The 115,343-nt window shown below is 62.0% G+C and carries 83 protein-coding genes and 3 tRNA genes (1 of these 86 running past the window's edge); 46 read left to right on the top strand and 40 right to left on the bottom strand.

Annotated features, from left to right (window positions below; all coding sequences use genetic code 11):
- Positions 1-1,008: the 3' end of a T9SS type A sorting domain-containing protein gene (locus Q4S41_RS24225; RefSeq protein WP_305033703.1), read on the top strand. 1,209 nt of this gene lie to the left of the window's left edge; 1,008 of the gene's 2,217 nt are visible here — the last part of the coding sequence; its start codon lies beyond the left edge, outside the window; it ends in the stop codon at positions 1,006-1,008.
- 128 nt (positions 1,009-1,136) lie between these two features.
- On the top strand, positions 1,137-3,344 hold the full coding sequence (locus tag Q4S41_RS24220; RefSeq protein WP_305033702.1) for a T9SS type A sorting domain-containing protein: 2,208 nt from the start codon (positions 1,137-1,139) through the stop codon (positions 3,342-3,344).
- A gap of 79 nt (positions 3,345-3,423) precedes the next feature.
- On the opposite strand, the gene galB is transcribed toward Q4S41_RS24220, so the two are convergent.
- The 5 genes from galB to mutS form a co-directional block, all read right to left on the bottom strand.
- Positions 3,424-5,898, bottom strand: a complete 2,475-nt coding sequence (gene galB, locus Q4S41_RS24215) for a beta-galactosidase GalB (protein ID WP_305033701.1) — start codon at positions 5,896-5,898, stop codon at positions 3,424-3,426.
- A gap of 184 nt (positions 5,899-6,082) precedes the next feature.
- A tRNA-Leu gene (locus Q4S41_RS24210) sits at positions 6,083-6,165 on the bottom strand.
- Positions 6,166-6,173: 8 nt separating this feature from the next.
- Entirely contained in the window at positions 6,174-6,665 is a 492-nt protein-coding gene (locus Q4S41_RS24205; RefSeq protein ID WP_305033700.1) for a hypothetical protein, read from the bottom strand.
- Between the two features lie 51 nt (positions 6,666-6,716).
- Positions 6,717-6,792: transfer RNA gene (locus tag Q4S41_RS24200), tRNA-Gly, on the bottom strand.
- Positions 6,793-6,923: 131 nt separating this feature from the next.
- The gene (gene mutS, locus Q4S41_RS24195) at positions 6,924-9,611 is read right to left on the bottom strand and encodes a DNA mismatch repair protein MutS (protein ID WP_305033705.1); all 2,688 of its coding nucleotides are present in this window, start codon (positions 9,609-9,611) and stop codon (positions 6,924-6,926) included.
- Between the two features lie 250 nt (positions 9,612-9,861).
- Between mutS and Q4S41_RS24190 the strand changes: the two genes are divergently transcribed.
- Together Q4S41_RS24190 and Q4S41_RS24185 are read left to right on the top strand one after the other, a co-directional pair.
- Complete coding sequence (locus Q4S41_RS24190; RefSeq protein WP_305033699.1) at positions 9,862-10,395, top strand: RNA methyltransferase; 534 nt, start codon at positions 9,862-9,864, stop codon at positions 10,393-10,395.
- 50 nt (positions 10,396-10,445) lie between these two features.
- A complete protein-coding gene (locus Q4S41_RS24185; RefSeq protein ID WP_305033698.1) occupies positions 10,446-10,853 on the top strand; it encodes a hypothetical protein in 408 nt (135 codons plus the stop codon).
- Positions 10,854-10,993: 140 nt separating this feature from the next.
- On the opposite strand, the gene Q4S41_RS24180 is transcribed toward Q4S41_RS24185, so the two are convergent.
- A complete protein-coding gene (locus tag Q4S41_RS24180; protein WP_305033697.1) occupies positions 10,994-11,764 on the bottom strand; it encodes a TerC family protein in 771 nt (256 codons plus the stop codon).
- 167 nt (positions 11,765-11,931) lie between these two features.
- Positions 11,932-12,423: a YajQ family cyclic di-GMP-binding protein gene (locus tag Q4S41_RS24175; protein WP_305033696.1), complete on the bottom strand. Its 492-nt coding sequence runs from the start codon at positions 12,421-12,423 to the stop codon at positions 11,932-11,934.
- A 104-nt stretch (positions 12,424-12,527) separates the two neighbouring features.
- Here Q4S41_RS24175 and Q4S41_RS24170 point away from each other — a divergent pair, with 104 nt between their 5' ends.
- On the top strand, positions 12,528-12,992 hold the full coding sequence (locus Q4S41_RS24170) for a GNAT family N-acetyltransferase (protein WP_305033695.1): 465 nt from the start codon (positions 12,528-12,530) through the stop codon (positions 12,990-12,992).
- A gap of 33 nt (positions 12,993-13,025) precedes the next feature.
- On the top strand, positions 13,026-13,508 hold the full coding sequence (locus Q4S41_RS24165) for a PaaI family thioesterase (protein WP_305033694.1): 483 nt from the start codon (positions 13,026-13,028) through the stop codon (positions 13,506-13,508).
- Positions 13,509-13,715: 207 nt separating this feature from the next.
- Here Q4S41_RS24165 and Q4S41_RS24160 read toward each other — a convergent pair whose 3' ends face one another.
- The 3 genes from Q4S41_RS24160 to Q4S41_RS24150 all read right to left on the bottom strand — a co-directional run bounded on the left by Q4S41_RS24160 (position 13,716) and on the right by Q4S41_RS24150 (position 17,534).
- A complete protein-coding gene (locus tag Q4S41_RS24160) occupies positions 13,716-14,717 on the bottom strand; it encodes an NYN domain-containing protein (protein WP_369811351.1) in 1,002 nt (333 codons plus the stop codon).
- A gap of 397 nt (positions 14,718-15,114) precedes the next feature.
- Complete coding sequence (locus tag Q4S41_RS24155) at positions 15,115-15,855, bottom strand: metal-dependent hydrolase (RefSeq protein ID WP_305033692.1); 741 nt, start codon at positions 15,853-15,855, stop codon at positions 15,115-15,117.
- Between the two features lie 122 nt (positions 15,856-15,977).
- Positions 15,978-17,534, bottom strand: coding sequence for a toxin-antitoxin system YwqK family antitoxin (locus tag Q4S41_RS24150; protein ID WP_305033691.1), 1,557 nt, complete (start codon positions 17,532-17,534; stop codon positions 15,978-15,980).
- A 168-nt stretch (positions 17,535-17,702) separates the two neighbouring features.
- On the opposite strand from Q4S41_RS24150, the gene mfd reads away from it, so the two are divergent.
- On the top strand, positions 17,703-21,122 hold the full coding sequence (gene mfd / locus Q4S41_RS24145) for a transcription-repair coupling factor (RefSeq protein WP_305033690.1): 3,420 nt from the start codon (positions 17,703-17,705) through the stop codon (positions 21,120-21,122).
- A 45-nt stretch (positions 21,123-21,167) separates the two neighbouring features.
- Here mfd and Q4S41_RS24140 read toward each other — a convergent pair whose 3' ends face one another.
- Complete coding sequence (locus Q4S41_RS24140) at positions 21,168-21,533, bottom strand: glyoxalase (protein WP_305033689.1); 366 nt, start codon at positions 21,531-21,533, stop codon at positions 21,168-21,170.
- An 80-nt stretch (positions 21,534-21,613) separates the two neighbouring features.
- Between Q4S41_RS24140 and Q4S41_RS24135 the strand changes: the two genes are divergently transcribed.
- The 3 genes from Q4S41_RS24135 to Q4S41_RS24125 all read left to right on the top strand — a co-directional run bounded on the left by Q4S41_RS24135 (position 21,614) and on the right by Q4S41_RS24125 (position 24,384).
- Complete coding sequence (locus Q4S41_RS24135) at positions 21,614-22,303, top strand: DUF6624 domain-containing protein (RefSeq protein WP_305033688.1); 690 nt, start codon at positions 21,614-21,616, stop codon at positions 22,301-22,303.
- Between the two features lie 87 nt (positions 22,304-22,390).
- Positions 22,391-22,843, top strand: coding sequence for a GNAT family N-acetyltransferase (locus Q4S41_RS24130; RefSeq protein ID WP_305033687.1), 453 nt, complete (start codon positions 22,391-22,393; stop codon positions 22,841-22,843).
- A 59-nt stretch (positions 22,844-22,902) separates the two neighbouring features.
- Positions 22,903-24,384, top strand: coding sequence for a PAS domain-containing protein (locus Q4S41_RS24125; RefSeq protein ID WP_305033686.1), 1,482 nt, complete (start codon positions 22,903-22,905; stop codon positions 24,382-24,384).
- A 132-nt stretch (positions 24,385-24,516) separates the two neighbouring features.
- On the opposite strand, the gene Q4S41_RS24120 is transcribed toward Q4S41_RS24125, so the two are convergent.
- On the bottom strand, positions 24,517-25,221 hold the full coding sequence (locus Q4S41_RS24120) for a DsbA family oxidoreductase (RefSeq protein WP_305033685.1): 705 nt from the start codon (positions 25,219-25,221) through the stop codon (positions 24,517-24,519).
- A gap of 302 nt (positions 25,222-25,523) precedes the next feature.
- Between Q4S41_RS24120 and Q4S41_RS24115 the strand changes: the two genes are divergently transcribed.
- Complete coding sequence (locus Q4S41_RS24115) at positions 25,524-26,522, top strand: aldo/keto reductase (protein WP_305033684.1); 999 nt, start codon at positions 25,524-25,526, stop codon at positions 26,520-26,522.
- Here Q4S41_RS24115 and Q4S41_RS24110 read toward each other — a convergent pair.
- The gene (locus Q4S41_RS24110; protein ID WP_305033683.1) at positions 26,519-27,808 is read right to left on the bottom strand and encodes a hypothetical protein; all 1,290 of its coding nucleotides are present in this window, start codon (positions 27,806-27,808) and stop codon (positions 26,519-26,521) included. The two genes, Q4S41_RS24115 and Q4S41_RS24110, sit on opposite strands and share 4 nt — an antisense overlap.
- Positions 27,809-27,934: 126 nt before the next feature.
- Between Q4S41_RS24110 and proB the strand changes: the two genes are divergently transcribed.
- The 3 genes from proB (at position 27,935) to Q4S41_RS24095 (ending at position 31,022) form a co-directional block, all read left to right on the top strand.
- Positions 27,935-29,023 carry a glutamate 5-kinase gene (gene proB, locus Q4S41_RS24105; RefSeq protein ID WP_305033682.1) on the top strand — a complete coding sequence of 363 codons (1,089 nt, stop codon included), beginning with the start codon at positions 27,935-27,937 and terminating at the stop codon, positions 29,021-29,023.
- A gap of 121 nt (positions 29,024-29,144) precedes the next feature.
- A complete protein-coding gene (locus Q4S41_RS24100; protein WP_305033681.1) occupies positions 29,145-30,395 on the top strand; it encodes a glutamate-5-semialdehyde dehydrogenase in 1,251 nt (416 codons plus the stop codon).
- 141 nt (positions 30,396-30,536) lie between these two features.
- Positions 30,537-31,022: a YdeI/OmpD-associated family protein gene (locus Q4S41_RS24095; RefSeq protein ID WP_305033680.1), complete on the top strand. Its 486-nt coding sequence runs from the start codon at positions 30,537-30,539 to the stop codon at positions 31,020-31,022.
- 12 nt (positions 31,023-31,034) lie between these two features.
- Here the strand turns inward: Q4S41_RS24095 and Q4S41_RS24090 are convergent, their stop codons facing one another.
- On the bottom strand, positions 31,035-32,930 hold the full coding sequence (locus tag Q4S41_RS24090; protein ID WP_305033679.1) for a T9SS type A sorting domain-containing protein: 1,896 nt from the start codon (positions 32,928-32,930) through the stop codon (positions 31,035-31,037).
- Between the two features lie 232 nt (positions 32,931-33,162).
- Positions 33,163-33,597 (bottom strand): DUF2141 domain-containing protein, encoded by a 435-nt coding sequence (locus Q4S41_RS24085; RefSeq protein ID WP_305033678.1) that lies wholly within the window; start codon positions 33,595-33,597, stop codon positions 33,163-33,165.
- 178 nt (positions 33,598-33,775) lie between these two features.
- On the opposite strand from Q4S41_RS24085, the gene Q4S41_RS24080 reads away from it, so the two are divergent.
- Both Q4S41_RS24080 and Q4S41_RS24075 read left to right on the top strand, forming a co-directional pair.
- The gene (locus Q4S41_RS24080) at positions 33,776-34,219 is read left to right on the top strand and encodes an META domain-containing protein (RefSeq protein ID WP_305033677.1); all 444 of its coding nucleotides are present in this window, start codon (positions 33,776-33,778) and stop codon (positions 34,217-34,219) included.
- Positions 34,220-34,440: 221 nt separating this feature from the next.
- Positions 34,441-35,775 (top strand): NAD(P)/FAD-dependent oxidoreductase, encoded by a 1,335-nt coding sequence (locus tag Q4S41_RS24075; protein ID WP_305033676.1) that lies wholly within the window; start codon positions 34,441-34,443, stop codon positions 35,773-35,775.
- Between the two features lie 62 nt (positions 35,776-35,837).
- Here Q4S41_RS24075 and Q4S41_RS24070 read toward each other — a convergent pair whose 3' ends face one another.
- On the bottom strand, positions 35,838-36,434 hold the full coding sequence (locus tag Q4S41_RS24070) for a DUF4136 domain-containing protein (protein WP_305033675.1): 597 nt from the start codon (positions 36,432-36,434) through the stop codon (positions 35,838-35,840).
- A gap of 363 nt (positions 36,435-36,797) precedes the next feature.
- On the opposite strand from Q4S41_RS24070, the gene Q4S41_RS24065 reads away from it, so the two are divergent.
- Positions 36,798-37,631, top strand: a complete 834-nt coding sequence (locus tag Q4S41_RS24065; RefSeq protein ID WP_305033674.1) for an alpha/beta fold hydrolase — start codon at positions 36,798-36,800, stop codon at positions 37,629-37,631.
- Positions 37,632-37,796: 165 nt separating this feature from the next.
- Here the strand turns inward: Q4S41_RS24065 and Q4S41_RS24060 are convergent, their stop codons facing one another.
- Positions 37,797-40,676: a hypothetical protein gene (locus Q4S41_RS24060; RefSeq protein WP_305033673.1), complete on the bottom strand. Its 2,880-nt coding sequence runs from the start codon at positions 40,674-40,676 to the stop codon at positions 37,797-37,799.
- A gap of 267 nt (positions 40,677-40,943) precedes the next feature.
- Here Q4S41_RS24060 and Q4S41_RS24055 point away from each other — a divergent pair, with 267 nt between their 5' ends.
- From Q4S41_RS24055 to Q4S41_RS24040, 4 genes are all read left to right on the top strand, one after another.
- Positions 40,944-42,278: a Gfo/Idh/MocA family protein gene (locus Q4S41_RS24055; protein WP_305033672.1), complete on the top strand. Its 1,335-nt coding sequence runs from the start codon at positions 40,944-40,946 to the stop codon at positions 42,276-42,278.
- Between the two features lie 114 nt (positions 42,279-42,392).
- The gene (locus Q4S41_RS24050; protein ID WP_305033671.1) at positions 42,393-42,953 is read left to right on the top strand and encodes a YceI family protein; all 561 of its coding nucleotides are present in this window, start codon (positions 42,393-42,395) and stop codon (positions 42,951-42,953) included.
- Between the two features lie 294 nt (positions 42,954-43,247).
- Entirely contained in the window at positions 43,248-43,574 is a 327-nt protein-coding gene (locus Q4S41_RS24045; RefSeq protein WP_305033670.1) for a hypothetical protein, read from the top strand.
- Positions 43,575-43,757: 183 nt separating this feature from the next.
- Positions 43,758-44,195 (top strand): hypothetical protein, encoded by a 438-nt coding sequence (locus Q4S41_RS24040; protein ID WP_305033669.1) that lies wholly within the window; start codon positions 43,758-43,760, stop codon positions 44,193-44,195.
- A 14-nt stretch (positions 44,196-44,209) separates the two neighbouring features.
- Here Q4S41_RS24040 and Q4S41_RS24035 read toward each other — a convergent pair whose 3' ends face one another.
- From Q4S41_RS24035 to Q4S41_RS24025, 3 genes are all read right to left on the bottom strand, one after another.
- On the bottom strand, positions 44,210-45,214 hold the full coding sequence (locus Q4S41_RS24035; RefSeq protein ID WP_305033668.1) for a fatty acid desaturase: 1,005 nt from the start codon (positions 45,212-45,214) through the stop codon (positions 44,210-44,212).
- A gap of 105 nt (positions 45,215-45,319) precedes the next feature.
- Positions 45,320-45,739 (bottom strand): hypothetical protein, encoded by a 420-nt coding sequence (locus Q4S41_RS24030; RefSeq protein ID WP_305033667.1) that lies wholly within the window; start codon positions 45,737-45,739, stop codon positions 45,320-45,322.
- 42 nt (positions 45,740-45,781) lie between these two features.
- Positions 45,782-46,180, bottom strand: coding sequence for a hypothetical protein (locus Q4S41_RS24025; protein WP_305033666.1), 399 nt, complete (start codon positions 46,178-46,180; stop codon positions 45,782-45,784).
- Between the two features lie 367 nt (positions 46,181-46,547).
- On the opposite strand from Q4S41_RS24025, the gene msrA reads away from it, so the two are divergent.
- From msrA to Q4S41_RS24005, 4 genes are all read left to right on the top strand, one after another.
- Positions 46,548-47,222, top strand: coding sequence for a peptide-methionine (S)-S-oxide reductase MsrA (gene msrA, locus Q4S41_RS24020; RefSeq protein WP_305033665.1), 675 nt, complete (start codon positions 46,548-46,550; stop codon positions 47,220-47,222).
- A gap of 152 nt (positions 47,223-47,374) precedes the next feature.
- Positions 47,375-51,601 carry a PAS domain-containing sensor histidine kinase gene (locus tag Q4S41_RS24015; protein ID WP_305033664.1) on the top strand — a complete coding sequence of 1,409 codons (4,227 nt, stop codon included), beginning with the start codon at positions 47,375-47,377 and terminating at the stop codon, positions 51,599-51,601.
- Between the two features lie 227 nt (positions 51,602-51,828).
- On the top strand, positions 51,829-53,010 hold the full coding sequence (locus Q4S41_RS24010) for a methionine aminotransferase (protein ID WP_305033663.1): 1,182 nt from the start codon (positions 51,829-51,831) through the stop codon (positions 53,008-53,010).
- A gap of 92 nt (positions 53,011-53,102) precedes the next feature.
- Positions 53,103-53,885, top strand: a complete 783-nt coding sequence (locus Q4S41_RS24005; RefSeq protein WP_305033662.1) for an amidohydrolase — start codon at positions 53,103-53,105, stop codon at positions 53,883-53,885.
- A 194-nt stretch (positions 53,886-54,079) separates the two neighbouring features.
- Here the strand turns inward: Q4S41_RS24005 and Q4S41_RS24000 are convergent, their stop codons facing one another.
- Positions 54,080-56,407 carry a T9SS type A sorting domain-containing protein gene (locus Q4S41_RS24000; RefSeq protein ID WP_305033661.1) on the bottom strand — a complete coding sequence of 776 codons (2,328 nt, stop codon included), beginning with the start codon at positions 56,405-56,407 and terminating at the stop codon, positions 54,080-54,082.
- Positions 56,408-56,509: 102 nt separating this feature from the next.
- Between Q4S41_RS24000 and Q4S41_RS23995 the strand changes: the two genes are divergently transcribed.
- A complete protein-coding gene (locus tag Q4S41_RS23995; RefSeq protein ID WP_305033660.1) occupies positions 56,510-57,817 on the top strand; it encodes a UDP-N-acetylmuramoyl-tripeptide--D-alanyl-D-alanine ligase in 1,308 nt (435 codons plus the stop codon).
- A 75-nt stretch (positions 57,818-57,892) separates the two neighbouring features.
- Here the strand turns inward: Q4S41_RS23995 and rfbC are convergent, their stop codons facing one another.
- Complete coding sequence (gene rfbC / locus Q4S41_RS23990) at positions 57,893-58,441, bottom strand: dTDP-4-dehydrorhamnose 3,5-epimerase (protein ID WP_305033659.1); 549 nt, start codon at positions 58,439-58,441, stop codon at positions 57,893-57,895.
- A gap of 39 nt (positions 58,442-58,480) precedes the next feature.
- Positions 58,481-59,593 (bottom strand): glycosyltransferase family 4 protein, encoded by a 1,113-nt coding sequence (locus Q4S41_RS23985; protein WP_305033658.1) that lies wholly within the window; start codon positions 59,591-59,593, stop codon positions 58,481-58,483.
- A gap of 158 nt (positions 59,594-59,751) precedes the next feature.
- Here Q4S41_RS23985 and Q4S41_RS23980 point away from each other — a divergent pair, with 158 nt between their 5' ends.
- The 4 genes from Q4S41_RS23980 (at position 59,752) to Q4S41_RS23965 (ending at position 66,181) form a co-directional block, all read left to right on the top strand.
- Positions 59,752-60,039, top strand: a complete 288-nt coding sequence (locus tag Q4S41_RS23980) for a c-type cytochrome (RefSeq protein ID WP_305033657.1) — start codon at positions 59,752-59,754, stop codon at positions 60,037-60,039.
- Positions 60,040-60,247: 208 nt separating this feature from the next.
- On the top strand, positions 60,248-61,579 hold the full coding sequence (hflX, locus tag Q4S41_RS23975) for a GTPase HflX (RefSeq protein WP_305033656.1): 1,332 nt from the start codon (positions 60,248-60,250) through the stop codon (positions 61,577-61,579).
- 111 nt (positions 61,580-61,690) lie between these two features.
- Complete coding sequence (locus tag Q4S41_RS23970) at positions 61,691-62,812, top strand: DUF6268 family outer membrane beta-barrel protein (RefSeq protein WP_305033655.1); 1,122 nt, start codon at positions 61,691-61,693, stop codon at positions 62,810-62,812.
- A 327-nt stretch (positions 62,813-63,139) separates the two neighbouring features.
- Positions 63,140-66,181 carry a beta strand repeat-containing protein gene (locus tag Q4S41_RS23965; RefSeq protein WP_305033654.1) on the top strand — a complete coding sequence of 1,014 codons (3,042 nt, stop codon included), beginning with the start codon at positions 63,140-63,142 and terminating at the stop codon, positions 66,179-66,181.
- Positions 66,182-66,303: 122 nt separating this feature from the next.
- Here Q4S41_RS23965 and ppk1 read toward each other — a convergent pair whose 3' ends face one another.
- From ppk1 to Q4S41_RS23950, 3 genes are all read right to left on the bottom strand, one after another.
- Positions 66,304-68,385 carry a polyphosphate kinase 1 gene (gene ppk1 / locus Q4S41_RS23960; RefSeq protein ID WP_305033653.1) on the bottom strand — a complete coding sequence of 694 codons (2,082 nt, stop codon included), beginning with the start codon at positions 68,383-68,385 and terminating at the stop codon, positions 66,304-66,306.
- 164 nt (positions 68,386-68,549) lie between these two features.
- The gene (locus Q4S41_RS23955) at positions 68,550-69,044 is read right to left on the bottom strand and encodes a SixA phosphatase family protein (RefSeq protein WP_305033652.1); all 495 of its coding nucleotides are present in this window, start codon (positions 69,042-69,044) and stop codon (positions 68,550-68,552) included.
- Positions 69,045-69,215: 171 nt separating this feature from the next.
- Positions 69,216-71,477, bottom strand: a complete 2,262-nt coding sequence (locus Q4S41_RS23950; protein ID WP_305033651.1) for a pectate lyase family protein — start codon at positions 71,475-71,477, stop codon at positions 69,216-69,218.
- 544 nt (positions 71,478-72,021) lie between these two features.
- On the opposite strand from Q4S41_RS23950, the gene Q4S41_RS23945 reads away from it, so the two are divergent.
- Positions 72,022-72,564, top strand: a complete 543-nt coding sequence (locus Q4S41_RS23945; RefSeq protein WP_305033650.1) for a hypothetical protein — start codon at positions 72,022-72,024, stop codon at positions 72,562-72,564.
- A complete protein-coding gene (locus Q4S41_RS23940) occupies positions 72,465-72,869 on the top strand; it encodes an HNH endonuclease (protein WP_305033649.1) in 405 nt (134 codons plus the stop codon). Before Q4S41_RS23945 ends, Q4S41_RS23940 begins: the two co-directional genes overlap by 100 nt.
- A 90-nt stretch (positions 72,870-72,959) precedes the next feature.
- Here Q4S41_RS23940 and Q4S41_RS23935 read toward each other — a convergent pair whose 3' ends face one another.
- From Q4S41_RS23935 to Q4S41_RS23910, 6 genes are all read right to left on the bottom strand, one after another.
- Positions 72,960-74,675, bottom strand: coding sequence for a hypothetical protein (locus Q4S41_RS23935; RefSeq protein ID WP_305033648.1), 1,716 nt, complete (start codon positions 74,673-74,675; stop codon positions 72,960-72,962).
- Between the two features lie 9 nt (positions 74,676-74,684).
- Positions 74,685-75,989 (bottom strand): restriction endonuclease subunit S, encoded by a 1,305-nt coding sequence (locus Q4S41_RS23930; protein ID WP_305033647.1) that lies wholly within the window; start codon positions 75,987-75,989, stop codon positions 74,685-74,687.
- Between the two features lie 98 nt (positions 75,990-76,087).
- On the bottom strand, positions 76,088-78,304 hold the full coding sequence (locus tag Q4S41_RS23925; protein ID WP_305033645.1) for a restriction endonuclease subunit M: 2,217 nt from the start codon (positions 78,302-78,304) through the stop codon (positions 76,088-76,090).
- 285 nt (positions 78,305-78,589) lie between these two features.
- Positions 78,590-80,356 (bottom strand): GEVED domain-containing protein, encoded by a 1,767-nt coding sequence (locus Q4S41_RS23920; RefSeq protein ID WP_305033644.1) that lies wholly within the window; start codon positions 80,354-80,356, stop codon positions 78,590-78,592.
- Between the two features lie 283 nt (positions 80,357-80,639).
- On the bottom strand, positions 80,640-81,959 hold the full coding sequence (locus tag Q4S41_RS23915) for a M43 family zinc metalloprotease (protein ID WP_305033643.1): 1,320 nt from the start codon (positions 81,957-81,959) through the stop codon (positions 80,640-80,642).
- Positions 81,960-82,289: 330 nt separating this feature from the next.
- Positions 82,290-86,399 (bottom strand): metallophosphoesterase, encoded by a 4,110-nt coding sequence (locus tag Q4S41_RS23910; RefSeq protein ID WP_305033642.1) that lies wholly within the window; start codon positions 86,397-86,399, stop codon positions 82,290-82,292.
- 196 nt (positions 86,400-86,595) lie between these two features.
- On the opposite strand from Q4S41_RS23910, the gene Q4S41_RS23905 reads away from it, so the two are divergent.
- Both Q4S41_RS23905 and Q4S41_RS23900 read left to right on the top strand, forming a co-directional pair.
- Complete coding sequence (locus Q4S41_RS23905) at positions 86,596-87,942, top strand: Pycsar system effector family protein (protein ID WP_305033641.1); 1,347 nt, start codon at positions 86,596-86,598, stop codon at positions 87,940-87,942.
- Positions 87,943-87,998: 56 nt separating this feature from the next.
- Positions 87,999-88,072 (top strand) — tRNA-Arg (locus Q4S41_RS23900).
- A gap of 30 nt (positions 88,073-88,102) precedes the next feature.
- Here the strand turns inward: Q4S41_RS23900 and Q4S41_RS23895 are convergent.
- Positions 88,103-88,588 (bottom strand): HNH endonuclease, encoded by a 486-nt coding sequence (locus Q4S41_RS23895; protein WP_305033640.1) that lies wholly within the window; start codon positions 88,586-88,588, stop codon positions 88,103-88,105.
- 42 nt (positions 88,589-88,630) lie between these two features.
- On the opposite strand from Q4S41_RS23895, the gene Q4S41_RS23890 reads away from it, so the two are divergent.
- From Q4S41_RS23890 to Q4S41_RS23880, 3 genes are all read left to right on the top strand, one after another.
- Entirely contained in the window at positions 88,631-90,946 is a 2,316-nt protein-coding gene (locus Q4S41_RS23890; protein WP_305033639.1) for a GH92 family glycosyl hydrolase, read from the top strand.
- A 354-nt stretch (positions 90,947-91,300) separates the two neighbouring features.
- A complete protein-coding gene (locus Q4S41_RS23885) occupies positions 91,301-91,456 on the top strand; it encodes a hypothetical protein (RefSeq protein ID WP_305033638.1) in 156 nt (51 codons plus the stop codon).
- A gap of 38 nt (positions 91,457-91,494) precedes the next feature.
- Entirely contained in the window at positions 91,495-92,031 is a 537-nt protein-coding gene (locus tag Q4S41_RS23880) for a hypothetical protein (protein ID WP_305033637.1), read from the top strand.
- Between the two features lie 184 nt (positions 92,032-92,215).
- Here Q4S41_RS23880 and Q4S41_RS23875 read toward each other — a convergent pair whose 3' ends face one another.
- Positions 92,216-92,641 (bottom strand): SRPBCC family protein, encoded by a 426-nt coding sequence (locus Q4S41_RS23875; protein WP_305033636.1) that lies wholly within the window; start codon positions 92,639-92,641, stop codon positions 92,216-92,218.
- A gap of 220 nt (positions 92,642-92,861) precedes the next feature.
- On the opposite strand from Q4S41_RS23875, the gene Q4S41_RS23870 reads away from it, so the two are divergent.
- Both Q4S41_RS23870 and Q4S41_RS23865 read left to right on the top strand, forming a co-directional pair.
- Entirely contained in the window at positions 92,862-93,737 is an 876-nt protein-coding gene (locus Q4S41_RS23870) for an aldo/keto reductase (RefSeq protein WP_305033635.1), read from the top strand.
- 155 nt (positions 93,738-93,892) lie between these two features.
- The gene (locus Q4S41_RS23865; RefSeq protein WP_305033634.1) at positions 93,893-94,813 is read left to right on the top strand and encodes a helix-turn-helix transcriptional regulator; all 921 of its coding nucleotides are present in this window, start codon (positions 93,893-93,895) and stop codon (positions 94,811-94,813) included.
- A gap of 62 nt (positions 94,814-94,875) precedes the next feature.
- Here Q4S41_RS23865 and Q4S41_RS23860 read toward each other — a convergent pair whose 3' ends face one another.
- Entirely contained in the window at positions 94,876-95,688 is an 813-nt protein-coding gene (locus Q4S41_RS23860; protein ID WP_305033633.1) for a DUF6794 domain-containing protein, read from the bottom strand.
- Between the two features lie 553 nt (positions 95,689-96,241).
- Between Q4S41_RS23860 and Q4S41_RS23855 the strand changes: the two genes are divergently transcribed.
- From Q4S41_RS23855 to Q4S41_RS23845, 3 genes are all read left to right on the top strand, one after another.
- Positions 96,242-97,291: a hypothetical protein gene (locus Q4S41_RS23855; RefSeq protein ID WP_305033632.1), complete on the top strand. Its 1,050-nt coding sequence runs from the start codon at positions 96,242-96,244 to the stop codon at positions 97,289-97,291.
- 12 nt (positions 97,292-97,303) lie between these two features.
- Complete coding sequence (locus Q4S41_RS23850) at positions 97,304-97,750, top strand: hypothetical protein (protein ID WP_305033631.1); 447 nt, start codon at positions 97,304-97,306, stop codon at positions 97,748-97,750.
- A 1,012-nt stretch (positions 97,751-98,762) separates the two neighbouring features.
- On the top strand, positions 98,763-100,313 hold the full coding sequence (locus Q4S41_RS23845; protein WP_305033630.1) for a family 43 glycosylhydrolase: 1,551 nt from the start codon (positions 98,763-98,765) through the stop codon (positions 100,311-100,313).
- A 249-nt stretch (positions 100,314-100,562) separates the two neighbouring features.
- Here Q4S41_RS23845 and Q4S41_RS23840 read toward each other — a convergent pair whose 3' ends face one another.
- A complete protein-coding gene (locus Q4S41_RS23840) occupies positions 100,563-101,219 on the bottom strand; it encodes a hypothetical protein (RefSeq protein ID WP_305033629.1) in 657 nt (218 codons plus the stop codon).
- Between the two features lie 130 nt (positions 101,220-101,349).
- A complete protein-coding gene (locus tag Q4S41_RS23835) occupies positions 101,350-107,583 on the bottom strand; it encodes an alpha-2-macroglobulin family protein (protein ID WP_305033628.1) in 6,234 nt (2,077 codons plus the stop codon).
- 197 nt (positions 107,584-107,780) lie between these two features.
- On the opposite strand from Q4S41_RS23835, the gene Q4S41_RS23830 reads away from it, so the two are divergent.
- On the top strand, positions 107,781-108,584 hold the full coding sequence (locus tag Q4S41_RS23830; protein WP_305033627.1) for a porin family protein: 804 nt from the start codon (positions 107,781-107,783) through the stop codon (positions 108,582-108,584).
- 146 nt (positions 108,585-108,730) lie between these two features.
- Here Q4S41_RS23830 and Q4S41_RS23825 read toward each other — a convergent pair whose 3' ends face one another.
- The gene (locus Q4S41_RS23825; protein ID WP_305033626.1) at positions 108,731-109,327 is read right to left on the bottom strand and encodes a DinB family protein; all 597 of its coding nucleotides are present in this window, start codon (positions 109,325-109,327) and stop codon (positions 108,731-108,733) included.
- 149 nt (positions 109,328-109,476) lie between these two features.
- On the opposite strand from Q4S41_RS23825, the gene Q4S41_RS23820 reads away from it, so the two are divergent.
- Positions 109,477-110,421: a hypothetical protein gene (locus Q4S41_RS23820; RefSeq protein ID WP_305033625.1), complete on the top strand. Its 945-nt coding sequence runs from the start codon at positions 109,477-109,479 to the stop codon at positions 110,419-110,421.
- A 149-nt stretch (positions 110,422-110,570) separates the two neighbouring features.
- Positions 110,571-112,934 carry a M1 family metallopeptidase gene (locus Q4S41_RS23815; RefSeq protein WP_305033624.1) on the top strand — a complete coding sequence of 788 codons (2,364 nt, stop codon included), beginning with the start codon at positions 110,571-110,573 and terminating at the stop codon, positions 112,932-112,934.
- Between the two features lie 75 nt (positions 112,935-113,009).
- On the opposite strand, the gene Q4S41_RS23810 is transcribed toward Q4S41_RS23815, so the two are convergent.
- Complete coding sequence (locus Q4S41_RS23810; protein WP_305033623.1) at positions 113,010-114,206, bottom strand: hypothetical protein; 1,197 nt, start codon at positions 114,204-114,206, stop codon at positions 113,010-113,012.
- Positions 114,207-114,361: 155 nt separating this feature from the next.
- Between Q4S41_RS23810 and Q4S41_RS23805 the strand changes: the two genes are divergently transcribed.
- Positions 114,362-114,556 carry a cold-shock protein gene (locus Q4S41_RS23805; protein WP_305033622.1) on the top strand — a complete coding sequence of 65 codons (195 nt, stop codon included), beginning with the start codon at positions 114,362-114,364 and terminating at the stop codon, positions 114,554-114,556.
- 162 nt (positions 114,557-114,718) lie between these two features.
- On the opposite strand, the gene Q4S41_RS23800 is transcribed toward Q4S41_RS23805, so the two are convergent.
- The gene (locus Q4S41_RS23800) at positions 114,719-115,210 is read right to left on the bottom strand and encodes a gliding motility lipoprotein GldH (protein WP_305033621.1); all 492 of its coding nucleotides are present in this window, start codon (positions 115,208-115,210) and stop codon (positions 114,719-114,721) included.
- Positions 115,211-115,343 lie beyond the last annotated feature (133 nt).

The following is a 115,343-nucleotide window of genomic DNA, read 5'->3' as shown; positions in this document are numbered from 1 at the left end:
AACACGGACCCCAGTATGCTCGATTCCGGCGACGTGGGCACGTTCAGCCTGACGGGCAACGGCACCACCAACCCCCGGGGCGTATTCTTCTTCCAGCCCTCGCCCACCACGGTGGGCCGCATCATCCGGCTGAATATCAAGATTGAGGACAATGCCTGCCCCATCAAAGGCGTGCAGAACCGCGTGGTGGTTATTCGCATTCTGCGCGGCAATTTCGCGGCGGTGGTGCTGAACACGCCGCCCACCCTGTGCCTGGGCGCGGCCACCGTGCTGCAAGGCCGGGCGCTGCGGCCGGACTCCATCCGCCGCATTGCCACCAACACCACGCAGCCGCAGGTGTATTCCTACCAGTGGTCGGCGAGCGTGGGCGGCAACGGCCTGCCTACTGCAACCAACACGCAGGATATCACGGTGAACCCCACCATCACCACGCGTTACTTCCTGCGCGTGGCCCCCACCCTCGGCTACGCCCAGGGCCTGTGCGGCGACACTACTTCCATCCTGGTGCGCGTACTGCCTGCGATGCCGGCCCCCACCGTCACGCGCAACGGCCTGACGCTGACGAGTAGCTACGCCACCGGCAACCAGTGGTTCCGCAACGGGCAGGTGGTGCCCAGCGGCACCGGCCAGAGCCTCACCGTGACCACCAGCGGCACCTACACCGTGCAGGCCTACGTGGCCAGCTCGCAGGGCAACTGCGTGTCGCCGGCCTCGACGGCGCTCACGGTGCTCTCGGCCCTGCACGCCGCGCCCGGCACCAGCCTGAGCGTGGTGCCCAACCCCACGCCCGACGGCCGCCTGCGCGTCACCCTCACCGGCTACGCCCAGCCCGTTACGCTCAGCGTATTCGACGCCCTGGGCCGCCGCCTGACCGAAGCCCGCGTGGCCGCCCCCAGCCTGCAGGGCACCACCCAGGAACTGGACCTGGGCGGCTGCGAAGCCGGCCTTTACCTGCTGCAGGTGCGCACGGCCAGCAGCCTGGAAGTGCGCCGCATCGTGCGGCAATAAGGTTTTTAGTTGAGCGATGGTCGTGAGGCCGCCACCAAATTGGTAGCGGCTTCACGGCCATCCTTGCTTAGCCAGCACCGCACCAACCAGCAGCATACCTGCAGCTATTTCCACCCTTCTTTCTGAGCATGAAAAAGCACTTACCGTTTTTCTTGTTTTTGCTGATGCTGAGCGGCTTGCTGCCGGGCGGTGTCCGGCAGGCTTGGGCTACGCAGTTTGTGGGCGGTGATTTGACCTATGCCTCGCTGGGCAGCAATCAGTACCGTGTCACGCTGCATTACTACCAGGACTGCTCGGGTGTCCTGCCCAATCCTTTCACGCTGGCTTGCCGCAATGGTGCATGTGGCTCTACAGCTACGCTCACGGCGCCGCTTGTGCAACAGGGGCCTATCGAAACCGGCAACCCTTTTTGTGCGGCGCTTTCGGTCACGCCCTGCCAGGGTCCGGCGGGGTTGCCCAACTATCAGGTATTCACCTACGCGGCCACTGTGACGCTGCCCCCGGGCCAGTGGACGCTAAGCACGCTGTCTGCCGCGCGCCCGGCGATGACCAGCACGGCGGCCGGCGACCTGTACGTGGAAGCCACGCTCGACAACCGCAACACCGGCGCGGGCGCGGCCGTGGCCAATAATTCGCCGCAGTTTGCGGCGCCGGATGGGCCGGTACAGTACGTGTGCTGGCAGCAGCCTACCACCCTCACGCTGCCAGCCACCGAAGCCGATGGCGACTCGCTGGTGTACTCGCTGGCCGCGCCGCTGCAGGCTTGCAACACGCCCGTGACGTACCTGACCCCCAGCAATGGCTCGGTACTCGCGCCCATTGCGGGCGGTAGCGCGCCGTGTTTCTTCGCCTTTTCGGGGGTGCCCAGTGGTGGCATTGGCAGCGTATATAGCTCGGCCTACCCCATTCAGCTTGGCCTGGACACGCTGGGTTCCTGCCCGATGCGGACGGGCCTTCTTCGCCAACTGCGCTTCAATGCCCAGGCTCGTACCATCAGCTTTACACCCGGCATCTACAACGCGCCCAACGGCAGCATCAGCGCCAACCGGTACCAGCTGGCCATGCTGGTTACCGAATACCGGCGCATCAACGGTGTGCGCCGCGTCATTGGCACGGTGCGCCGCGAAATCACCCTGGTAGTGGCCAACTGCAACGGCAACCGCCCACCCAATCCGGTAGCAGTAGGCGGCAGCATTAATCTGATAGACACAACGCGAATTGTTGTGCGCACCTGTAGCTACACGCGCGTAGAGCTCAACTTTACCGACCCCGACAACCTACTGATGCCCAGCGCCAACCAACACCTGACCGTGACGATGCCACCCAACATCAACACCGACGCTACCTTGTTCGGCACGGGTGATGTGGGCACGTTTACCCTCACGGGAAACGGCAGCACCAATCCCCGGGGGGTGTTTCTTTTTCAGCCCTCGCCTACTGCCGAAGGCCGCATTATCCGCTTCAACATGAAGATTGAAGACGACGCCTGCCCCATCAAGGGCGTGCAAAACCGCGTGGTCGACATCCGGATATTTCGCGGCAATTACGCCGTCATAATGCCATTTGTGCCCCCACCGCTTTGTCAGGGCGCCAGCATGGTGTTGCAAGGCCAGATATTGCGGTCCGACTCGGTTCGGAATTTCACCACAAACACCTCGCAACTGCAGCCATACGCCTACCAGTGGACGGCCACTGCCGGCGGCAATGGCCTGCCGGCCGCAACCAACACGCGGAACATTGCGGTGAACCCCACCGTGACGACGCGCTACTATCTCCGCGTCACGCCTACGCAGGGCTACACCACGGGGTGCGGCGATACCACGTCGGTACTGGTGCGCGTGCGGCCAGGGGTGGCCACACCCGTTATCACCCGCAACGGCCAGACCCTGACCAGCAGCTACGCCACCGGCAACCAGTGGTACCTCAACGGGCAGCCCATTCCTGGTGCTACCGGCCAGAGCATTGCCGCGACTGCCAGCGGTATCTACACCGTGCAGACCGTGGTAGCCGGGCCATCGGGCAGCTGCACCTCGCCCGTGTCAGCACCGCTCACGGTGCTGTCGGCTCTTCGGCCCTTGCCCGGCAGCAGCCTGAGCGTAGCGCCCAACCCCACGCCCGACGGCCGCCTGCGGGTGACGCTCAACGGCTACAACCAGCCCGTCACCCTGACGGTACTTGATGCCTTGGGCCGACGGGTCATCGAAGCCCAATTGGCCGCGCCCAACCCGCAAGGCACCACGCAGGAGCTGAACCTGAGCAACGGCAGCCCCGGCCTGTATCTGCTGCAGGTACGCACGGCCACCAGCCTAGAAATCCGCCGCATCGTGCGGGAATAAGTCATTATGAACATTCCGCCCATAAAAAAGGCCGGCCGCTTCTCGAAGCGGCCGGCCTTTTTTCATAGGTCGAGCTACCCTATTTAGCGCCCGTCTTCAGTTGCAGCGTGCCGGCTTGCAGGCCCGCGCCGCTCACCTTTAGCTGCACATCGCCGGCTTTGTCGGCGGCCTGCACAATAGCCACCAGCTGGCCGTGGAAGGCGTGCATGCGCGGCTCGTGGAACAGCTCCAGGCTGGTGGGGTCGCCGTTGCCCATGGCGCGGAAGCGGCCGGCCCCGCTCACGGCCACCTGTAGCTGGTCGGCAGCGTCGGGGCAGAGGTTGCCGTCGGCGTCTTCCACGCGGGCCGTCACATAGGCCTGGTCCAGGCCGTCGGCGGCCAGCTTGGTGCGGTCGGCCACCAGCTTGATGTGGTGGGGCTTGCCGGCGGTGCGCACGGTTTCCTCCCCCACGGCTTTGCCCTGGGCGTCGTAGGCCACTACTTTGATGGCGCCGGGCGCGTATTTCACGTCGTTCCACATCAGGCGGTAGCGGGTCTGGGGCTGGTCGGACTTGGCCTTGGTCTGGCGGCCCTGGCTCACGCCGTTCACAAACAGCTCGGCCGAGGGGGCGTTGGTGTAGCAGAACACGGGCGTGGTCTGGCCTTCGCGGCCGGGCCAGGTCCAGTGCGGCAGCAGGTGCAGGGTGGGCGCGGTGGGGTTCCAGCGGGCGCGGTAGAGGTAGAACCGGTCCTTGGGCATGCCCGCCAAATCCAGAATGCCGAACATGGAGCTGTGCGAGGGCCATTTCTCGTCGTAAGGCGTGGGCTCGCCGAGGTAGTCGAAGCCCGTCCACACGAATTCACCCAGCACGTTGGGAATGTCGTCCTGCTTCACAAACTCCTCGTCCGGCGTCTGCGACCACACGCAGGCTTCCAGGTCGTAGGAGGAGCACTGATTATCGTCGTATTGCTTCTGCTTGGCCCGCACCACCGGAAACTTGTACACGCCGCGCGAGCTGATGGTGGAAGCCGTTTCCGAACCCAGCAGGAAGCCCTGGGGCAGCTTGCTCAGCGCGTCGGGGTATTGGTAGGGCTTGTAGTTGAAGCCCGGAATGTCGAGCACGTTCGCCATGCCGTACTTAAAGTCGTCGCCGTAGCGGTCCATGCCCGCGGCCACGGGGCGCGTAGGGTCTTCGCGGTGCACAATGTCCTGCAGGCGCTTGGCAATGAGGGGGCCGTTGGCGTTGCTCTGGTCGGGCACCTCGTTGCCGATGCTCCACATGATGACCGACGGGTGGTTGCGGTCGCGGTGCACCATATTCACCAAATCGCGCTCCGACCATTCATCGAAATACTGGCTGTAGCCGTTCTTCACCTTCGGCGCTTTCCACTCATCGAAGGCCTCCACCATCATCATGAAGCCCATTTCGTCGCACAGCTGCACCAGCTCCGGGGCCGGCATGTTGTGCGAAGTCCGGATGGCGTCGCAGCCCATGTCTTTCAGCAAAGCCAGCTGCCGACGCAAAGCCGCTGTGTTTACGGCCGCGCCCAGCGGGCCCAAATCGTGGTGGTTGCACACGCCCTTGAACTTGCGCGGCTGCCCGTTGAGCGAAAATCCCTTGCCCGGCTCAAACTTGAACGAGCGAATGCCGAAGCGCGTGGTGTAAGTGTCTTTCAACGCCTGCCCGGCATAGAGTTTTGAAGAAGCCGTATACAGCACCGGCGCTTCCGGCGACCACAGCTTCGGCTGCGGCACCTGCAAAGTTTGGTCGAACTCCGGCGTGCCCGCAGCCGCCAGGTTGCCGGTGCTAATGGCCACTACTTTTCCATTCGCATCCTTAATTTCTGTCACGAGGCGCAAGGCCGGGCGCGCGCCACCAGACGCTACCTGGGTGCGTAGCTTCACGGTGGCGGCTTGGGCCGTAATGGCGGGCGTGGTCAGGTAAGTGCCCCATACCGGGATGTGCACATCGTCGGTTACGATGAGGTGCACGTTGCGGTAGAGGCCCGCGCCGGGGTACCAGCGCGAGGCTTCCGACTGGTTTTTCAGGCGCACGGCCAACGTGTTGTCGCCGCTGGCTTTCAGATACGAGGTGATGTCGAAGGAAAACGAGTTGTAGCCGTAGGGCCAGCTGCCCACCTCTTTGCCGTTCACAAAAACGTGCGCGTCGCTCATAGCGCCGTCAAACAGCAGCACTGCCCGCTGTCCGGCCTTGAAGCCCGGCACCGCCAGCTTCCGCCGGTACCAGCCCGTGCCGATGAACGGCAGCCCGCCCGTGCGCCCGGCCTTTTGCGTCGCCTTCTGCTCCTGGTTTTGCTCAATCTTGACCGTTTGCAGGTCGTTGTTGCCATCGAACGGGCCGTAGATGGCCCAGTCGTGGGGCACGCGCACGGTTTGCCAGCCGGCGTCTTTGAAATCCGGCTTGGCCGCGTCGGGCTGCTCGCCCTTGGCGAATTTCCAGTCCGTGGTCAGCAAGTATTCCTGCCGCGCCTGGCCTGACGCCACTAGCACCGTGGAAGATAAAGCGAAAGTGGCCAGTCCTGCCAAAGCCCGGCGGCCGAATGATGCACTCATACGAATTCCAATTGATGAAACCGGGCACAACGTTCGCTCGCCCAGGCCGGCAAAGGTCCGTTTTCTTCACGGAAGACACAAGACAATCGTTTGTGTAGACCGTAATAGGGTCGGGCTTTTGCCCCCGGCTACTTGCTGAAAGCAATAAAAAAGCCTTTCATCAGGTGATGAAAGGCTTTTTTAGTACCAGAGACGGGACTCGAACCCGTACTCCCTTACGGAAACGACAGTTTAAGTGTCGCGTGGCTACCATTACACCACTCTGGCAGAGAATTTTATCTATCGATACGGTTCTGATTTTTACCACGATAATTCTCAGTCAGCGCGTGGCAATTCGGACAAAGCAATTGCAAGTTAGCAAGTCGATGGTCATTGTTAATGCCATTGGCGTGGAGGAGTTCCAGTGGAATGGGCTGCGCCAGCCACTCAGATAAGCCGCATCTCTCACACTTAGATAATTTTAGCCCATGCGCAATCAGCCGGTTACGCAGCCGCGCGGTAGATGTATAGGGTGAGTTCTCGACCAGAATATTATCCCAGGAAAAAGGCTTGCCCAACATTCGGTACCTTTCCCCCTGGTTCCAGGCCGCGCCCGTAAAATGACTCGTATCCAGCCCCAGCTTGGCAATGCGTGCGTGCACCGTTTTGTAGTTGCCGCCGGCCGGCACCAGTCCGATACGGCCCAGCACCTGCGCTACCGATGGGCTTTCGGCCACGGCCTGCCGGAACTCGTCGTCGGTGCTCAGGCATTTGCGGGTGGCGGCCATCGGATGGGGTTAAACAAAAAACGCTGCCCGAAGACAGCGTTTTTTACTTTTTGGAGCGGGAGACGAGGTTCGAACTCGCGACCTCGACCTTGGCAAGGTCGCGCTCTACCAACTGAGCTACTCTCGCAGGAGGTTCAGAACAAATTTCGTTGTGCTGAATGGTGCGACAAAGGTAGGGCGATTTTTTGAGGATGCAAGTAGTAGGTGTGGAAATTTCCATCCCTAGGGCCTTTCTGCTTCATTTTCAGTCTGAAAAATTTAACCTTTCCCTAATGTCAGCTTCAACTCGTTCAGCTTCATCAGCGCTTCGATGGGCGTGAGCGTGTTCACATCGAGGTGCTGCAGCAGCTCCCGGATGCGCTCCAGCGCCGGGTCGGAGGGCTCGAAGATGCTGAGTTGAGCGCGCGGCGCGGTGGCCACGGCCGTGGTGGCGCGAGGTTTGGGCTGAGCAGGCTCGCGGGGCGGCGGCACGGCAATGCTTGCTCGTCCGTTGCCGGACTCGATACCAGCCAGCACATCGTCAAATTCAGTCGCTACGCCGTCCTCGGCGCCGGCGCTGGTGCGCTCCACTTCGAGGTGGTGCATGATTTCGTTGGCCCGCAGCACCACGCTGGTGGGCATGCCGGCCAGCCGCGCCACGTGGATGCCGAAGCTGTGCTCGGAGCCGCCGGGCTGCAGCTTGCGCAGGAACAGGATGCGGCCGTCGGCCTCCTTCACGGCCACGTTGTAGTTGCGGACGCGGGAGCAGTCGTCGGCCAACTGGTTGAGCTCGTGGTAGTGGGTGGCGAAGAGGGTCTTGGCCTTGGCTTTGGGGTTGTTATGCAGGTGCTCCACAATGGCCCAGGCGATGCTGATGCCGTCGTAGGTACTGGTGCCGCGCCCAATTTCGTCCATCAGCACGAGGCTGCGGTCCGAGAGGTTGTTGAGGATGGAAGCCGTTTCCGTCATTTCCACCATGAAAGTGCTTTCGCCCTTGCTCAGGTTATCGGAAGCGCCGACGCGGGTAAAAATCTTGTCGATGATGCCCACCGTGGCCGCATCGGCGGGTACGAAGGAGCCAATCTGGGCCAGCAGCACGATGAGAGCCGTCTGGCGCAGCAAAGCTGATTTGCCGGCCATGTTAGGGCCGGTGATTACCACAATCTGCTGCTCGTCCTGGTCGAGGCAGATGTCGTTGGGGATGTAGCTTTCGCCGGGAGGCAACTGACGTTCGATAACCGGGTGGCGGCCGGCTTTGATGTCGAGCACGGTGCCGTCGTTCACCACGGGTTGCACGTAGCGCTGCTGCCGCGCCGTGAGAGCGAAGCTGGCCAGGCAGTCCATCACGCCAATGGCGCGGGCGTTCTGCTGAATCTGGGGCACGAAATCGAGCGCGGCCAGCACCAGGTCGTTGTAGATGCGCTGCTCAATGACGAACAGCTTTTCCTCGGCGTTGAGGATTTTCTCCTCGTAGGTTTTCAACTCCTCGGTCACGTAGCGCTCGGCGTTCACCAGCGTCTGCTTGCGAATCCACTCGGCCGGCACCTTGTCTTTGTGGGCATTGGTGACTTCGAGGTAGTAGCCAAACACCTTGTTGTAAGCCACTTTCAGCGACGAGATACCGGTGTTGCGCTGCTCGCGCTGCTGCAGCTGCAACAGGAAATCCTTGCCCGAGAAGGCCAGCGCCCGCAACTCGTCCAGCTCGGCATCAACGCCGGAGTTCAACACCCCGCCCTGGTTGGTAAGGATGGGCGCGTCGGGCTTGATTTTGGCAAATATTTCCTGGCGCAGGTTGGCGCAGGGGTTGAGTTGCTCGGCCAGTTTCACCAGCGCCCGCACGCCGGAGGCGGCCAGCCGCTCGCGCATAGGGGCCACGGCTTCGAGGGCGCGGGCCAGCTGTAGCAGCTCGCGCGGGTTTACGCGGCGCACGGCTACCTTAGAAATCAGGCGCTCCAGGTCGTTTATCTGGCGCAGGTGCTGGGTGAGGTCGCCGAGTAGCTCCTCATCGGCCACCAGCGCGGCCACGGTGTCGAGGCGACGCTGAATCTGGCTTACTTCTTTGAGCGGCAACACTATCCACTTGCGCAGCAGGCGGGCGCCCATGGGCGTCAGCGTCTGGTCGAGCACGTCGATGAGGGGCACGCCGCCGGGATGCTGGGCCTGCACCAGCTCCAGGTTGCGCACCGTGAAACGGTCGAGCCACACGTACTTGTCCTCTTCCAGGCGGCCGAGACTGGCGATGTGCTGGATGTCGGTGTGCTTGGTCTCGGCGAGGTAGTGCAGGATGCAGCCGGCCGCAATGACTCCTTCCTTCAGGTTATCGACGCCGAAGCCTTTGAGCGAGGTGGTGCGGAAGTGGCGCGTGAGGGTATCGTGGGCATAGTCGGCCCCGAAAACCCAGTCGTCCAGCGCATAGGTGCAGTAGTCGGGACCGAAGTTCTGCTCAAACTCACCCCGGCTTTTCTTGCAGAACAGCACCTCGGCGGGGCTGAAATTCTGCATCAGTTTGCCCAGATAATCGAGCGTGCCCTGCGCGGCCAGAAATTCGCCAGTGCTGATATCGAGAAAGGAAATGCCGGCTTCACTCTTACCGAAATGAATGGCGGCCAGGTAGTTGTTGGAACGGCGTTCGAGCACGTTGTCGTGCATGCTCACGCCGGGCGTCACCAGCTCGGTGATGCCGCGCTTGACGAGGCCCTTGGCTTCCTTGGGGTTTTCGAGCTGGTCGCAGATGGCCACGCGCTGACCGGCACGCACCAGCTTGGGCAGGTAGTTGTCGAGCGAATGGTGCGGGAAACCCGCCAGGGCCACTTCACTGCTGCTACCGGCCCCGCGTTTGGTGAGCGTGATGTCGAGAATGCGGCTGGCCGTGACGGCATCCTCACCGAAAGTCTCGTAAAAATCGCCCACCCGGAACAGCAGCACCGCGCCCGGATGCTGCTGCTTGAGCTGGTAGTACTGCTTCATCAGCGGCGTTTCGGTCACGGCCGGGATGGGCACGGTGAAGTGGTCGGGGCCGACGGATTTGATGACGAATTCTTTTTTGGGTGCAGGCAAGGCAACGGCGCGCGACCTTTGCAGGACGCAGCTTTTTGATGTGAACGAGAAAGGAGCGGCAGTTTCCGAAGTTGCGGACGTAGCTTGACGAAACCCATCAAACCCGCCGGCCACCCTATTTTAAACCGACAAAGCGAACCGCAAAGTTCGCGCTATTTCCATGCGAAAACTCACAATGGCCGAGCTGAACCGGGCCTCGGTGGATGATTTCAAAAGTACGCCCAAAAGCCCCGTGGTTTTGGTGCTCGACAACGTGCGCAGCATGCACAACGTGGGCGCCATCTTCCGTACGGCCGACGCGTTTGCGCTGGAAAAAATCTACCTCTGCGGCTACACCCCGCGCCCGCCGCACCGCGAAATCACCAAAACGGCGCTGGGCAGCGAGGAATCCATGGTCTGGGAATACGCGGCCGAAACCGTGACCGCCGTGGCCGCCCTCAAAGCCGCCGGCTACCAGGTGGCGGCCGTGGAGCAAACTACCGGCAGCGTGTCGCTGCCGCAGTTTCGACCCGAAGTTGACCAGCCGCTGGCGCTGGTGCTGGGCAATGAAGTATTTGGAGTAGAAGATGCCGTACTGGCCCTTTGCGATGTGGCCGTGGAAATCCCCCAGTTCGGCACCAAGCACTCGCTCAACGTGGGGGTGGCGGCCGGTGTGGTGCTCTGGGACGCGCTGGTGAAGCTGGGCGTGGTATAAGCGGCGCGCAACCATTGGGGCCCCGACCGGTTCCCCTCCTTTCGCTTGCCATGTCCGCTTCTGAATTCTCCCGGCCCGATGGGGCACTACTAGCCTTACGTCCGGCGGTGCCCACTGAAACAACCGACGCGGCCGGCTCTGTCGGAGCCTTTCTGCACGCTACGTTGCGTCCGGTCCTCAAATTGCAAAACGATTTGCTACTGGCCGTGGTGGCCGATTTCGTGCGCGACCACCACATCGCCCTGCGCCCTACCGACCAGCACCAGCAGCTCACCGAGCTGCTCAGCCGCAACACCAAATTGCGCTACACCGTGGTGGGCCTCATCACCGGCGCTTTTACGGCTGAAGAATACGCCTTCTACCGCCCACACCGCTCCGAGTTGAACCGCCGCCTGCTGGAAATGGCCCTGCGCCGCGTATTGAACCAAGCGGACGCGGTAGTGGCGTTGGTGGCTTAAGCAGCCTATAAGCAGCTTATAATATAGAACGTCATGCTGAGCTTGCCGAAGCATCTCTACCGCATCAGTAAATCAAATTACTTGCGCGGCAGAGATGCTTCGGCAAGCTCAGCATGACGTTCTTTTAATTACTGGCAGCCTTAGTCGTACTGCGAGTCGCGCAGCTGCACGGGCTTGGTTTTCTTGCGCAGGCGCAGGTTCAGCAACTCCACCGTGAGCGAGAAGGCCATGGCGAAGTAGAGGTAGCCTTTTTCCACTTCCTTGTGAGCGGCCTCCATCACCAGCATGAAGCCAATCATGATGAGGAACGACAGCGCCAGCATCTTGATGGTGGGGTTGTTGTTCACAAAATTGGCCACGTTGCCGCTGAAAGCCAGCATGATGCCCATGGCGCAAATCACGGCGGCAATCATCACCAGCACGTTATCCACGAGGCCCACGGCCGTGAGAATGGAATCGAAGCTGAACACGATGTCAATCACTACAATCTGGGCAATAATGGCCATCATCGAGGCCGACTTGCCGCCCATGCCCTCCTCTTCTTCCTCGCCCTGGAGCTTGGTGTGGATTTCGGTAGTGCTCTTGTACATCAGAAACAGGCCGCCGGCCAGCAGAATCAGGTCGCGGCCGGTCACGCCAAAGGGCTGGTCAAGCCACGGGAAATCGGGCAGGTTGAACAGCGGGTTGCGCAGGCTCACAATCCAGGAAATGCTCAGTAGTAGGCCAATGCGGAACACCAGCGCCAGCAGCAGCCCGATGGTGCGCCCGCGGGCCTGCGATTCTTTCGCCAGCCGATTGACGATGATGGAGATGAAAATGATGTTGTCGATGCCCAACACGATTTCCATGAACGTAAGGGTCAGCAAGCTAACCCAGGTAGCCGGGTGGGTAAAGGCCGAAAAATCGTACAAAGCGGGTGATTTGAATGGGTGGACTGGTGAATTGTTGAACTGCTGAACAGGCAAATCAGGGGCTGATGAATCGGAAAATGGCTTAGCGCATTACCAGTGTGGGCGGTTTTTTTAGCAAGCGCCCGTCTGCAGCAATTCAACCATTCCGCACCTCAACCATCCGGCAATTAGCTTTTCATATTTACGAACTGCAGCGGCAGGCCAATGTCGGCCTTGCGCAGCACCACAATGGCGGCCTGCAAATCGTCGATTTTTTTGGCCGACACGCGCACCTGGTCGTCCTGCATCTGGGCTTCCACCTTCACCTTGGCGTCCTTGATGGCCTTGATGATTTTGCGGCCGAATTCCTTGTCCACGCCGGCGCGCACCTTGATGGTTTTCTTGATGAGCTGGCCGCTGGGCTGCTCATCGGCCGTGAAATCGAGGCTGGTGCCGTCGATGCCCTGCTTCACCACGCGGCCCAGCAGAATGTCTTCCAGTGCCTTGATACGCATGGAGTTTTCGGACGACAGCAGGATGGTGTTTTCCTTTTTATTGAGCTCGATGCCGCCCTTGGTATCGCGCAGGTCGTAGCGGGTCTGGAGTTCTTTTTGGGCCGTGTTCACCGCATTTTCCAGGGTTTGCGGGTCCACTTTGCTCACGATGTCGAAGGAGGCCATAGCGGGAAGAGAAGTAGTTTTGGAAAGAGAAACCGGCCGCAGCCGGGGCGTAAAGGTAACGCCCGGCTGCGGCCGGGGTTGCGCCCGGTCTTCATTCTTTCCTCATGAATTCAGTTCCCCCCGTTCGTCCGCCGCGCACGCCCGCCGAGTGGGCCGCCTACTACCACCTGCGCTACGCCGTGCTGCGCCGGCCCTGGCAGCAGCCCCCCGGCTCCGAGCGCGTGCCCGCCGACGACGAACCCGGAACCATTCATGCGCTGCTTTTGGCCGATGAAACTGCCGAAACGCCCGTAGCCCTGGCCGTGGGCATGCTCCAGCCCACCTCGGCGCAGCAAGGCCAAATCCGCTTCATGGCCGTGGCGCCCGAAGCGGCCGGCACCGGCCTGGGCCAGCGGATAATGGCCTATTTGGAAGCGCAGGCACGAGCGGCGGGGCTCACCGAAATTGTGCTGCACTCGCGCGAGGCAGCCGTGGGATTTTATGAGCGGCTGGGCTATACGGTAGTTGAGCCGTCGCACCTGCTGTTTGGTGAAATCCAACACTTTTTGATGCAAAAGCAATTGTCATAGCGTCTCCCCCCTTCCCTACTTATTCACAACCCCGTGCCCGAATCCTACCTGCCCCGCCCCGTGCCCGAACTAGCCGCCATGGTGGCCGCCTACAACCAGATGAACCACTACGGCCGCGCCAACGGCATGGCCCTCACCGTGCCCGAGCCCGGCCGCGCCGAATACTGCATGACTGTGCGCGAGGAACACCTCTCCTCCCCCAACACCTGCCACGGGGGCGTGCTGGCCGGCCTGATGGACGCGGCCCTGGGCGCTGCCGCCCTCACCCTGGCCTTCACCAAGCTCGAATTCGTGTCCACCGTCGAGTTCAAGATGAACTACCTGCACGCCGTGCAGCTGCACGATGTGCTGGTGGCCCGCGGCGTAGTTGACCATGCTGGTAACTCGCTGGTGGTGAGCAGCTGCATCATCTACCGCGTGCAGGAGGGCCAGGAAGATGTGGCCGTCGCCCGCGGCCTGGGCACTTTCAACCGCTACCCGGCCAATAAGCGCGACTTCGCCAAACTGGTGATGTAGCTGGAGTCGCCTGTCATTGCGAGCGTAGCGTGGCAATCCGTCCTCTCAATGTGCTTAGCCTCGAGTTTTGATAAAGCCGTTTGTGAACGCAAAAGCCCCGGTACCATCGCGGTACCGGGGCTTTCTGGTAAAAGGTCGTATCTGGGTTTGACAGGACGGATTGCTTCGCTGCGCTCGCAATGACAGTTCCGTCTCGCGCTTACCTCCTTACAATTCCGCCGAGGCGTGCATGCTGCTGACGGGCTCGTACTCGTCGTCGCCATCGGCCATTTGCGGGGCGGGCACTTTGCGCACGTTGCGGGCGCAGTCCTCGTCGCGGTGGTTGCGGCCTACCGTGAACTCCACCCAGTCGCCTTCGCGCAGGTCGTTGAAGTCGCCCTCGGTCAGGTCAGCGTAGCTGAAGAACAGGTTGTTCGGGGGCATTACCACGAAGCCGAAGCCGTTTTTCAGGTTTTTGATGGTGCTCATGCCGAGCGTGCCCACGGGGCCGGCGGCAGTGGGGCCGGTGGGGCGGGCCAGCTTGGGCGCGGCAGCCGTGCTGGGTGCGAAGGCGGCGGGCTCGGTCTGGTTCACAAACAGGGCTTCCACCACTTCGTCCTGCTGCTGCAGGCCGCGGTCGATGACGTCGTGCATAGCTACCGGGTAGGTCACCTGCTCCAGCAACTGCTGCGAGGCGCGCGTCACGCGGGTTTCGCCCTTGAAGTCTTCGTATTTGAAGTCCCAGTTCAACAACATCACGCGGGTGCCCACGGTGTTGAGCTTGCGGATGAGGGGCACGTAGTCGGAGTCGCCGGCGATGAGCACCACCACGTCGAGGGTTTTGTGCAGGGCCAGTTCAAGGGCTTCGAGGCTGAGCCACACGTCGATGCCTTTTTCCTGCAGGCGGCCGTCGCGGGTTTTGAGGGCCATGTAGTGCGTTTGCACGCCCAGGTTCATCAGAATATCGTCGAGCAGGCGGTCGTGGAACAGGCGGTCCTTGTCGCGGGCTTCGGTGGCGGAGAGACGGCCGCGGAAGAAGTGGGCATCGGTGATTTGCGCCAGGCGCACGTCCACATCTTCTTCTTCGGCTACCTGGTGGCGGATGTATTCGTGCAGTCCTTCGAGGCTAATACGGGCCTTGCGTTCGTGCTGGAAATAATAATAGTCACTGATTTTTAGAAAATAGTTGCCGTCATAGAAGACACCAACCCGAATCAAAGGGCTGTTCATCTGGTTCATGATTATGGAATGGGGTAAAGTTAGAAAAAGTGTTTCGAGTGGGACAAGGTGTTAGGAATGAGCTAAAAACGCTACCAAGACCACAGCGCCGAAGCATTGTCGTAGGTGGTGCCAGCCAAGATAGCATTACTGGTAGAGCGGGGCTCGGCCTCTTATAGCGGCGGGCTGCTCAGGCGGTCTAAATTAATGGGTAGCGTAAAGGAATGACAAGTGGACGTATGGCCTGAAAACGCTGGATAGTAGCACGTCGCAGGGTGAATACGGCCGTAATTTGTCGGCATATCTGCTGCGAAGCTAATGGTCTTGGCTGACTTATGCAACAGTACGCCAATTAGGACGAAACCGCGGCGCAGGCCTAGGTTGGGACCGTCCACCGTTTTGGCCATACTTAAAACCCCATATGCCCCACCACCAGGCCCAGCACCAGCAGCCCGTACCCGGTGCAAATGGCCACCTCCAGCAGGTTGCCCGAGGCCGAGCCGGTGCTGATAAGCGGCAGCTTGAAGGAGTAGTCCCACAGGGGTAAAAACCACCGTACGCCCGCTTTGGTGAGGGAATCGGCCACGAGATGGGAGGCGTAGCCGGTGCCGGCAAACAGTGCCACACCGCGCCAGCCGAGGTGCTGGTCGGCCAGGTGGCCGATGTAGGTCCAGAGGGCGGTGGCCCAGATGGTGTGCGTCCAGGAACGGTGCGAAGTGAAGGGCGCCAGCGCCACAAACGTTCCCAGCAAACTCAGCCACAATTGTTCGGTGTAGAGCCCCGCCACCACCGTGCCCAGCCCCGTGAAGAGCAGCGCCAGCCGCCGGGCCGAACCGCCCTGCATGCCCACCCCAATGAGCCCAAATGCCAGCGCCACCGTGTAATAGAGGCGCTGCTCGGAGCCGGCGCCTAATTGGAAATACGCATACGCCGCAATGGCCAGCGCGCCGGCAGCGAAGGCCCAGCGCACGTAGTTCTGGGTGAAGCCGAGGCGCTTGCTAAGGCGGCTTTCGGGGTGGTCGAGGTCGGGGGCGAGGCTGGAGAAGCCGGCTAAGGCAATGCCGGCCAGCGAAAACGGCAGGCCCGGCACCAGCCCGGCCACGGCCACGCCGGTGATGAGGCCAATGGCCAGGTGGGAAGAACCGCGCATGCAGGATGGTTTCTGGTTTCTCGTTGCTGGTTTCTGATTTTTAGGCCTGCATCTCACAAGGCCGGTTTCAGAAACCCAAAAACTACAGCCACGAAGCTACAAGGAGGCGCAGCTTCCGGGCCTCAGCGGAAGTGAATATTGCCGCGGGACTTCCGAAAACGCAGCTGAATTCGGTTTCTCATCTCCTTTTTGCCGTGCCGAGTGACTTGTTTGCGCACTTCAACCACCCTTATCCCGACCAATCGGTTCAGGTCGTTGCTGATGCGCTTGTCGGCTTCGTTCCAACCGCGGCTGTACGACGCCAGCCAGCCTTTCCGGGTCACGGATTCGCGGTGGCCGTTGGCGTAGTAGCTGCGCTCCAGCTGGCGGCCCCCAAACCGCCAATGGGTCACTTCGACCAGTTGACCTTTCGGCGAATAGGTCCGGCTCACGAAGGGCGTTTCCACCACCCGGCGCCCGTTCGGCAAGACGGTTTCGCGGTGCCGGGCGGGCCGGCGGGCTGTGCCGGTGGTGTCGGCACCGAGGCGCCAGCGGCCCGGGCTACCTTGTTTCTGCAGGCTCACGGGCAGCCGGTAGTGGCTCGGTGGCGGGTAAGCATCCTGCCCGTTGGCCGACGCGCTGCCCGCACGCCGGACGCGGCATTCGGCCGGCCGCGGGGCCGGCACTGGCGCCGGAACCGGAAAGGCCGACTGCGCCGGGCGGCTGGCTACGCCCACCACGTCACCATTAATGAGCGGATGTCTTGGCAAGAAAGTAACGGTCTTAAACAGCTCGACATGAGCGACGTCGGCCGTTGCGCCGTAGCTGAAGTCCCAATACCGCTGCAACAGGTGCGGCCGCCGCCCCACGGGCTCCCACTCGTACCGCGGCCGGCTGTGCACCACGCTGTCGGCGGGCAGAAGCGTATCCTGGCTTTGCTCGTGGCGGAGCCAGGCGGCCGGATAGTACAAGGTGCTGAGGCGCCACTGGCCCCGGGCTGTGTACACCAGCCGGGCGCGCGGCTCGCCGTCGGCATCGCGCTCCGTGAAAGCGCCCACCAGCCGGCCCGCGGCTAGTTGGCCGGTCCAGTAGCGCGCTGAGTCGCGGCGAGGGTATGGGTTGTCATCAGATAGCCCTTGGCCCTGGTTGATGAACCAGTCGATAGCGAGGCTGTGGGCGGTGTAGCTGCCGCCCCAGTGACGAAAACTACCCCGCAGTCCGGGCGCCCGGCTGCTGTCGAAGCGGGCCAGCAGGCGCGGGCTGCCGGTTTGGGTGGTCGTCACCAGCGAATCGACCAGTTGGCCGCGCCGGAAAGTGCCGCGCTGGGCCACCCGGCCATCGGCGTGGAAGACGACGAAGAGGCCGTCGGGCTGGCCGGCGCGCATGGGCAGACGGCGCGCCACGGCGGGCGGCTGGCCGGCCCGGGCGGGGTAGTAGCGTGTCCAGATGCTGTCGGCTAGGCCGTTGGTGAAATGGCCCAGCTCTTCCAAGCTGCCAGTGCGCCGGAAGCGGCGAAAGGGGCCATGCGCCAGGGTGTCGGGGTGCGCGCCGGTTAGCTGGGCGCCGTACACGGCCCGGCGCTGAGTGCGCGCCGAGTCGTAGTAAGTGACGATGCGCAGCGGGCGGCCGGATTGGGCATGGGCCGCGGTGGCGGTAAGGAAAAGCGTCAGCACCGCCGCGCAGGTGTAAAATCGGGGCATGTACTTTGCGCGGCAGTCGAGGTGGCAGCTTGGGGTGCGAAGCTGCTAAGCTACTGCCCGGCCGGCAGCCCGGAAACCTTCGCCGCCGCAACCGTGTATTTACCCCGCTGCCCGACCGGAAAATCTTCCGGCCGGGCTAGTTCATTTGCCCCTCTAGCCTGATTATTCGTGCAAGTAGCTGACTTTCTTCGCCTCTATCGCCTTTCGCCCGAGCTGCAAGTGCTGGCCGCCCGCCTGCGCGGCGCCGCCAAGCCTGACCCCAGCAGCGTGCGCCTGCACTTGCGCGGCCTCGTGGGCAGCCAGGATGCCGTGGTGGCCGCCGCCGTGGCCCACGCCCAGCACCCGCACGTATTCATTATGCACGACAAGGACGAGGCGGCGTATTTCCTGGCCGACTTGCAGCACCTGCTGCCCGAGGGGCCGGAAGTGCTGCTGTTCCCCAGCTCGTACAAGCGGCCCTACCAGTTTGATGAGACGGAAAATGCCAACGTGCTGATGCGCGCCGAAGCCCTGAACCGCATCAATACCACGCGGGCCGCCAGCACAACCAATAGCGTGTTCATTGTGACCTACCCGGAGGCGCTGACTGAGAAAGTAATCAACCGGCAAAGTCTGGTGAAGAACACCTTCAACGCTAAAGTAGGCGACAAGCTGGACGTGAATTTCCTAGGTGAATTGCTGGGCGAGTACGACTTCGAGAAAACGGATTTCGTGTACGAGGCGGGGCAGTACGCGGTGCGCGGTGGTATTGTGGACGTGTTCAGCTACGCGAATGAGTTGCCGTTCCGCCTCGAATTATTTGGCGATGAAATTGAGAGCATTCGGACGTTTAACCCCGAGACCCAACTGTCGGTAGACCCGCGGCCGAGCATCAGCATCATTCCGAACGTGCAGACCAAGATGCTGACCGAAACCCGGGAAGCTTTCTTCGAATTTTTGCCCCGCACGGCCTGCATCTGGGTGAAGGACGTGCGCCAGACGCTGGACGTGGTGACGGAATTATTCGAGAAAGCGGAGGCCAATTTTCAGCAGATGCTGAGCGAGGCCGGCGGCATGCAAATCGTGAGCAAGCCGGGCGACTTGTTTGAGTCGGGCAAGAATTTCAAGAAGCTGCTCGATGAGTTCGCGGTGGTGGAATTCGGCAAGCGCTTCCATTTCAAGAATGCCGACACGTTCCAGTTCGGCGCCAAGCCGCAGCCGAGTTTCAACAAGGAATTCGAGCGGATGGTGAAGAATATCAAGGAAAACCAGCAGCGCAACTTCACCACCATCATTACCTCTGATACCGTGCGCCAGGCCGACCGCCTGCGCACGATTTTTGACGAGCTGGACAACAACGTGCAGTTTCAGCACTTGCTGATGGCCCTGCGCGAAGGCTACGTGGATGAGCAGCTGGAGCTGGCTGTGTACACTGACCACCAGCTATTCGAGCGCTACTACCGCGCCCAGGAAGCGCGGAAGTTTTCAAAGAAGAAGGCCCTTACGCTGCGCGAGTTGAAGACGCTGCAGCCCGGCGACTACGTGACGCACCAGGATTACGGCATCGCGCGGTTTGCGGGGCTGACGCAGGTGGAAATCAACGGGCAGATTCAGGAGGCTATTCGGCTGGTGTACCGCGATGATGACTTGCTGACGGTGAGCATCCACTCGCTGCACAAGATTGCCAAATACAGTGGCGCGGAGGGCTCGCCGCCCACGATGAGCAAGCTGGGCTCGCCGGAGTGGGAGAACAAGAAGAAGTCCGTCAAGAAGAAGGTAAAGGACATCGCGGCCGACCTTATTCGCCTGTACGCCAAGCGTAAAACGGCGCCCGGCTTCGCCTTTTCGGTGGATGGTTTTTTGCAGGCGGAACTGGAATCGAGCTTCATCTACGAGGATACGCCCGACCAGGCCAAGGCCACCGAAGACGTGAAAAACGACATGCAACAGCCCCACCCCATGGACCGGCTTGTCTGCGGCGACGTGGGCTTCGGCAAGACCGAGGTGGCCATTCGGGCGGCCTTCAAGGCCGTGGCCGATGGGAAGCAGGCGGCCGTGCTGGTGCCCACCACCATCTTGGCCATGCAGCACTACAAGACCTTCCGCGACCGGTTGGCCACGCTGCCGGTGACGGTGGAATATATCAACCGCTTCAAATCGACCAAGCAGATTAAGGAGACGCTACAGCGCGTGGCCGAGGGCAAAACTGATATTCTCATTGGCACGCACCGGCTGACCAATAAGGACATTAAGTTTAAGGACTTGGGCATTTTGATTATTGACGAAGAGCAGAAATTCGGCGTCAAAACCAAGGACAAGCTGAAGGAACTGAAGGTGAACGTGGACACGCTCACTCTTTCGGCCACGCCGATTCCGCGCACGCTGCACTTCTCGCTGATGGGAGCGCGCGACCTGAGCGTGATTGCCACGCCGCCGCCCAACCGCCAGCCCGTGACCACGGAGCTGCACGTGTATGATGAGATTCTGATTCGCGACGCGGTGTCAAGGGAGCTGAAGCGCGGCGGGCAGGTGTTTTTCGTGCACAACCGCGTGAAGGACATTGAGGAAATGGCCAGCACGATTCTGCGGCTGGTGCCGGATGCCAAAATCACTTTCGCCCACGGACAGATGGACGGCGAGATGCTGGAAAAGCGCATGATGAAGTTCGTGGAGGGCGAATATGACGTGCTGGTTTCGACCAACATCATCGAATCGGGCCTCGACATTCCCAACGCCAACACCATCATCATCAACCGCGCCCACCTGGCCGGCCTGAGCGACTTGCACCAGATGCGCGGCCGCGTGGGCCGCTCCAACCGCAAGGCCTACTGCTACTTGCTGACGCCGCCGGTAGCCCAGCTGCCGGCCGATGCGCGCAAGCGTCTGAGCACGCTGGAGGAGTTTTCGGACCTCGGCGCGGGCTTCAACGTGGCCATGCGCGACCTGGATATTCGCGGCGCGGGCAATTTGCTGGGCGGCGAGCAGTCGGGCTTTATCAACGACCTGGGCTACGAAACCTACCACCAGATTCTGGACGAGGCGGTGACGGAGCTCAAGGAAACCGAATTCCGCGACCTGTTTCTGGGCGACGCAAACTCGCAGCAGCGCCTGCAACTGGCGGCCGGCGCGGGCCGCGTGCAGGAGTGCAACGTGGAGACGGACCAGCAGGTGCTCATTCCCGAAAAGTACGTGAGCAACGTGTCGGAGCGCCTGCAGCTCTACGCCAAGCTCGACCGCGCCCAGAAGCCGGAGGAATTGCGCAAGCTGCTGGCCAGCATGGTCGACCGCTTCGGGCCGATGCCGCCCGAGGTGGAGCAGCTGGCCGACATCGTGCGGCTGCGCTGGCAGGCCTGCAAGGTGGGCTTCCACAAAATCACGCTCAAGCGCGACACGCTGAAAGGCTACCTGCCCGCCGACGACGACCACAAAGCCTACTTCCAGGGCGAGCAGTTCGGCACTATTCTGAACTACGTGCAGACGCACCCGCGCACCGCCAAGCTGAAGGAGCACAAGGCGCAGCTCATCGTGACGTTTGAGGAAGTGCGGTCCATTCAGCAGGCTAAGCGCGTGCTGAGCGAGCTGGGCAGCGAGGAGGCCGTAACGGCGTAGGGAAGAGAACGATATAGGGGCAGGGCAAGCCCCTACATCGTTCTTTTACCTGGCAAACTCCCCCACGTGCCACAGCACCCCGGATGGGTCGTGCACGAAGCACTCCTTGCCCCAGTCGAATTTTTTGACCGGCACGAGCTTCACGGCGGGGTAGGCGGCGGGCAGGTTGAGGGCCACCAGCTGCGTCCAGTACTCGTCCACATCCTCTACTTCCAGAAACACCATGGTGTTATCGACCCATTCGGCCAGGTAGTAATCCTGCAGGTAGAAGGCGAAATTGCCGGCCGTGAACACGGAAAGCGTGGGCGACAGCACTCCCTCCCGAAACCCCAGGTCGGCGTAGAATCGCCGCGAAACGTCGAAATTACGGGCCCCGATGAAGGGCCGGATGGACTTGATGGCAGATTTCATGCCTTGAGCGCAAGAGGTTGAGCGCGCAAGTTACCAGATACAATGAGTTACCAAAGGAAGCATTTGACCCCGCTCAACCCATGATGAAATCCCTGCTTCTGCTGCTGCTCGGGCTGCCGCAACTTGCCGCCGCCCAGGGCCCGCCCCAAAACCCGCGCCTCAAGCACGAGCTCGACAGCATCTACGCCGTGGACCAGAAGTGGCGCAGCCTGCTCTTCGACCCGCGCCAGCGCTTCCGGCCCGACTCGGTGGCGCGGGCGCTGGGCGTGACGCGCGAGAGCCTACCCACCTACATTCCGCGCCAGATGATGCGGACGGATTCGGCCAACCAGGTGCGGGTGGGGCAGATTCTGAAGCAGTACGGCTACCCCGGCAAGTCGCTGGTGGGCGAGCCGACCAGCGAGGCCGCGTGGTACGTCATCCAGCATTCCGATGACATTGCCCGCTACCTGCCGCTCATCAAAAAAGCCGCCAACAAAGGCGAATTGCCCTTTTACCTTTACGCCCAGATGCTGGACCGCCAGCTCATGCGCCAGGGCAAAGCCCAGCTTTACGGCACCCAGGCCATGGGCTACAACGTGACGAACCCCGCCACCGGCCGCCGCGAAGGGCAGCGGCCGTTTGTGTGGCCCATCCGCGACGCGGCCGGGGTGAATGCGCGCCGCCAAAAGGCCGGCTTTAAGAATACGGTGGAGCAGAATGCCGCCCTGATGGGCATTCCGTACCGGGTGGTAACTCTGGAAGAAGTTGCCAAAATGCCTAAAAACTAAATCAGACATTAGATTTGAGTAGTGAGTAGCAAGACTTTTTTGTTTTAATAATCTTGCTACTCACTACTCAAATCCAACGACTACCTCATGACCATCCGCTGGCACTGCATCGCCTTTGAATCGTTTCCGCCCCTCATTCTCTACGATGTGCTACGCCTCCGCTCCGAGGTATTTGTGGTGGAACAAAACTGCGCCTTTCAGGACATTGACCGCCAGGACCTGGACGCCTACCACCTGCTGGGCTACAACGAAGCCGGCGAACTGGCCGCCTACGCCCGGCTGTTCGACGCGGGCAAGAGCTACGAGCAGGCCAGCATTGGCCGTGTAATTGTGGCCCAGCCCTACCGCAGCTTCGGTCTGGGCCGCGAGCTGATGCGCCAGGCCCTGCTGCATTCCGATGCCTTATTTGGCCCGCAGCCGAATAAAATCGGCGCCCAGCAGCATTTGGAGGCGTTTTACAACGGCTTCGGCTACGAGCAATGCGGACCGATGTACGTGGAGGACGGCATTCCGCACATCCCGATGTTGCGGCCGGCCTAGACCATTGGCCGAAATCTGCGTATTTCGCACTCCGTTGCCGTTGTTCCGAAACCTGCGCCATGCCTGCCCTCTCTTCTGACCTATTATCCGTTTTCAGTGCGCTGCCCAGCGCCAGCCTGCTGCTTTCGCCCGAATTTGTGATTGAAGCGGCCAGCGACGCCTACCTGGCCGCCACCGGCACTCAGCGGGCCGAGGTGCTGGAGAAGTACGTATTCGACGTATTCCCCGATAACCCCGACGCCCCGGACGCCCATAGCGTACACGACGTGCGCGCTTCGATGGAACAGGTCTTGGCCACGGGCCAGCCGCACGAACTGCCCGTGCAGCCCTACGACACGCCCGACCCCGAGCATCCCGGCCGGTTCATCGAGCGCTACTGGCAGTCCCGCAACGTGCCGGTGCTCGACGAGCAGGGCCGCGTGACGCACCTCATCCACACCGTGGTCGACATCACGAGTCAGACCCGCGATGCCGAGCAGCGGCACGACGCCCAGGTGCGCGAGAAAGCCGCCCGCGAAGCCGCCGAGTGGCAGCGGGGCGAGCTGGCCCGCATTTTTGAGCAGGCCCCGGTGGCCATTGCCACCTACCGCGGCCCCCGGTTCGTGATTGAGCTGGCCAACCCGAAGGTGCTGGAGCTGTGGGACCGCACGCCGGCGCAGGCCATCGGCACGCCGCTGTTTGAACTGCTGCCCGAGATTACCGGCCAGGGCTTCGATGATTTGCTGAACGAGGTGATGGCCACCGGCACGCCCCACGTGGCCAAGGAGATGCACTCCACCATCGTGCGCAACGGCCACCCCGAATCCGTGTACTGGAACTTCGTGTACCTGCCGCTGCGCGAAGACGACGGCACCATTACGGGCGCCATGGTGGTGGCCACCGAAGTGAGCGAGCAGGTGCAGGCCCGCCAGCAAATCCAGCAGCTCAACGACCAGCTCGCGGCCGTGAACCAGGCCCTGCAGGAAAGCAACGCCGAGCTGCTCACCAACCAGGAAGAAGTGCTGAAGGTGCAGCAGCTCCTCGAAGGCAACGTGGCCGAGCGCACCAAACAGCTCGCCACCGCCCTTTCCGATGCCGAGCAGCACCGCACCGCCGTGGCCCAGCAGCAGCGCCTGCTGAGCCAGATTCTGGGGCAGGTGCCGGCCAGCATCGCCACGCTCACCGGGCCGGAGCACCGCTATTCGTTCTTCAACGAGCACTACCAGGAACTGTCCGGCGGGCGCACCCAGTTGGGCCTCAAAGTAGCCGAGGTGTTCCCCGAAGTAGTGGAGCAGGGCTTTATCGACCTGCTCGACCGGGTGTATGCCACGGGTGTGCCCTTCGTGGGCCGCGACACGCCCGCCCAGCTTTACGACCCCACCACGGGCCGCCCCGAAACCCGCTACGTCGACTTCACCTACCAGCCCCTGCTCAGCGACCAGAACCAGACCCTGGGCGTGCTGGCCTTCATTGTGGACGTGACTGACAAGGTGCTGGCGCGGCAGCAGGCCGAGGCCCTGCAGGCGCAGCTACGAGGCGGCGCGCCGGGTGCGACGGCGTAGTTTTCTAGTGGATTATTTGTCATCCTGAGCGCAGCGAAGGACCTTCTCACGCCTGTTTCGACCTAATGGGTACAGGCGTGACAAGGTCCTTCGCTACGCTCAGGATGACAGATATTTAAACTACTTCACCTGTTACACCGCGCAGCCTTCCGGCCCGCAGGCGTCGCCGTCGCCCAGCGAAACCAGGGCCGGCTTGGCGGGCTTGAACTCCTCGTACACCTTCTCCAGCACTTCGGCAAACAGCTCGCTGGGCTGGGCGCCCGACACCGCGTACTTGTCTTCGAACACGAAGAAAGGCACCCCGCGCACGTTGATTTGCTGGGCGTGGTACTCGTCGAGGCGCACGGCTTCGGCGTAGGTACCGGCGGTGAGGGCTTCGCGGCTTTCGGTGGCATCGAGGCCGACTCCCGTGCCGAGTTTCACGAGCGTATCAATGTCGCCGATGTTCTGGCCTTCGAGGTAGTAGGCGGCCATGAGGCGCTCCTTGGTGGCATCCTGCCGGCCGTGGTGCGCGCCGAGGTGGATGAGCTGATGCGCCAGAAAGGTGTTGGCCGGAATGACGTTGTCGAAGTCGTAATTCAGGCCTACTTCCTTGGCCACGCCGGTCATGTAATCGTTCATTTTCTTGCCCTCGGCGGCCGAAACGCCCTTTTTCTTGGCCAGCGACTCGTGGATGCTTTCGCCGGGAATGGGCTGGAAGTCGGGCGTCAGCTCGAAGCTGTGCCACACCACTTCCACCTCGTCGCGGTGCGGGAAGGCCTTGAGGGCATTCTCGAACTTGCGCTTGCCGACGTAGCAGAAGGGGCAAACGACATCGGACCAAATTTCAACTTTCATATTATTGGGAGTTTGGGGGAGCAATGGAAGGAGCTAGAAGAAACTGACAGTGTGAAAAGTTTCGGGAATGGGAATGTAGCCAATAACAGAACGTCATGCTGAGCGCAGCCGAAGCATCTCTACCACGCAATGCAATCCAATCGGCAGTGCTACTAAAGCGGTAGAGATGCTTCGGCTGCGCTCAGCATGACGTTCAACATTTTCCTCAACCACTCGCGTCCCCACAACCTTCGCCCCCAAAGCCCGGTTAAGAACCCCGGCCCCAACGCGGCCACTTCCCCTTCACCAGACCATCACTCCTCATGGAATTTCAAGAACTAGGCAACTCCGGCGTCAGTGTTTCGCGCATCACTTTTGGCAGTTGGGCAGCCGGCGGCTGGATGTGGGGCGGCACCGAGCAGAACGATGCCGTGGGCGCCATCCGGGCCAGCTACGACCTGGGCGTGACCAGCATCGACACGGCGCCGGTGTACGGCATGGGCTTCAGCGAGGAAATTGTGGGCGAGGCCATCAAGGGCCTACCGCGCGACAAGGTTCAGATTTTAACCAAGTTCGGCATGCGCTGGGATTTGGCCAAGGGCGACTTCGCCATGAAAACCAAGGACAACGACGGCCACGACCTCGACGTGTACAAATACGCCGGCCGCGACAGCATCATCAAAGAGTGCGAACTCAGCCTGCGCCGCCTCGGCACCGACTACATCGACCTCTATCAGCAGCACTGGCCCGACGTGACCACCCCGATTGACGAAACCATGGAGGCCCTGAGCCGCCTCATCGAGCAGGGCAAGGTGCGCGCCGGCGGCGTGAGCAACTACTCGGTGGCCCAGATGCAGGAAGCCGAAAAAACCATCAACCTCGCCTCCAACCAGGTACCCTACAGCATGGTGCGGCGCGATATTGAGGCCGATGTGGTACCGTATTGCATCGAAAACAACAAGGCCATTCTGGTGTATAGCCCGTTGCAGCTGGGCCTGCTGACCGGCAAAGTGAAGCCCGGCCAGGAGTTTGCCGAAGGCGACCTGCGCCGGGGCCACCGCCTCTTCACGCCCGAAAACGTGAAGCGCGTGAACGCCGTGCTCAACAAAATCCGCCCGCTGGCCGAAACCAAAAATGCCACCCTCGGCCAGCTCGTGCTGCGCTGGACGCTGGCCCAGCCCGGCATCTCGGTGGCGCTGGTGGGGGCCCGTAACCCCGAGCAGGCCGTGCAAAACGCCCGCGCCATGGATTTCAAGCTCACGTTCGAGGAAGTGGATTTCATCAACAAGCAGTTGCGCGACTTAGCTCCGGCTACCGCCTAGCTGAAGGGCCCGTAGCTCAGCAGCACGTAGAGATGCCAGCCGGCGGCCACGGCCAATGCCGCCGGCCCGGCGTAGCGCCGGGGCCAGCGCGGCGACAGGGCGGCCAGCAAACACAGCACCAGCGGCAGCAACGTGAAGGCGAGTCGCTCGGGGTAGTAGCCCAGCAACGCGAAGAAAAGCACGAAGCTGGCTGCCACCCAGGCCAGGGCGGGCCCGGCAATAGGAGGCAGCAGCGCGGCGGCTGGCTGAGCCCGGATGCGCCAGCGGGTGGCGGCGTACAGTCCGGCCCCGGCCAGCAGCCACAGGCCCATGAGCTGGATGCTAGCGAGGTACTCCAGCAGCTTGCCGCCGACCAGGCCAAGCGCCTCAGAAAGCGGCAGGTGGCGGGCTTCCAGCAGCCACACCAGTTGATGAAACCGCTCGGCTTCGTGATTGTAGTAAGTGGTGCCGACGAGCTCCAGCAGGATAATCCAGGCCAGCGTGGGCAGCCCAAAAAGCGCCGCGCTGAAGGCCGTTTTGCCCAGTTTGGCCGGCCAACCCGCAGTAATACCCGGCTCCTGGTCACTTCCGATTCTTAATATGCCAAATGCCAGCGCCGGCCACGCCAGCACGAAGCTGCCGTACACCAACGGCAGCACACCCAGCCCCAGCGCCAGCCCGCCCAGCCCTACCCACGACAAAGTTGGCCGCAGCCGCAGCCGGATAGCCAGCGTCAGGCAAAACAACGGCACCAGAAACGCAAACATCTGCTGGTGCGCCGTCCAGAAAAAAGCCTTCGTGATAGGGTTGGCCACCAGTACCCAAGTCAGGGCGTACAACTCGCTCCGGCTTCCCTGCCCCGCCGTGAAAACATCGAATAACTGCCGCAACAGCCACAGCGCCAGCAGCAGCACGAGGCCATTGAGCAACACAAAGCCGCTGTAGAAGCCATAGAAAGCCACCTCCTCGGCCGGCCACGGCGGCGTGAGCCCGGCCCGGCCGGCCAGGCCCAGCAGGGCAGTGAGCGGGTAGCCCACGGCCGTGCCTAGCAGCGCATACAGCGGGCGCGACTGCCGCACTTCCTGCGGTAGCAGCAGCTTGCCGGGTGCTTGCGCCACGGCCAGGTAGCCATAGCTGTCGTGGTTCACCACGAAGCCCAGGCCCGGCCCCACGCGGGCATAATGGCCCCAGTATTCGACCTCGGGCGCGCCCTGCGGTGCCGGCGCCAGCCAGAACGACAGGCACGCCGCCAGCATCAGAGCGGCCAGAGCCGCTAGCGGTATTTTCTTGCTGAATGCAGGGGCCATAAGTGGGGCCAAATGTAGGGGCCCAAAGGCCGCAACCACCCGTCGCGGCCCGGAAGTTGCCCGTCGTATTTCGCCCGTATGGCCCGGCGCTGGTAGCTTTGGCCGCGCTTTACGCTTCCCTCCTTCATGGCTCTTGACTATCGCCGGCTGGTTGTCAAAATCGGCTCCAACGTACTTACCCAGGACAACGGACTGCCCGATTTGGCCCGCATCGAACACCTCGTGGGCCAGATTGTGGCGCTCAAAACCCAGGGCCTGGAAGTCATCGTCGTGTCGTCGGGCGCGGTGGCGGCGGGGCGCAGCCTTATCACCGTGCCGGCCCAGGCCGATGCCGTGCGCAGCCGCCAGCTACTGGCCGCTGTGGGCCAGGTGAAGCTCCTGAGCACCTACGCTGAGCTGCTGGGCCGCCGCGGCCTGCTCTGCGCTCAGGTGCTGGTGACGAAGGAAGACTTCCGCGACCGCCAGCACTACCTGAACATGAAAAACTGCTTCCAGGAATTATTGCAGCAGCAGGTCATTCCCATTGTGAATGAGAATGATGTGATATCCGTCACGGAACTCATGTTCACCGACAACGACGAACTGGCCAGCCTCATTGCCGCGCAGCTCGACGCCGACGCGCTGATAATTCTGACCAATGTCGACGGCATTTTCACCGGCGACCCGCGCCTGCCGGAGTCGGAGCTGATTCAGGAAATTGCCCCAACTGATACCGGGTTCGATAATTTCATCACCGCGCAGCGCTCGCAGTTTGGGCGCGGCGGCATGCTCACTAAGTGCCACATGGCGCACAAAGTGGCCAAGCTGGGCATCAGTGTGCACATTGCCAACGGTAAAACCACCGACATCCTGCCCCGGGTGCTGGCCAAAACGGCCGTGAATACCTGGTTCCGGCCCAGCAAAACCGCCTCCAGCAAGAAAAAGTGGCTGGCCCACGCCCAAAGCGCCATTAAAGCCACCGTGCGGGTGAATGCGGGCGTCCGCGCCGCCCTCAGCGCGCCGGGCCGGGCCGTAAGCCTGCTGCCCGTAGGCGTGCTGGCCATCGAAGGCACCTTTCAGAAAGGCGACATTGTGCAGCTTACCGACGAAGCCGGCCAGCCCCTCGGCCTCGGCATCGCCGAATACGGCGCCGACAAAGCCCTCGAACGGCTGGGCCAGCAGCACCAGCGCCCGCTGGTGCATTACGACTATTTGTTTCTTAATCCGGACCTTTAGCAGGTATTTGAACGATGTAGAGACGCGACACTTCGCGTCTCGACGGCCGCGCCGTTCGGGCCAATTATTGTGCAACGCCGAGACGCGAAGTGTCGCGTCTCTACACCTTCAAAATCTCCCCGTGGACCTTACGCCGCTCTTCGAAGCCGCCCGGCAGGCCAGCCGCGAGTTGGCCGCCTTTTCGCCGGCGACCACCGACGCCTTGCTGCGCGACCTGGCCGATGCCACCGTGGCCGAAACGCCGTTTCTGCTGGCTGAAAATGCCCGCGACCTGGCCCGCATGCCCGCCACCGACCCGCGCCACGACCGCCTGCGCCTCACTCCCGAGCGCCTGGCCGGCATGGCCGCCGACCTGCGCACCGTGGCCGGCTTGCCCTCGCCGGTGGGCGAAATCCTGACCCAGAAAACTCTGCCAAACGGCCTGCACCTGAGCAAGGTGCGGGTGCCGCTGGGCGTCATCGGCATCATCTACGAAGCGCGGCCCAATGTCACCTTCGACAGCCTTGCGCTGTGCCTGAAAACCGGCAACGCCTGCCTACTGAAAGGCGGCTCCGATGCTGCTTTTTCCAACGCCGCGCTGCTGGCGGTGGCCGCGCCGGTGCTGGCCCGCCACGGCCTCAGCCCCGCCGTGGCCACGCTGCTGCCGCCCGAGCGCGCCGCCACCGAGGCCCTGCTCACGGCCGTGGGCTACGTCGACGTGGTGATTCCGCGCGGCAGCCAGTCGCTCATCAACTACGTGCGGGAAAATGCCCGCGTGCCCGTCATCGAAACCGGGGCAGGCGTAGTGCATATTTTTTTCGATGAAACCGGCGACCAGTCCACCGGCGCGGCCATCATCGCCAACGCCAAAACCCGCCGCGTGAGCGTGTGCAACGCTCTCGACTGCCTGCTTATTCACCAAAGCCGGCTGGCCGATTTGCCCGACCTGCTGGCCCCGCTGGCCACAGCCGGCGTGCAGCTTTTTGCCGATGCGCCCGCGCTAATGGTCCTGACCGGCCATTACCCGGCGGCCCTGCTGGCTCCCGCCACCGAAGCGCATTTCGGCACTGAGTTTCTGGCCCTGACCATGGCCGTGAAAACCGTGGCCTCTTTGCCCGAAGCCCTGGACCACATCGCGCGCTACGGCTCCAAGCATAGCGAAGCCATCATTTCGGCCGATGCAGCAAACCTCGAAACCTTCCTCAATGCCGTGGACGCCGCCGCCGTGTACGCCAATGCCTCCACCGCTTTCACCGATGGCGGACAGTTTGGGCTGGGCGCCGAAATCGGCATTAGCACCCAAAAGCTGCACGCCCGCGGCCCCATGGGCCTGGAGGAGCTAACGAGCTACAAGTGGCTGGTGCGCGGCACGGGGCAGGTGCGCAATTCGTAACACAGCTTCATAAAAAACGTCATGCCGAGCGCAGCCGAAGCATCTCTGCTGCAATACTATTCCTCTCCTCGCGGCTAGATTACTCTTCGCGGTAGAGATACTTCGGCTAAGCTCAGCATGACGGCCAATTAATTATAAGTTATGCTCACTCCCATCCTTTTCCGCGCCCAGCTGGAGCCGGGCGGCCCTAGCTTTATGCCCACCCAAACCATTGTGGTGCCGGCCGAGGTGCTGGCGGCGCTGGGCGGCAAAAGTGCCAAACGGGTCATCGTCAGCATTCACGGCCAGGAGTTGCGGCTGGGGCTGTTGCTGCTGGAGGGCGGGGGGCGCTACCTCATGCTGAACAAGGACGTGTGCCGCGCCGTGGGCATCGAACTGGGCCAGTGGCTGGACGTAGCCATCGCCCCCGACTCCAACCCCGACCACGTGGACCTGCCCGACGAGCTGGCCGAAGCCCTCGCCGCCTGGCCCGAGGCCGAAGCCGCCTTTCACCGCTACAGCGGCGCCCACCGCCGCGCCATGGCCCGGCTGGTGGACGAGGCCAAACAAGCAGAAACCCGCGCCCGCCGCGCCGTGACACTCACGGAACGACTGGCGCGGGGCCTGCACCCGTTTCGGGGCGACTGATTCAGGGTCAGCCTATTGCTTCTCGATGCGCTGCACCGTGCTGCCCTGCGCCGTGCGCACTTGCAGCAGGCAGAGGCCCGCGGGCACGCCGGCCAGCGGCAGCTCCTGCAGCTGGCCGCCGGCCAGGGTAGCTTTCAGCAGCACCTGGCCGGTGAGGCTCAGCAGGCGGACTTCGCAGGGCGTGGCCGAGGCGGTGCGCAGGTCCAGCGTGAGACGGTCGGTGGCGGGGTTGGGGTAGAAATCGAGGGGCTGATTGGTGGCTTCCACGCCCACCTTCTGCACTTGCGAGTAGGCCGTGGTGCCGTTGAGGTCCACCATCCGCAGGCGGTAGTAGCTTGTGCCGGCCAGCGGCTTGGCGTCGAGGGCGGCGTACACGGTGGCCTGGGTCGAATTGCCCTGTGCGGCCGCTTCGGCCACGGCCGAGAAGGCCTCGCCCGCAGCACTGCGCTCAACCACAAACTTGGCGCTATTGAGTTCCATGGCCGTGGCCCAGCGCAGTTGCACTTTGCCCTTCGCAGCCTGCGCCGTGAACACGGTTAGCTCGACCGGGAGCGGCGTGGTGAGGCAGTAGGTAGTGGCGGCGCCAATGGTGCCGCCCGCCGTATCGAAGCCGTTGGCCGGATGCCCGGCGTCGCAGAACTCCAGTTGGCCCGTGGTGCCAAAAATGCCCGAATTCACCGAGATGCCCGTGGCCGTGATGCTGCCCCGGAGCGGCGCGGCCGGCCCGGTGATGGTCCCGGTATTGGTGAAGTCGCCGGTGACGTCAAAGTTGGCCCGGCCACTGTTGATGGTGCCGGTGTTGGTGAAGGCGCCGCTGGTAGCGCGAATGCGCCCGTAATTGATGATGGTGCCGTTGTTGGTGAACGTGGAAGGCGAGCCGCTGCCCAGCGGCAAATTCAGCACCGCGCCTGCGTTGTTGGTGATGCTGCCCCCGCCGGGCAGCAGCGACGACTGGTTCAGCGACAGCGTGCCGCTGTTGACAAACGCCGTCACCCCGTTCAACCCCAGAAAGGCGTTGAAGCTGGCGGTGGCCCCGGCTTGGTTCGTGAACACGTTAGGGCCGTTGCTGGGGAAGTTGAAGCCGCCCTTTGTCCAGGTGCCGGCGTTGGTGACGGACAGGCGGCCGGAATTGCCGTTGGGCAGGCCGGTCCAGGTAGCGCCCGCGTTGTTGACAATGCTGAGCGTGCCGCTGTAGTCGATTTGCCCGCTCCAGGTGCCGCTGTTGGCAATGGCCGTGGTATAGCCGAGGGCCGACACCACCCCGGTCCAGGTGCCGGAGTTCGAGAACATGAAGGTGGGGTTGCCGGCGGGCATTATCTGGGTGCTCCAGGCGCCCTCGTTGTTCACGGTCAGCGGGCCGCTCACGGTGATGTAAGCGTTCCAGATTCCGCCGCTCTTGTTGTTGATGGTGCCGCCCGGCAAGGGCTGAATTTGCGCCGTCCAGTTGCTGTAGTTGTTGATGACGGGTGCGGCCGTGAAGTTGCTGCCCACATAGCCCGTCCAGGTAACGCCGGTCGTGCCGGCCGCGCTGCCATTGTTGATGGTGGTGACGGCGTTAAGGTAAATCTTCTGGCTCGGGACCGCGCCCAGGTTGTTGAGTACCGTGCCCGACGTGCCACTGTTCACTGTGATGGAGGCATCGGCGCCAATATTGCCGTTATTGGTGATAATCACATTGTTGCCCTGCACGGTAATGCTACCGGCAAAAGTGACGTTGGAATCAATGCTGAGGACATCGCCCGTGTTCAAAACAAAATTGTCGCGCTTCGCGGGGTTGTCCACCGTGAAAACGGTGGCCCAGGCATGGCCTGTCGGAGCAGCCAGGGCCAGCAGCAATGTCGATGCCTTCAGAAGCCGTAATACGGAAGAAACGGAAGCCCGCTGAAAAGAAGTAATGGTTTGCATCATAATAAGAGAAAGCTGAACGCAGCAATGATTTTACAAAGCTAGAGCCTCTTCTGACTGCAATACAATGGCAAAACTTTCTTAAAAGCCTGACTGTCCATTAAATACAAATTACCCTATTTAATGACAGACCAAAGAATTAGTATTTATTGAAAAAATATGAATACCCAAAAGCCCCCGAACGCCGGAGCATTCGGGGGCTTATCAAGGATGATTAGACCTGAGCTAAAGCTGGTTAGTCCTTCAGCACAATGTTGACCACCTTGCCGGGACCATCGACCGTAAATTTGCATTCATCGAAACCGGGCGCGGCCACAGTGGGCCGGATATTATTCGAAAAAGCATAGGGCTCGGTTGGAATTCCAAGGAAATTTTTATCAATTTTATCGTTATTGTTCAAATCCTGGGTAATGGCTACCGCCCATTCGCCGCGGGGAAGCTCTACGGGCAGCGTGAATTCGTTCTTGCCGCCCGGCTTCACCGACTTGGAAAACGCCCACTTGCCGCTTTTCAAAAAGCCCTCGCGGGTGTTGTAGAAATAAAGCCGGACGGCAGCCGTGGTCGATACCAGCGAAGTCACTGTCACCGTCACGGACTGGGGTTCGCTGGGTGCAGCGGCGCTCAGCAGCAGACCACTGATGAACAAGGAGGTGAAGGGCAGCAGGGTCATAAGCAAAGGGGCGTGGCGGTGGAAGTAGGCCGGCAACATGGCTCCTTACGGAAAGAGTTCGATAACAACTGGTTTTGACCGGCAGACCCGGTCAAAACTTTGCAATTTTTACGCGCATTGCGCTACTATTTTGCTAGTATTGCGTATCCGCTCTGCGCTTCCTCCCCTCCCTGCTTTTATGACGTTCCGCCGCCTCCTGCCCCTGGCTTTGCTTACTGCTTTTGCCCTTGGCAGCTGCGAGAAAAACGAGGAGGCCGAGCCCGCCGCCGCCCTGCTCGAAGCCCGCTGGCTGCTGACCAACATTGATGAGTTTCCGGTGGGGGCATCGAGCTATTCGGGCACGGCCCGGTCCTACATCGAGTTTTCATCGCTGGGCAAAAGCACCGTGGGCCTGGGACCGTGCAACAATTTCAGCGGCCGCTTCAGCCTCGGCAGCGGCCAGCAGCTACAGCTTTCGATGCCGATTCCGACCCAGATGCCCTGCCCGGTGCAATCCCTCGAAACCCAATACCTCGAAAACCTGGCCCTGACGGCGCGCTACGAAATCAGCGGCGATGACCTGCGGCTGTACGATGCCGCAAAGGCGGCGCCACGACTGGTGTTCCGGCGGGCAGCGCGGTAGCGGGCACTGCTTGACTAAAAAACAGACACAGAACGTCATGCTGAGCGGAGTCGAAGCATCTCTACTGTGGCAGTAATTATTTACTCTTCGCAGTAGAGATGCTTCGACTCCGCTCAACATGACCGTTGCGACGACTGCCGGCTGCCCCCAACACAACCCCGCCCGCCCAAACCGGGTAAAGGCCCACAGCAAGGCCGCCATCCGGCCCGTATGTTTAGCACATGGAAGGGTTAACGAAGATTGACGACCTCGGCAAGCCGCGCGTGGTGATTGTGGGCGGCGGCTTTGGCGGGCTGGAGCTGGCCAAGGCGCTGGCCCACGCGCCGGTGCAGGTGGTGCTGATTGACAAGCAGAACTACCACACGTTTCAGCCGCTGCTGTATCAGGTAGCATCGGCGGGGCTCGACGAGGGCGACATCGTGTCGCCGTTTCGCAAGATTCTCAACCAGCAGGACAACTTCTACTTCCGGCTGGCCGAGGTGCTGGCCGTGGACCCCACGGCCCAGATTGTGGAAACCAGCATCGGCTGCGTGCGCTACGACTATTTGGTGCTGGCCACCGGCGCCACCACCAACTACTTCGGCGATGAGGTGATGGCCAAAAACGCCATCGCCATCAAGAGCGTGGAAGATGCGCTGGAGCTGCGCAACACCGTGCTTTCCAACTTCGAGCAGGCCTTGCAGCTCGGCGACATGGAGCAGCTCAACAGCCTGTTGGATTTCGTGATTGTGGGCGGCGGCCCCACCGGCGTCGAGATTGCCGGGGCCCTGAGCGAGTTGCGCACCCACGTGTTCCCGAAGGACTACCGCGAAATCGACTTCAAGGAGATGGACATTCACCTGGTGCAGAGCGGGCCGGTACTGCTCAAGGGCATGTCGGCCAACGCCTCGAAGCGGGCGCTGGAGTCGCTGGAGCAGTTTGGGGTGCAGGTGTGGCTCGACGCGCGGGTGAAGTCGTACGACGGCTACACCGTGACGCTGAATACCGGCCAGAAGCTCATTGCGCGCACGCTCATTTGGGCGGCCGGCGTCACGGGCGCGCCCATTCAGGGCCTCGATGCCACCTGCCTGCTGCCCGGCAACCGCTACGCCGTGGACCACTACAACCGCGTGCGGGGCTACGAAAACGTGTTTGCCATCGGCGACATCGCCCTGATGAAAACCGAGCTGTACCCCGACGGCCACCCCATGGTGGCCCAGCCCGCCCTGCAGCAGGGCCGCCGACTGGGCGAAAACCTGCGCCGCGTGCTCACCCACCAACTCATGGAGCCCTTTGAGTACCACGACAAGGGCGCCATGGCCACTATCGGCCGCAACCACGCCGTGGCCGATGTGAAGCTTTTCGGCAAGGAATTTCACCTGCAGGGCCGTTTGGCTTGGCTGGCCTGGAGCGTGGTGCACGTGGTGTCGCTCATCGGCTTCCGCAACCGCCTGATGGTGCTGCTGCAATGGACCTGGAGCTACCTCAGCTACGACAAGGGCCTGCGCTACATCATCGGCAAAACCAAGGCCCCGCTGGTAGAAGCGGACATGGACGAGGGCAAGGCGATAGTGTGAGCAACAACAACGCCCGGCCGAGGGGGCCGGGCGTGGTGCGTTTCAATAGGGCGGCGGGTAGCTCAGGAGCCGGTTTTGTCTTTCGGGAACTTGTCCAGAATGTCCTTGGCGGTTTCCGAAAACTGTTTGCCCAGGCGGGCGGGGTCGTCGACGGGGTCGGCCATGGAGCCGCGCCACACTAGGTTGTTGGTTTTGGCGTCGATGAAGTCGAGCACCAGCGTGCCTTCGCGATACTGCTCGGTGTGGGTGGTTTGGTAGTAGGCCGGCGAGTACCAGTAGCCATAGTTCACGGGCAGCAGGGCGCCGCGGTAGCGCACGGCGTAGGGGTAGGCAAAGCCGGCGGGCGGCGGGTTGGTCACGGTGCGCTCGGCCTGCTCCACGTAGAGGTGGGTGGTGAGGTAAAAATCGGGGTTGCGCTCCACGCGGCGCAGGCCGCGCTGGCTCAACTCGCCCTCAATGGCCTGCTGGATGCGCTCCTGCGCGATGGGGCTGCGCAACAGCGGGTTCTGGTCGCCCTGGGTTTGCACCTCGGTGTCGGCCCAGGCGTAAGTGTGGTAGTTGGCGAAATTGACGCCGGGCTGCTGCTCTACATTCACAGCCGACGAGCAGGCGCTGAGCCACAGCAGCAGCACCGCCCACGCAAACGAATATTTCATCATAAAGAATGAGGGGGAAAGAGAAGGAGATGTTCCAATTTACCGCCGCCATTTGGCAAAGGTTATGGTTGAGCTTTTCGGCGGCCAACGAGCAGCGCACCGGCCACTGAACAACCAGCGGCCGATAAGCCTTCCGGCGCACAGGCCTATTGCATCATCAAATAATTACAAATAATAGATGCCCGAGAACCAGCCATAGCCCAGCGATAAAAATTTTTATCGCCTGATTATCCGGTATAACAATATCGTATTCAACTATTTTTTTAACCACCGGCAAGTACATCCTTCATTCAATCAATCCAGTTTTTGACCTTTGCCGTAGATTTTGCTTTACAATAAGTTTCCTTTAACCAAGAACCGCTATTTATGCATTCTTCCACTACTTCTATTCTGGAGCGCAGTCACGTCACCATTTCCGGTGTTAGCGGCCCCAATAAGCCCACCATCGTTTTCCTGCACGGCCTCGGCGGCGACCAGAGCGATTGGCGCCTCGTGGCCCCGCACTTCGAAGACCAGTACCAGGTCGTGCTCATGGACCTCATCGGGGCCGGCAAATCGGACCAAACCGCCTACCAGCCCACTGCCAAGCACGGCACCCTGGCCGGCCACGCCGATGATTTGCTGGAGGTGCTCAGCGCCCTGGCCCTGCACGACGTGGTGTTCGTGGGCCATTCGGTGGCTTCCATGATTGGGGTGATTGCGGCCGTGCGCGAGCCCGAGCGGTTCTCGAAAATGGTGCTGGTGTCGCCCTCGCCGCGCTTTATCAACGAGCAAGGCTATTCCGGCGGCTTCGAGCAGAAGGACATCAACGAGCTGCTGGCCGCCATGGAAGGCGACTACAACGGCTGGGCCAACGGCTTCGCGCCCGTGATGATGGGCCAGCAGGAAAGCCCCGAACTGGTGATGGGCCTCACCAACAGCTTCGTGCGCACCAACCCCGAAATCGCCAAGCACTTCGCCCGCGTCACGTTCTTCTCCGACACCCGCGCCGAATTGGGTTTTCTCACCATCCCCACGCTCATCGTGCAGTCGGCCCACGACATCATCGCGCCGCTGGCCGTGGGCCACTACATCAACGAGCAGCTGGCCGACAGCCGCATGAAGGTCATCGAAACCGGCGGTCACTGCCCCCACCTCAGTGCCCCCCAGCAAACGCTTTCGGCGATGGACCACTTTCTGCACCACGAAACGGTGCTGTAAAGGGTTAAGAGATAAAAAGGCCGTCATGCTGAGCGCAGCCGAAGCATCTCTACCGCAGCAGTAAATCCCTTTAATTGGATTGCGTTGTGCGGTAGAGATGCTTCGGCTGCGCTCAGCATGACGGCCTTTTTATTTTCTCTCTCCCCACCTACCCTCTCTCCTCCCTCACAGCCGCAGGCTGAACGCCAGCGGCTCAATCAGCCACTGCCCGGTATTGCTCCGATACGTAGCCCGCACGCCCGCCTCTACCGGCGTGCGCAGCCGCAGCACGTTGAACAGCACCAGCGCATCGACGCCCATGTTGCGGTAGTTGAGCTGGGCCGCGAAGCCGCGTGCGTCGTTGCCCTGGGCGATGTCGCCGAAAAAAGCCGCCCGCAGGCGCTGGATGTAGAGCCAGCGCCCCAATTCCCAGTGCGTGAATGCCAGCGGCAGGTTGTAATCGAGGCTGCCCACGGCCAGCCGGTCGAAGCTCACGTAGCCCTCGCCGCGCGGAAACGACACGGCCGGGGCGAAGCGGTACTCCAGCTGGTCCTGCCACTGGTAGCCGCCCCGCAGCCGGATGGCGTGGTTGCGGGCCAGGCCGGGCAGATACAACACCACCTGGGTGCCCCACTGCCGCGCCTGCAGTCCGGTGCCGAAGGGCGTGGTGCGCCAGGTGCCCAGAAAAGTACCGCCCCACTTCGGGGCCACGCTGCGCAGGCTGCGCTTGAGCTGGGTAGCGTAGGCCAAGGTGGTTTGGAGGGCGTTGAGCGGCGCGTTGGGCCCCACTTCGGCGTAGCTGAGCCGGCCCGGCAGGTCGTAGTTGTACACCTGCTCGTGCAGGAAATAAGTACCCAGCGTGAGCGCCTGCAGGTATTTGGAATGGGTGAGGGTGAGCGGCAGGCGCACCCCGGCCGTGAGACGGGCGTACTGCCACTGGTCGCGCAGCACCGCGCCGCGGTACAGCACCGACACATCGCGCCCGCCGTAGGTCACGTCGGCATCCAGCACCGGGTAGCGGCCCTGGTAGCTCACGGCCCCGGTTACGTTGAAGGTGCGCTCCACCTGGTCGTAGCCCAGGCCGGCAAATACCTGCGTGGTATTCAGCAAATCCTGCGAGCGCAGGCCCACGGCCACCGTGTTGCCGCTCGGGCTCTGCACCACGCCGTAGCTGAACAGGTTGAAGGCGTGCGTCAGCGGCGAGTACCGCCGCAGCCCGTAGCGCGGCCCGGCCGAATCGGGCCGGGCCAGCAGTTCCGCCACCCGGGCGCCGGCCGGCTCCTGGGCCGTGAGGGTTTCGGCGTAAGGGCCGGCGGTGTCCTGCGTGGCCACGGGCACGGGCGTCCAGGCAGCGGAATCAAGCGGTATTTCGACCACCCGCGCGCCGGGGGCCCGGTAGTCGTGGAAAGCCAGTGTGCGGCCATCGGGCGCCACGGCCGCGTGGTAAGCTCCAAACGGCCGCGACGTGACGCGGAACGTGCGCCCGGTGCGGGCATTTACAGCATACAGGTTGTCGATGCCGGATTGCGACGAGTTATAAAGCACGAAGTCGCGCCAGGGTTGCGGGTTAGCCAGGTTCAGATTGGCTACGGGCAGAAGGTTGCGGGCCGCGCCAGTAGCGGGGTCGAGGATGGTGATGGTTTTGCCAGCAGCGCTGAGCGTCACGGCCACGAGGCGGCGGCCGTCGGGGTGCCAGCGGGGCTGCTGGTAGAAGTCGTTGCGCGGGTTGGACAGGGTCTGGATTTCGGTCCCGGTCTGGGCATCCAGAATGACGAGGGCGTGGTGGTAAGCCGCGTCGGTACGGGCCGCCACCAGGCGGCGGCCGTCGGGCGAGAGGGCGGCGGCGGTGTAGCGTCGGCCCCGTCCAAGGCGCGTGAGCCGGCCGGTTTGCAAATCCAGCACCTTCAGCTCGGAGGCAATGCGCTGGCCCCACCGAACGTCTTGCTGGTACTCCGGCCACACGGCCTTGCCCCCGTTCACCGACAGCATTTCGGGGATATTCAGCTGGCCAGGCGTGAACACCTTTTGCTCCACGCCGCGTCGGCTCAGGCGCACGAAACGTGGAATGTCGTCGAGACCGGTTTTCAGGGCCAAAACCGTGCTGTCGGTCAGGTATTGCGGGTATTGGTATTGGGTGAAAACAGGGCTTTTCGCTTCCTGCCGCAGCAGTTTTACTTCTGTAAAAGCCGGCTCAGTGGGGCTGGCCGCCGCCCCGTGCTGCCGCATCCACAGCGAATCGACTTCGCTCATGCTGCGCTCGTAGAGCTGCTCCACGCGCAGGCCGGTGGTGCGCTTGATGGCGTTGGAAAACGAAAACGGATAGAACGGAAACCGGTAGTACTGGTCGAACACCCGCGACCAGACGTCGGCGCCGTAGTGCGCTTTCAAATACGACGTCATGAAATAGCCCAGCACGTACCAGTCGGGCACGTTGTCGCGCAGGGAGCCATTCACCGCTTTTTGGTAAGAATAGCGGCGGCCCGACAGCAGATTGGCCCGCAAGCCCACGTTGAAATTGGGAATGCGCCCGCGCCCGCTGCGCGTGAGGGCCGTTTCGGTGCCCACCGCGTCGCCCTCGAAAAACCACTGCGGCACGCCCACGGCGGCCACGCCCAGCGCGCCGTCGCCCAGCAGCGGGCCCAGCACTCGGCCCACGCCCTGCCGCGCTTTCTCAAACTGCCCCACGTGCCGGAACTCGTGTACCACCAGCCCATCGAGCCAATCGACGGTGCCCAGCCCGAAACCCTGCTGCGGCGTGGTGAAGAACTCGGCGTGGCGCGGCAGAAACGTCACGAAGCCGTTGGGCACGGTGGTTTGGTTCTGCAGCACCACCGAAATGGGCCGCGGGCTCACGCCCAGCGTGGCCACATCGGGCCCGTGCAACTGCTCCAAGCGCCCGGCCGTGCGCTGCGCCGCCGTGTCGATGCCCCCCGCATACAGCACCCAGAAGTGCGGCGTGCGCACCTCGCGCCAGCGCAGTTCCGGCGGGTTTTGGGGCAATACGGGCAGGCTTTGGGAGTACGCGGGGCCGGCCGCCAACAGGCCCAGCAGCAGCAATAGACGCATGAGAAGCGGAAACGTGGGGTTGAAATTGGTTGCGAAAGAACGTCATGCCGAGCGTAGCCGAGGCATCTCGCTTGCAATAGCAATTCCAGTCGATTGGTTTACTACTGCACGCGAGATGCCTCGGCTGCGCTCGGCATGACGTTCTTTTCCGTTTCTACGGCCTGACCCGTCGGGAACGATTGCGCAACTATTCCCGCCCCAACCCAACCGCAATACACTCCAAACCACCCAACTTACGCCTCTCAAACTCCTTCATTCCCACCCCTTATGGAACGACGTCAATTTACCCAGCTCACCGGCGCGGCCCTAGCCGGCTCGCTGCTCACCCACAATGCCCTGGCCGAAACCCTGGCCCCCAAGAAGAAGCGCGTGGCCATGGTGGGCACCGGCCACCGCGGCCTGGGCATGTGGGGCACGCCCGTGCTGGCCGAGCACGGCGGCAGCATGGAATTCGTGGGCCTCTGCGACATCAACCCCGGCCGCGTGGCCACCGGCAAGAAGATGCTGGGCGTGAGCTGCCCCACCTACACCGATTTTGACAAGATGATGCGGGAAACCAAACCCGACGTCCTCATCGTGACCACCGTGGATGCCACGCACAACGAATTCATCGTGAAGGGCATGGAATACGGCGCTGACATCGTGACCGAGAAGCCCATGACCACCGACGAGAAGAAGTGCCAGCAGATTCTCGACGCCGAAAAGCGCACCGGCAAGAATGTGAAAGTGACCTTCAACTACCGCTACTCGCCGCACCGCCAGAAGCTGTACGAGCTGCTGCGCTCGGGCGTGATTGGCCGGATTGAAGCCGCCGATTTCCACTGGTACCTCGACGTGTACCACGGCGCCGACTACTTCCGCCGCTGGCACCGCCTGCGCCAGAACAGCGGCTCGCTGCTGGTGCACAAGGCCACCCACCACTTCGACCTGATGAACTGGTGGCTCGAATCGGACCCCGAAGAGGTGTTTGCCTACGGCCGGCTCGATTTCTATGGCAAGAACAACGATTTCCGCTCCACCAACTGCCGGCCCTGCCCGCACAAAGACAAGTGCAAGTTCTACTTCGACATGACCAAGGACAAGCGCCTGATGGCCATTTACGCCGACAACGAAAAGTACGACGGCTATCTGCGCGACGGCTGCGTGTGGAAAGAGGACATCGACATTTTCGACAAAATGGCCGTGCAGATTAAGTACGCCAACAACGTGCAGGTCAGCTACTCGCTCACCACGCACTCGCCCTACGAGGGCTACCGCATTGCCTTCAACGGCACGCTGGGCCGGCTCGAAGCTTGGATTAAGGAGCGCCAGCCCTGGGAGGAAGAGGCGTTTGACGAAATCCAGCTCACCACCAATTTCGGCAAGCGCGAAATCATCCGCATCCCGAACAACGAGGAAGGCCACGGCGGCGGCGACGTGCGCCTGCGCAAGCAAATCTTCGCCAGCGACGGCAAAGACCCCTACCGCCAGGCCGCCGGCACCCGCGACGGGGCCATGGCCTGCCTCGTGGGCATTGCCGCGCGCCACAGCATCGACAGCGGCAAACCAATCAAAATCGGCGACTTAACGTCCATTAAGCCATCAGGTACGCGGGGCGTGTGAACCAATTACTGAAAGAGTTGTTGAGGCTGAAAAATAAATTGATGTATCAACATTAAATGTCGATACATCTGTTAGCTTTGCACTCTCAATTCACCTTTTCAATCCCCAACCGCCATGTCTGAAACCACCGCTTCCGCCGCCACCACCGCCACCAAATGGACGCTGGACCCCACGCACTCCGAAGTGCAGTTCAAAATCAAGCACCTCGTTATTTCCACCGTCACGGGCTCGTTTAAGTCCTTCCAGGGCTCGATGCAGAGCGAGAGTGACGACAACTTTGCCAATGCCCAGGTAGAGTTTTCGCTCGACGTAGACAGCATCGACACCAACCAGGAAATGCGCGACGGCCACCTGAAAGGCGAAGAATTCTTCGACGCGGCCAAATTCCCGACCATCAAGTTCGAGTCGACTTCCTTCGTGAAAGACGGCGACGGCTACAAAATCACCGGCAACCTCACGATGAAAGACGTGACCAAGCCCGTGACCCTGGAGGCCGAATACGGCGGCTCGGCCGTCGATTTCTACGGCAACCATAAGGCCGGCTTCGAGGTAACCGGCAAAATCAACCGCAAGGAATTCGGCCTCACCTGGGGCGGCATCACCGAAGCCGGCGCCATCGTGCTGGGCGACGACGTGAAGCTGATTGCCAACGTGCAGTTTGCCAAGCAAGCGTAATTACCGTAGCGTGGACGCTGCGAGTCCGCGCCTTGCCCGAACGATGCGCGGACTCACAGCGTCCACGCTACAAAAAAGCGGCGGCTTCTTCGGAGGCTGCCGCTTTTTTTGTGCGCGGTGCAACGCGGCGCGGCGGCGGCCGGTCAGGGCTATAATTCCGAAAACCGCCCTTTTCCAGTTCCGCTCATGCTGCGTACTTCTTCCGCTCTTGGCCTGGCCGCACTGCTGGCTGGCTCCCTCCTTGGCTGCAAAAAAGCCAGCCCTACACCTACACCGGACTGTTACCTCCCCGAAATGCCCAGATGCTACAGCGGCACGGTGGTAGCCACCACCTGCAGGCTGGGCGTGTTGGTTAATGTAGACCCGGCTTATCCCATTGGCGCGCGGGCGGTTTCGGTGTACGGCAACCAATTTTTAGGCAGCAACGTGGTATCGGTGGCCAATTCGGGCAGCCTGCGCAACCTGGGTCGCGTGGGCAAGCGCCTCCACTTCACCTACACCAGCACGCAGACCAATCCCGGGATGGCCTGCCTGGCCGCCGACGGCACCACCACGCCCGTGCCCATCGTGACACTCAGCAACGTCTCGACACTGTCCTGCGATTCGGTGCAGGCCAACTAAGTTTTGTTTTCAGCTTTGGTTGTTGCCTGTATACAGTTTGCCAAGCAGGCATGTATTTACCCCTCAGCACTGGCTGGCACTAAAAAAATTGGCGACCCAGACCGGGCCGCCGATTCTTTTAGTGACTGGTGCAACGCAGCTAGCCTAACGGCGGTCAGCGCATTGAAAACCAATCCACTTGCCATGTTGTACAGATTTCTCTTTATGAGCTTGGCTGGGCTGGCGCTGAGCACCTCCCTGAGCTGCCAAAAGCAGAAAAATCCGCCCTGCCTGTCTGGCACCGTCCTACGCGGCAGCTGCGTTGATGGTATGCTGATAGAAGTCGACCCGGCCTTTCCGATTGGCGCGCCTGCGCTGCGGGCGAAAGTGAATTTGGGAAGGAATGTGCCGGGCGATTCCCTCATCGGCAACAACGTTATTGCAATCGTCAATTCCAGCGAATTCAGCCAGATTCTGAATAAGTCATTCGATGGTCAGCGCCTGTATTTCATTTACGAAGACGACCCCAACCGACGGTGGAACGGACTGATGTGCAACAACTTCGACGGCGTGAAAAGCCCGATTCCGCACCTGCTCCTGCGCAACGTGTCGACCACCAGCTGCGAAGAATTGCCTAATTAAAAACCAGCCCGCTACTACGCCGACAGCAGCTCCTTATCGGGCACGCTCTGGTCTTTCAGCGTGGCGTTGCCGCGCTCCTTGCGCATGATGCGCGAGTAGAGGCTGATTTCCTGGTCGAAGATGAAGCGAAAGAACAGTTTGGTGTAGCTGGTGTGGGCCAGCAGCGGCTCGTAGAACTCGGGGGCTAAAGCCTTGATTTTGGGCAGGTTGTTCCACGGAATGCTGGGCATGTCGTGGTGCTCGTTGTGGAAGCCCACGTTGAGGTTGATGCCGTTGAGGCGCCCGTAGTAGGAATAGGTTTCCTGCTCGGGGCTGAGGGTGAGGTAGTGCTCCTGAATCCAACGGGCGCCCAGCGGGTGCAGGCCCACCGAGAACCAGAAGCTCAGGAAGAGGTAGAGCAGCGCCGTCCAGCCGAAGAAGTAAACAATGGCCACGTTGAAGGCCAGCTGGGCCACGATGTTGGCCGCCACATACTTATCGATGGTGGCTACCTCGCGGCAGCGCGCCGTGCGAATGACCTGAAACAGCGGGAAGAAAAACAGCCAGATGGCCTTCCCGATGCTGTAATTGTGAATCAGTTTGGCCTCGTACCAGTCGGGCAGGTCGGCGTCGAGCTCGTGCACGCCCTGGAAAACGTGGTGCTTGATGTGAAAATTCTTGAAGCTGATGGCCGTGGGAAATACCGACGGAAAATTGGCCAGAATGCCGGTGGCTACGTTCTGCCACAACTTCTTGAAAACCAGGTTGTGCGCCGCTTCGTGAATAACCACAAACAGCGTGTGCGAGAAAAACGCCCCCACCAGATACGCCACCGGAATGGTCCAGTACCAGGCCTGATTGCGCAGCAGGTATGCCAGCGCCACCTGAGCCACCACGCAGCCCGCGCCGATGAGGAAGGTGGTGGGGTTGCGCGTCATCAGCTGCTTCACCTCGGGGTGGGCTTTGATGATTTGGCGGGTGCGCACGCGGTGCGGCTCGGTGGCCGTGGCCACGGTGAAAGCGGTAGGAGCTGATGCCATAAAGAACTGGAAGCGGGCGCGGCGTTAAGAAGCAGCGCCTAGGCTTTCAGACAAAAATACAGCAAATTGGTTCAGCTTGGCCGCCGGGCCGCCGGGCCGCCGGGCTTAGGGCAGGCTGCGCAGCCATGCCTCGGCGTCTTCGAGCTGGCCGAATAGTTTGATTTCGAACTGGTCGCTGATGCGCTGGTGCAGGTCCTGCATCGAAAGCTGGCCGAAGATGCCTGGCGAAAGCACCTGGGCAAAGTAGCGCAGGCCGGCCTGCATGATGCGCGGCGTCCAGACCTGGGCAATCCACTCATTGGCCCCGGTGAAGCGGCCCACCAGCTCGCGGTGGTCGTTCAGAAGCTTGGGGCAGGGCTCGGCGCGCAGCATGTCGACGTAGGCCAGGCCGCCGGTCTGGATGGTTTCCAGCGTTTGCACGCCCGACCACTGGGCGTGAATCCAGCCGTTGGCGCGGTCGCGGGTGGCGGTGAGAAACACGTGGCCATCGGGCCGGCGGAAAGTCAGCGTATCAGCAGAAGTCACAGGGGGAGCAAAAGCGCTTTTTCGAAAAAAACGCCCGTGGGGTTACATCTGCCGCAGCCAGGCTTTGGCGGTGTCGATGTCGTCGAAGGTCGCAACCACCGGGCTGCTGCCCGTGAATTGCAAGGTGAGGTCGGTGGAGAGGCGGCTGTAGACGTTGGGCGAATACACCCAGGCAAAATGCCGCAGCCCGGCCTCGGCCATGGAAGGAAACCAGACTTTGCCGGCCCATTCGGCGGCTTCGCTCCACATGCTGGTCACGCCGGTATTGTCGTTCAGCACTTTGTGGCAGCGCTGCAGCTGCATCAGGCGGTGCATTTCGTACCCGCCCTGCTGCACGGAGGCCAGGTCCTGGTCGCCGTGCCAGTCGGCGAGCAGCCATTCCTCCAGATGGTCGTAGCTAATGGTGATATGAGAGGTGTCGAGTAAGGTTTGTAAGGACATAGCGGCAATAGGAGGACAGTGCGGCGTACTACGGTAAATACGTAGCGAAGGATATCACAAGGGCCCAAATTTATAAGCCGAACCCCTTCAACAACTCTTTTCTAACCAATTTAAGCCTCTTTAACCCCGCCCGAATAAATACGTAGGCTGTTAGGCAGCACCCCGTAATACCGGCCGAAATCCGCTGTTTTTCAACCGTTGGCTCCGGTTTCTGGTTTAGCTTATGCCGCTGGTGCTCGCAAGCCGGATGCCGCCCAATTTCGTATAGCCTTGCGCAGGGCTGCGGCCGAGGTGTAAGGCTGCAGGGGCTCACGCGTCTACCTCTCCGAAACCCGCCGTTACGGCCTTTCCGACTTCAACATTTCCCATGAAAAACCGACTGAAATCTTTTGCCAGTGTGAGTTTGCTGGCCTTTGTGTTTGCCTGTGGCTCGCAGCCCGCGGCCGAGGCCCAGAACCCGCCGCGCTCCACGGCCGGCTTTGCCCCCGCCAACCTCACGGGGCTGGCCATGGCCACGTTTGCCGGCGGCTGCTTTTGGGCGCAGGAAGAGGCTTTTGAGCAAATCAAGGGCGTGAAGCAGGTGGTGAGCGGCTACGCCGGCGGCACCAAGGCCAACCCCACCTACGAGGAAGTGGCCGACAAAACCACCGGCCACACCGAAACGGTGCAGATTTATTACGACCCCAAAGTCATCAGCTACCAGAAGCTGGCCGACATCTTCTTCACCGCCTCGCACGACCCCACCCAGCTCAACCGCCAGGGCAACGACGTGGGGCCGGAGTACCGCTCGGCCGCTTTCTACCGCACGCCCGAGGAGAAGAAAATTCTGGAAGCCACCATTGCCCGCGTGAACGCCTCGAAGCAGTACGATGGCAAGATTGTGACCGAAGTAGTGCCGTTCCAGAAGTTCTGGCCGGCCGAGGATTACCACCAGGGCTACTACCGCCTGCACCCCGAAAACCCCTACATCACCCACGTATCGGCCGCCAAGGTGGAGCACGTGCAGAAAGCGTTTCGGAAGGATTTGAAAAACCCGCTGTAGCGGCCGAAAACACCTGTTTTGCTACTTCATTGAAAAGCCCTGACCAAATCGGTCGGGGCTTTTTGATAGGGGCTGTTTTAGCACGGTCAGGGCCTTATCTTTGATGATGGAAGCGGCATAAACCGGCTTCGTGTTGCCGAGTTTTGCCCACTATGCCCCCTCCCGCCGTTCTGCCCGCCCTGGATTTTGAGCTGCTGTTTGCCCTGCTGCCGGCCCCGCACGCGGTGCTGGCCCCCGATGCCACCGTGCTGGGCCTGAACGCGGCCCTAGCCACGCTGGTGTCGGCCGAAGCAGCTGCCGCCCTGCCCGGCCAGCCCCTGACCGCGCTGCACGCGGCCGCCGAGGTCACCGGCGCGGTGTTGGCGCCCGCTTCGGCTTGGGCAACGGCTTGCGCCGCCGCCCTGGCCGGCACGCCCCAAACCCTGGCGCCTGCGCAGCCTCTTGCCGCGCCAAACGGCTACTGGCAGACCTCGCTACTGGCCGTACCGGCCACCGGCACGGTGCGCTATCTGCTGGTGCAGCTGCTGGATGTGACGGCCCAGGTGCAGAGCCAGCAGGCCGCCGCGCAGGAACACGAGCAATTCCGGTTTCTGGCCGAGAACATGCCTCAGTTGGTGTGGGCCACCTCGGCCACGGGCGAGGTGGAGTACACCAACCAGCACTTTATCGACTACACCGGCCACGACGTGCTGCAGCTCGACGACGACGCGCGCGGGGCCTTGTGGCAGCGCCTCATTCACCCCGACGACCTGCCGGGCATGTACGCCCGCTGGGGGGAGGCCCTAGGCTCGGGGAAGGCGTTTGATTTAGAATTCCGGATGCGCGGCACCGACGGCGAGTTCCGCTGGTTTGACTCGCATGTGATGGTGCAGCGCGACGAAGCCGGGCAGGTGCGGCGCTGGTTCGGGGCCTGCACCGACGTGGACGCCCGGCACCGGGTCCAGCTGCAGTTGCAGCGGCAACAGGACCACATGCAGCTCATCCTCGACCAGTTGCCGCTCACCATCAGCACGATGTCGGGGCCGGAGCTGACGTTCAGCTTTCTGTCGGCGAATGCCAAAACAGCTATGGGTGAGCGCGCCGTGGTGGGCCGCACCGTGGCCGATAGCCTGCCCGAAGTGGCCGCGCAAGGCTACGTGCAACTGCTGAACCAGGTGCGCGAAAGCGGTCAGCCACACTTCGGCTTCGAGGAGCCCTCCCAACTGGTTGACGCCGCCACCGGTGAGCCCCAGACGCGCTATCACGACTACGGCTACGTGCCCCTGCGCGACGAGGACGGCACCAGCGTGCTGGCCTATGGCATTGACGTGACCGAGCAAGTGCTAGCCCGCCAGCGCAGCCAGGCCCTGCAGGCCGACGCCCAGGCCGCCGACCAGCGCCTACGCCGCGTCACCGAAAGCCTGCCCTCTATCACCTTCATCAGCGACCAGGAAGGGCAGGTGCTCTACCTCAGCCCGCAGTGGTATGCCTACACCGGCACCACCGACGACGACGACCTCGACCGCGCTTGGAAAGTCTGCCTGCACCCCGACGACCAGGCCCGCGTGGCCGCCGCCTACGCCGCCGCGCTGGCCGCCGGCACGCCCTGGCGCTACGAGCTGCGCCTGCGTCGGCACGACGGCCAATTCCGCTGGTTTGTGAGCCAAGGCGTGCCTGAGCCGCTGAAAGATGCCCAGGCGGCCGGCCGCCTGCGGCAATGGTTCGGCTCCGACCTGGATATTCATGAGCTGCACGAGACGCAGGAGCGCCTGGAAGCCAAGGACCAGCAGCTCAGCCAGATTCTGGAGCAGCTGCCGGCTTTTGTGGCCACGCTGGCCGGGCCCGAGCATCGTTACTCGTTTTTCAACCCAGCCTACGCCCAGCTGGTGGGCCACCGCGCCCGCCTGGGCCAGCCCGTGGCCGAGTTGCTGCCCGACCTGGCGGAGCAAGGCCTGGCCAAGCTGCTGGACCACGTGTACCGTACCGGCGAAACGCAGGTGCGCCAGGAGCTGCCCTTGCGCTTGCGCAACCCCGACCGGCCCGAAACCATTACCTATGTCGACCTGACCTACCTGGCCCTGCGCAACGAGCGCGGCGAGGTGGACAGCGTGCTGAGCTTTTCGAAGGACGTGACGGTGCGCGTGCAGGCCCGCCAGCAGGCCGAGCTGCTGACCACCGAAATGCGCCGCCGCGACGAGCAGCTGCGCGCCCTCACGGCAGCGGTGCCGGTGTTCATCTTCAACTTCGACCCGCAGGGCACCATCACCTACACCAACCCGTACTTCTACGAGTACACCGGCCTGGACCCCGCCGGCCCGCTCGACGATGCCTGGCAGGTGCTGTACGAGGACGACCGCGCCGCTTTGGGCGCAGTGGCCCAGGCCGCTATGGCCCAGGGCGAACCCTGGCAGGGCACTTTCCGGGTGCGGCGGCGCGACGGCGCGCTGCGCTGGTTCCAGACCAAAGCCCAGCCCTACACCGACGCGGCCGGGCAGCTGGCCGGCTTCAGCGCGGCCACGGTGGAGGTGCACGAGCTGCAAACGCGCACCGAGGAGTTGGAGCGCACCCGCACCGATTTCACGGCCCTGGCTAACAACATGGCCCAGCTGGCCTGGATGGCCGACCCTGCCGGCCTCATTTTTTGGTATAACCAGCAGTGGTATGACTACACCGGCGCCACGCTGGAAGAGGCCCTGTCCCAGGAGTGGTTCCGGATGTATCACCCCGACCACATGGCGGCTGTGAACGCGCGCTACCTGGCCGCCATAGCGGGCGGCGAAGCCTACGAAGACACCTTCCCGCTGCGGCGGCACGACGGCGAATACCGCTGGTTTCTGAGCCGGGCGCGGCCCATTCGGGACGCGGCTACCGGCGAAGTGCTGCGCTGGTTTGGTACCAACACCGACGTGACCGAGCTGCGCCGGCTGCAGGAGCGCCTCAGCGAGAGCGAGGAGGAGCTGCGCATTCAGGCCGAAAGTATTCCGCAGCAGGTGTGGACGGCCCGGCCCGACGGCACGGTGGACTTTTATAACCACCGCACGGCGGCCTACGTGGGCCAGTCGATGGAGAAAGATGGCGCCGCCCACTGGCTCGAATTTGTGCATCCCGACGACCGGGACCTGATGCAGGCCCGCTGGCAACAGGCCATTGCGTCGCAGCGCTACTACGAGGCCGAGTTCCGCCTGCGCCGCTACGACGGTGAGTACCGCTGGTTTCTGGGCCAGGCCCAGGCCCGGCGCGCGCCCGGCGGCCAGGTGGCGAAGTGGTACGGCACCAACACCGACGTGCACCAGCAGCGCCTGCTGCAGGAGCAGGTGCTGGCCGGCCAGACGCGCTTCCAGCAGCTGCTCGAAACCCTGCCCCAGATGGCCTGGACCTCGCGCCCCGACGGCCGCATCAGCTACTACAACCAGCGCTGGTACGATTTCACGGGCGCTACCTTCGAGGAGCTGCGCGACTGGGGCTGGGAGCAGTTTATGCATCCCGACGACCAGCCCGCCTCCCTGCGCCGCTGGCTGCACAGCCTGCATACCGGCGAGCCGTTCGAAACCGAGAACCGCTGGCGCAACCAGCAGGGCGAGTACCGCTGGTTTTTGGTGCGGGCCGAAGCCATCCGCGACTCGTCGGGGGCCGTGGTGCTGTGGGTGGGCGCCAACACCGACGTGCAGGATTTCAAGCAGGCGCAGCTCCAGCTGCAGGAGCAGAACGCCCGCCTGCTGCGCACCAACGAGGACCTCGACAACTTCGTGTACACGGCCTCGCACGACCTCAAGCAGCCCATCAACAACATGGCCGGCATCTTTGAGGAGCTGACGCGCACCGCCTACTTCCGCGACCCCGAAGCCATCAAGCTCATCAGCTACTTTGAACGGGCGCTGGGCCAGATTTTTGGCACCATCGACGACCTGAGCGCCATTGTGCGCGGACAGCGCCAGCAGCAGGAAGTGCCCCCGGAAGCCGTGGCCCTGGCCCCGCTGGCCACCGAAATCATCAACAGCCTGCAGGACCAGGTGACCCAGCTCGGGGCCACTTTCGAGCTGGACTTCGACACCTGCCCCACCATCACCTTTGTGCGGCCCAACCTGCAAAGCATGCTCTACAACCTCATCAGCAACTCGCTGAAGTACGCCGACCCCAACCGGGCGCCCGTCGTCCGCCTCAGCAGCACCCCCGATGCCGTGAGCGGCCGCCCCATCCTCACCGTGGCCGACAACGGCCTCGGCATCGACATGGAGCGCTACGGCGACCAGCTGTTTCAGCTCTTCCGCCGCTTCCACACCCACACGGAGGGCACGGGCATGGGCCTCTACCTGGTCAATCGCATTGTGCAAATCCACGGCGGCCGGCTGGAGGTGAGTAGCGCCGTGGGCGAGGGCACCACGTTCCGCATCCATTTGTAACGAAGCGAGCCGCTGGGGCCAGCGGGCACGGACTTCAGAGCAGTGAGGGCCCCGTTGGATGTGGGGGCAGAGTGCCTCTCATTCAATGGAACGCGCATTCCAAACCAGTTGCGAGCCGGACCCAGGGCTGGCTAGAGGGAAGTTCTGGGGATGACGCGGCGACTGCGGACCAACAGTTGGGCAGTTAAATGCTTTATTTGCCAACCACCGCCTTCGCCCCCGTCCCCATGAATCTTACCCCGCCGGATTCGGCCGTATCGCTGCAATCCAAGCTGCCCGATGTCGGCGTCAGCATTTTTTCTCAAATGACCGCGCTGGCCCAGGAAACCGGCGCCATCAACCTGGCCCAGGGCTTCCCCGACTACGACCCGCCGCAGGAACTACTGGAGGCGCTGGCTCGCCACGCCCGCACGCCCGGCCACCACCAGTACGCGCCCATGCCCGGCCTGCCGCGGCTGCGCGAAGCCATTGCCGCCCAGGTGGCCCGCCTCCAGCCCGATGCCCCCGCACCCGACGCGGCCACCGAAATCACCATCACGGCCGGCGCCACCGAGGCCCTGTATGCCGTGCTGGCGGCCGTGGTGCGCCCCGGCGACGAGGTGGTGGTGTTCGAGCCAGCCTATGATTTGTATGGCCCGGCCATTCGGCTGCAGGGCGGGGTGCCGCGCTACGTGCGCCTGCCCGCGCCCCACTTCCGGCCCGACTGGGACGCCGTGCGCCGCGTGGTATCGGCCCGCACCCGCCTGGTGATGGTGAACACGCCCCACAACCCCAGCGGCGCCGTATTTGGGGCCGAGGATTGGGACGCCCTGGCCAAGCTACTGGCCGGCACCAACGCCCTGGTGCTGAGCGACGAAGTGTACGAGCACCTGGTCTTCGACGGTGCCCCGCGCCTGAGCGCCCGCCAGCACCCGGAGTTGCGCGAGCGGAGCTTCGTGCTGTCGTCTTTTGGCAAAACCTACCACGCCACCGGCTGGAAAGTGGGCTACTGCATCGCCCCGCCGGCCCTCAGCACCGAGGTGCGGCGGGTGCACCAGTTCCTGACCTTCGCCGTGAGCACGCCCACCCAACACGCCCTAGCCGACGCCTTGGAAGCCGACCCCACCGACGCCCACGCCCGAGGCCTGGCCGCGTTCTATCAGGAAAAGCGCGACCTGTTCCGCGCGCTGCTGCTGGAAGGCGGCTGGGACCTGCTGCCTGTGCCCGGCGGCTATTTCCAGCTGGCCCGCTACGACGCCTTCTCGCCAGCCTCCGACCTGGCCTTTGCCCAGTACCTGGCCCGCGAGAAGGGGGTGGCCGTGGTGCCGGTATCGGCCTTTTACCACGATGGATTCGACGAAGGGCTGATTCGGTTTTGCTTCGCCAAGGAGGCCGCCACGCTGGAAGCGGCGGCGGCTAGATTGCGGTAACAGTAGCGTGGACTCTGCGAGTCCGCGTCGGAACCGCGCCAGTTCAACCCGTCCTGCGCGGACTCGCAGAGTCCACGCTACATCTCTTTCCCATGTCCGACCTCACCGTTTCCTTCCTCCAAACCGAGCTGCACTGGCACGATGCCGCGGCCAACCGCGCGGCCATCGACCAGCACCTGACCGGCCTCGACCGGCCTACCGACCTGATTGTGCTGCCCGAGATGTTCACCACCGGCTTCAGCATGGAAGCGCGAACGCAGGCCGAAACCATGGCCGGCCCCACCGTGGCCTGGCTGCGCGAGCGCGCCGCCGCCCACGAGGCCGTGGTCACGGGCAGCGTCATCATCGAGGAAGACGGCGCCTACTACAACCGCCTGCTCTGGGTGCGGCCCGATGGCAGCCTGAGCTACTATAACAAGCGCCACCTCTTCACGCTGGCCGGCGAGCAGCGCACCTACACCCCCGGCCAGACGCGGCTGGTGGAAGAGTGGCGCGGCTGGCGCATCTGCCCGCTGGTGTGCTACGACCTGCGCTTCCCCGTGTGGAGCCGCAACCAACCCGCTGAGCCCTACGACCTGCTCCTGTACGTGGCCAACTGGCCCGCTGTGCGCCGCACCGCCTGGCGCACCCTGCTCCGCGCCCGCGCCATCGAGAACGTGGCCTGCGCCCTGGGCGTGAACCGCACCGGCCACGACGGCCCCGGCCACGAATACAGCGGCGACTCGGCCCTCATCGATGCCAAAGGCACCTACCTCGTGGAAGCCCATAGCCAAAACGGCCTCTTCACCCACACCCTTAGCCGCGCTGAGATGGAGGATTTCCGCACCAAGTTCACCGCCCTGCAGGATGGGGACGCGTTCGAGCTGCTTAGTTAAAACCTGTCATTGCGAGGCCGCAGGCCGTGGCAATCCGTCTTGTCAAAACCAGACACGCCCTTTTACCAGAAAGGCCCGGCACTGCGCAGTGCCGGGCCTTTTCACGTTTTGAAACCTTTTCACATTAGAAGGCTGGTCGCTGAGAACAGGACGGATTGCTACGGGCTGCGCCCTCGCAATGACAGAACCGCTCCTTACTGCACTGCCAGGCGGCGCACGGCGGCGGTGCCATCGGCGGCGGTGGCGCGCACTAGGTACACGCCGGGCGCCAGGCCGGTCAGGCTCAGGGCGTGGCGGCGCTGGGCGGTGCCAAGCGTGAGCACCACGCGGCCGGTGAGGTCGAGCACGGCGAGGCGGGTGGGCTGGGCCGTTTCGACGGTGGCCGTGGCGGTGGCGGGGTTGGGGTACACGCTCAGGGCCAGGGCTGTGGCAGCTTCGGTGCGGGTGGCGGTAAGGGTGCGGTTGCGGGTGCCAAAGCTGAGAATGCCGCCGGCCTGCGTGCCCACCAGCAGCTCCGGCGCGCCGTCGCCGTTGAGGTCGGCCGCGGCCAGGCCAAAGTGCACGTACTCGTCAAGGCCCAGGCGGGTAGGCTCGTAGGCACCGGTAAGGGGGTTGTAGAGCAGGTCGGTGCGCTCGAGGAAGAGGCTGGGATTCTGGGCGCGGTAGTTCGAGAACAGGCGCAGGTAGCCCGTCACGTCGGCCGTGAGCAGGTCGGGCAGGCCATCACCGTCGAAGTCGGCCACGGCGGGCGCCAGGTTGAAGGGGCGGGCGCCGCTGGCTTCGCGAATGCGACCGAAGTCGTTGTTCACCAGCACAAAGGCGCTGTCCAGGGGCCCGCGGCCCCGGTTGCGGAAGTAGCGCAGGGCCATGCCGGGTTCCCGAATTTCGTTGGTGCCGATGAGCAGGTCGACGTAACCGTCGTTGTCCACATCGGTGAAGCAGGGCATGTCGCCCTGGCGATAAGGCAGCATCCCGTCCGTCAGCGTGGGGGTGGTGGTCGAATTGGCAGCGGAAGGGGTCGTGGCCTTGAGGTACTGGACCGTCGTCGGGTCGAACACGGCGGGCTGCCCGGCCCGGGCCGTGTTCAGAATGTAGTATACTTTGTTGGTGGCGAGGCCCCAGGCGGCGTAGGCGAGGTCGATGGCCCCGTCGCGGTTCAGGTCCACTAGGGTAGGTTTAAGGCCCGTCAGGTTTTGGGCCGAAAGGCCCAGGTAGTCGCTGTTCACGAGCTGAAACACGGGCCGGGTGCGGGTGCCCACGTTGCGGTAATACGTGAGGCTGGCGCGGTACACGTTGTTCACGCGGTCGGCGTGGTTGGCCACCAGCAGGTCGACCAGGCCGTCGCCGTCGATGTCGCCCAGGGTGGGCGCGGCGCCTTCGCTCACGTCAATCATCGTGTTTTGCAGAAAGCCGGTGGCCTGGTTGGTGTACACCGGTGCGCCAGTGGTGGCCGCGTTGGTGAAGAGCTGCACGCTGTTGCGCAGGCTCACCTGGTCGCCCTGGTTGTTGAGCATGTTGGGGGCCACCACCAGGTCGGCGGTGCCGTCGAAGTTGGCATCGAACGAGTAGCCGGCCGGGAACACCGGCACCCGCGCCGGCGTGGCCGCCGAAGGGAAGCTGGCCGAGATGCCGGCCTGCGTGAGCACCGGCGCCGCATCAGTGCCCTGGTTGAGCAGGCGGGCCAGCTCGGGGCAGTTGTCGCGGCCGTCGAGCACGTCCTGGTCGCCGTCGCCGTCCAGGTCCAGCAGCAGCAGGCTGTGGCCGCCGGTGTGGGTGGTTTTGGGCGCCGTGAAGCACGGGGCTGTCCCGATGCCGAACTCGGCGCAGGCGCCGCAGGCCCGCAGGTTGGCCCATTGGGTGGAAGTGCGGTTGAAGGTGAGGGCGCTGCCGCAGGTGCCGGGGCTGGTGTTGATGTATTGCTCGATGACCAAGGAGGCAATGAAGTCATAGCTCATGATGTCGAGCTTGCCGTCGCCGTTCACGTCCTGAATGGCCGGCAGGTTGTAGCCGCCAATGGTGAGGTTGGCCGTGCCCGCGAAGCCGCCCGAAAAGCGAATCTGGTTGGTGACGAGCTGGAAGCTGGGCCGGCCGTTGGCCAGCACGTTGCGCAGCACGGCAATGTTGCCGCCGGGGGCGTAGGTGAAGATGTCGGGGCGGCCGTCGCAGTCGTAGTCGCGCAGCAGCACCCAGCTGTTGAGGCTGTCGGGGAAAATGGATTCGTACTGCGGGGCGTACTGCCAGCGGCGCCCGGCGGCGGTGCCCGGCGCGGCCACATTCAGAAAGGTGTAGACGCGGCTGCTTTCGTGGTCGAAGGCAAACAGGTCGGGGCGCCCGTCGTTGTCCAGGTCGATGCTGCTGAACTGGGGCGTGTTGAGGCCGCCGGCCCAGGCATTGGTCAGGGTATCGGTGCCGTGCACCACCTTGGCCGCCGCCCGGTATTCAAACCCAAACCGCGAAGCCTGGGCACGGGCCGCGAAAGAAAAAGCCAGCAGCGCCAGCAAAAAAGCGTAAAAACGAAGCATAAGCAGCAGGGGGAAACCGATGATAGAAAAGGACCGCACCGCGCGGTACAAAAATCACGCCCACCTTTGCAGCAAGTTACACCCGGCCACTCGTTTCAGTTCATGCCTACGCCGCTTTACTCCCACTACCTGGCCGCCCAGGGCCTTGTCAGCACCGACTCGCGCCAGCCCCAGCCCGGCACGCTCTTTTTCGCCCTCAACGGCCCCAGTTTCCGGGGCGCGGCCTTTGCCCCGCAGGCACTGGCCGCCGGTGCGAGCCACGCCGTGGTCGACGACGAAGCCCTGGCCGCCACCGACCCCGCCCGCTACACCTTCGCCCCCGACCCACTCCTGGCCCTGCAGGAGCTGGCCCGCGAGCACCGCGAGCAGTTCCAGATTCCGGTTCTGGCCATCACGGGCTCCAATGGCAAAACCACCACCAAGGAGCTGCTCACGGCCGTGCTGGCCCAGCAATTCCACGTGCTGGCCACGATTGGAAACCTCAACAACCACATCGGCGTGCCGCTCACGCTGCTGCGCCTGCGGGCGGGCGAGCACAACTTTGCCGTGATTGAGATGGGGGCCAACCACCGGGGCGAAATCGCGGCTTATTGCGAGTGGGCCCAGCCCACCCACGGCCTCATCACCAACATCGGCCTGGCCCACCTCGAAGGTTTCGGGGGCCCCGAGGGCGTGGCCCTGGGCAAGGGCGAGCTGTTCGACTATCTGGCGCGCACCGGCGGCACGGCTTTCGTGAATACGCTGGATGCGCGCCTGCCTGGCCTGGCCGCGCCCGTGCCCACGCGCCTCACCTACCCCAGCCCGGCCGATAATTTCCCCGCCACGCTGCTCGCCGCCGACCCCGCCGTGGCCTTACGCTTGGCCGACGGCACCGACGTGGCCGCCCAGCTCACCGGCGATTACAATTTCCCCAACCTGGCCGCTGCCGCCGCCGTGGGCCTGCATTTCGGCATTGCGCCAGCCAAAGTGGCCACCGCCCTGGCCCAGTACAACCCGCAGAACAACCGCTCGCAACTGGTGCGCACCGCGCGCGGCAACGACCTCATTCTCGACGCCTACAACGCCAACCCCAGCAGCATGACGGCGGCCCTGCGCAGCTTCGCCGGCCGCCCCGGCGCGCTGGCCGATAAGGTGGTGATTCTGGGCGATATGTTTGAGTTGGGCGAAGCCAGCGGGCACGAGCACCGCGCGCTGGGCAAGCTCCTCACCGAGCTGGCGTTCGGCACGGCCATCCTCATCGGTCCCGAAATGGCGCAGGCCTGGAACAAAAGCACCCCCGCCACCACGCTGCACTTCAAAACCAAAGAAGCTGCCACCGACTGGCTCCAATGCCAGCCGCTAACCGGCCGGCACATCCTGCTCAAAGGCAGCCGCGGCATGGGCCTGGAAACGCTGGTGCCGCTGCTGTAGGGGGTGAATAAAAATTAAGCCCGTCATGCTTCGGCTGCGCTCAGCATGACGGGCTTTTTATCCCTTGTCTACCCGTTAAAATGGGCTATCCAGCTCCGCCAGCGTAGGCAGCACGGCGTCTTTAGGCGAGATGATGGCTTCGGCCACCCCCCAGTTGATGTTCAGAGCCGGGTCGTTCCAGAGCAAGCCGCCTTCAGCGGCGGGGGCGTAATAATCGGAGCATTTGTAGAGAAAGAGCGTGTCTTCTTCCAGCGCCACGAAGCCGTGGGCGAAGCCGATGGGCACAAACAGGATGTTGCCGAGGGCGGCGCTCAGCTCCACGGTGGCGTGCTGGCCGAAGGTGGGCGAGTCGCGGCGGATGTCCACCACCACGTCGAGGGCGCTGCCGTGGGCCACGCGTACCAGCTTGGCCTGGGCGTGGGGCGGGCGCTGGAAATGCAGGCCACGCACCACGCCCGGCTGCGACTTGGATTGGTTGTCCTGCACCCACTCCAGGTGGGCGGGCAGGCCCAGTTCCTGCATCAGGCGGGCGCTATAGGTTTCGTAAAACACCCCGCGCGGGTCGCCAAACAGGCGGGGAATAAATTCGATGAGGCCCGGCAGGGCGTGGGATTTTGCTTGCATCGGTGCAAAGTTAGGCGGGTGAGGCGGGCAACACCGGCGTTATTTTTTCACCTCGGCCACGGCCGCGAGGTACTTGTTGAGCACCAGCTTTTCGTCGAATTTGGTTTCGGCGAGGTAGCGGCTGTTCTGGCCCATGCCCTGCAGGTCGGCGTCGCTCAGGCGCAGCACCTGCAGCATTTTGGCGGCCAGGTCTTCGCCGCTGCGCACCTGGCAGAGGTAGCCGTTGCGGCCGTCCACCACGGTTTCGCGGCAGCCGGGCACGTCGGTGGTCACCAGGGGCTTGCCGCAGGCAGCGGCTTCGAGCAGGGTTTTGGGCGTGCCTTCGCGGTAGCTGGGCAGCACCACGCAATCGGCCTGGTGGATGTGGGCGGCCACATCGTCGGAGCGGCCCAGGTACTCAATGTCGCCACTTTTCAGCCACTCTTCAAACGTGGCGCGGGGCACGCCCACGCCGCCGGCCTCATCAAGCCCGCCCAAGAGCTGAACGCGGGTACCCGGCACGGCCTCACGAATGGCTTTGGCCGCTTCGAAGTATTCCACCACGCCCTTTTCATAGAGCACCCGCGCCACCATCAGAAACACGAAGGGCTGGTTGCGGGTGAACTGCGCGGCGGGCCGAAACCGGTCGGTGGCCACGCCGGAGCCGGGCAGCAGGTCGGTTATTTCCTTGCGCACGAGGCCGTTGTCGAGAAAGAGCTGGCGGTCGTCGCCGTTCTGGAAAAATATTTTGGCCGGAAAGCGGAAAGCGAAGCGGTAGAGGCCCAGCGCCACCTTGCTCACGAAGTTTTTGATGATGAATACCGTGCCCAGCCCGCTCACGTTGTTGATGCTAGGAATGCCGGCCAGCTTGGCCGCGATGCTGCCGTAGATGTTGGGCTTGATGGTGTAGTGCAGCACCACGTCGGGCTTTTCGCGCTTGTAAATCTGGTAGAAGCGGCGCGTGAGGGCGGCGTCTTTCACCGGGTTGGTGCCCTTGTTTTCCATCAGGATGGGCACGAAGCGGCAGCCCAGCTCGGTTTCGAGGCGCGCCGAATAGTCATCGGGGGGCGCAATGGCCAGCACCTCGTGGCCGGCGGCCTGCAGGGCCCGCACGAGGCTGGCCCGAAAATTCCAAATATTCCAGCTGGTATTGATGACGAGGGCGACGCGCAAAACGGGGAGCAGTGAGGGGTGAAATGGTGAGTTCGGGGGCAAAGGTCGGCCTTACGGATTTTACCCGCGCCCGTTCATTCCAACACCCGGCATTGCACCGCCGCCCCATTTCACCTTTAAGCCGGTACTTTGTGGCTCGATTTTGTGTTAGCCCCGTTATGCTGTTTCGTTTCACGCTACTTCTTTTGGCGCTGCCCCTGCTGGCCCAGGCGGGCCCGCCGCTGCTGCCCGGCCAGGCCCTGTTCCAGAAAAACTGTGCGCGCTGCCACGGTGCCAACGGCAAGAAAGGCGCCAACGGCGCCCACGACCTCACCAAAAGCAACCTCAACGCTTTCGGCCGCACTTACATGGTAACGAAAGGCATGGGCAAGATGCCGGCCTTTGAAAAGGTGCTCACGCCGGCCGAGGTGCAGCAGGTAGTGGCCTACTCGCTGACGCTGAAGTAGCCGGGACGCTTAAACCCGCATTCGTCATGCTGAGCGCAGTCGAAGCATCTCTACCGCAATATTATTCCTGACGATTGGGATTAGTTGCACAGTAGGGATGCTTCGACTTCGCGGACGCCAGATGAAGCATGACGTTCTTTTAGTCAAATTGGTCGGATTTGCGTTTAGCTTCTTCTGACCCATCCAATACCGATTACAAACCATTCCTATGGCAACTTCCCAATCCGGCGGCCGCAAGCCCGGCAACAGCACCCGCCACGTCGGGGCCACCGACAACGTGAAGGGCCGGGCCGGCCGCATTCTGCTGAAAGCCGCCGCCAACGGCACCTACGAAACCGCCAAAGAGCAGGAAACCGCCGTGCTGGTTTCGGTGCCTCCGCGCCGGCAGTCCGAAGCCCAAACCACTGAATACCTCAACGAGCTGGCGTTTCTGATTGAAACCGCCGGCGCCACCGCCACCAAGCGCTTCGTGCAGCGCCTCGAAAAACCCGACATTCGCACCTATGTGGGCGAGGGCAAGCTGGCCGAAATCAAGGCCTACGTGCAGCACGAGGGCAGCAGCATGGTGGTATTCGATGATGACCTCTCCCCTTCCCAGCTCCGCAACTTGGAGGCCGAACTGCTGGTGAAAATTGTGGACCGCTCGCTACTCATCCTCGATATTTTCGCGTTGCGGGCCAAGTCGGCCACCTCGCGCACGCAGGTGGAGCTGGCCCAGTACCAGTACCTGCTGCCCCGCCTCACCGGCCTCTGGACTCACTTGGACAAGCAGCGCGGCGGCGTGGGCATGAAGGGCCCCGGCGAAACGGAAATTGAAACCGACCGCCGCATTGTGCGCGACCGGATTGCCTTCCTCAAAGAGAAGCTCGAAGACCTCGACAAGCAGGCCCATACCCAGCGCAAAACCCGTGGCGGCAGCATTCGGGTGGCGCTGGTGGGCTACACCAACGTGGGCAAAAGCACGCTGATGAATGTGCTGGGCAAGGCCGAAGTCTTCGCCGAAAACAAGCTTTTCGCCACCGTGGATGCCACCACGCGTAAGGTGGTGCTCGACGGCCACCCCTTCCTGTTGTCTGATACGGTCGGGTTCATTCGCAAGCTGCCCACCAAGCTCATTGAGAGCTTCAAGAGCACGCTCGATGAGATTCGCGAAGCCGATTTACTGCTGCACGTGGTGGATATTTCGCACCCCGGTTTCGAGGAGCAGATTCAGGTGGTGAACGACACGCTGGCCGACATTGGCGCGGCCGATAAGCCGATGCTGCTGGTGTTCAACAAAATAGACCAGTACAAACCCGACGATGCCCAGCACGACCCCTTCGGCGAAGTGCTCGATGCCGAGGACGACGGCACCACGCCGCGCCCGCCGCTGGCCCAGCTGCAGGCCACCTACATGGCCAAGCTGCACGACCCGGTGGTCTTCATCTCGGCCCAGGAGCGCACCAACCTGGAAGAGCTGCGCGAGCTGATTTCCAAGCGCGTGGCCGCTCTGCACCAGCAGCGCTACCCTTATCAGAGCGCGGGCTACGGGCAGGAATAAGACCATCAGCCAACATCATCAAATTGTTGCCCACAGGCCGTTTTGATGACTGTTTGATGAAGTTTTTCGTAAGGGCAAGGGCTATGCTTATCAGGTATAGCCCTTTGCTTTATGCGCCCACCTTTTCCGCTTCGCTTTTTGCTATTCGGGCTGTTCGGCCTGGCCCGTACCGCCGCCGCCCAGGACATACCGGTTTACCCGCCGCCGGCCCCCTACGACAGCACCGGCCTGGGCCGCACCGACGCCCAGACCTTTGCCAACTCCCAGGTAGTGGGCATGGGTCCCAGCAAGGGCCTGATTGTGAAATACGAGCGGATTCCGGGCAATTTCAGCCTAAAAAGCACCCTTGTGGGCGATTTGACTTCGGTCACGCCCAGGATACCGGACTATAATACCACGGTTAGCAAAAACGCAAACCTCGTCATCAAGGCCTATGCGCCGTTGCTCAATCATCCGCATCTAAAGCTGGTGCTGGGCCTGAACTATGACCGTCAGGAGTTTCAATTCCAGGAACCGGCTGCTAGCGCACCCTACAGCCTTTATGGCAATATCGAAAATAAGGCGCTCACCATCATCGGGACGCAGCTGGCCGTTATCCGTCCTGTCGATGCCGTGCACTGGTACATTTTCCGCACCAAAGGCGAGCTTAACGGCGACTACGCCTCGAACGAGTTGAATGTTACAGACTACCTCAAGGTCACCTCCGAGTTTATCTACGGCTGGAAGCGGAGCCCCACGTTTGCCTGGGGCATAGGGGTGCAGCTGGGCTACAACCTGGGCCGGCAGAGCATCTACCCCGTCATTGTCTACAACCGCACGTTCAACCCGCGCTGGGGCGTGGAGGCGCTGTTTCCGGCCCGGGTGCTGCTGCGGCGCAACCTCTCGCCCACCTCCTTGCTGTTTGCCGGCTACGAGGTGGCCAGCAACAACTACAACATCAAGCTGCGCAACACCTTTGCCACACCCAACAACCCCACCGTCCGCTCGCTGGAGCTGCGCCAGATTGACCTGAAATTCCGCCTCCGCTACGAGCACGAACTGCTGTCCTTCCTCTGGACCGGCATCGAGGCCGGCTACCGCTACAACTACCAGTTCAACGCCTTCGACCGCACCAACAGCACCCGCGACCGCATCATCAACAGCCAGTTCGGCAGCACGCCCTACGCCAGCCTGGACTTGTTCATCGTGCCGCCCAAGAAGCTGCTGCAAAAGGCCGAGCGCAACCGGAAGTAAACGGCCACCGACGGCCGGCACCGGCACGACTTGCCCGTTGCTTTTCAGCTATGTATTTTGCAAAGCCCGCCCTCAAAAGGCGGGCTTTTTTGCTGGCGCTCATGTGGATTTCATGCAAGAGAATTTGCTTTGCATTGGTGATGTTGCGCACCTATGCAATGGCATGATTAGCAAATAGTTCAGCTTAAAAATGCTGAGCTTTTATTTTGAGGGTCGGGTTAAACTTTCCATAGCAACCCCCATCTAGACAGCCAGAGCAGGGTTTGCTCTGGCGGTTTTTTTTATCACCTCAGAATGCCACACAAGTACATGAAGCCATTTCTCGCTTTGCGGCCTGCCACCGGGGTGGTGGCGCTGCTTTTGTTGCTGCTGGCCGGGCCGCGCGCGGCCCGGGCCTACGTCATCACCACGCAGGCCGTGCAGGGCGGCACCAGTTTTTGCGCCGGGGCCACGGTGCGGGTGCCGTATGCCGTCGACCAGCCGTTTAACAGCGGCAACGTGTTCACGGCCGAGCTGTCGGACGCCAGCGGCTCGTTTGCTACGCCGGTGACCCTCGGCAGCCTCACGGGCGCCTCCAACGGCATTGTGCAGGGCGTGATTCCGGCCGGTACGGTGGCGGGCTCGGGCTACCGCATTCGGGTGACGGGCTCGGCCCCGGCCACCGTGGGCACCGACAACGGTACCGACCTGACCGTGAACAACCTGGGCACGCTCACGGCCAGCGCCAACACCCCGCTGTGCGTGGGCGACAACCTGCTGCTCACGGCCAGCCTGGTGCCCGGCGCCAGCTACTCCTGGACCGGCCCGGCGGGCTTCACCTCGCTGCTGCGCAACCCCAGCATTGCCAACGTGGGCACCAACCGCTCGGGCACCTACACGGTGACGGCGGCGGCCAACGGCTGCTCCGTATCGGCCCAAGTGGTGGTGGCGGTGAGCCCGCTGCCAGTGGTCAACATCGCGCCCAACAACGCGGCCATCTGCTCGGGCTCATCGGTGCAGCTCACGGCCTCGGGCGGCGCCACGTATTCGTGGAGCCCCAGCACGGGCCTGAGTAGCAGCACCATTGCCAATCCAGTGGCCTCGCCTACTACTTCTACCATCTACACCGTGACGGCCACCTCGGCGGCGGGCTGCACCAACACGGCACAGGTGACAGTGACCGTGCGCGCCACACCGGCGGTAAGCGTGAGCCCGACCGCGCCGTCCATTTGCGCGGGCACGTCGGTGACGCTGGCGGCCACCGGCGCGCAGAGCTACCAATGGTCGCCCACCACGGGGCTGAACAACCCGTTTGCGGCCAACCCCATTGCCTCGCCCACTCAAACCACCACTTATACCGTGACTGGCACCAGCAACGGCTGCACCAGCACCAGCCAGGTGACGGTGACCGTAGAAAACCCACCCACGGCTAACGCCGGCCCGGCTCAGGTGCTGTGCTCCGGGCAGGCCACCACGCTGGGCACGGCCGCCGTGGCCGGCCTCACCTACTCCTGGAGCCCCAGCACGGGGCTGAGCAGCACCAGCGCGGCCCAGCCCACCCTCACCCCCACCAACACCACCAACGCGGCGCGTACTACCACTTACACGCTCACGGTGGTGTCGGCCTCGGGCTGCGTGAGCACCAGCTCGACGCAAGTCACGGTGAACCCGGCCGTGACGGCCACGCCCGGCCCGGCCATCAGCGTGTGCCCTAACCAAGCGGGTCAGCTGGGCACCGCGGCGGTAAATGGCGTAACGTACTCGTGGAGCCCCACCACCGGCCTGAGTAGCGCTACCATCGCCAACCCCACCGTGACGCTGCCCAATGCCACCAACGCGCCCATCACCCAGACCTACACCCTCACGGCCAGCCGCAACGGCTGCCAGAGCACGGCTACCGTCGTGGTCACGGTGAACCCGACGCAGAACGCCGGCTTCAGCTACGGGGCCGCCGTGCTGTGCACGGCCGCCGGCAACCCCACGCCCACGCTCAGCAGCACGGCCACGGGCACCTTCACGGCCGCGCCGGCGGGATTGGTTTTCGTGAGCGCCACCACCGGGCAGATTAACGCCTCTGCCTCCACGCCAGGAACTTACACCGTGACGTACACCACCAGCGGGCCCTGCGCCAGCACCACTACCAATAACATCACGCTGACGACCACGCCCAGCGCCGCGTTCCAGTATCCGAACACCACCTACTGCCTCGGGGGCGGCACGGCCGTGCCCACGCTGGCTAGCGGGGCCATTAGTGGCACGTTCACTTCTACTACCGGGCTGAGTTTGAACGCCTCCACCGGCGCCATCGACCTGACGGCCAGCACGGCCGGCACCTACACCATCACCAACACGGTGGGCAGCGGCGGCACCTGCTCGGCGGTGGCCACTACCACCGTCACGCTTACGGCCGGCGCCAACGTGGCCGTGACGGCCAGCCAGCCCACGCTCTGCGCCGGGCAAAGCACCACCCTCACCGCCACCGGCGGCCTCACTTACACCTACAGCGGCGGAGGCCAGACGCTGACCGGCGCCACGGTCACGGTTTCGCCCACCCAAACCACGACTTACACCGTGACGGGCACCACATCCGGCGGCTGCACCAGCACGGCTACCGTGACGGTGACGGTGAATCCCGTGCCGGTCATCACGGCGGGGGCCAGCGTGGCGGCGGTGTGCGCCGGGCAGTCGGCCACGCTCTCGGCCAGCGGGGCCGGCACCTTCACCTGGACGGGCGGCGGCCAAACGCTCACCGGCCCGCTCGTGACCGTGACGCCCACCCAAACCACCACCTACACCGTGACCGGGGCCAACGCCAGCGGCTGCACCGCCACGGCCACCGTGACGGTGACCGTGAACGCCCTGCCCGCCACCACGCTCACGCTGCCCGCTACCACCCTATGCGCCACGGCCAGCCCGCTCACGCTGAGTGGGGGCAGCCCGGCCGGCGGCACCTACAGCGGCCCCGGCGTGTCCAATGGCGTGTTTAGCGCCACTACCACCGGGCCCGGCACCTACACCATCACCTACACCGCCACCAACGCCCAGGGCTGCACGGCCACGGCCACCCAGCAGCTCACCGTGACGAGCACCGCGTGCCCGGTTTCGGCCACGCTGGGCGCGGCCCCGGCCGCCGAGCTTTCGCTTTATCCCAACCCCAGCACGGGCGTGATTACGCTCACGCTGACCGGTGCTGGCCGCCCCGCCGCCACCACGGGCACGGTGCTGAACGTGCTGGGCCAGCAGGTGGGCCGCGTGCTGCTGCCGGCCTCGGGCGCCGGCCCGCTCACCCAGACCGTGGACCTGCACGAGCTGCCCAGCGGCGTGTACCTGCTGCGCCTCGACCTGGGCCAGGGCCAGTGGCTGACGCGCCGCCTGGTGCTGCGGCACTAGGCGCGTGTAGGGAAAGTCTCTGAAACGTCATGCAGAGCGCAGCGAAGCATCTTTACCGCAGCAGTAATCAAATTTACTACTGCGGTAAAGATGCTTCGCTGCGCTCTGCATGACGTTCTTTTTTATTCGGCTTTAGCACTGCCCTTTTTCTGCTGCCGCCGCTTCAGGCCTTTCAGCCAGGCGTAGGTGGCTTCCTGCGCCCGCAGGGGCTTTTCGCCTTCGGCGGCGGCAATGAAGTTGTTGTCGAAATCGCGGGCTTTCACGTTGTCGTGGCGCTGGAAATCGAGCAGGTGGCGCACCTCGGCGCGCAGGCTTTCGTCGAGGATGGGAAAGGCCACTTCCACGCGGCGGTCGAGGTTGCGGGTCATCCAGTCGGCCGACGAGACGTATAGTTTTTCCTCGCCGCCGTGGCCGAACACGTACACGCGGCTGTGCTCCAGGTAGCGGTCCACGAGGCCGCGCTGGCTGATGTTGGCGCTGCATTCGGGCAGGCCGGGCACGAGGCGGCCAATGCCGCGCACGATGAGTTCGATGCGGACGCCGGCTTTGCTGGCCTCGTAGAGCTTGGCAATCATGGCCGCATCCTCCACGGCGTTCACCTTGAGAATGACGTAAGCCTCCTTGCCTTTTTTGGCCTGCTTGATTTCGTAGTCAATCAGCGCGTTCAGCCCGGTGCGCAGGCCGAAGGGCGCCACCAGCAGGTATTCGAGCTGCGGCACCACGCTCTGGTCGACCAAGTACTGAAACACCTCAGCCGACTCGCGGGTAAGGCGTTCATCGGCCGTGAACAGGCCGTGGTCGGTGTAGAGGTCGGCGGTGCTTTCGTTGAAGTTGCCGGTGCTGAAGTAGCCATAGCGGCGCACGGTGTCGTCGGCCTCGCGGCGGGCAATGAGCAGCAGCTTGCTGTGGCATTTGAGCTCAGGCGGCGTGAAGATGACGTTGGCGCCGGCCCGCTTCAGCTTATCGGCCCAGAAAAGGTTCGATTCTTCGTCGAAGCGCGCCTTGAGCTCCACTACCGCCGTCACCTGCTTGCCGCGCTTGGCGGCTTTGAGCAGGGCCTTCACCACGGCGCTTTTGCTGGCCACGCGGTAGAGCGTGATGCTGATGCTGGACACGCCGGGGTCGTCGGCGGCTTCGCGCAGCAGGCGCGTCACGTAGTCGAAGCTTTGGTAGGGCGGGTGCAGCAGGTGGTCGCGCTGGGCAATGGCGGCCAGCAGGCTGCCCGTGCGCGGCAGCGTAGGGTGCGGCAGGGCCGGCCGCGGCGGGTAATGAAAATCGGGCTCGTCGAAGCTAGGGAAGCCGAAGAAGTCGCGGAAGTTGTGGTAGCGGCTGCCGGCCACCAGCTCTTCGTCGGTGATGCCGGTTTTCTGCTTGATGGCGCGCAGGGCGTCGGCCGGCATTTCGGGGTCGTAGAGCAGGCGGGCCGGGAAGCCGGTGGCGCGCTTGCTCAGGCTGCTGCGGATTTTCTCCATTAGGTCGCCCGACACTTCCTCCTCAATGTCCAGCTCGGCATCGCGCGAGAGCTTGATGGCATTCACCGTCACCTCCTTATAAGCAGGGAACAGCTCGGCCGCGCCCACCCGAATAACATCGTCCAGAAACAGCACATACCGCTCCTCGCCCTCGTCGGGCAGGCGCACGAAACGGCCGCCGTGGCGCTTGGTGGGCAGTTCCATGGTCAGCACCCGCTCGGCTTCGAGCTTGGATTTGCGCTCGTGCGGCTGGCGCAGGAAGAACGTGAGGTACACGGCCTGGTCCTTCAGAAACAGGTGGTGCAGGGTGCCATCCAGCACCACGGGCGAGAGCAAATCGCGCACCTTGTCGCGGAAGTAGCGCAGCGTCCACTCGCGCTGCTTGTCCGTCAGCTCAGCCTCGCTCAGCAGGTGGATGTGCTGCTCGTTGAGGGCCGGCAGCAGCTGCTCTCGAAAGGTGGCCCCGAAGGCTTCCTGCTGCCGGCCTACTTCGGCCAGCACCTCCTTCAGCACGCGCTTGGGGCTTTCGCCCAGCTTGGCGCGGGTTTTCTTTTTTAGCTTGGCCAGGCGGCGCAGCGTGGCCACCCGCACCTTAAAAAATTCATCAAGGTTGCTGCTGAAAATGGCCAGGAACTTGAGACGCTCCAGTAGCGGCACGTTGTCGCTCTGGGCCTCCTGCAGCACGCGGGCGTTGAAACGCAGCCAGCTCAGGTCGCGGGATAGGGCTTTCAATAGACGGGGATGGTTGGGTGAATTAGTCAAAAAAGAACGTCATGCTGAGCTTGTCGAAGCATCTCTATCGCTTCGTTGCAAACCGATTGATTGCTTCTACGGTAGAGATGCTTCGACAAGCTCAGCATGACGTTCTTTTTTCGTTAAATCCGACTACTTCGCCTCTACTCCCCGTTCTTGGGGTAGTCGTAGAAGTAAAACTCGGCGTTCTGCTTGCTCACTTCCTCCCACTTGTCGGTGTCGAAGTGCAGGCAGACCACGGCGGCCGTGGGCATCTCGTTGAACGAGGTGGGCGACAGCTCATTGGCTGTTTCGGTGATGGTGGGGTTGTGGCCCACCAGCAGCACCGAGGCCGCCGCGTCGGGCAGTTCGCGGATGACGGCCAGCAGCCCGTCCACATCGGCGCCGTAGATGCCGGGCTCCACCGTGATTTTATCGTGCGGGTACTGCATTTCGCGGGCCACCAGCACGGCCGTGCTCATGGCGCGCACGGCCGGTGAGCTCACCACCAAATCGGGGCAGATGCGGCGCTTGGCCAGGGCCTTGCCCATAGCGGGCGCGTCGTCGCGGCCGCGGTCGTTGAGGGGACGTTCCTGGTCGCTGAGCTCGTCGAAGCTCCAACTGGATTTGGCGTGGCGGAGGAGATAGAGGGTTTTCATGGGGGCGAAGCTAGGGGCGTTTGGCTTACCGCAGGCATTAGGAAAAGGTTATGCGCCGGCCGGGGCGCGCGGCAAACAAGCACGGCAAAGCCCCGGCGGGGCAACATTTGGGGGCCGAATATTGCCCCGCCGGGGCTTGTCGCGTTGCCTGCGCATGCAGGCCAGCCAGGCTTATTGCTTGAGCAGGCGGCCCGTGCGCAGGTAGCCGTCTTCGTCGCGAATCTGAATCAGGTATAGGCCGGGCTTCACATCTTTCAAGTTGAAAGGCTGGTTGGTGACGCCGGTTTTCAGCAGGGCGCCCGTAATGGAGTACAGCGTGAACGTCCGGTTGCTCTTCCAGGCCACGGTCACTTCATCGGCTGCCGGGTTGGGGAATACCTTCACGGCCAGCTCCTCCTGCTGGGCGCGGGTGCCCAGGGCGCCCGCGTAGGCGGTGCTCATGTAGTAGAGGTTGGCGGTGGTGCCTTTGGCAATCTGGTGCACGCCGGCCGGCAGCGTCATGGTATACAGGCCGTTGGTTACCGTCTGGTTGGTGCCGTCGATGCGAACCGTGCCGCTGAAGCCCGTATTGAATACCAGCGTGAGCGTGGCGCTGGCGGTGGTGGTGAAGGCAATGTTGGTAGTCGACTCCAGTTTCAGGCACTGCGTCAGGTTCAGGCCGTTGTAGGTCACGCTGCCTTGCGAAGTCGACAGGTTACCGGTGATGATATAGAAGGTGCTGGTGGTGCCGGCCAGGGTGAAGTTGTGCACCATGCCCGACGTGCTGCCGCCGCCGCCGCCGGGATTGGGCGGAGTTACGGGCGCTGCGGCATCGCCCTGCACCGACACCAGGCCGGTGTGGTAGTTCACCAGCGCCGTTTGCAGCGGGGTGTTCACCGCCGAAGAGGCGTCATCAACGGCGTTGTTGAAGGTCCATTGGAAGTCGCCGCCTTTCACGCGGCCCGCGTATAGCACCGCATTGTCGCGGCCCGCCGTGGGGCTGTCGGGCGTGTAAGTGTACATCACGGCCGGGTTCGTGTCGAAATTGTTGTAGGTGTTGGTGCCGTAGGCCGACGTCACGGTGCTCGGAATCGTCTGGCTGCGGGTGGTTACCACGTAGGCATCGAAATCGACCGTGGAGCGGGGGAAGCCGGCGGCGCCGTAGGGCACGAAGCGCGTCTGCCCGGTCATGACGTTATCGAAGGCTTTGATGGTGCCGCCGTCCTCGTTCGAGAAAATGGGCTGCGTGGTGTAGTTGTTGGTCTGCGTGGTGGGGCTGAATACGTCGGTGCCCTGCATGGAGGTCAGCATCGGGTACTTGCAGTTGCGGAAGTAGTTGCTTTCCATGAACACCGAGGAGCCTTCCGTCGAGCCGGCGCCGTACTTGGCGTTGCCGTCGTAGTAGTTGTTGTACACGTGGGCCGAGTAGAAGCGCACGCGCGGATGGCGGGAGTCCGAGTGGTCGTACCAGTTGTGGTGGTAGGTGATGTAGAGGCCCTGGGTGGTGTTTTCGCTCAGGCCGAGCAGGTTGCACTTGCCCGAATCCCAGAAGTGATTGTAGGCGAATGTCACGTAGGTCGACTTTTTGCAGTCCAGCGCGCCGTCGCCCTTCACCTGGTCGGGGTCGGAGCCGGCGTGGCCGTAGAAGTAGTCGCAGTTATGCACCCAGATGTAGTCGTTGTCCTGCTGCAGGCCGATGTTGTCGCCCTCGTCGGAGTCGCAGTTCATCGTGCCGATGTTGCGAATTTCAATGTTGGAAGCCCCTTTGATGCGGATGCCCCAGCCATCGGCCACGGCGTCGTTGCCCACGCCTTCCAGGGTGATGTAGCTGGACGCGAAATTGTTGTTCTCAATCACGATGTCGCCGGCCAGCATGTAGCTCAGGTCGGTAATCTGGCCCACCATCCGCACGATGAGCGGGCGGGCGTCGCGGCCCTTCTTGAAGCCGTCGAGAATGGTTTGCAGGCCCACGCAGGGGTTGGTGGTGGCCCCGGTCACGTTGAGCGAAACGGTATTCTTGGAGTTTTGGGTGATGTAGAGGATGACGGCGTTGGCCTTCACGGTGCCGTTGGCGTTGTAGGCGCCGGGCACGCGGCCGTTGCTGAAGGCAAAGCCGGTCCGGTCCTGGGCCCGCACCGTGAGGGAAGTCGTCACGGTGGCCGTGCCCTCCACGCCCCCCACCACGGGCGCTATTTTGAGGGTGTAGGCGCCCGGCGCCAGGCCCATAGCATCGGCCCGGTAGAAGGTGCCGTAGTTGCGCACCAGCTGGTCGTCGAGCTTCTGGTCGACGAGGCCGCCGCCGGTGTAGTACACATTGTAGCTCTGCGCCGCGGCAATGGGCTGCCAGCGCACGTAAGCCGTTTCGAGCCAGCCGGCCGATTCGAGGATGGTCAGCGTCTGGGCGCGCATGGCCAGCGGCAACAGTAGCAAGAGTAAAAAAAGCAGTTGCTTCATAGGATGGGGGAATTTTGGGTGGTGGTGGCATACGCCACCGGGAGAGAGGGTTCGTACAAACGTACCCGGTAAGTTTCAGCAAATGAGTATATAGTGAGGCAACAGCCCCACTATAGTTGCGCAAACGATGCCGGCATCGTTTGCGCAACTAAATACTTTCCAGAGCGGCGGCTACTTCCCACGTAAACAGGCCGCTTGGCGCAAAAGGAATGCGAGACCTGGGGCAGGACCGCCGACGCACGGCCCTGCCCGGTCCCGGAAGGCGTGCAGGGCAAGCAATCAATAGCTCAAAAGGCCGTCGTCATGCAGAGCGCAGCGAAGCATCTCGCGTGTGGTAGTAAATCAATCGAAAGAAAAGGATTAGTGGTGGCACGCGAGATGCTTCGCTACGCTCTGCATGACCGTTCTTGCACCCTGACTCTGCACCCATGTTCCCCGCCTACCTCCGCCGTTTCCAGCACCTGCGCGTGGCCCGCAGCCGCCAGCACGGCGAAGCGCCCTACAACCGAAGGTCAGCGTAGCTAAGCCCGCCCTGCTGCTGGCCGTGCTCGAAGGCATCGCCGACGGCACCATCCAGGGCAACCGCATCGAAATTACGCCCGAGCTCATCGCGGCCTTCAAAGCCATCTGCACCGATTTGGGCACCTCGGCCCTGTTCACGGCCGCTAACTTCGCCCTGCCCTTCTACCACCTGCGCTCCGACGGCTTCTGGCACCTGCACACCTGGCCCGGCCTCGAAATTCTGCTCACCCGCTCGGGCTCCATCCGCAGCTTCCGCCACCTGCGCGACGTGGTGGCCTACGCCGCCCTCGATGCCGACCTCTGGCTGCTGCTGCAAGCGCCCACCGGGCCGCCCTCACGCAGGCCCTGCTGGCGCGCTACTTCCCCCAAACGCAGGGCCGCTACCGCGCCCGCGCCGGCCAAGAGGCCCTCAACGGCATCCGCCGCCAGATGCTGGAAGAGCCCGCCGCCCACTACCGCACCCTCGTGGCCGCCGCCGATGAGCTCGACCTCACCGTGCGCAGCGGCGTGTTTAAGCGCGTGGTGCTCGAAACCTACGACTACACCTGCGCCGTGTCGGGCCTGAAGCTGCTCAGCACCCGCAGCAGCCCCGTGCCGCTGCTCGATGCCTGCCACATCGTGCCCTGGGCCGTGAGCCACGACGACACCCTGCCCAACGGCCTCGCCCTCTGCCCCAACCTACACCGCGCCTTCGACCGCCACCTGTTCTGGATTGACGCCGACTACCGCGTGCGCCTGGCCGACGACTTCGTCGAACTCAGCGGCGGCGACTACGGCGTGCGCCGCTTCGACGGCCAGGCGCTGCGGCTACCCCAGCGGCCGGAGTGGTGGCCGGGGCGGGAGAATCTGGCGGCGCAGGCGGGTACATAATATTTCGTGTTGCTCGGTTAAAGGAAAAGCGTTTTCACACGTACCAAGCTTTTCTTTCTATGAGCAATGCTCTTGCAGCTTGAGTGAGCATTATAATTCTTGTTCTCCGCTTTCTGTATAAGTTAAGAGAGAGTCCGGTCGCCGGGCATCGCCAGTAGCATAGCAAGCGCGGATGTGCCGCCCTAATTCCGGTGCTAAATCAATTGTGTCGCGAAAAGTAATAACGGAGAAATCACGAAGGTTAAAACCGATGTCTTGCGGTCCTTTAGTACCGTATGTATTACAGATGAAAAGCAGGTTGGGTGTAGGTTGCGTGTTTTGTTGGGCCAAACCCATTAAATAGCCTACTTCATGGTATACGTTGGCATTCTTATAGGTGAGGTCGGCAATCAACATTCCGGCCTGTTGAATCTCGCGAAAAATAACATCCGATATTTTCTGCGTTTTGCCATGTGTTAATTGGTCTACTCGCACAGGCTTAATTAGCAGGTCACGATGCTGAATTCCATGCTCCGCATTGATTTCCGCTACTACTTGCTGAATCATTTTAAAATGTGCATCGCAACTGCCGTCAAAAGGCATCGAAACGAATATGGTACGGCTGCGGGCGTGGCGAATACGCTCGAATATAGCCACTGCATCACTAGCCTTAATCGAAGGCAACTCATCTAAATGGTTATTAAGCGCCCATTCGCGGAAGCGGTTTAGAAGAAAATCATTCTGCTCGAATGCGTAGCGGACGAATGCAGCAATCAACTCAACTGACCTGCTATTTCGCAATTGCGGCGTCTCATCGTACAATCTTTTGGTTCGCAGTAAAGCCCGCACCATACGGCTGAAATCAGCGGATTCTGCGGGCATTCGAATTCCTTCTAGTTCACCCGTGGGAGTGCGCCTAGCAGTTTTACCTGCTTCAAGTAGCAACTCATACGCTTCTTTTAAAACTGTTCGTAAATGCCCAAGCTTGGGCGCAGGCTGGCCAGATGTCGGTTCATCATCGAGTAACTCAATTGTCCGATTCCACTTTCTCAACTCTTCCTTATATCTCAGGCACAGGTCAAAGGTGTGCCGCACTAATAAGTAGGCAGGGCCATACGGAGAATAAGTAAGTCGCTCATCGTTGATAATTGAGGAATTACCTATGCCCGCTTTAATCAATTGTTCCTGCGTTAGGGGTAAACTCTTTGAGTTAATATTGCTAAATATCAGACGCTCAATAGTAAGAAAATCATCGCCGTTAGGCAGCAATAGCAAGCAGAATGGGACGGTGAACTCCTTTTCACCAAGGGCGGGGAATCGACTGCCAGCAACCAAGCGGTGGTTGCCATCTACCCGAAAGAAAGGACGACCGGGGTTATCCCGGTCTTTCGGCACGTCTTCGGCTACTAGCTTGCTCTCGTCTAGCTGAATTGTGACCAGCAACACGCTATTTCCTTCCTCCGCTCTAGCATCTGGACGCAGGGCTTTGGGTTGCGGCTTACGACTAACCGAGAACCCGGGGCCATCCTCTTCGCTTACCTTCCATTGGGGCGCCGTCGGCGACTGCAGGTCGCCCCGAACCTGAGAAACAATACTAACGCCATCAAGCCGTGCTTTTGCCGGAGGCTCTTTGTACGATAAAATAACCTCGGGGAAAAATGCCTCGCCACTTTGCAGATAGTCGAGCATATCAGCTATTTGGGTGTCGTCAAAATTGCGCTGATAGTCGTAGTCCGCCCACGACGCTTTAGCTAAATCCGAAAGTCGGGCAAAACCGCGAATACAATCACGCTCGAATGCTTTGCCAAGAATACCGTGTAAAATCATATCTAATGTCTAGGCTAAAATCAATTGTTGAATTTCTGCTTTCGCAGCAGCAAAATCGGTGTGAGCCTTATGAAGTATAGATGATGCTTCCCGCCGCCGGGTGTCTAAGATGGCTGCAATCTCAATTTGACGGTTTAATGGTGGAAGTGGAATAGGTATTTTACGTAGCGCGTCTACATTGATGCCGGACTGGTTATTCCAATTAACACAAAGCCGGAAGAAAATACCGGCCCGCTGATAGGCGTTGAAAACGTAGGTCAGAAAGCTAGGGTGTAATTTTTCTGCTGTGCGGATTCGTGTAAGATGGTTGGAGCAGAAGTAAGCCCCCTCTAAGTCGAATAGCACTGTTTTTCCTACTAGCTCTTGGGAATTGGTGTTATTGAACAATACTTCGCCCCGTTGTAGTAAATCGTAAGGCTGCAACTTAATTAAGTCGGTGCTCACATATACATTGCGCGAAAAGTCCAGTTCCCGACTGGCGGTCATGTTAGTAGGTCGAATTTGAACAACCCCTTGATTGAGTAAATCCTGGTCAGCACGCCCGGCGGCAAAACCATTCTGGCAGTGAACCATGAGTGCGTTGAGGCGAGCCATCGGGTATTTGCCTTGCGCAACGTGCCGGTAGACGTCGCCTTCGTTATAAAGTGCGTCCCAACGTTGGCCTAAACGAATAATGCTGTAATCACGAAAGAAGAGAGTACTACCCGGGTTTGGGGGAACTAGCGTTATTCCCAGTTCCCCTAGCAAGTAGCCATCCATTCCTTCCAGCAGTGCACGTCCCGCTTGTTCTTGCTGCTGCTTATGAGCTAATGCTTGAGCAAATAAATCACTTATTTTTTGTTGCTGACCTAACTCTAGAATGGGAATTTTCAATGCGTGCAATTCTTCTGTTTCGACGCTCTGCACGGTGCTGCCGTGCTTAGTGATAAGCGGTAAAATTCGCTCACCCATAACCGACAAATAACAACCTAGGTACTCCGGCAGTATGTTCGGGTCTCGGACGACAATAGCCTTTAAATCTTGATTGATTGCTAAGGGCGCTTGCAGCAAAGCTACAGGCAACGTGTGCGCTAAAATGCCGCTACGCACCACAAGTACAATTGCCCCGGCGGGAGCAATTTGGGTGGCCGACTGCATTACTGCTGCTGGCGTCACTTTGTCGGACGCATCCGAAATGAAGTACTGTTTAATGTCTTTAGGGGAAAGCCAGCCAATAGTGCCTTCCCATAGCGTGGCGTCATTTTTTGAGGGTGTTCCCCCATTAAACATTCGGGTTAAACTGCCTAAGCGCCGCACGGGCTGCTTTGGCTGCATCCCAATGTCTTGCAGGGCGCGATAATAAGGTGGGTCTAACCGACCCGTCAGTTCGCCCCGACCGAACAAGAACAGTGTGTTCTTATTTTGGCCGGGGCTTAGCGAAAAAAACCGTCTTTCCCGTCCGCAATAGCTTGTAAAAACTTTTTTAGCTCCGGCCCGACTGCCGTTTTTAAGTCGTTCTGTGGAGTTTTATGACCAGTGCCATCAAAGCCAATATGCTCAGGCAAGGCCATCAGAACTGGATAGTTGTAGGCTTCCAGCTTGGCTGCTACTTCGTCGCGCACCTCCTCGCGCAGTTCCTCCTTTACTTCCTTGATTTGCTCATTGTAATCGGCGCTCACGGCCACCTTCCAAGCTCGGAATTCGGTAGTTTTCTCTACGATTTTCCAAGCAGCCACCGAATAGGGCAACTCCGGCGTACCGCCTTCTGCCAGCGGCGCGTTGGCCTCGCTTTCCCAATCCACGGCGGTCGGCTCGAATCCTTGGCGCCGGCGCAACGCCTCTTTCTTAGCTGCTTCCAGCGCCTTGATTTTCTGGTCGTACTTGCCCTTCTTGAACAGGTACGTGCGTGCATCCTGCTTCACGGTTTGCCGTTGCGCTGTTTCCGACGCGCTCAGCTTTCGCAACACTAGCACTGAACTCTTCACGCCCGCGTTAGTAGCCCGGAAAGCATCCTGCGGTAAGGACACCACCGCCGCCAGCCGGTAGTGCTCTTCTAGCCAATCGCGCACTGCTTGGCTACTATTGCTGGTTAGTAGTCCGTCCGGCACCACCACAGCTAGCCAGCCACCAGGCCGCAAAAAGCGCCAGCACTGTTCGAGAAATAGCACTTCGGTACTTTGACTATCGCGGGGGCCGGTCTCAAATTTGCCGGTCAGGTGCTGCGTAATCCAGTCGGTTTCCTTGCCGCCCAGCTTGTAGTTGGCTAAATAGGCACGTTCCGTCTGTTTCACTACCGAACCAAAGGGTGGGTTAGTCAGAATTACGTCGAACGAATCGCGCTGAAAACCGGCGTTGCCAGTATCAGTTGCTATTTTTTCCGGTTCTTCCAGTCCGTCAGCAGTCACCACATTGGTGTGCCCGTCGTCGTGGATAATCATATTCATTTTGGCCGTGCGGGCAATGCCCTCCGAAATCTCTATTCCATATAGGTTTTTCGAGGCAAAGTCGTGCCAGTGGGCGTAATGCTTGGCGCTGCCTAACTTAAATGCTCCAGCATCGGCTAAATTCTTGGCTTGGTGACGCACCTTGTCCAGCGCATATAGCAAAAAGCCTCCGCTACCGCAGCTCGTGTCCAACACCCGCGACCGGTGGTCAAAGGGCACCGCATCCACGATGAACTCAACCACCTCGCGAGGCGTGAAATACTGGCCAAAGTCGCCCCGAAAAAATGTTCCTAAAAACGTCTCAAATGCCCTTCCTTTGCTGTCTAGGTCGCTGTCACCGATATTAAGCGGCGTGAGGTAGCCCAATACTGTTTTTAACTCCGATGCCGTCAGCCGCAACGGGTCGCGGAACACCTCCGGGTCTTTGGCCTGTCCTTCTTTATAGATGTTGTCGAGCCTCGTTTTTAACTCCTGTGGCGTCTCGCCTGAAAACTCCTGAAACGCATAAGGCTGGCCTAGCGTGTATGGCCGTTTCTCATCCCAGAGCTTGCAGAAAATCAGTTTGTCTAATTCGTCGAAGGCCTCCGAAGGGTTGCGCTTGCCACCACCCCACAAAGCTTGGTGTGCTTTTTTGAAAATGCTAGTCAACTTATCTTGCGCGACTTCTTCTATGTCAAAAGCCTTGTTGCCGCTCTCGTCCTGCCCGCCCTTGTAGTATTTTGCCCGGCTGAACTTGGTTTGCCCGTAGCGAGGCAGTGCCGCGATGCTGTTGGTGTCGCGCTCCTGACTTCCAAACCCGCGCACGATAAACGTCTTCTGCTTAACGTCTGAAGTAATCCAGGTGTAAGCACAGCCCAATGAGACAGCATAGCTAAACCCTTGGCTGATGGCCATGACGAATTCAGCTTCCGTGATGGATGCTGCTTTGCACTCCACCACAATGTATGGCCGCTTGCGGTCGTCATCCTCAAATACTACAATATCAGCGCGGGTTTCCTTTGCGCCAATCTGGACTGGAAATTCAACGTCAAGTCGCTTCGTAGGGTAGCCGTAGCTAATGATAAGCTCTAGGTATGCCTCAGCCCTGACTCGCTCTTCGGGGTTAACATATGGGTAGCTTTTCTCGCAGTGAGGGTATCGAATTTTCTTTTTATCGTCAGTCAAGACGATAAGTTTACGGGCAATGCCCTCTTCTAGCAGATTCATACGGAGCAGTTCATTTACTCAAAGGAACGCCGGGACTGTCCGTAAAACAACAAGAAGCCCCGGCCGCACACGCAGCCGGGGCTTCTTTTGCTTCCGTCCAACGGCGCTAGGCGGCTGGTTTCTGGCCGCTGGCTTTGCCGCCCTTGTTCGTGTCTACGGTGGTGCGGGCTTTCTCGTACGCGGCCACCAACTGGCATGCCTCGCGCATCCCCCTGCTGCTGGGCAAAAAAAGACCCCAACCAACGGGCTGGGGTCTTTCATTAGGTCGGGAAAATTCCTGCCCGGCTATTGCTTCACGAAGCGCTGGTGCGTGGTGCGGCTGCCGTCGCTCACGCTCAGCAGGTAGATGCCGGTGCGCAGCTCGGCCACGTTCAGCTGGCCATCTTCCAGGCGCAGGCCTTTGATTTCGGCACCGCGCAGGTCGAACACGCGCACGGTGAAGGGCTGCTCGGGGTCGGCGTTCAGCGGGCGGGCAATGCGCAGCACGTCGGTGGCCGGGTTCGGGAAGAGGGTGTACTGGTCGGGCAGGGCGTTGGGGTTGCCGTTGCGGGCCACCACGGCCGAGCCTTCGGTGCGGGCCGTGCCGCCGGTGATGTTCACGGTGTAGTCCTCGGTTTCGCCGTAGCTGTAGCTGCCGCAGCTGGTGGTGGCGCTGTTGTCGCTCAGCACCACGCGCAGGCGGGTGGCGCCGGTTTTGGCCGTGGTGGGCACCGTGAAGGAGCCCTGCCGGGTGGCGGCGCTGCTGCTGGCGGCGGCGTTCACCACCAGCTCGCCGGCATCGGTAAACACGCCGTTCTGGTTGTAGTCGATGTACACTTTCACGTACTCGGTGTAGGCCGAGCCCGTGAAGCCCGCCGAGAAGTAGAGTGTCTGGGCCGAGCCAGCGGCCAGGCTGGTGCTCAGGGCCGTGCCGTCGTAGTAGCCGCCATCGGCCCCCGAGCTGCGGTTGATGCTGCCGAGCTGCACCAGGTCCACGTACTCATAGGCCACGCTGCTGCCCTTGCTGGCGCAATACGTGACGGTGGGCGGCGGCGTAGTGCCGCCGGGCGCCACGCCGCCCTGCGACGTGAGCAGGCTGGCGCGGGCGCCGCCGCTGGCAAACAACGCATTCATGCGCTGGCTCTGGCCGGTCGAGAACATGAACATGGCGTTGTCGTCCACGTAGTCCATGTAGTTCATGAACATGTCGCCGTTCGGCCCGTTCGAGCAGCTCACGTGCGGAAACACGGGCTTGCCGTAGTTCTCGGCGCCCTGGTTGGGGGTGTCGCTCACGTTGTCGGTGCCGGTGCAGGCGCCGTTGTCGTCGCCCCAAATGTGGTTCAGGTTCAGCCAGTGGCCCACTTCGTGGCTGGCGGTGCGGCCCAGGTTGTAGGGCGAAGTCACGGTGCCGGTGCGGCCGAAGTACACGGGCGAAATCACCACGCCGTCGGTGCTGGCCGCGCCGCCGGGGAACTGCGCGTAGCCCAGAATGCCGCCCCCGATGGTGCCCACCCACAGGTTGAGGTACTGCCCGGCCGGCCAGGCGTTCAGGCCGCCCGTGCTGGTGCTCTTAATCTTATCGGCCGTGCCCCAGCTCGTTACGGTGCTGCTTTTGCGCTCAATGCCGGTGGTGGCCACGCCGCTCGGGTTGCGCTTGGCCAGCGTGAACTGAATGCCCACGTCGGCCACCAGCCCGGCGAAGGCGCTGGGGGTTTTGGAGTAGTCGGCGTTCAGCTTGTGGTAGTCCTCGTTCAGCACGTCAATCTGCGACTGAATCTGGGCATCGGAAATATTCTCCGAGGCCGTGCTGTACAGCACGTGCACCACCACCGGAATGGTGAGCGTGATGGCCGAGGTGCGCTGCGCCGTGCCCACGTGCGAGGCCGCGTATTGCAGCGCCTGCTGGTTGATGGCCTGCATCCGCTGGGCCAGGGCGGGGTCGGCGGCCAGCTGGGCTTTCAGCACGTCGTCGCTGGCGCAGGTGCGCGGCACCGATTTTTGGGCGCTGGCCGGGGTAGCGGCCAACGACAGTCCCAGTAGGCCAAGGGCTACTGCGTAAACGTTTCTTTTCATATGAAAAAGGTTGGGTTGTGGAAAAAATTACGCCGGCAAGCTATCAAAAAAATTTTACAATTATGGCAATAAAATTAAGGCGTAATCGTTCCATTTTACAACAATTTCCACTTTATCATTAAAAATTATTACGATTATCAATAAATTCACCAGATATTCATTTTGCAATCGATTGTTCTCGCTGGTTGGCCCAAAACTTTCTTTTGCAAACTCCCCGAAAACAACAACGCCCTGCCGGTAGGGCAGGGCGTTGCATTAATTAAACCGTTAAAAATCCGGCGCTTTACTCCTTCTCGAAGCGCTGGCGCGAGGTATTCACCCCGTCGTTGATGCTGATGTAGTACAGGCCTTTGGGCAGGGCTTCGGTTTGCAGCTTGCCCTGGCCGTCGTAGCGGGCCTGGCGCATTTCGTGGCCGCTCAGGTCGTACACGCGCACCGAGTAGCGGGCGGCATCGGTGCCGGCGGGCACCGTCAGGCTCACGGCTTCGCGGCCGGGGTTCGGGAAGATGGTCACGGCCGTAGTGCCGGCCGACTGGCGCAGCACGCCGCTGGCGGTGGCAAAGCTGGAGCGGGCCCCGCCGGCATCGAACACGGCCGTCATGCGCGTGGCTTGGCCCTGCGAGAACATGAACATGCACCGGTCGTCGGTGTAGTCCATGTAGTTCATGAACATGTCGCCGCCGTTGCTGCACGAGGCTTTGGTAGCAGCCGGGCAACCGTAGTTTTCGGCGCCCTGGTTGGGGGTATCCGCCACCAGGTCCGAGCCGGTGCAGGCGCCGGAGTCATCGCCCCAGATGTGGCGCAGGTTCATCCAGTGGCCCACTTCGTGGGTGGCGGTGCGGCCCAGGTCGTAGGTGCTGGTGTAGGTGCCGGCCGGGTATTTGGCGCGGCTGCCGAAGGCCGAGTACAGAATCACCACGCCGTCGGTGGCGGGGGCGCCGCCGGGGAACTGCGCGTAGCCGAGCAGGCCATTGCCGAGGTTGCACGACCACAGGTTGAGGTATTTGGTGGCATCCCAGGCGTCGTCGCCGCCGCGCTTGGAGCTTTTCACCGCATCGTTGGTGCTCCACGAGCGGGTTTTGGTTGATTTGTGAATGATGCCATTCGGAGCCAGCACAAAGCGCACCGGCGCAGCCGCCGCCAGGCCGGAGTATTGGTAGGTGTTGGTGCGGTCGGCGTTAAGCTTTTGGAAGTCCTCGTTCAGCACGGCAATCTGGGACTGCACCTGCGCGTCGGAGATGTTTTCGGCAGCCGTGTTATACAGCACGTGCACCACCACCGGAATGGTAACCGTGCCGCTGAGCAGCGCCGCGGTGCCCCCCGTGGAGCCGCCGGTGGTGTTGCCGCCGGCGCGCTGCAGGGCCGCAGTGCGCGCAGCTACAAAACGTTGCGTCTGGGCTTCGATGGCCTGCATGCGCTGGGCCAGGGCCGGGTCGGCGGCCATTTGGGCCTGGAGCACGTCGTTGGCCGCGCAGGAGCGGTGCAGGATGACGGGCGAAATGTCTTCGATGGTGGGTTGCGCGGCGCGGTTGGCCACGTTCTGGGCCAGCATTGGGCTGGCGCTGCCCAGCAGGGCCAGCGCGGAGAGGTAAGTTTTTTTCATGTAGCTGTGGGAAATAGGTTGTGGGAAAGGAGTGAGAATGAGAGATTACGAACTGCCAAGCTAACAAAATATTCTCGCTAACCAAATTCATGTTGCTTACAATTCTTTGTGTTTTGAGAAAGAATCAAGCGCATTTATTGTAATAATTTCAACCAAATATTGAACATATCAGAATATCATATGGCCTCAGATGGTGTGACGCGGCTTTTTACAATGCGCTAAGCTCAAGCCATAATTTCATACAATCGTCATCAAAAAAAGCGCCCACCACCCGGCTTATGCATGCAGCATAAGCCGGGTGGTGGGCGCTTTTTTTATGGCCTTTCCCGGTTAAAACAGGAAGTCGAACCCCACAAACACCAACTTCTCCTCCCCCACCGAGTAGGTGGCGTTGATGACAGCCGCCTTGAGAATGTCGACGTAGATGCCGCCGCCGAAGCCGCTGTGGAAAGCGTTGAGGCCCTTGTACTCGCCGGTGTCGTTGTCGGAGTACACCCGGCCCACATCGGCCAGGCCCATGATGCCGAACTTGCCGGGGAAGAGGTAGGCGTTGAAGGAAAACAGCTCCAGGCGCGGCTCAAAGTTGGCGTACACCGCCGTGCGGCCGGCAAAGCGGGTGCGGCGGTAGCCGCGCAGGTTGGTGGTGCCGCCCAGGGTGTTGGCCTGGTAGAAGCGGTAGTCGCCGTAGTTGTGCTGGTAGCCGATGCGGCCGGCGTAGGTGAGGTGGAAGGGGAAATTGGGCGTGAGGTAGGCCCGGAACTCGGTGCTGAAGCGCCCGAAGCTCAGGCTCTCGCTGTTGAGCTGCCAGTTGTACTGGAACTCGTTGTACCAGCGCAGGCCGATGCGGGGGTTTTTGGCCGAGGAGCTGGCGTCGAGGTTGAGGTACATCAACCCGCCGAGGTACTGGTTGGTCTGGAAATCGGAGGCGCGGACGCCAAAGCGGCGGTTTTCATAGGTCACCACGCCGCCTTTGGTGAGGCTGTCCTTGATGGCCGTGCCGATGGGATTCTGCTCGACGCGGAACTGGTCGTACTGCGGCCCGATGCCGAACTTGAGGAAGGTGAACAGCTTGCGCTCGAAGGTGGGCGCGATGGTGAAACGCTGGAAGCGCACGCGGTAGGCGCTGTTCACGGTACGGTTCGTGACCACGCCGCGGTTGGCGTCTTCCGTGGCCAGATTAGCCGTGTTGTTGCCGATGCCGAAGAAGTTGTAGAGCAGCTGCGGGCCGTAGTACTGGGCCGCAATGTGCAGGTCGGTCTTCTTGAAAATGCGGGTGAACTGGCCCGTGTAGCGGATGTTGTAGGCATCGCGGGCCGGCGCGAAGTTGGCCGCGATGGTCTGCTCCCAGGAGTAGGGCTCGCGGCGGAAGCCGTAGTGCCGGTACGTAACGCCGCCGCCCAGCAGCACGCCGTCGTCGATGTTGTAGCCGAAGTACAAGGCCGGGCCCACGTAGTCGAGGCGGTAGTCCTTCAGGTCGAAGCGGTGCGGGTAGTCGTAGCGACTCACCTCGTAGCCGGGCTCCAGGCGCAGGCGGGCTTCGGAGCTGGCGTTCACCACGTTGCCGGTGTCGGCATCGTAAATCTGGGTTTTGTGGAGCAGGCCGCCCACGTGGTCGGCGGTGCGGATGGTGTCGCGGCCCTTGCCGGCAATGATGCGCAGCTTCACGCCCTTTTTCACGTCGCCGCGCACGTCGTACACGTCCTTGCCGTCGATGCCGTAGAGGCGCACCTCGTCGGTCACCTTGTCGTCGAAGGTGCGGTCGTAGAGCACTTTGGTGAGCTTGCCCTCTTTGTTGATTTTGCGCATCACCACGTGGGTTTTGTTGCCAGGCAGGCGCTCCACGGTGAATTTCTCGCGCTTTTTCGAGCCGCGCACTTCCACGATTTCGGCCAGCACGTCGGCGTACTTGCCGGCCAGGTCGGGCAGCAGGTCGCGGCGGCTTTTCAACTTGGCCACGATTTCCTTGCCGTGCAGGTCATAGATTTCCTTGGGCCACTTCTCGCGGAAAGCCTTTTCAATCACCTCGTCGGTGAGGTGGCTTTTCATGTATTCGGCCTGGGCAATCCACTGTTCGCGCGTCACGGCGCTCATAAATACCCGGTCGTTGCTCATGCCCGTCTGGTTCAGGCCCTTGTAGTCGGCGTAGTCGTAGCCGAAGTTCTGAAAGTTGCGCACCGCGAATTTGCGCGAAATCAAATAGGGCAGCACCCCGTCGCCTTTGAAGAAGGCAATATCCCGGTCTTCGGGCACGGCCACGAAGCGGCGGTCGCCGTCCTTGTCCTTGGTTTCGCTCCAGCGCCATTGGTCCTCGTGCCGGTCCCAGTCGCCAATCCACATATCAAAGAGGCGCGAGCGGGCAAAAGCCACCTGGTCCACCTGGTTGTCGTTGTCGTCGATGAGGCGGGTCAGCATCTTGTCGGTGCTCACCAGGTTTTTGGCGAAGCCCAGGCTGGCCACGTTGTCCTGGCTGTCCTTGGCATCTTCTTCCAGGGCGGCGGGCAGGTTGGCAAACTGCGCGTAGTACTGCCCCAGCAAGGGGTCCTGTGGAATGTAAACCGGCGTGGGATTGGTGTGCAAAATGCCGGCCGCGGTGCCCAGCGGCGGCAGCACAAACGACGCGTAGGGATGCTGGGCCGAAATCTGGTCCTGCAGCACGGCCTTGGCCAGGCCGGTGCGTAGCTGCTCGGGCAGCACAGCGGCGGGGTCTTTGTCGATGCCGCGCAGGGTGAAGTTGTAGCCGGCATCGTTGCGTACTTTCAGCGAAGCGGTTTGCTTGCCGCCGCCGGTTTTGTAGGGCATCAGGCCGCCCTTGTCGTTGGCTAGGTCAAGCACGCGGAACTTCACGGGCGTGGCCCACTCCTTGCGGTAGTGCTCGCCCAGCAGCCAGTTGTGGAAGCCGCCGTGCTTGTCGTACTCGGGCTTGATGGCCACCGTCACGGTGCTGTCGCGGAAGTCGGGGCGCTTGGTGGGAATGGGCGCTTTGGCAATGGCTTCGGCTTCTTTTTCCTTCTTTTTCTCCTTGTCCTTCTTCTTGTCCTTAATGGCGTCCTCCGTCTCGGGCAGCTTCTTGCCGTCGGGCTGGCCGTTGGTGGTGGTCAGGGCCGTTTCCGGAACGGGCTGGGCCGGGTTGGTGGCAATGGCGCCCGTGGTTTTGGCGTAGAGCGGCGTGCGGAACACCCGGCGTGCCGTGGTGCCGTTGCCCTGCGGAATGAAGTATTCGGTCCACACCTGGCCGTCGTCGTAGTAGTTCACCTGCGCCCAGCCCTTCTCCTTGTCCGAGAAAATGGCCCCGCCGCCATCGCCGGGCTTCACGTGCTGGGTTTTGCAGCCCGAGCCGCTCACGATGAAGTGCGTGCTGCCTTCCTTGTAGTACTGCAGGTTATGCTCGTGGCCGGCGGCATAAATCACGTTTGGGTGGCGGCCGAAAATATCGAGCAGGTTTTTGCGGTAAGCCTGGTAAGCCGGGTGCGGAATGTCCTGGTTAATGCCGCCGTACTTGCGCGCAAACGGGTAAATCGACCCAATAATGGGCAGCGGAATAAAGGCGTACTTGGCAACAATGCTGAGCGGAAAAATGTGGTCGGCCAGCGTGAAGTAGCCGCCGTGAATGCCGTCGGAGAACAGCGGGTGGTGGGCAAACACCATGATGTGCTTGTCCTTGTTGCGGGTGATGACTTCTTCCAGGGCGGCGTACACGTCTTCTTCGTTTTCGGCGCCGCAGTTGCCGTCGCGGCCCGAGGGGCGGTTGGCGGCCGGAGTCACAAACCACTGCGAATTCAGGGCAATGAGCACAAGGTCGTCCTGCACGCGCACCTCAAAAGGGCCGGGGCAGCCGTCGCGCGGCACAAAAAAGTCGCCGGTGTAGCTGAAGGCCGTCGAATCCTTCATCATGTAGTTTTCCACGAAGGCCTGCTCGCGGTTCACCTGCTCCAGGCCGCCGGGGTTGCCCTGAATCCAGTCGTGGTTGCCGGGCGTCATGTACTTCTCGCCGGGGTAGCCCCGAAAAATATCGAGCTGCGTGGTGAGACGCTTCTCAGCAATTTTCCGGTCGTAGGCGCCCTCCTCGGGCATGCCGTAGTTGTACACGTTGTCGCCCAGGAAAACGGTCGTGCTGTTTTTGCCGGCCTTCATAATCTGCTGCCGCAGGTAGTTGAGGCTGGGCTCGCCGCCTTTCTCGGTCGGAATGGGGTTGCCCACGTCGCCGATGAGGAACACGCGGTAGCGGATGCGGCTCGAATCGGGCGGGGTGTTGCGCTCCCAGTTCACGCCGGTTTTGCGGTAGTTGGGGCGGCTTCGGTGCGGGTTCTGGTCCGATTCGCCGGGCGAGGGGATTTCCTTTTGGGTTTCTTTGGGCGGTTTGGGCGGCTTGGGGGCCTGCGCCATGGCCCCGACGGGCACGCAGCAGGCCAGCAGAAAAGTGAGGCGGCGAAGTAAGGTCATGGAACGAAGTACGAGCCTGGCCCCGTTGGAAACCACGGGGCCCGACGATAAAGAAATGGCCGGCTCCAACGGGCCGGTAGCGCCCGTTACGCAAAGCACAGCCGTGCGGTTAAGGCCGGGTTTTTAACTTAGGCCCGGCGCTTCGCGTTGAAAGCCGGCGAGCCAGCCGGATGAACCGGCCCGCGCTCCGCTTGTTATGAAAGATAGTACCCCCGAAACCCTCGCCCCGGCCCCGCCCGAACCGACGGAAACCGCGCTGCCCACCGCTGCCGCCGGCACGGCCAGCGCCCCGGCTCCGGCCGCGCCCGAGCCCGACGGCAAAGCCCCTAAAGCCAAGGCCTCGCCGCTGGTGAAGGAAGCCGAAACCTACCTCACTGAGTTGTTTAAGAAGGAGCTGCCGGCCCAGCTCACCTATCATTCCATTGCCCACACCGAGGCCGTGGTGAAGGAAGCCCGCGCCCTGGCCCCCGCCGCCAACCTCAGCCCCGACGACACCGAGCTGCTGCTGCTGGCCGCCTGGTTTCACGACGCCGGCTACCTCGACGTGTACGACGGCCACGAGTTCCGCAGCATGGAGCGCGCCGGCGCCTGGCTGGCCGAGCACGGCGTGGCCCCCGCCCGCATCAAGCAGGTGCAGGACATGATAAAAGCCACGCACCGCGACTCAACCCCCGAAACCGAGCTGCAAAAGCTGCTCGTCGATGCCGACATGAGCAACCTGGCCCGCGACGACTTCCGCTCCCGCGCCGAGCTGCTGCGCACCGAATGGGAGCTGGTGCTGGGCAAATCGTACTCCAACCCCGAGTGGGCCGAGCTGCAGCTCAACTTCATGCTGGCCCACAAGTACCACTCCGACGCCGGCAAGGAGCGCTACAAAAAGGATTTCAAAAGCAACATCGAAGAGCAGCGCGACGAGCTAAAAAAGCGCGAGAAGAAGGACAAGAAAAAAAGCAAGGAGAAGACCGACACCTTCGCCGAGCCTAAGCGGGGCATCGAAACGATGTTTCGCACCATGTATTCCAACCACATGAAGCTGAGCGACATGGCCGACAAAAAGGCCAGCATGATGATTCAGCTCAACGCCGTGCTCATGTCGGTCATCATCACCTACCTGGGCGCCAAAATGGGCAAGGCCGGCGCCCTGGGCCCCATGATGAGCGGCAACCCCGTGCTGGGCATTCCCATCAGCATTCTGCTGGTGACGGCGCTGGGCTCGGTCATCACGGCCATTCTCTCGGCCCAGCCCGACGTGACCAGCTTCGCCTGGCTGAAGAAAAGCCCCGAAATCGCCACCAACCGCCGCGTCAACCTACTGTTCTTCGGGCAGTTCACCAAGCTCAGCCTCGACAACTTCCAGGGCGGCATGCGCGAGTTGATGCGCACGAAGGACATGCTCTACAACAACATGGTGACGGACATCTACTACCTCGGCGAGGTGCTCACCCGCAAGTACCGCCTGCTGCGCACCAGCTACACCATCTTCATGGTGGGCCTGATTCTGACGGCGCTCTCGTTCGGCATCGCGCTGCTGTATAAGATGTAGGGCTCAGCCTGCGATTCACCGGCTTGCGTTATCTTTGCAGCAGAAGTTTAGTACCTGGGCCTGTAGCTTAACTGCATAAAGCAAGCCTCTCCTAAGGGCTAGAGTACAGGTTGGATTCCTGTCAGGCTCACACAGTTACACCCCGCGTCGCTTGCTTTAATTAGCTAAGTAGCGCGGGGTGTTCCGTTAGCAAGCCGTGGTCGTATTCCCAGTGGCAGTTAGGACACAATACCAGAATATTGGCCGGGCCGGATACTTCCTGCACCGTGACGGAATCGGGAAAAGCGCTGATGGACTGAATGTGGCAGTATTCCACATGCTTAGCGTAGCCGCACGCCTGGCAAATGCGGGGTCGATGTGCGTTCAGCAGCCGGGTAATGCTGTTGAGGTAGCCGCGGTAGTAGCTGGGATGCTTGATGGCTTCTTTGGCCTTTAGCTGTGCCACAGTTAACAGGCGGTAGTCGGCCTTGCGCCTGCCATGCACCGCGCAAAACTGCCGGCTGCCGGGAATCAGCGTCTCGCACTCCCCGCACTTGCGCGTCAAGCGCCGCTTCGGGGCTTGCTGGTTGGTATGAATGGCAGCGTGCGAACGGGAGCAGTATTTGGGGTTCGCCGTTTCCGAGCCACAGTGCAGGCAGTTGTTCATGCCTCAAATTACTGGATATTGCTTCCTCATTTGCCACCCCGCATGAAGAAGCTGAAGAAACTCCTGCCCCTGCTGCTCCTCGCCACCACCGCCACTTTCGCCCAAAAAGCCCCCACTCCGGAAAACCTCGTGCAGTACGCGCACCCCATGGTGGGCACCCAGAAGATGGGCCACACCTACCCCGGCGCCACCGTGCCCTTCGGCATGGTGCAGCTCTCGCCCGATACCGATACGCTGAGCTACGAGCAGAACGGCAAGTACAACCCCGACATTTACAAGTACTGCGCGGGGTATAATTACGACGACCGCACCATCGTCGGCTTCAGCCACACGCACTTCAGCGGCACGGGGCACTCCGATTTGGGCGACTTCCTGCTCATGCCTACCACCGGCCCGCTCCAGCTCACCCCCGGCACCGCCGACCGGCCCCAAAGCGGCTACCGCTCCGCCTTCTCGCACCAGAACGAGGTGGCCGAGCCGGCCTATTACAAGGTGAAGCTCGACGACCACAACATCCTCGCCGAGCTCACGGCCACCACCCGCGTGGGTTTCCACCAATACACGTTTCCGGGCACCGAACCGGCCCACATCATTTTGGATATGATGGCCGGCATCTACAATTATCCCGACAAGAACGTGTGGAGCTACGTGCGCATCGAAAACGACTCGCTCGTGACCGGCTACCGCCAAACCACCGGCTGGGGCCGCACCCGCACCGAGTACTTCGCCATGCAGTTCTCGAAGCCCTTCAAAAGCTACGGGGCCCGCAAATACGACCCCAAGGAAATCTACCGGGGCTTCTGGGGCCGCTTCGACCAGACGAAGAACTGGCCCGAGCAGGCCGGCCGCCAGCTGCGCCTCTACTTCGATTTCAATACCGTAGCGGGCGAGAAAATCAAGGTCAAATTCGCTCTCTCACCCCTGAGCACGGCCGGCGCCGTGGCCAACATGCGCGCCGAGCTGCCCGGTTGGAACTTCGACCAGACCCGCCGCGCCGGCCAACAGCTCTGGCAGCAGGAGCTGAGCAAAATCACCATCCAGACACCCAACCGGGCCGATAAGGAGAACTTCTACACGGCCCTCTACCACGCCTGCCTCAGCCCCACCGTGTACCAGGACGCCGACGGCCAGTACCGCGGCCTCGACCAGCAAACCCACCGCGCCGAGGGCTTCACCAACTACACCACCTTTTCGCTCTGGGACACCTTCCGGGCCCTGCACCCGCTCTTCAACCTCTTGCAGCCTACTCGCAACGCCAACATGGTCATGAGTATGCTGGCCCACTACGACCAAAGCCCCGAGCACATGCTGCCCGTCTGGAGCCACCACGCCAACGAAAACTGGTGCATGAGCGGCTACCACAGCGTATCCGTCGTGGCCGATGCCGTGCTCAACGGCGCGGTGCCGCCCGCCCAGGCCGAGCGCGCCCTGGCCGCCTGCGTGGCTACCGCCCGCCACCGCTGGTACGACGGCCTGGGCGAGTACCTCGACCTGGGCTACGTGCCCAACGAACGCAGCGGCACCTCCGTTTCCAACACCCTGGAGTTTGCCTACGACGACTGGTGCATTGCCCAGCTGGCCCGCAAGCTCGGCCACGCCGACCTGGAAAAGGAGTTCAGCAAGCGGGCCGGCTTCTGGCAAAACGTGTTCGACGCGCGCCACAACTTCATGCGCCCGCGCCTGGCCAACGGCAATTTCCGCGAGAAATTCGACGTGCTCAGCACCAACGGCCAGGGCTTCATCGAGGGCAACTCCTGGAACTACAGCCTCGCCGTGCCCCACGACCCCAAGGCCCTCATCGCCCTCATGGGCGGCAACCGCGTCTTCGTGCCCCACCTCGATTCGCTCTTCACCATGCACCTGCCCGACTCGTTCTTTGCCGAAACCGAGGACATCACCCGCGAGGGCATCATCGGGGGCTACGTGCACGGCAACGAGCCTGCCCACCACGCCGCCTACCTCTACAACTACACCGACCAGCCCTGGAAAACCCAGGCCCAGGTCCGCAACATCCTCGCCCGCCAGTACCACCCCACCCCCGACGGCCTCGGCGGCAACGACGACTGCGGCCAGATGAGCGCCTGGTACCTCTTCTCGGCCCTCGGCTTCTACCCCGTGGCCCCCGGTTCGGGCCAGTACGCCCTCGGCAGCCCCCTCGTGCACGGGGCCGTGCTGCACCTCGAAAACGGCCAGTCCTTCACCATCCAGGTCAAAAACCAAAGCGCCAAAAATGTTTACGTGCAGTCGGCCACCCTCAACGGGCAGCGGCTGGCGCAGCCGTTTCTGGCGCAGCAGGACGTGGCCAAGGGCGGCACGCTGGTCTTTACGATGGGGGCCAAGCCAGTTAAAACCAGATAATGCAACATTCCCTATCACGCATCTATTTCAATCCTAGCATACAGAACAGGCATACCTACCAAAAGCACTACACTGAACCGCACATGCTGACCGATAAATTAAAGGGTATCTCACTCCGTCGGATACTAGCCATAAATGCATTTTTCATGCTTTCATTTATGATAGCTGCCTCATTCATGTGCACTGAAGGATTTGCTGGCGGAGAATGTGTAAAGCATCTAGACAATAGATTTTTTACAATCCAAATCAGTTCAAACCTATTATTCTCGGTTTTTTATCTCATAAGAATAGAAAGAAATAGAGCTGGCTTTATCATTTTCAACCTTCTAGGGTGCTGCCTAATCTATACTATTCTTGCAACGCTACACAGCGTTTCCAAAGCAGGCTTGTTTTAACGCTCTGGCCACCCTCAACGGGCAGCAGCTGACGCAGCCGTTTCTGGCGCAGCAGGACGTGGCGAAAGGCGGTGTGCTGGTGTTTATGATGGGGGCGCGGCCGATGAGGAAGTGAGGCAGATAGTATTACTGCAACAAGATATCTAATCAGCTATGGGCTTCGGTTTTAATTTGTTTTTTGCTCTTTTTCTACTGCCACTCACGGCAATACTATTGGTCATTTGGGCTTTAACCAAAAAGGTGTTTTTTGGCAAAGCATTGGGCATCATCTGGCTGTCCATTTTTGCCCTTGTCCTTCTCTCAGTGGTTACCCGGCCACTATCAGAAAAGAAAGTCCTCACCCAAGAAGACTATTACGGAGAGTATGTTATTGACCAAAGCTATTTCCCAGGAAAGCAAGCAAACTGGCAGTACAACAACTTTCATTTCGTCATCAAACCCAACGATTCAATCTACTTCTACTCAACTCCTAAAAACAGTCCTGCCAAAGTATTCAAGGGGAAAATCTCGACTTCTGCCCCATATGGCTCAGCTCGTCTCATTGTTCATATGCCTTGGCCGACACATCACGTTCTGACAACCGACCCTACTGTATACCGCCAGGCATGGGGCTTCTTTCTAGTATTTAATTCTCCTGAATTCGGTAACATGTTTTTCACCAAAGGGAAATGGGAGCCGCAGGACAACTGAAAAAAATGTACTCTCTTAAATAAAAAGCCGCCCGCTCCCCAACCGGAAGCGGGCGGCTTCATTTCTAATCTGGCCGAACCTTACGCTGCGGCCGGTTTCTCCTTGCCGCCCCCGCCGCCGGAGTTAATGATTTTGCGGGCCTGCGTGTAGCCGTCGTAGCGCGGGCTCCTGCATGGTCAACCTGCTACTTGTCTATTCCTGCCAGGTGCTCTTGCAGGTTGCGGCCCAGAATCTGGGCCCAGCCATCCTCAAAGCGCCGCCGGGCAAAGTGCGGGTCATCGGGAAAGCTCTCGATGCCGGTATGCGTGAGGGTGAGCCGCGTTTTATCGCCTTGCGCCGCCAGGGCAAAGGTCACTTCCGAGCTGCCCGGGTAATTCTTATACGCCCAGGTATGCGCCAGCTTTCGGCCGGGCACCACGTCCGTCACCACCCACTCTTTCCCGTAGGGCGAACCATCCTCGGCAAAGGCAACATGCGCTCCCACCACCGGCTCGAATTTCCGCACCTGCGGGAAATACCAGTGCCGTAGCTGGTCGGTATCGGTCAGGGCCTGCCATACCTTTTCAATCGGGGCATCATACACCCGCTCCGTCACAAAGGGCGTGCTCATAGCTACTGGTTTTTAAGGTTTGTAATCGGTTGTTCGGGCAAACACTTCCTAAACAGCTTCCCCAATTTACAGTTGGGCAGCCGTCGGCGTTGCCGCCCCGCTCGTTCCGCAATTTGTGACACACAAACCGGAATTTGTATAGCCCGCGCCCTTGCATGGCCCTAGAACTTTGCTCTTCACAAAGCCCAGTCCGGGCCGCGACTCACCAGCAGCCATACCCATGAATAACCCGCCAATCGTTCCGCCCGCCTTCTCCCTCGGCGGCGACTTACCCATCAACCGGCTCGGCTTCGGCGCCATGCGCATCACGGCCCAGCCCGCCTGGGGCCCGCCCACCGACCGCCCCGCCATGCTCGCCCTGCTGCGTCGGGCCGTGGAGCTCGGCGTCAACTTCATCGACACGGCCGACATGTACGGCCCCTTCATCTCCGAAGAGCTCATTGCCGAAGCCCTGCACCCCTACGCCGCGGACCTGGTCATCGGCACCAAGGGCGGCTGCGTCAGCTTCGGCCAGCCCCCCGCCGGCGTCCTGCTCGATGGCACCCCGCAGCACCTGCACGACGCCCTCCACGGCAGCCTGCGCCGCCTCAAGCTGGAACGTATCGACCTCTACCAGCTGCACCGCCTCGACCCGCGCGTGCCCGCCGAAGCCACGTTCACCTTCCTGGCCGATGCCCGGCAGCAGGGCCTGGTGCGCCACCTGGGCCTCTCCGAAGTCACCGTCGAAGAAATCCAGCTGGCCCAGCAGCACTTCCCGGTGGCCTCGGTTCAGAACATGTACAGCATTTTCAACCGCGCCGCCGAGCCCGTGCTGACCTACTGTCGCGCGCAGGGCATCGCCTTCATCCCGTGGTTCCCCATCGGCGGGGGCATGGTGCAGGAAATGGGCATCGTGGAGCAGGTAGCCGCCCGCCACCAGGTTTCTGCCCATCAGGTTGCCCTTAGTTGGCTGCTACACCACGCGCCCAACATCGTGCCCATCCCCGGCACCGGCAGCATCGCCCATCTTGAAGACAACATGCAGGCCGCCGCCCTGCGGCTGACTTCCGAAGATATGCAGCAGTTGGATGCGCTTAAATTGCACGTAGAAGCGTAGAACGTGTAGAAAGAACGAGCAAAAAATCCCGTCATGCTGAGCGCAGTCGAAGCATCTCTACCGCCATACTAAATCAAGCTTAGTTGCGCGGTAGAAATGCTTCGACTGCGCTCAGCATGACGGGCTTCTTATTACTTTCCATACCCCCGCCCGCCATGAAATCGCCCGCGGCCCCTTTTGCCGTCCTCAGCACGGTCGTCGACTTCACGCGGCACTACGGCTTTGCCGCGCCCGTCCACCCGCTCCTCACGGTCATCGACCTGGCCCAGTACCCCGTGCCCGAGCGCATGGCCCGGCCGGCCCTGCGCCAGCTCTATGCCATTGTGCTGAAGCGCCATTTCCACGGGCAGTTGCCCTACGGCCAGCAGGCTTACGACTACCGCGAGGGCGTGTTGGGCTTTTATGCGCCCGGCCAGCCGGTGCAGTTCTGCCCGGCGGGCGTAGCGCCCGCAGCAGAAGAGCCGCAGGGCTGGATGGTGGTCTTTCATCCCGATTTGCTCACGCGCCGGCCCACGGGCCCGTTCCCCGGCAGCTACCCGTTTTTTGCCTACCGCGTGCAGCAGGCCCTGGCCTTGTCGCCCGCCGAGGAGCAGTTTCTCACGGCCGCCGTGGCCACCCTGCGGCAGGAGAGCGAGCAGCCCGCCGATGCCTTCAGCCAGCCGCTGCTCAGCACCCAGCTCGACGTGCTGCTGCAGTACGCCAGCCGCTTCTACCACCGCCAGTTTCCCACCGAGCCAGTGAGCGGCCCCGACCTGCTCAGCCGCTTCGAAACCCTGCTCGCCACCTACCTCGAAAGCGCCGCCGAGCTGCCCCTGCCCGCCGTGCAGCATTTCGCCCAGGCCCTGCACGTGTCGCCCGCCTACCTCGGCGATGTGCTGCGCACCCACACCGGCCAGAACGCCCAGCAGTACCTGCACCACGCCCTCATCGAAAAAGCCAAGCGCCTGCTCCTGAGCACGTCCCTCAGCATCCGCGAAACCGCCTTTTCCCTCGGCTTCGACAACCCGTCCTACTTCAGCCGCCTGTTCAAGCAGAAAACCGGCCTCACCCCCGCCGAATTCCGGCAGGCCGCCTAGCCCGCCTCCCCGCTTCCTTCGTGCGGCCCGGATATGGATGCGCAGCCCGCGCGGAGGCGGGGCTAGTATTCGGCGTATGCTTCCGGGGGCAGGCTGGCAAAGTCATCAATCTTGCGCTTGCGCAGGAAGCGGCGGTATTCCTTCGTGTAATATTTTTTGCGGTCTATTACGGGCGGCGGCGGTGGGGCGGTGGGCGCCGGCTCGTCAATCGTCAGAGGCCTGATGCTTTTTTCATCAAGCTCTTTCCCATTCAAATACGCACTGTAAGAACGCAGGATGATGCCCGACATATCATCGGGATGATGCACGCCCAGGCCCACAAAATACTGTTGCAGCCTGGACCCGCCCCACAGCTGCCAGCTGTTGCGCATCCAAAGCCCCAGGCCAAAGTGGAACGCTGCCAAGCCATAAGCAGGGTCGGGGTATCGAAGCTGCTGCTTCAAGGTATCCGAAAGCAGCTTATCGAGCCGGGCGAAGCTGTCTTTCAGGTTTTTGGGGATGTACACCCCGTTTATCGAGTCGGCCAGCAGGTTTCGCTGCCTTCTCCGCTCGTCTGCTTGCGCCACAGAATCGGCTTTGGCGTCCATCCTACCGGCTTCCTTAGCCAAATCAAACGGCTGATTGTTGAGGTGCCGCAGGTAAGACAGGTAAATCAGATGCTGGCGCACTTGCCAATCCAGGTACCCCCAGGTCTGCTGCTTCGGATTCACATACGGGCGCAGGAATTTCACAAACCGGCTGCTGTCCCCGTCATCCCATTCCCCGACAATAAACAGCCCGCTGATATTCTCAAAGTCGCTTTCCTGCAGCGCCTTGAATTTTGCCCGGGCTTTGGCGGTAAGCGTTTTATCTAACTGGGCGTTGGCCTCGGCCAAATTCTGAGGGATGTAAAAGCCGTGCTTATTGAAAGCGCCTGGTTGCCCCCATGCGCCAACTGGCAGCAATAGCAGCAGGAAAGCAGTAATATTTTTCATCATAAAAAAAACACGCAGTGCTCGTCGTTAACCGGTTTTGAACGCGGAAGTATCCATTGGTCGTATTCCGAACCGACAAAACTCGCCCGCTGCCCGTCCAGGATGCGGGCGGCTGCGTTTTCAGGTCCCGGCAACGCTCCCTTCGGCTACCAGCCCCGATATGATATGCAGGCGCCTGAGCAAGCCTGCAACTCACACTGGGCCGCCCGCGGAGGCCCACAGGCACTTTGGAATGAACCCCGGCCGCTACCGTGGCCCAGCCACCGGGCGGCAGTTCCTTTCTTTGGTAAAACCGCTAATCTTCTGCGCTAAAAGAACTTGTTCTTGGATTACCTTTGACACCTTCGCCACATAGTGCCTTATAAACTTAAAATTACAATAGCCATGGCAGCGCTTCCTTCAACCGGCCTGCTGCCTGCCCCGCCCTTTTCTACCCATCCGCGCAGCACCCCGTATGAACCGAAACTTTTACCCGCTTACCGTTCTGCTAGTTCTGGGTCTGCTGTTGGGCGCGGCCCCGCGCGCGGCGGCTCAGCGCACGCAAATCCGGGGCTTCGCCGATGCCTATTCATCCTATCAAAACGGCAAAGTCAGCTTCGGCCTCGGCGAGCAGGACTTGTTCATCACTTCTGAAATCACGGAGCGCCTGTCGTTTCTGGGCGAAACCGTATTTAAGTACTCGCACGATTCGCCCACCGATTTTGACATCAGCATTGAGCGCATCGTGCTGAAGTATAACTACGTGGGCAACCACAGCGTACTGCTGGGCAAGCACCACACGCCCATCAACTACTGGAACGACACCTACCACCACGGCCGGGTATTTTTCCCCACCATCGACCGGCCCCTGCTGTTCGAGCAGGGCATCATCCCGCTCCACACCACGGGCGTGAGCCTGCAGGGCCAAAACCTGGGCCGCCTGCGCTTCGGCTACGACGCCATGGTGGGCAACGGCATCGGCGCGGGCGACGTGGAAGACAACAACCCCGTGAAGTCCCTCACGCTGGCCGTGCATATCAAACCCACCGACCGCATGCGCCTAAGCGCTTCGCTCTACCACGACGCCATCTCGAAGGGCAGCCTCGGGCACAGCCACACGGGCGGCATCATGCCGGCGGCCCTCACACGCATCAACCAGAACATCCTGACGGGCTCCATTTCCTACAACGACTCTGTTTTCTCGAAGAAGTTCGAGCTGCTGGCCGAAAGCAGCATGGCCAGCAACCGCTCCGACAGCCTGGGCACCCAACGCGCCATGGCCACGTATGCGTATGCCGGCCTGCGCCTCACTGACAAGTTCGTGCCCTATATCCGCCTCGACGACATCCGCTACACCACCGGCCAGGAAGTGTACTTCATGGCCAACGAAACCCAATCCTTTGTGGGCGGCATGCGCTACGAAATCAGCTACCTGGCCGTGGTGAAGCTGGAGTACCAGCGCACCAAAAGCCACCTGTACCCGGTGGCGAACAAGGTAACTTTTCAAATCGCCGTTGGCTTTTAATTCGCGATGCACATGGCCCGGCTATATCGACTGACCTTTTTCCTGCTTTTTGGCTGCGTGATGAGCCACACCCCGGCCCGCGCGCAGGGCCCCAACCTCGTGATTATCGGCAACGGCCGGGGCGTGCCCAGCGAGATGAACCTGACGCAGCTCAAGGCCACCATGCGCGGCGAAAAGCTGCGCTGGCCCGACGGCAGCAAGGTGGTGATTGCGCTGCTGAAACCCAACACCCCCACCGGCCAGAACACCAGCAAGAAAATCTACAACATGAGCGCCAACGAGCTGAATAAGTATTGGCTGGCGCTGGTGTTTCAGGGCCGTGCCGATGGCCCCAACTTCTTCAACTCCGAAGCCGACCTGGCCGAATTCGTTGCGCAAACCCCCGGCGCCATCGGCGTGGTGACGCAGCCCGTGCCCAGCAGCAAAACCGTCATCGTGGAGGGCCGGAAATTCCTGTAAGAATGCGCTGGTCTGTTTGCATTCAGCTTTAATGCATTAGCTAGCGGGCAGATAAAAAGGAACGGTCATGCTGAGCGGAGCCGAAGCATGACCGTTCCTTTCCTTCCCATGAGCCTTCACCCCTACCCGCTACTACTGCTTCTGTTTCTACTCTAGCGGCGCCCGCGCTCAGCAGCCCGCACCGAAGGCCCAGCAAGTCTTTACTCTGACATCGACGACTTCTGGATAGCCTACGACCCTACACCTACCAAGTCAATCTGAAACCCGGCCGCACTTAAGGCTTCACCCTCGAAAGCAGCTTCCAGAGCCGCGCCTGATAGCCTCGCTCGTCAATGCTTTTGCACGTGACCGGCGCCGCCGTCAAGCCATTTTTGGCCAGTTCAGGCGCTACCTCGGCGCAGGCCGACCTTTTGAGCACTTCCATCAGATTGGATAACCCCAACGGCCGCATCTTGCGCATCTGCCTGTTGCTCAGCCACACGGCTGTTTGCAAGCCGTCAGGCAGGCGCGCGCCTGCCCAGCCCCCAATTTACTCCGTTCACTTTTGGGGCACCGTTACTCTAAAAACAGTGCATTTCAGCGCCCGACCTCTTCATCTAGATGCTTGGCTCATCAAAAACATGCTTTTATTTCCCAACGCCCCTTCTAATTATGAGCCCGACCGTACAATCAACACAATTACCATTCTTTGCAAAGTTTAATTTCTACCATTTTCAATACCCCGTGTAAAAATAGCTTGGCCCAAAATCTGCTTACGTACTTACCGGGCTTTACTTTACCGACATATAGTCATTAATAAGCAGTCAACGGGCTTTAGCAACTTAAATCCTACGTATTAATTCGCTTGTCTTTCGCCTATCGAAACCAATCATTCGCCGATTCTTTCAGGAAACTCGTCCTAAAAAATTCCATTTTTGGCGCGGGTTTCAAATCAAATCCATACCTTGCCAGCATGAAAAGCTGAGCCCTGCGGGGAAAGCTTTCTTTTCTATCCTCTTTGCACCCTCCCACCGTGTCCATCGAACTAGAATTCACCGCCCCGCTGGCCCCCGTTTCCGTGGGCGCCGTCCCCCAATCGTTGCCGGCCCGCACCTCCTACGACCACGTGGTGCTGCCCGGCGACTTCCCCGACCCTACCGTCACCAAAATCGGCGATACCTACTGGGCCAGCGCCACCACCGCCGAGTGGGGCGCCATCTTCCCCATCTTCTCTTCGAAGAACCTGCTCGACTGGGAACTGGTCGGCCACGTCTTCCCCGACAAGCAGCCCGACTGGGCCAGCTCCAACTTCTGGGCCCCCGAGTTTCACCACGAAAACGGCCGCACCTTCCTCTACTACACCGCCCGCAGCAAGCAGGGCGGTATGCTGTGCGTGGCCGTGGCCAGCGCCGACCACCCCGCCGGCCCCTACCGCGACCACGGCCCCTTGGTGGGCCAGGAAGCCGGCTCCATCGACGGCTTCGCCATGCCCGACGAGCACGGCGACCTTTACCTCGTTTGGAAAGAAGACGGCAACTCCTGTCAGCAGGAAACCCCCATCTGGGCCCAGCGCCTTAACGATGACCGCACCGCCCTCATCGGCGAAGCCACTGAGCTCTTCACCAACGACGTAAAGTGGGAAGGGCCGCTGGTGGAAGGCTCCGCTTTGGTGCGCCACAACGGCTGGTTCTACCACTTCTACGCCGGCAACTCCTGCTGCGGCAAGGGCTGCAACTACGCCACCGGCGTGGCCCGCTCGCGCACTCTGCTCGGTCCTTGGGAAAAGCATCCGCAAAACCCCATCCTCGACCGCAACACCGTGTGGAAATGCCCCGGCCACGGCACCGTAACCGAAATGGACGGCCGCTGGTTCCTGCTCCACCACGCCTACCTGGCCGATAGCCACGAGTTCGTGGGCCGCCAGGGCCTCCTCTCCGAATTCACCTTCAACGAGCAGGAGTGGCCCGAATTCGTGAACCGCAGTCCCCAGGCCGCCCCGCTCACCGACGTGGCCCGCCTCAACGTGGCCGAGGAATTTGAAGGCGACCAATTGGGGCTGGAATGGCAGTGGCCCATCACGACGCCCCGGCCCGCCACCACCGTGCGCGGCGGCCAGTTGCACCTGGCCGCCAGTTCCAGCCGCCTCGGCAACTTGATGGCCCGCCGCACCCACGTGGCCACCTACAAAGCCGCCACTACCCTCGACTTCGCCAGCCTGCCCGTCGACACTTACGCCGGCATTGCCGCCGTGGGCGACCCCTACAACGCCCTGGCCCTGATGGCGGGCAACGGCCAGGTGCAAATATGGCACGTGAAGAGCGGCAAGCAGCAGTGCCTGGCTCAGCTTTTCGTGGAGCCCTGCGACACCCTCACGCTGCGCCTCGAAGTGTGGGGCGGCCAGCGCTACCGCTTCGCCTACAGCACCGACGGCGCCACCTGGCAGCCTCTGCCCACCGAAAGCTTCTCCCTCAACGGCACCTACCTCCCGCCCTGGGACCGCGGCGTGCGCGTGGCTCTAGTGGCGCAAGGCGCCGAAGACACCGCCGCCGTATTCAACAATTTCATCGTGCGCAACAAGCGGTAAACTGGTTTCAGCAGTCAGCAAAAAGGCCCGGTCGTCTTCATGGATGACCGGGCCTTTTTTCGGTTAGAACGGCGTAGAGACGCGACACTTCGCGTCTCTACGCCTGTGCCTTCGGCGCATCCCCGGACGCAAGCGGTTCAATGCCGAGACGCGAATTGCCGCGTCTCTACAACACGTTCTTACTCCCCCACAAACGGAAACGCCCGGCACTGCAGTGTCGGGCGTTTCCGTTTAACTCGGTTAAGCGGCCTAGCGGCGGTGTTTCTTCGATTTGCTCTTCGACTTGGAAGGCATGCTTTTCTTCGAGGAAGACTTGTGTGAAGAGCTTTTCTTGGCGCTGCTCTTCTTGGAAGAAGCCTTGGCCTTGCTGCTCTTGCTCTTCGATTTTGACTTGCTCGACTTGGCGTGCGACTCCGATTTGGCTTTGGATTTCGACTTGCTCGACTTCGACTTGCTGCTGTGCGACGACGACTTATGCGACTTCGATTTGTGGCGGGCGGCGCGGCGGGCCTCGGCGCGGGCTTCAGCTCTGGCCTCGGCCCGGGCTTCGGCCCGGGCCTCTTCGCGGCGGGCGGCGGCCCGGCGGGCGGCGCGGGCTTCGGCGTGGCTGGCTTCGTAGCTGCGGGCGGTGCGGGCCGTGACGGCGGCCGATTCGTCGGTGGCTTCGGAGTAATGGGCAGAAGCGTCGGACTCGGGGGCGGAGGTGCTTTCTTCGGCGCTGGCTTTGGGGGCTTCCACCACGATTTTCTTGCGGCGCACCGGCATCAGAAAATCACGTTCGGCGCGCTCGCGGAGGCTGAGGTTTTCTTCGCCGGGGAGCTTGGTAACGGGGGTTTGCTTCTCGTTTTGGGCTTGAACATTGCTCCACGTGAGCAAGGCCAAAAGGACTACTAACAGATGCTTCATAAACGAATAATGTAAAACCAACGGAAGACAAATCTACACGCCACCCCGTTTAAATGCAAGCCCAAAGTGGTTTTAAACGCCATAGGGGCCATTTCTGAGGCCCAGCGGCCTATTTTACCCCGATAAGCGGCTACCGCGCTATCCGCAGTCGCCCGCCGGCCGAATGCGCCCCAAACTCGGGTGCGTACAGGCACTGCACCTGGCTGAGGCCACCGGAGAAGTCGCCGGCCTGGCTGGCCCGCAGTCGGTATTCGAAGACGTGGGTGCCACGCGGCACCTCGCTCAGGAAAAAGTTTGTGGCAGCGTCGCGGGGGCTCTCGTAGTAGCCTAGGCCGTTCTGGTAACGGTAGCCGCTGGTCTGGGCGATGGGTTCGAGGCCGGCGGCGCGCTGGTCTTTGAGGTGCACGTATTCAAGGGCGCGGTCGGTGCGGAGCACGAGGCGCACCACCAGCGCATCGCCAATTTTGAGGGGAGACGTGGCGGTAAGCTTTTCCAGCACCGGGCCGCCGGCCGTGCGGGTTTCGCGGTAGAGCTCGCGCTCCAGGCTGAGCGGCGTGGCGGCGGCCGTCACCTTGTCGAGGTCTTCGAAATACTGCCAGTAGAGCGCGCCCCAGGCCACACCGGCGTCGGGCTTATTTACTGTGACTTTGCCCTGCGCGGGCAGCACCTCGGCGGCAGGCCAGCTGGTTTTGAAGTAGCCGGTGCCGGCCTGCGCCGCCTCGGGCTTCACGGACTGGCCGCCAACGGTGATTTGCAGGGGCTGGGCGGGCGTGAGCCAGTCGGAGCCGCGCAGCAGCAGGGCGTAGCAGGCGTCGGCGGTGGCGCGGGTGCTTTCCCAGCTGTGCGCCTGCTTCTGCTTGAGCAACCAGAGCTTCATCTCGTCCACGGCTTTTTGGTCGTGGCGCACTTCGTCGAAGGCTTCGATGAGGGTGGCCTGGGTTTCGGCGGGGGCTTCGCGCCAGTAGTAGCCGCCGCGCACTTCCTTCCAGTACATGCCCAGCTCGGGCGAGTGCAGGGCGTTTTCCGAGAGGCCGCGCAGAATCTCAGCGGCGGCCGGAGCCTTGGCGTCGTGGCGGAACAGGGCCAGGGCGGTTTGGGCCTGCAGGTAGCGCGTTTGGGCGGGCCAGTACTTGGCGGCCTGCTCGCGGTAGTAGGCGAATGAGGCTTTGGCACTGGCCGCTTCGGCCGGCTGGGGCCAGAAGCTGCGGGCGTAGAGCGCCTGAATCTGCTCGTCGTCGAGGTGATTTTCGGCCAGCTTCACGTTCTTGGTTTTGCGCAGGCGGGCGTAGTCGTCGGCCAGCGCGGCGTCGAGGTAGCGCAGGGCGTTGGTCAGGATTTCGCGGCCCGTGTCGTCTTTCTCGGCATCGAAGGCGCCCAGCTTTTTCAGCTTGCCGAAGCCGGCCACGATGAGCTGGGTGATGTACCGGTCGTCGGGCATTTTTTCAAACCACGGAAAGGCGCCGCTGGGCAGCTGCATTTTGCGCAGCTTGAGCAGGGCGCGGCTGGTTTCGCCGGCCAGCCGCGTTTCGCCGAACAGCTCGGTGAGGCGGGCCAGCCGCTCGGTTTCGCCCTGGGCGTCGCGCACCCACGGCGTTTCCTGGAGCAGCAGGTTTTTCAGCTCCTGGTTTTGGGCCAGCTGGCTACTGAGGGCGTTTTTCTGGGCAGGGGTGCCGCTTTGGGCCTGGCGCGTCCACTCAGCCAGCACGGTTTTGAAGCGCGGGTTGGCCCTGAGAATCTGGGCGGCCAGCAGGTTGGCGTAGAGGCGGCTGAAGGTTTGCTCAGAGCACTCGTAGGGATACTCCATCAGGTAGGGCAGGCTTTGCACGGCGTACCAGGCGGGGTTGGCCGTCATTTCCAGCGTGAGGCTGTAGTTACGGCGCGTGGTGCTGTTGGAGCTCGTGAGCTTGCTCAGCTCGAAGGTGCGCGTGCCGGGCCCCACGATGGGCAGCGGCAGGCTTTCGGTGAGCAAAATGCGGTTGGGGAGGACGGGCAGGGTGTTTTCCTCGCCGTCCGAAAACCTCACCCCCGTCCCCGAAGAATGCTCAGTCGCATTCCCAGCGGAGAGGGGAGCCTGACGACCTTTTTTCTTGCTCTTCTTATCCCCTTTTCCCTCTTCCTTATCCCCAGCCTGCGCTACCACGCGGTACGTCACCGCGGCCGGCGCGAAATCACTCGGCAGGCTGAGTTCCCAGCCCAGCGGGGTGCTTTGGTGCGCGGCAGCCGATACACTTTGCTGCGCCGGTCCCTTCAGTAGCTGGCTGGTGAGGTCCTGGCCGGTGGCGGCGTCGAGGAGGAAGAGCTGGGCGGTGCCGCTGGTGGCGTGGTCGGTCAGGTTCGAGAACTTGGCGGGGAAGGTGAAGGTGTCGCCCTGCCGCAGGAAGCGCGGCGCGTTGGGTGTAATCTGGATTTCCTTTTGGGTGACGAGCTGACGGGCCAGCTGGCCACAGTGCAGGCTCTGGTCGTGGGCCAGGGCCAGCAGCTGCCAGCGCGTCACGGCCTCGGGCATCTGGAATTCGAGCACCACGTCGCCGTTCTTATCGGTGTGCAGAGCCGGCATCCAGAAGGCCGTTTCGCGGAAATCGGAACGGGTGGGCACGGCGGAGAGGTTGGGGGCAGCAGGCTCTTTTTGTTGGCTCACCATAGCGCTTGGGCCAACATAGCCGCTCCCTACCGAACTAGCCACCCCCTGCTTCTGCGATGCCATCCGAACGCCTGATGCCATTGGCGCTGGGGCAGCCATCATCATCCGGGCATTTCCCGGTCTGTCATCTGCTGATTTGCTTTCCATATCAGCGACTACATAAGCCTTGATATAATCTGCTTTCGCTTCAAAGTCAGCCCAGGTTTTCAATGTTGGATAGTTCTTTTCATCCAACGAATTGCCGCCTGCCGAATCTGAGTTCCCCGGCTGAATAATCTCCGTCGAATTCACCTCCTCAAAATCCCCCATCCACCCAAACCGCGCCGGGTAATACGCCCGCCCAAAATCCAGCCCCATAAAGCTGTGCGGCCGGAACACGTCCAGGCTCTGGTCATAGAGCGTGGCCAGCAGCTCGGCCGTGGCGGGCTGGCCGTTGGCCTGGTGAATGCTCACGCGCCAGGTTTCCTTCTGCCCCGGCTGGAGCTTGTCGCGGAAGGTGGCTATGCTGAGCCGGAGCGGCTGCGGCTTCTCGGTCACCTGCACGATGGCATCGTGACGGTAGAGGCGGCCGTCGCGCACCTGCAGCGTGTGGATGTAGAGCGGGCCCACGGCCGTGGCCGAGCCGCTCTCGATGCTGAGGCGGCGCTGCTCGTTGGCGCGCAGCGTCAGCCATTCGGAGCGCAGCAGCTGGCCTTCGCGCTCCACTTCCAGCAGGATGCGGGCATCGGCTTCACTGCTGCCCAGCAGCAAAGTTGCTGACTGGCCGGGCGCCACGGTATCGGCCGTGGCCACAAACCAGTCGGGCGTAGCAAAAGGCACGGTGGCCGCCTGCGAATCGTAGAGCGTGAAATCGTGCCGGGCCGTATCAGTTTCGGCCGCGAAGGCTTCGAGGCGGTAGCGGCCGGTGGGCAGAGCGGCCAGCGCGGCTTGCAGGTCGAGCACCGGGCTGGTTTTGGTGTCGAAGGCCAGCGTTTTCACCAGTTCGGCGGGGAGCTCGTTTTCCTCGGTTTCGGGCGCCGGGCCGGGCACGCCGGGCGGGTTGGGCCGGTAGCGGCGGGCCAGCAGGCGCAGGGTGCCGGTGGCGGGCAGCGGCTCGCCGGTGGCGTTGGTGCTCAGCAGGCGGAAGGCGGGCAGGTGCTGCTTATCCACCTCGTCGGGGCCGGTGAGTTGGAGGCTGAGCGGGTTGCGGCCGATGGAAACGCTGCGGGTGCCGGTGCGGGTTTCGCCGGCCGCGTCGGTCACATCGGCGGTGATTTCGAACAGGTAGCCGGGCTCCCAACGCCGGCCGGTGGGCTTGGGCACCAGCGGCGGCGTGAAGGTGATGCTGAACCGGCCTTCGGCGTCGGTGGTGGCGGTGCCGTGGGCAATTTCCTGGGTGCCACGGTTGCCGCCGGGCAGGTAACGCCCGCGCCCGCCGTAGCCGTAGTCAAACAGTGGAAACAGCTCGCGGCGCGTCACGCGGTAGCTCACCGTAGCGCCGTCGGTGGCGGGCCCGGCGTAGGCCCGGGCCCGCCCGCCCACGGTGAGCGGCTGGCCCAGCTGCGGCCGGCCCGGCACCGAATCAATGCTAACCAGGAAGGTGGGCCGCTTGTAGTCTTCCACCGCAATGCTGATGCCGCCGTGGTCGGTGCGCAACTGAAACTCGCCATTCAGCAGGCCCGCCGGCAGCACCAGCGAATTATTGAAGCTGCCGAAATCGGAAGTGGTGAAATCCCGCGTCTGCACGGTCTGGCCGTTCACGTCCAGCAGCCGCACGCTCCCCGGCTCGTTCTTGAGCAGGTGGGCTTTGCCGTTTTGGCTCTCGGTGAAAATCCCCTTGAAATACACCGTTTGTCCGGGCCGGTAAATGGCGCGGTCGGTGAAGAGGAAGATGCGGCGTTGCGGTGGCATCGCCCGCTGCTTCATCGGCCCGAGGTAGGGGTTGGAAATGGGCAGCCACAGCGAGTCATTCCCCTGTGTCAGCCACGCGCCCTCCAGTATTTCGGTGTTGGAGCCAGCCGGGCCAGCCTCTGGTGCAGGCAGGGTCGTGCGGCCCCCGGCGTCCGACACCCGGGCCGCGCCCAGGCGGTAGGTGGTGCGGTTCAGCTTGCTGATGTAGCGGCCGTAGCGGCCCTGCGCTTTCGCGCCGGCCAGCAGTTGCCCGCTCTGGCGGTTCAGCACCAACAGGTTGGTTTCGCCGTTATCGGGGTTTTTGCGCCAGGTGGCACTCAGGCTACTCACCGCCACCAGCGCCGACGCCGTGACGGTCCCGGCCCGCTTGCCCAGCGGCTCGGTGGCCTGGTTGCTGATGAGGACGACGTAGTAGCCCGCGGGCAAGGCCGCGCCCGCCACCGCAAACTTCTGGTCCTTGTAGTCCTGCGCATGCGCGGGCGCGGGCACCGCCCAGCTGGTAGCCGGCGCGGCCCGCAAGGCGCGGGCGTAGCGCTTGGCCACTGGCCGGCCGTCGTTTTCATCCCCTGCCTGCCAGGCCTTCAGCGGGATGCGGTAGGCCCAGGCATGCAGGCTGGTGGCGTTGCGGGCCACCACGTCGAGCCGCCAGGGCTGGTTGGGCACCACCACCTCAGCCGCCGAAAACGCCACCTCGGGCATCTCAATCTCGGCGCGCAGCTGCCGGGCCCGCGCCGCGCCGCGCGACTTCGGAAACCGGGCTTCGGCCTCGCGGGCCAGCTGCACAGCCGCCACGTTGTCGCCGGCTTCGCGTATTGCCTCGGCCCGCCGCGCCATAAATTCAGTACTGATGGGCAAGGGTTTATACGTTTCGGCCATGCGCTCCAGCGCGGGCAGGTACTGCGCGGCCAGGTCCGTGCCTTCTGCCAGGCCATCGAGGTAGTCGAGGCGCAGCAGGTCAACATCGGCCAAGGCCGCGAGGACCTGCGGGGCCGTGCCTACCAAGCTGGCCTGCTGGCGCGCCGCGGTGAGGCGCTGCAATAATTGCAGCGCATGAAACTGGCCGTTGAGTGAGTCGCCGGCCGGAGCCGTCAGCTTCAACGCGGCAAACTCCTGGGCGGTGCCAAACAGCTTGGGCTCAATGAGCTGAAACTGCTGCTCGGGCTTGGTGATGTACAGCTCCTCGTTTTTCAGGCCCTCAATGGCGCGCTGGGCCAGCAGGTCGTAGAGCGTGGGGCGCAGGGCGCGGCCTTCGGCGTCGCCGGCCGTGGCCAGGTCGCCGAGTTGCGCAAGCGTGGTTTTGAGTTGGCGCTGAGGCTCGTCTTCCACCGACTGGTAGTAATGCCGCACGATGGCCGTGCCCAACCGGCCCATGTCCCAGGTGGCGAGGCCAGTGCCGCCGTCGGCCGTTTTTTGGTCGTCGAGGGTGGGTTTGGCGCCGGCCGTGCGCTGGTAGAGGCGGTAGCGGTTTTGGTTGAGGTAGTTGACGTAAAGCTCGGCCAGCAGCGAGTGCAAGATGGGCCGGGCCGGGAAAGTGGCCGTTTTCAGCTCCGTTTCAAGCAGGCCAATGGATTTCTCGGTGTCGTCTTCCTCCCGGGCTTGCAACAGCCGGATTTTGTAGAGCAGCGCCCGCACGTAAGCGGGGTCATCGCCGGCTTTTTTTGCTTGTTGATAAATGGCCTGCACCAGCGGCGCGGCCGTAGCCGTCTGGTTTTTGGCCAGCAACGCGTCAATTTTTTTCCAGCGCGCCGCGTAGGGCCCGGATGGCGGGGGCGAAGCAGAGTCGGCGCTGAAAAACATGGTCAGAAGCAGGCAGGCAAAAAGGAGAAAACGCATAGGCTAAGGCAAACGCGAGGAAAAGGTTGAGGTTATAAAGATGCCCGGCGCGGTTTTATTGCACACGGCCCACACGAATTCCGGCGGCTATTCCGTTGGGTGGCCCGTCCGGGCGGCGGCCTTACCTTTGTCGCTCATGTCCAAGCCGGAAAACCGGCCTTTTTCCACTTTTTTACCCTTTCCAATTTTCCTCATTCATGAAAAACCTTTTCTCTGCACTCCTGCTCACGGCGGGTATCGTCGGCGCGGCTACCACCGCCCAGGCGCAGTCGTCTATCGAATTCGGGCCCCGGCTGGGCCTGAACATCTCGACCTTTTCCTACCAGTACCCCAACATTCCGGTGGGCCTTTCCAACGAAGCCAAGGCCCTGACCGGGGTACAGGTGGGCGGCACGCTCAACATGAGCTTCGGCAAAATCGCCTTCCAGCCCTCGCTGCTGTTCAGCCAGAAAGGCGCCGAATTGAAGTTTTCGGCCGTCGACAACACCTCGGTGCCCTACGTCACCACCGTCAACTACGTGGCCAAACCCAAGCTTAACTACCTCGAAATTCCGCTGAACGTGGTTTACACTTCTCAGGAAGACCATGGCTTTCAACTGTTTGCCGGGCCTTACGTGGCTTTTGGGGTGGGCGGCAGCGGCACCAGCAACCTCACCATCACCAGCAATGACCCCGACGTGCTGATAACGGGGGCCGCCAATTCCTTTCCTGTCGCGCTCACCATTGAATACGGCAGCCGGCAGAATGCCAACGAGCAGCTGAACAACGCGTCGAATAACGGCATCAACAGCTCCCCAACGGTCATTGCCACCTTCCGCCGGTTCGATGCCGGCCTGAATGCCGGCGTGGGCTACCGCTTCGGCCCGTTTCAGGCGCAGTTGGGCTACGGCCTTGGCTTGCTGAACCTGACTCCTAACGACCCGGATGGCAACGAAACCAACGGCAAAATCTACAACCGTGGCTTTCAGCTGGCGGCCAACTACTTCTTCGGCAGCAAGTAAGACGGTGAGATTGTACAGGCAAAACCGAACGTCCTGCTGAGCGCCGCCGAAGCAGGACGTTCTGGCTCCTTTAACGAACACATCAAAAAAGCCCGTTCCACTAATCTGGAACGGGCTTTTTACTGAATTTGGATTCTATTACGGGACTAGGCGGCCTTGGCGTTGCTGGCCACGCCGTTGCCCGCCAGCACGGCCTCGGCCTGGGCCACGTGCCGCTGAATGTGCACCACCATAAACTCCAGCTGGTCGGTGAGGCGAAACAGCAGCAGCGGAAAAATGGCGTTGGGAATCCGCACGGCGTTGGCGTTTACCTGGCGGGCCAGCAGCGTGAGGCGCAGCAGCTCGTCAATCTGGCGGCTGAAAACCTCGGCCACGGTGCGCGGCAGCCGGGTGCCGGTGGGCGCGTAGCGCTGGGGCGAGGTGTAGGTTTTGACGCTGGCGGGCGTCCGCATGGCCTCAATAAACCGGCGGCCGATATAGCCCTGCTTCACAAAAGGCGCGGGCTTGGAGCCCCGGGCCTGCGCCTTGGCAATGCGGGCCGCGATGCTGGGCAAGTAGTAGCCGCCCACGATGTTGAGGTGTTCGAGGCACTGGCCGGCGCTCCAGCGGCTGGGGCTGGGCCGGCGGTTGAGTTCCTCGGCGCTCAGGGGACGAAAACGCTGCTGCGCCATCACCCGCAGCACCAGCAGGTCATTAGTCAGTTGGTCGAAGAAATCTGAGGTGGCGCGAACGGCAGCAGGCATGGGCGCAGGGACTAACGAACCGTAAACATACAATTTAGCAACTGATTCCGGCTACTTACCGGCGTAATACCTCGGCCCGGAGGAGGCAATTGGCCCGCATACGGTATCTTGGCTGCATGGGAAAACACCGTTTCTTATTACATAGTGCCTTGGTGGCACTGCTAGTCGCGCCAGTGGCCGGCGCCCAGGCCCAGGCCGTGCCCAACCCCGGCGAGCGGGTGGAGAGCCTGGTTACCTTCGGCGCGCAGTCGGACAAGATGTGGGGCGACGACGATTTCAGCCAGACGTTCTTCTTCCTTATTCCTGATAACCAGCGCACGCCCGTTTACATTCGCGTGTGGGACCCCGACTGCGGCGGCAAAAACGACGACCTGAAAGGCGCCGCCAACACCACCACCTCATTCAGCCTCTACGGCGGCCCGGGCACCTTCAGCGGCCCGCAGGCCCGCGACCCGCGCCCCACCAACCCCAACCCCACCGGCCGCCTGCTCAAAAGCCAGACCTTCGGCAACGACGCCAAATACGATGGCAAGTGGTATACCTTCGGTCCGCTCAACCCGCTGGAAGGCGAGCAGGTGGACGAATTTAAAGGCCGCGTCTTCAAGCTGGTGGCGCGGGGCCTCACCGGCAACGACGGCAACCTGTACCGCTACTTTTTCAGCACCAGCCCTACGGCCAACGTGTCGGTAGAGGGCGGCAATGCCTTCACCTACGAGTACTGCTTCCGCCTGCCGGCCACGGCCAGCAAAACCACGGTGCACCTCTACCCTTTCGTCAACGACAAGGTGGTGAGCATCAAGCAGAGCAATTTTGATGTGGACAACGCGGCCACGCTCAACGTGTTCAGCATTGCCAAAAACGGCCAGCCTGGCGCCATGAGCGGCGACGGCGAATGGACCAGCAGCACCCTGCCCATTGCCGACAAAGAGCACGGCCTCAGCCTCGATTTCCGTCTCACGTCCACCAAGCCCGCCCCCAACGACATGGTGATGTACGTGACCGACCAGTACGATACCGCCCTGCCCTTCTTCGCCATTCCGCTGGGCGGGCAGCCGCGCTATCAGTACGATATCAAGGTGAAGGTGCACCGGTAGAGGGTGCGCATAAATTCGCTTGTCATCCTGAGCGCAGCGAAGGACCTTCTCACGCCTGAACAAATTGCGCAGGCGTGAGAAGGTCCTTCACTGCGCTCAGGATGACAAGCGAATCGGTTCGAACGCGCAATGGGGTACTACCTTAGGGGATGCAAAACTGCTTACCCGTTTCCCTTTTTCCCCGGCGCTGCACGGCGCTGCTGAGCTTTGCGCTGCTGCCCCTCGCGGCCGCGCAGGCCCAAACCACCAACTCGGGCACCGACAAATTCGCGCAGCTCGAAACGATGCTGCCCACGCCCAACGCCTACCGCACGGCCAGCGGCGCGCCCGGCCCGGAGTACTGGCAGCAGCGCGCCGACTACGACATCAGCGTTACGCTGGACGACGCCCGGCAGGCCGTGAGCGGCCACGAAACCATCACCTACACCAACCGCTCGCCCGATACGCTGCCTTACCTGTGGGTGCAGCTCGACCAGAACGTGCTGGCCAAGAACTCGATAACGGCCACCACGGAAGTCGGCCAGCTGCAGGACAAAATGAGCTTTGCCGCGCTGGAAACCCTGCTGCCGAGTTTCGACGGCGGCTTCAAGATTGAGAGCGTGACCGGCAAAGACGGCAAAGCCCTGCACACGGTGACCAATTACACCATGATGCGCGTGGATTTGCCCACGCCGCTACGGCCGGGCCAGGCATTCGCGTTCAACGTGCGGTGGCACTACAACGTGAACGGCACGCGCCCCCGCCGCAACGGCTGGGAGTATTTCCCCGAGGACAAAAACTACCTATACGAAATTGCCCAGTGGTACCCGCGCATGGCCGTGTACTCCGATAACCAGGGCTGGCAGCACAAGCAGTTTCTGGGCAGCGGTGAGTTTGCGCTGCCCTTTGGCGACTACCGGGTGAGCATCACCGCGCCGGCCGACCACGTGGTGGGCGCCACCGGCACGCTCCAGAACGCCACCCAGGTGCTCAGCGCCACGCAGCTAAAGCGCCTGGCCGCCGCCAAAACAGCCACCAAACCCGTGCTCATCATCACGCAGGACGAGGCCGTGAAGAACGAGGCCAGCCGCGCCACGGCTACCAAAACCTGGAAATTCGCCGCCAAAAACGTGCGCGACTTCGCCTGGGTCAGCTCGCGCAAGTTCATCTGGGACGCCATGCAAATCGAGCAGGAAGGCCGGTCGGTGCTGTGCATGAGCTACTACCCCAAAGAAGGCAACCCGCTGTGGGGCCAGTACTCAACCGAAGTGGTGGCGCACACCATCCGGTCGTATTCCCGGCGCACCATCCCGTACCAATACCCGGTGGCCATTTCGGTGCACGGCCCCATCGGCGGCATGGAGTACCCGATGCTGTGCTTCAACCCCGGCCGTCCCGAGAAGGACGGCACGTACTCGGCGCAGCGGAAATATGGAATGATTGGGACGATTATTCACGAAGTGGGCCACAACTTCTTCCCCATGATGGTGAACTCCGACGAGCGGCAGTGGAGCTGGATGGACGAGGGCCTGAACAGCTTCCTGGAGTACCTCACGGAGCTGGAGTGGGAGCGCACTTACCCCACTCGCCTGGGCGAACCCGCCAGCATCGTGGAATACATGCGCACCGACAAGAGCCTGCAAACCCCAATTATGACCAACTCGGAGTCGGTGCTGCAGTTCGGACCCAATGCTTACGCCAAGCCGGCCACCGCCCTCAACATCCTGCGCGAAACGGTGATGGGCCGGGAGCTGTTCGACCACGCCTTCAAGACCTACGCCCAGCGTTGGGCCTACAAGCACCCCGCCCCCGCCGACTTTTTCCGCACGATGGAGGACGCTTCAGCCGTGGACTTGGACTGGTTCTGGCGCGGCTGGTTCTACACCACCGACCGCTGCGACTTGGCCCTCGAGTCGGTGAAAGCCTACCAGCCCGCCACGGGCAACCCCGCCGTGGAAAAGGCCCGCCAGCAGCAGGCCCTGGCCGCCGCCGCGCCGTCCATTTCTGCCCAGCGCAATGCCCTGGACATCGCCAAAACGCTGGTGGAGGGAAAGCCTGAGCTCAAGGACTTCTACAACGGCTTTGACCCGCTGGCCGTCACGCCCGCCGACCAGCAGCGCTACCAGGCCTACCTGGCTGGGCTCTCGCCCGAGCAGCAAAAGCGCCTGGGCGGGCCGCAGTACTTCTACGAGCTGGCCCTGCGCAACGTGGGCGGGCTGGTGATGCCCGTCATCGTCCAGCTCACCTACGCCGACAACTCACAGGAAATCCAGACCATCCCGGCCGAAATCTGGCGCAAGAACAACGCTCAGGTCACCAAGGTGCTCGTGACGCAAAAGCCCGTTATCAGCTTCGTCCTGGACCCCTTCCAGCAGACGGCCGACACGGACCTGAGCAACAACGCCTTCCCCCGCCAGCCCACCGCTTCCCGCTTCGAACTTTTTCAGCAGCAGCAACAAACCCTGCCCAACCCCATGCAGCAAGCCACCAGCCCTTCGCAAAAGCCCGAAAGCCCGGTTGGCGGCACGAAATAGCGCCGGCTTACTTACCAAAAAAGCCCCGTTGGAAATCCAACGGGGCTTTTTTGATGCAAATTCAAACCAAGCTGCTTATTCGTCTGCGGCACCGTCGCGGCCGGCGTTGCGCTGGGGCGCGCCGTGGTCGGCGGCGTTTTCTTCTGAAGTACGGTTTACGGCGCGGGCACCGGTGCCGTAGTTCTGGCTGCGGTCTTCGGTGCGCTCCTCACCTTTGGCCGGCGAGCCGGCGCGGCTGTTGGGCTGGCTGTCGTCGTACTGGTCGTTGTACGACCCGCCTTTCGAGCCGATGCCCTTGTTTTCATCCCCCTTGTTGGCCTCGGCGCTGTTGTAGCCGTTGCGGGCGTCGCCGGTGCTGGGGTTGGCGGTTTCGTTGGGCTGGTTGCGGCCCCGGTCGCCGTAGCCCTGGCCACTGGCGGGGTGCTGGCTGCCGGCTTCGGGGTTGGCGGTGCCGGCGGTGGCATTGGCGGGGCTGGCGGGCGCGGGCATGTAATCCTCGGTCTGGTTGCGGCGGTCGAGGCCAGCGGCATCGCCTTGCGGGGTGCTGCTGGCGGCTGCCCGAAGCGACGTGTGGCCATAGTCGCTGGCGTAGCCGCTGTCGGTGCCCTTCGGGGAGCCGTTGTCGTTGGTGTCGGCCGTTTTCGCGCTGGGGTCAAGACCAGCGGTGGTACCGGCCTCGAAGCCGTATTCGGTGCGGGAGTCGGGGCGCTGGTCGCGGCCGTCGTAGCTGCGGTAGGCATTGTCCTGGGGGCCGGGGGCGCCGGGGCCGCCGTAGTACCGGTCCTCGGCACTGTCGCGGGGCTCGTAGTCGGCCAGCCGGTTCTGATTGCCGAAGCCGCCGTGGGTGGTGCCGCCTAGGTCCTGCGCGCCAAATTCGCCGCGGCTGGCGTCGCTGTCCTGGTTGTCGCGGCGGGCCTGGTCGTGGTAGCTGTCCTGGGTGCTGTTGCTGAAATTGCCACCGTAAGCGCCTTCCGGCACCAGGTCGGCGGGGTCGGCCTCTTTGTTTTCCTGGGGCTGCGGGTCAACTTCCACAGCCCCTTGGCCTACGCTGGTTTCCGACGCGGCCAACGACTCGCTCGACGCTGGAGCGGCGGGGCTGCTCACGTCCGGGGTGGCGCCGGGGGCTTTTTGCGAGGCGGGTGGCCCGCCGGGCTGGCCCACCCCGGCGCCCGGTGCGGTGTGCTGGGTGGCGGTGTTGCCCACCGGCCCGTCGATGCGGTTGCCGGCGATGTCGTTGGGCTCGGTGTTGAGGTTCAGTTGCTCGTTGTCCATAATGACGGGGGCGGGAATCGGTGAGGAATAAACTCCCTGGCTATACGCGCCGGTGCAGCCGCGGTTCAGCGTGCCCATTTTACCTTTGCCCAAGCTGAGCCCCTGGCCCGGCGCCGGGTCTTATTCCCGTCCCTTCATTTTCATTCCCCACGCACATGCTTACCGGCACCGTTAAGTTTTTCAACGACACCAAAGGCTTCGGCTTCATCATCGCCGACGATAACCAGGAAGAAATATTCGTCCACCAAACCGGCCTCATCCACGAAATTCAGGAAGGCGACCGGGTTCAGTTCAACATCAAAGCCGGCAAAAAAGGCCCGAACGCCGTGGACGTCACCCGTATTCAATAAGTAGGCAGCAGGGTTGTAGAACAAAAAAGCACGTCATGCTGAGCGCAGCCGAAGCATCTCTACCGCGTAACTAATCCAATCGAAAGGGATTACTACTGCGGTAGAGATGCTTCGACTACGCTCAGCATGACGTGCTTTTTTTACCGACTTAGCGGCACCAGCCTACTTCTTCTCCACGTGCTTCGTCACTTCTACGCCCATGGCCATTAGCCCCGGCAGCTGGTCCTGGCGCATGTACTGCTCCAAAGTGAGGGTGTAGTTACCGGCTTTGGCGAAATGCTGCTTGGGCAGGGCCAGAAACTGGATGTCGTAGATGTCGCCGGTGCCGCTGCCTTTGGGCTCGCCGGTTTTGGGGTCCATCAGCAGCATTTGGTGCAGGCCGGGCTGGCCCACCGGTCCGGCGGGGCCGGTCAGGGTGTGCTTCACATAGAGGTTATAGTAGCCGTAGGCCGAGGCGTGGCGCACGTTGAAATGCACATCGTACAGGGCCGTCGTGTCCTCGATGGCGAAGGTGAAGGAAGGCTTCTGCTGCACATCCCAGGAGTTATTCGGGAAGTCGATGTTCTGCTCGAACACCCGGTTGGGGTCGCAGGCCGAAAGCACGCAAAGAAGCACGGCCACAATGGCCGCCCGGAAGGCAAAACGCTGGTTCATGCGAAGAATTAGCATTCAAAAACAATACAACGGGCCAACTACGAACCCGCCGGCGCGGGCGCTGCCGGAGCTGCGCCGCCCTCGCCGGCCGGGCCCCGGCCGCCGCGGCGGTTGAGGGGGCGGGCGGCGGCAC

The organism is Hymenobacter convexus (genome assembly GCF_030580955.1).
GTDB lineage: Bacteria > Bacteroidota > Bacteroidia > Cytophagales > Hymenobacteraceae > Hymenobacter.
Note: the sequence above shows the minus strand (reverse complement) of the source record. Positions and strands in the feature narration are given on the sequence as shown.

Coding starts and splice junctions, on each gene's coding strand:
- Q4S41_RS24220 (WP_305033702.1), top strand. CDS start 1,137: ATGAAAAAGCACTTACCGTTTTTCTTGTTTTTGCTGATGCTGAGCGGC.
- galB (WP_305033701.1), bottom strand. CDS start 5,898: ATGAGTGCATCATTCGGCCGCCGGGCTTTGGCAGGACTGGCCACTTTC.
- Q4S41_RS24205 (WP_305033700.1), bottom strand. CDS start 6,665: ATGGCCGCCACCCGCAAATGCCTGAGCACCGACGACGAGTTCCGGCAG.
- mutS (WP_305033705.1), bottom strand. CDS start 9,611: ATGAAGCAGTACTACCAGCTCAAGCAGCAGCATCCGGGCGCGGTGCTG.
- Q4S41_RS24190 (WP_305033699.1), top strand. CDS start 9,862: ATGCGAAAACTCACAATGGCCGAGCTGAACCGGGCCTCGGTGGATGAT.
- Q4S41_RS24185 (WP_305033698.1), top strand. CDS start 10,446: ATGTCCGCTTCTGAATTCTCCCGGCCCGATGGGGCACTACTAGCCTTA.
- Q4S41_RS24175 (WP_305033696.1), bottom strand. CDS start 12,423: ATGGCCTCCTTCGACATCGTGAGCAAAGTGGACCCGCAAACCCTGGAA.
- Q4S41_RS24170 (WP_305033695.1), top strand. CDS start 12,528: ATGAATTCAGTTCCCCCCGTTCGTCCGCCGCGCACGCCCGCCGAGTGG.
- Q4S41_RS24160 (WP_369811351.1), bottom strand. CDS start 14,717: ATGAACAGCCCTTTGATTCGGGTTGGTGTCTTCTATGACGGCAACTAT.
- Q4S41_RS24155 (WP_305033692.1), bottom strand. CDS start 15,855: ATGCGCGGTTCTTCCCACCTGGCCATTGGCCTCATCACCGGCGTGGCC.
- Q4S41_RS24150 (WP_305033691.1), bottom strand. CDS start 17,534: ATGCCCCGATTTTACACCTGCGCGGCGGTGCTGACGCTTTTCCTTACC.
- Q4S41_RS24140 (WP_305033689.1), bottom strand. CDS start 21,533: ATGAAATCTGCCATCAAGTCCATCCGGCCCTTCATCGGGGCCCGTAAT.
- Q4S41_RS24135 (WP_305033688.1), top strand. CDS start 21,614: ATGATGAAATCCCTGCTTCTGCTGCTGCTCGGGCTGCCGCAACTTGCC.
- Q4S41_RS24130 (WP_305033687.1), top strand. CDS start 22,391: ATGACCATCCGCTGGCACTGCATCGCCTTTGAATCGTTTCCGCCCCTC.
- Q4S41_RS24125 (WP_305033686.1), top strand. CDS start 22,903: ATGCCTGCCCTCTCTTCTGACCTATTATCCGTTTTCAGTGCGCTGCCC.
- Q4S41_RS24120 (WP_305033685.1), bottom strand. CDS start 25,221: ATGAAAGTTGAAATTTGGTCCGATGTCGTTTGCCCCTTCTGCTACGTC.
- Q4S41_RS24115 (WP_305033684.1), top strand. CDS start 25,524: ATGGAATTTCAAGAACTAGGCAACTCCGGCGTCAGTGTTTCGCGCATC.
- Q4S41_RS24110 (WP_305033683.1), bottom strand. CDS start 27,808: ATGGCCCCTGCATTCAGCAAGAAAATACCGCTAGCGGCTCTGGCCGCT.
- proB (WP_305033682.1), top strand. CDS start 27,935: ATGGCTCTTGACTATCGCCGGCTGGTTGTCAAAATCGGCTCCAACGTA.
- Q4S41_RS24095 (WP_305033680.1), top strand. CDS start 30,537: ATGCTCACTCCCATCCTTTTCCGCGCCCAGCTGGAGCCGGGCGGCCCT.
- Q4S41_RS24090 (WP_305033679.1), bottom strand. CDS start 32,930: ATGATGCAAACCATTACTTCTTTTCAGCGGGCTTCCGTTTCTTCCGTA.
- Q4S41_RS24085 (WP_305033678.1), bottom strand. CDS start 33,597: ATGACCCTGCTGCCCTTCACCTCCTTGTTCATCAGTGGTCTGCTGCTG.
- Q4S41_RS24080 (WP_305033677.1), top strand. CDS start 33,776: ATGACGTTCCGCCGCCTCCTGCCCCTGGCTTTGCTTACTGCTTTTGCC.
- Q4S41_RS24075 (WP_305033676.1), top strand. CDS start 34,441: ATGGAAGGGTTAACGAAGATTGACGACCTCGGCAAGCCGCGCGTGGTG.
- Q4S41_RS24070 (WP_305033675.1), bottom strand. CDS start 36,434: ATGATGAAATATTCGTTTGCGTGGGCGGTGCTGCTGCTGTGGCTCAGC.
- Q4S41_RS24065 (WP_305033674.1), top strand. CDS start 36,798: ATGCATTCTTCCACTACTTCTATTCTGGAGCGCAGTCACGTCACCATT.
- Q4S41_RS24060 (WP_305033673.1), bottom strand. CDS start 40,676: ATGCGTCTATTGCTGCTGCTGGGCCTGTTGGCGGCCGGCCCCGCGTAC.
- Q4S41_RS24055 (WP_305033672.1), top strand. CDS start 40,944: ATGGAACGACGTCAATTTACCCAGCTCACCGGCGCGGCCCTAGCCGGC.
- Q4S41_RS24050 (WP_305033671.1), top strand. CDS start 42,393: ATGTCTGAAACCACCGCTTCCGCCGCCACCACCGCCACCAAATGGACG.
- Q4S41_RS24045 (WP_305033670.1), top strand. CDS start 43,248: ATGCCCAGATGCTACAGCGGCACGGTGGTAGCCACCACCTGCAGGCTG.
- Q4S41_RS24040 (WP_305033669.1), top strand. CDS start 43,758: ATGTTGTACAGATTTCTCTTTATGAGCTTGGCTGGGCTGGCGCTGAGC.
- Q4S41_RS24035 (WP_305033668.1), bottom strand. CDS start 45,214: ATGGCATCAGCTCCTACCGCTTTCACCGTGGCCACGGCCACCGAGCCG.
- Q4S41_RS24025 (WP_305033666.1), bottom strand. CDS start 46,180: ATGTCCTTACAAACCTTACTCGACACCTCTCATATCACCATTAGCTAC.
- msrA (WP_305033665.1), top strand. CDS start 46,548: ATGAAAAACCGACTGAAATCTTTTGCCAGTGTGAGTTTGCTGGCCTTT.
- Q4S41_RS24015 (WP_305033664.1), top strand. CDS start 47,375: ATGCCCCCTCCCGCCGTTCTGCCCGCCCTGGATTTTGAGCTGCTGTTT.
- Q4S41_RS24010 (WP_305033663.1), top strand. CDS start 51,829: ATGAATCTTACCCCGCCGGATTCGGCCGTATCGCTGCAATCCAAGCTG.
- Q4S41_RS24005 (WP_305033662.1), top strand. CDS start 53,103: ATGTCCGACCTCACCGTTTCCTTCCTCCAAACCGAGCTGCACTGGCAC.
- Q4S41_RS24000 (WP_305033661.1), bottom strand. CDS start 56,407: ATGCTTCGTTTTTACGCTTTTTTGCTGGCGCTGCTGGCTTTTTCTTTC.
- Q4S41_RS23995 (WP_305033660.1), top strand. CDS start 56,510: ATGCCTACGCCGCTTTACTCCCACTACCTGGCCGCCCAGGGCCTTGTC.
- rfbC (WP_305033659.1), bottom strand. CDS start 58,441: ATGCAAGCAAAATCCCACGCCCTGCCGGGCCTCATCGAATTTATTCCC.
- Q4S41_RS23980 (WP_305033657.1), top strand. CDS start 59,752: ATGCTGTTTCGTTTCACGCTACTTCTTTTGGCGCTGCCCCTGCTGGCC.
- hflX (WP_305033656.1), top strand. CDS start 60,248: ATGGCAACTTCCCAATCCGGCGGCCGCAAGCCCGGCAACAGCACCCGC.
- Q4S41_RS23970 (WP_305033655.1), top strand. CDS start 61,691: ATGCGCCCACCTTTTCCGCTTCGCTTTTTGCTATTCGGGCTGTTCGGC.
- Q4S41_RS23955 (WP_305033652.1), bottom strand. CDS start 69,044: ATGAAAACCCTCTATCTCCTCCGCCACGCCAAATCCAGTTGGAGCTTC.
- Q4S41_RS23950 (WP_305033651.1), bottom strand. CDS start 71,477: ATGAAGCAACTGCTTTTTTTACTCTTGCTACTGTTGCCGCTGGCCATG.
- Q4S41_RS23935 (WP_305033648.1), bottom strand. CDS start 74,675: ATGATTTTACACGGTATTCTTGGCAAAGCATTCGAGCGTGATTGTATT.
- Q4S41_RS23930 (WP_305033647.1), bottom strand. CDS start 75,989: ATGCAGCCAAAGCAGCCCGTGCGGCGCTTAGGCAGTTTAACCCGAATG.
- Q4S41_RS23925 (WP_305033645.1), bottom strand. CDS start 78,304: ATGAATCTGCTAGAAGAGGGCATTGCCCGTAAACTTATCGTCTTGACT.
- Q4S41_RS23920 (WP_305033644.1), bottom strand. CDS start 80,356: ATGAAAAGAAACGTTTACGCAGTAGCCCTTGGCCTACTGGGACTGTCG.
- Q4S41_RS23915 (WP_305033643.1), bottom strand. CDS start 81,959: ATGAAAAAAACTTACCTCTCCGCGCTGGCCCTGCTGGGCAGCGCCAGC.
- Q4S41_RS23910 (WP_305033642.1), bottom strand. CDS start 86,399: ATGACCTTACTTCGCCGCCTCACTTTTCTGCTGGCCTGCTGCGTGCCC.
- Q4S41_RS23905 (WP_305033641.1), top strand. CDS start 86,596: ATGAAAGATAGTACCCCCGAAACCCTCGCCCCGGCCCCGCCCGAACCG.
- Q4S41_RS23895 (WP_305033640.1), bottom strand. CDS start 88,588: ATGAACAACTGCCTGCACTGTGGCTCGGAAACGGCGAACCCCAAATAC.
- Q4S41_RS23890 (WP_305033639.1), top strand. CDS start 88,631: ATGAAGAAGCTGAAGAAACTCCTGCCCCTGCTGCTCCTCGCCACCACC.
- Q4S41_RS23880 (WP_305033637.1), top strand. CDS start 91,495: ATGGGCTTCGGTTTTAATTTGTTTTTTGCTCTTTTTCTACTGCCACTC.
- Q4S41_RS23875 (WP_305033636.1), bottom strand. CDS start 92,641: ATGAGCACGCCCTTTGTGACGGAGCGGGTGTATGATGCCCCGATTGAA.
- Q4S41_RS23870 (WP_305033635.1), top strand. CDS start 92,862: ATGAATAACCCGCCAATCGTTCCGCCCGCCTTCTCCCTCGGCGGCGAC.
- Q4S41_RS23865 (WP_305033634.1), top strand. CDS start 93,893: ATGAAATCGCCCGCGGCCCCTTTTGCCGTCCTCAGCACGGTCGTCGAC.
- Q4S41_RS23855 (WP_305033632.1), top strand. CDS start 96,242: ATGAACCGAAACTTTTACCCGCTTACCGTTCTGCTAGTTCTGGGTCTG.
- Q4S41_RS23850 (WP_305033631.1), top strand. CDS start 97,304: ATGGCCCGGCTATATCGACTGACCTTTTTCCTGCTTTTTGGCTGCGTG.
- Q4S41_RS23840 (WP_305033629.1), bottom strand. CDS start 101,219: ATGAAGCATCTGTTAGTAGTCCTTTTGGCCTTGCTCACGTGGAGCAAT.
- Q4S41_RS23835 (WP_305033628.1), bottom strand. CDS start 107,583: ATGCGTTTTCTCCTTTTTGCCTGCCTGCTTCTGACCATGTTTTTCAGC.
- Q4S41_RS23830 (WP_305033627.1), top strand. CDS start 107,781: ATGAAAAACCTTTTCTCTGCACTCCTGCTCACGGCGGGTATCGTCGGC.
- Q4S41_RS23825 (WP_305033626.1), bottom strand. CDS start 109,327: ATGCCTGCTGCCGTTCGCGCCACCTCAGATTTCTTCGACCAACTGACT.
- Q4S41_RS23815 (WP_305033624.1), top strand. CDS start 110,571: ATGCAAAACTGCTTACCCGTTTCCCTTTTTCCCCGGCGCTGCACGGCG.
- Q4S41_RS23810 (WP_305033623.1), bottom strand. CDS start 114,206: ATGGACAACGAGCAACTGAACCTCAACACCGAGCCCAACGACATCGCC.
- Q4S41_RS23805 (WP_305033622.1), top strand. CDS start 114,362: ATGCTTACCGGCACCGTTAAGTTTTTCAACGACACCAAAGGCTTCGGC.
- Q4S41_RS23800 (WP_305033621.1), bottom strand. CDS start 115,210: ATGAACCAGCGTTTTGCCTTCCGGGCGGCCATTGTGGCCGTGCTTCTT.